The following is a 115,048-nucleotide window of genomic DNA, read 5'->3' as shown; positions in this document are numbered from 1 at the left end:
AGGGTCAGCGAGGATTTCGTCGGCCGCGCGGGGGTTATGCAATATAATGTTCTGCGATCGACCGGAGGCGCAACGCAGCGTGCAGCGGCTCTAAATTCGAGCGCCCTGGTGCGATATGACGCGAGCACGCAATCCTATACGGTGGTGGGGATCAACCTGCCTCAGTCCACGTTCGCGGCGGCGAACAGACAGTCTGGCGAAAGCACTCCGGTCATTTCGGTTTACGAAAAGGTCAGCGGTAACAAGCGCGAAAATCTCGCCCTGTTCAACCCCGGTGCCGCCAACACGGAGCTTGCGTTGACATATGCGAGTTACGGAGCGCTGCAGACGATCGTCGATAAGGGGGCGAACCTCGATGTCGACACGGCGTTCTTCACCTTCGGGGTGCAGACGGCCGCCAGCGATATGCCGCGGACCGGGACGTCAAATTATCGTACGAGGATCGACGGACAGTTTTCGGATGCTGCCGGTGTATATGCCCTTTCGGGTCCCAGCACATTCTCCGCAAATTTCGGAGCGGGAACATTCGCTTTCGACATGGATCTGACAGGACAGAATGTGGTCAATGGCAGCCGGAAAAGCCTTGGCACGCATAGCATCGACGGATCGATCAGCATGGGCAACCAGTTCAGCGGCAACACAAGCGGCGGCGGCACCTACTCGGCCAATCTGGGCGGCTATTTTTACGGTCCCGCGGCGGCGGAAATGGGGGGAAGCTTTTCACTCGTGGGGGGAGGCGGCGTTGGCGCCGGCGCAGTCGTCGGGAAAAAAGAGTGACGCGCTCGCTCGGGCGTTTCGGCGGCGTCGATGTCGTCGGCCATGGCAGATTCCCGGCGTTGCAGCATGCGCGGTAAACGGCTTCTAGCCAAGCTTTAGCCGGTCATTCGCTGCCCAGCCGCACGAACCGCATGTCGCCCTCCGCGCGATGCAGGGTAAGCCCGCGCTCGGTCTTCTCTGCACAGGCGCCCTCGAAATTCACGACACCGATATCGTTGGGGACGATGATGACGCGCAGCTTGCCGCCATCGGCTTCGGCCAGCTCGAAACGCGGCGCCGTGATGCCATAGATCGGTTCGCGCACCTCGACCCAGCGCGGGATGCGCTTGTCGTCTTCGGGCATCGTCCAGCCATAGGTCTGGGTGTAGTCCTCCATAGGATCGCCGCTGTCGAAACCGATCGTGAAATCGACCCCCGGAATCCCTTTGCCGCCCGGCCAGGTGACGAGCAGGGTAGGGACGGCGCCCTCTACTTCGACCAGCGCGCCCTTCTCCAATGCGGGCGGCACCGGCTTGGGATCGGTGGTGAGGCAGATCATGTCGCCGCGAACTTCCCAGCGTCCCTCGGCTTGCTCGTCGAGCGCCCCCGCGGCGAGCATATATTGGAAGCGACCGTCATTGCGGATCAGCAGCCCGCCGCCGACGTCGGGGCCTTCGGCGAGGCTATATTCGCCGACGAAGGGTGAAGACTGCGCCGCGGCAGGGGCGGCGATCAGGGCGACGGCAAGCGAGGCCAGGGCGAGCGGGGTGCGCATAGCGGCGATCATGCGGCCATCGGCGTGCGCGCGCCAGCCCCTTTCCACATCCCGCCCCACCTGCTAGGCGCCCGCGCCATGTCCCAGAAGCACCCCGACCGCCGTACCTTCGCCATCATCTCGCATCCCGACGCGGGTAAAACGACGCTGACCGAGAAATTGCTCGTCGCCGGCGGCGCGATCCACATCGCGGGCGAGGTCAAGGCGCGCGGACAGGCGCGGCGTGCGCGCTCCGACTGGATGAAGATCGAACAGCAGCGCGGGATTTCGGTGACCTCGTCGGTCATGACCTTCGAACATGCGGGACTCGTCTTCAACCTGCTCGACACCCCGGGCCACGAGGATTTCTCGGAAGACACCTACCGCACGCTCACCGCCGTCGACAGCGCGGTGATGGTGATCGACGCCGCGAAGGGCATCGAGCCGCAGACGCTCAAGCTGTTCGAAGTGTGCCGCCTCCGCTCGGTGCCGATCATCACCTTCATCAACAAGGTCGACCGCGAGGGCTTGCCACCGTTCGAACTGCTCGACGAGGTCGCCGACCGTCTCGCGCTCGACGTCTGCCCGATGAACTGGCCCGCGGGCATGGGCGGGCAGTTCGAAGGAATCTACGACCTCGTCGATCCGGCGATCATGAAGCCGGGCGGCGACGCCTCGCGCATGTACGAAGGTCACCGCGCGAAGGTTGCGGGACTCGACGACCCGGCGCTGGCAGCGGAGCTTTCGGAGCGTGGGCTCGCGCACCTCAAGGAAGAAACCGAGCTGGCGTCGGCTTGCTATGCGCCCTTCGATGCCGCGGCTTACCGCGCTGGCGATCTGACGCCGGTCTATTTCGGATCGGCGCTGAAGGAATTCGGTGTCATCGACCTGTTGTCGGCGCTGGCGAACCACGCACCCGGACCGCAGCCGCAGCCTGCCGAACCCGCACCGGTGCAGCCGGACGACGACGCGGTGACCGGCTTCGTGTTCAAGGTGCAGGCGAACATGAACCCCGCGCACCGTGACCGCATCGCCTTCATGCGGCTGTGTTCGGGCAAGTTCGAACGCGGGATGCGGCTGATGCAGGGCGGCACGGGCAAGGCGATCGCGATCAGCCGCCCGATGCTGTTCCTCGCGCAGGACCGTGAGATGGCCGAGGAAGCCTTTCCGGGCGACATCATCGGCATCCCGAACCATGGCACCTTGCGCGTCGGCGATACTTTGTCCGAACGCACCGACATTACGATCACGGGGCTGCCGAACTTCGCCCCCGAACTGCTGCGCCGCGTCGCGCTCGTCGATCCGACGAAGACCAAGCAGCTGCGGAAGGCGCTCGACGATATGGCGGAGGAGGGGATCATCCAGGTCTTCTATCCCGAAATCGGGTCGAACATGATCGTTGGCGTCGTCGGGCAACTGCAGCTGGAAGTGCTGATCAGCCGTCTCGATGCCGAATATAAGGTCGAGGCGAAGCTCGAGCAGTCGCCGTGGGACACCGCGCGCTGGATCGCGAGCGACGATGCGGCGGCGCTGAAAGCGTTTCAGGCCGATCATCGCGGCGCCAGCGCGACCGACCGCGACGGTGCGCCGGTGTTCATGGCGAAGGATGCGTGGGAGGTCGGCTATGTGACGCAGCGCCACCCGGCGATCCGGTTTACGGCGACCAAAGAACGGCGTTTCGCGGTGGCCGACTAAATCAGGCTAAGCAGGTCGGCGGGTGCCGCCTCAACCTCGTCCTCGTCATCCTCTTCCCCCTCGAACTTGCTCAGCGTGACGCCGAGCAGGCGGATGCCCTGTTCGGTCGGGAGCAGGGGCGCGAGGATCGCTTCGCCCGCGGCGAGCAGCGAATTGCCATCGAGGATCGGCGCGGCGACCGACTTCGCCCGCGTGATCGTCCGGAAATCGGCGTAGCGCAGCTTGAGCGTCACCGTACGGCCGCGCGCGCCCTTTTTCGCCGCCCGGTCCCAGACGACGGTGCAGACATGCGCGAGCGCCTCGCGGATTTCGGTGTCGGTGATCAGATCGTTGAAGAAGGTCCGCTCGCCGCCCAAGGATTTCAGCGGCCGGTTCGACTTGACGCGGCGATGGTCGATCCCGCGCGCGAGGCGGAAGAGCCATTCGGCGCTGTTGCCGAAATGCTCGGCGAGCCACATCGGGTCCTTGTCCGCGAGATCGGCGCCCGAGAAGACGCCAAGCCCTTCCATCTTCGCCGCGGTCACCGGGCCGATGCCGTGGAAGCGGCGGATCGAGAGCGTCTGGACGAAGGCGGCGCCCTTGCCGGGCGGGACGATCGTGATGCCGTCGGGCTTGTTCTGATCCGAGGCGAGCTTGGCGATGAATTTATTGTACGAGACGCCGGCGGAGGCCGTGAGGCCGGTTTCTTCGCGGATGCGCTGGCGGATCAGTTTCGCCGCCGCGGTCGCGCTGCCAAGCCCGGCCTTGTCGGCGCTTACGTCGAGATAGGCTTCGTCGAGTGACAGCGGTTCGACCTCGTCGGCATAGTCGCGGAAGATCGCGCGAATCTGGTGCGAGATGTCGCGATAGACCTCGAAGCGCGGGGGGACGAAGATCAGGCCGGGGCACTGGCGCTTCGCGGTGATGCTGGGCATCGCCGAGCGGACGCCGAACTTGCGCGCTTCATAGCTGGCGGCGGCAACGACCCCGCGCCGCGACGAACCCCCGACCGCGACGGGCTTGCCGCGCAGCGACGGATCGTCGCGCTGTTCGACCGAGGCATAAAAGGCATCCATATCGACATGGATGATCTTGCGGACCGGGGCATCCGCGCCGTCGTCAGGTCCATGATCGTCGCCGTCTTGCACGGCGCATCTTTAGCATGTTGCCATGATGTTCTCAATGGCGCGCTTGACGAAGCGCTTGACGCAAAGGTGGCAAAATGGCAATCGCCGCCGACCTTGGGAATGCGGGTATAGCATAGTGGTAATGCTCTAGCCTTCCAAGCTAGCTAGGCGGGTTCGATTCCCGCTACCCGCTCCACCAAAATCATGCATCGATGACGGGGTAATTCCGGGCTTTGGCTGGCAGCCTTTTTGCGCCGGCAAGGCTCCGGAACCCGCCGCGACATGCCGGCGTTATCGATCTGCCTGAACCGATGCACAGCCGGACAGAATCGCGTTGTTTGCGCGGCGTCGCTCGGCTTGGACCGGCCGGGTGGGGGGCATCAACGATCAGGAGAATTCCTATGTCCCCATCTCTGAAAAAACTAGCACCCGTGGTTGTGATTTTGACCGCTTCCCTGGGTCTGGGCGGCTGTGCGACGAAAGGCTTCGTACGCGAGCAGGTCGCCGTCGTCAGCCAGCGCGTCGATGCGCTCGAAGCGCAGTTGCAGGCGACCGACGCCACCGCGAAACAGGCATTGACCGAAGCGCAGGCCGCATCTGGACAGGCGCAGAATAATGGCCAGCGCCTCGATCAGCTCAACGGCCGCGTCGATGGCATCGAGCAGCGGATGCAGCAGGCCCAGGCGAAGCGGCCGCGCAATTGATGCGGCACGGCCGTAATTGCTGAGATCCTGATTTTCGGCGCCGTCGCCCGCGGGCGACGGCGCCCTTCATTCGAGTGCATCGACCTATGATCAAAGTCTTCGCGGCGCTGGCGGGATTTGCGCTGACCGTTCCGGTGTCCGCGGCGTTGTCGGAGCCTGCAGCGTCAGGGCCGGCGGCGTCGCAGGTAAGTGGTGCCGAAACCCCGGATGCGGAACCCCGCTCGGAAGCCGCGACGCGGGTCGCCGATTGGGTAGCCGCGTCGGGCGACAATGGCGCCTTGCCATACATCATCATCGACAAACCTGCGGCATCGATGTTCCTGTTCGATGCCAAAGGGAAATTGCTCGGCCGCGCCCCGGTGCTCATCGGCGTCGCGCCCGGCGACGAGGCCACTCCGGGGATTGGATCGAAGGATCTCGCCGAGATCGGCCCCGCCGAGCGGACCACGCCCGCCGGGCGTTTTCTGGCGAAATTCGGGATCGCGGCGGGACGGCAGAGGGTGCTCTGGGTCGACTATGCCACGTCGGTGGCGCTCCATCCGATCCCGAAGGGCAGCCAGAAGGAACGCCGCCGCCAGCGGATGTTGTCGCCCGGCATCGACGACAACCGCATCACGTTCGGATGTATCAACGTCCCCTTGGCGCTCTATAACAAGAGCGTTCGTCCGCTTTTCCAGAAGAAGGGTGGATATGTCTATGTGCTGCCCGACACCAAGCCGCTCGAGGCGGTCTTTCCGCTCTTGCGCGTTCAGCCGCGCCCCAGTGCGGCCGCTTCCTGAGGTGCCGGTGGCTCGGCCATTGCGCTCGTCGACGCCTCTATGGGTTATCCAGCCGGTTCGACGCCGAGCAGCTCGACCGTGAACAGCAGGGTTGCGCCGCCGGGGATCGGGCCCTTGCCGACGGGGCCGTAGGCGAGCTGCCAGGGGATCGCGAGTTCGACCTTATCGCCCACGCCCATCAGCGCGACGCCTTCCTGCCAGCCTTCGATCACGCGGTTGAGCGGGAAGCTCGTCGGTTCGCCGCGCCGCACCGAGCTGTCGAATTCGCGGCCATCGGCAAAGGTGCCGACATAATGGACGGTGACGTTATCGGCCGGGCCGGGGTGTGCGCCGCTGCCGTCGCCCGCGATCCGGCGCCACCGCAGCCCGCTGGGCGTCACGCGCCAGCCGTCGGCGCCGTGGCGTTCGGCGAGCGCCGCCATCTGTTTGTTGAGGTAAGCGGTGCCTTCGGTGGGCGGTGTTTCGGCCTGCTGGGCGGAGGCGGCGGCCGGAATGCAGCTGCCCAATGCGGCAGCCGCGAGCAGCCGGTTCAAAGACGATAGATACATGAGAACTCCCTCGATCGTTGCACGCATAAACGCATCGCGGGCCGAATAGGCAATAGCCTATCGGTCGCGACATCGAGGAGCGGCAGGAACCTTCGTTGGCATCCCTCGTTTCACCTTCGTACACATCAATCAGAGACTTGAGGCGCGGCCACCGGCCGTTTCGCCATTCGGAAGACCTGTTTCGCGGGCTTTCGAAGCCGGTGCCGGGCGTCCTGCTCTGGACAATCGAAGGAGACAACAGATGTTCAAATGGGCTTTGATCTTTGCGGTGATCGCGCTGGTCGCGGCAGTGCTCGGCTTTGGCGGCGTCGCGGGTGCCGCGGCGGGGATTGCCAAGATCCTGTTCTTTGTCGGCCTTGCGCTCGTTGTCCTGTTCCTGATCCTCGGATCGGCGGCGGCGCGAAAGATCACATAAAAAATTCGGACGCCGCGGGAACCACGTCGAACCTGCGGCGTTTCATTGATCTACTCGATCGAAAGAGAAGGTAGAATCTGGTTCCTGTCTTCGGACGGAACCTAGGGAGCCCCGCCGCAGAAATGCGACGGGGCTTACCTGTTTCTGGCTACTCGATCCCATGCCGTTAGTTCATGGCTTGTCGCCCAAATGGTGCTGGATTTCGGGCCGCGAATCCGTCACTTACCGCGCACCAAAGGAACGGCGGCCGCGGGGCCGACAGGGGGATCGATGTCGAAATATCTGATACCGGCGGCGCTCGCCGGCGCGATGCTGGTCATGCCGGCGGCGGCGAAGGAGCGTTACGACGCGACGATCGTCCGGACGAGTTACGGCATCCCGCATATCACGGCAAAGGACTGGCGCGGCGCGGGCTATGGCGTCGGCTATGCCTATGCGCAGGACAATCTGTGCATGATCGCCGAGGAATTCGCGACGGTCGCGGGCGAGCGGTCGCTTCATTTTGGCCCCGAAGCCAAAGCGGTGCTGGGCTTTGCCCCCGTCGACAATCTGTCGTCCGATTTATTTTTCCGGTCGGTCATCGACCTGCCGCGCCTGCAGGCGGGCGCGAAGGCGCAGGGGCGCGAAGTGGCGCTGACGACCGACGGTTATGTCGCCGGTTATAATCGCTGGCTGCGCGAAATCGGGCCCGAGGGCGTGCCCGAGGCGTGCCGCGGCAAGGCGTGGGTGCGGCCGATCACGACCGACGACCTGCTGCGGCTCAACGAAAAGAACATGATCCTGGGGACGCTGGCGCTGGCGAGCGGCATCGCCAATGCCGCGCCGCCGGGCGGCAAGCAGGCCATGCGTCCCGGCGACGCCTTGCCCGGCCAAAATGACGTGGTCATGGGCAGCAACGGCTGGGCGTTCGGCGGCGACGTGACCGCCGACGGCCGCGGCATGGTCATCGGCAATCCCCATTTCCCGTGGACCGGGCCCAACCGATTCTGGCAGATGCATGTGACCGTGCCCGGCAAGCTCGACGTCATGGGGGTCGGGATCGCCGGCTCGCCGCTGCCGATCCTCGGCTTCAATCGCGACGTCGCATGGACGCATACGGTGACCGCGGCGCGGCATTCGACGTTGTTCCAGCTGACGATCGATCCATCGGACCCCACCGCCTATCTGGTCGACGGCAAGTCCGAGAAAATGGCCTCGCGGACGATCAGCGTGCCGATGGGCGGCGGTGCCGCCGCGACGCGCACGCTCTATTCGACACGCTATGGCCCGCTTGTGGTTTTGCCCGCGTCGGGTCTCGCGTGGAATGCCACCACCGCCTTTGCGGTGCGTGAGGGCAATAAGGGCAACCAGCGCGCGCTGGGCACATGGGTGCGCATCGCGCGGGCGCGCAATGTCGGCGAGGTCCGGGCAGCGGTCGAGCAAACGCTGGGCATTCCCTGGGTCAACACGATCGCCGCCGACCGCAACGGCGACGTGCTGCACGCCGATGTGACGGTGGTTCCCAATTTGTCGGCGGAGAAGATGAAAGCGTGCGCGACCCCGCTGTCGGCGCTGTCCGCGGATCGAATGACGCTGCTCGACGGCGCGCGATCGTCGTGCGACTGGGATACCGCACCGGGGACGCCCGTTCCCGGAATGATGCCCGCCGCGTCGCAGGCGGTCTATGCGCGGCGCGACTATGTCGCGAACAGCAACGACAGCTACTGGATGAGCAACGCCAAGATGCCGCACGCGCCGCTGTCGCCGATCCTCGGCCGCGCGGAGAGCCTCTTGTCGCTGCGCACGCGGTCGAACTTTATCGAACTCGATCGCATGCTGAACGGCGAGGGGGGCAAGCCGGGGGTCAAGGTCGATCATGCCGCGGCGAAGGAACTGACCTTTGCCAACAAGAGCCTGGCGGCCGAGCTGGCGATGGACCGGTTGCTGGGCCTCTGCCGCGGCAAGTCCGACGTCGCGCGCGGATGCCAGGCGCTGGAAGGATGGGACCGCCGGTTCGACGTCGACAGCCGCGGCGCCTATCTGTTCACCGTCTTCTGGAAAGCGGCGAGCCGTATCCCCGACCTGTGGGGCGTGGCGTTCGACGTCGCCGATCCCGTTCATACGCCCCGCGACATGGTGACGACCGGCGACACCGCGACGAAGCTGCTCGCCGCGCTGGGCGCCGCGACGGCGCAGCTCGACAAGGAGGGGATCGCGCTCGACGCGCGCTGGGGTGATGTCCAGTTCGCGCCGCGCGGCAAGGAACGGATCGCGGTGCATGGCGGCGAGGGCGGTGCGGGCGTGCTCAACTTCCAGGCGTCGAACCCGGTGCCGGGCGGCATCACGCCGTATCATGGGTCGAGCTATATCCAGATCGTCGGGTTCGATGACGCCGGTCCCGTCGCCGATGCGGTGCTCAGCTATTCGCAGTCGCCCGATCCGGCCTCGCCGCATTTCGCCGATCAGACGCATCTCTATTCGGAAAAGAAATGGCATCGCCTGCCCTTCGGTACGGCGGAAATCGCCGCCGATGCGGCCGGCAAGCCGGTGCGGATCAGGGAGTGACGGCGCCGTAGCCGGGCGCGGGGGCGCGCCGATTTTCTCCCACCCGTGTCAATTCGGGGGCGAACCGAAGGCAGGGCTCCGATCGTGGCGGATCGATGGATGCTGCGGTACGTTGCTGGGGACAGGGTAGATTCCCTTGGACGGAGAATGACATGGTCATGCTAAGGAAACTCGCAATATCACTCGCCGCAGCGTCTATGATCGTCGCGCCTGTTGTCGCCTCTGCAGCGCCCGTCGCGCGCGCTGCGTCGGGCTCGGACGGCCAAAACGAACTTGAGGGCAATTCGAGCTGGATCATCGGGCTTGTCGGCCTGCTGGTTGGCATCGGCGCGATCATCCTGGTCGCCGACAAAGACGACGATTCCCCCGTAAGCCCATAGGGTCATATTCGCGGGAGGGCAGCCGGACCAGCACGGGTTGCCCTCTTTCAACACTCTGCCGCGCGGCATGAACGGCCGACCTGTTCAGGCCGCGCGGTGCCATTGCCAGCCGGTCGCTGATTGCGGATTGGCGGGCAGTGAGGGACGGGCGGCGGAGATTCGGCAGCGATGGCAGGGGGATATAAGGCAGCGGCGGCCTTGGGTGTGGCGCTGCTTTGGGGATGTAGCGGTGCAGCTACAGAAGGTTCCGACGGCAAGGCAGTCGCGGCGCAGGTCGTTCAAGAAGGCCAGGGGAAACCCTATGCCCTGCTGGGCAGCGAGGTTTGGGACGTGCCTGATCCGGTTTCGGGTCGGGTTTATCAGGTCTTCGTCAGCCTTCCGTCCTCTTATGCAAAGGATCCACAACGCGCCTATCCGGTGCTCTACGTCACTGATGCCGACTATGCCTTCCCGGTCGTCCGGCAAATTGCTCGGCGATTGAACGTCGAAGGCCCGAAGGTGCAGGAGTTCATTCTGGTCGGCTTGTCCTATGCCAAGGGCGACGATCCGGTGCAGAGTCGGCGGCGTGACTATACCCCGACCGCCGAAGGGCCGAGCGACGCGCCGGCCGACGCGGTCCACGGCGGGGGCGCCGCATACCAGACCTATTTGCGCGATCAGGCTATGCCTTTTGTTGCGCGCCGCTATCGAACCGATTCCCGGCAAAAGCTGTTTCTCGGCCATTCCTACGGTGCCCTTCTGGGGACACAGATATTGTTCACCGAACCCGAAATGTTCAGCGGCTATATCCTGGGAAGCCCGTCGCTTTGGTACGGCAAGCGGCATATGTTCGCGCTGGAAAAGGCCTATGCGGCAGCAAACCGCGACATGCCGGTGAAAGTCTATGTCTATACCGGCGAATATGAAGCGGCGCGCGCCGCCGATCCGCGCTTCAACAAGCGCGTGGATATGGTTGGGGACAGCAATGCGCTGGTCGAAATACTGAAACGGCGCGCCTATCCGGGGCTGCAAATCCGGGCGGACGTGCTGAATGACGAGGACCATGTGTCGGTCGCGCCGCGCGGCTTCACCAAGGGGATGACTTATCTGCTCCCGGTGCCGCTTGCGGCGAAATGAACGGCAGGGGGTTTTTGCGACAGTTTGCGACAATTTTCCGTCGATCCGGCACGTCGCTGGGACAAACCGCGCCTAGAACGGCTTCATCGGGTTCCGGCTCATTCCCGGACAGACCCATGAAGGAGTTCGTTACGTGAACAAGAAAACCTCGCTCTTTACGCTCGCCGCCGCATTGGTGGCCGTGCCCGTTCTTGCCGCACCCGGCGCCGACGGCAATGCCGTGCAGACCCGAGCCGACGCGCAGGCCCGGGCTACGCAGATGTTCGCCAAGATGGATGCGAACAAGGATGGCAAACTCGACGCCACCGACCGCGCCGCGCAGCGTGCCGAGCGGCAGGCGAAAATCTTCGCCAGCCTCGACGCCGACGGCAATGGGAGCATCAGCAAGGCCGAATGGGACAAGCATGGCGCCGATCGTGCCGCCAAGCGCGCCGAACGCGGTGAAAAGCGTGCCGAAGCCGGTGAAGCCGGCGAAGGCAAGCGTCACGGCATGCGCGGCGGTCATGGCAAGCGCGGTGGTCACCACGGCATGGGCGGCCGCATGATGGGCAAGGCCGACACCGATGGCGACAAGGCGATCAGCCAGGCCGAGTTCCAGACCGCTGCGCTGGCGCGTTTCGACGCCGCTGACGCGAACAAGGATGGTCAGGTGACCGCCGAGGAACGTCAGGCCCAGCGCGGCGCATGGCGCGCCAAGCGCGGCGCGGCTCCGGCCGCTCCCGCGAGCCAGTAAGCCATTTGGCAGGGACTCGGCGGCAAAGCGTAGGGCCTTCCTCCCCTCCCGGCATTGCCTTTGGCGCCGGTCCCTGTCAGCTATCGCCCATCGGCCCCCCCGGCCGGTGGGCGAACTAGCATTTCTTTTGACGGAAACCCGATGACCGATAGCGACACGCCCCGCATCCTGCTGATCGATGACGAGCCGTCGATCCGCGAGCCGCTGGGAGAATATCTGACCGCGCAGGGTTTTGCGGTGACCGACGTCGCGAGCGCCGCCGAAGCGCGATCGGTGCTGCGCGCGCAGGGCGTCGACCTGGTCGTCAGCGACATCATGATGCCCGGCGAGGACGGCCTGTCGCTGACCCGCCATTTGCGCGAGACGAGCAGCATTCCCGTCATCCTGCTGACCGCGCGCGCCGAGGATACCGAGCGGATCATCGGGCTGGAGATCGGCGCCGACGATTATGTCGTCAAACCCTTCAACCCCCGCGAGCTGGTCGCGCGCATCCGCACCGTGCTGCGCCGCACGCAGCAGGGCGGGCGCGCGCTCGATCCGGGCGGCACCTATTATGCTTTTGGCGACTGGGTGCTGCGCGAAGTCGAGCGCGTGCTGGTCGATGGCGAAGGCAATGAGGTCGCGCTGTCGTCGGGCGAATATCATCTGCTCCACGCGCTGGTCCGCCATCCGCGGCAGGTGATGAGCCGCGACCGCCTGCTCGACATGGTGCGCGGGCGCGAGGCCGATATCTTCGACCGCGCGATCGACAATCTGGTCAGCCGGCTGCGCAAGAAGATCGAGGTCGACGCCGCGCATCCGCAGATCGTCAAAACGGTGTGGGGCGGGGGCTATACGCTGGCGTGCGAGGTCAAGCGGATGGGCCCGGCGGCGTGAAACTGCGGTTGTGGCCCAAAAGCCTTGTCGGCCAGCTCGTCTTTGCGGTCGCGGTGATGCTGTTCGTCGCGCAGGCGATCAATTTCGTGCTGCTGTCGCGCGGGATGCGGCAACAGACCCTGGCGCACGGCGGCGGCATGGCCGTCGCGCGGATCATCGATGCGATCGAGCGCGACCGGCGCGGCGACTTCAGGCCGCCGCGGAACGAACGCGAGCGGCACGAGGCGCGCGAGCGTGCCCAGAAGCTGGTGATCTCCGATCATCCCCCCCCGATCTCCGTCGGCGCCGTCCGGGTGCCCGACCTTGCCGCCTATGTCGAAGGTTTGCTCGGCGAGACCAATATTCCTGCGACCATGGTCGACGCGTGGGCGCTCCCGCCGCGCGAACGGCAGCGACTGCGCCGGCCCGCCTTTCCAGATCGGGCCGTCATTGTCGTCGCGAAGGTCGACGGGCGCTATTTCGCGGTGCGAACGCGGATTGCTGCGGGCGGCAACCGGCTGCAGGGTTTCCTCGTCTGGCAGACGCTGTCGCTCTATCTGTTGCTGCTGGTTCCGATCATGCTGATCGCGTGGCGCGCGGCGCGGCCGCTGCGCGACCTGACGCGCGCCGCGCGCGCCAATCCGGCGCTGCGCGATGCCGAGCCGCTCGAGGAAGAGGGGCCGTCGGATGTGCGCGAGCTGATCGGTGCGTTCAACGCCTATCGCGGCCGAATTTCGGCGATGCTGTCGGATAAGGACCGGATGCTCGGTGCCGTCGGCCACGATTTGCGCACCCCGCTCGCCAGCCTGCGCGTGCGTGTCGAGCAGGTCGAGGAGGAGACGCTGCGCGACAAGATGATCGCGAGCATCGAGGAAATGACCGCGATGCTGAGCGATATTTTGGCGCTGGCGCGATCGGGTGCGGGAACCGAGGCGCGCGAGCGTATCCCGCTGCGCGAATTGATCGGCGAACTCGCGGCCGATTATCAGGAGCGCGGCAAGGATGTCGAAATCGGCGATATTGCCGACGCCGCCGTGCTGGCGCGGCCGATGCTGCTCAAGCGTGCGCTGCGCAATCTTGCCGACAATGCGATCGCTTATGGCGTGCGGGCGCGGCTGTCGGTTGACACCGACGGAGCATTGGCGCGGATTATCGTTTCCGACGACGGCCCCGGCCTGACCGACGAGCAGATCAAGACGCTGATCGAACCCTTCGCACGCGGCGAACAATCGCGCAATCGCGCGACCGGCGGTGCCGGGCTGGGCCTGTCGATCGCACGCGACATCGCCGAGGGTGAGGGCGGGGTGTTGGCGCTGAGCAATCGTTCCGGCGGCGGTCTCGATGCGGTGATCGCGCTGCCGGTTCAGGCGTAGATCGCGATCGCCTGACTGCCGCTGAGGACGGGTTCCCCGGCGCGGTTCCACAGCATCATGTCCTGCACCGACAGCCCGTGGCGAGCATAGCCCGTCTTGGCTGACAGCAGCCACCAGCCATCGTCGGTCGTCGGCGCGCCGGTGAGCATATTGACCGTCCAGTTCATCGAGCTGATCGGCCCGAATTCGGTGAACAGCGCCATCGCCGCGGGGGGAAGGGCGTCGCCCATCGCGAGCAGCGCGACCGCCGGATGGCACGCGGGCTCCTCGACGAAGCGAACCCAGGTCAGATATTCGCCGACATCGCTTTTCCACCCGAAGCGCGGGCCGGTGGTCGGGCGCATGTCGAAATGGCGCGTGAAAGACGGGCGCGCGTGATGATCGGGCACCGGTGCGAGCGTCTCGGGGGCGGGCGCGTCGGGCACCGACAGGCGATCATGGTCGAGGTGGCTCTTGCGGTCGCCTGAAAAGGCGAAGACCGCAGCGGTGCCGAAGCCCTGATCGCTCGACACGCCGGCGTCGATGAACAGCGAAGATTTCGACTGGCGCAGCACGCGCGTTTCGACGGTGCAATCGCCGCCGACGGGGCCGACGAAGCTGATCTGCGCATAACGCAGCGGCGTGTCGGTCGGGTGGAGCGCCATCGTGCCCGCGAGCGCGACCGCCGAGCTGATCCCGCCATAGGCGGTGCGCCCCTGCATCCATCCTTCGTCGATATGCGCCTTGGCCACGCCCTCTTCGGTGCTCAGTGTCGAGAGCAGCGCGTCGAGCGCGCTGGGAGAGATCGTCATGTTGTCTTCAGTCCTCGATCTGGAAAGTCAGTCCGGCATTGGCCGTCAGCCGCTCGATCAATGCGTCGCCGAGCAGCGCACCCGGGGTCCAGATGCCGCCTTGGCCCTTGTCCGCGAGCAAAGCGATGCCCGTTTCGGCGAGCATCTTCGACGTCGAGCCATAGCCGGGGTCGCGGTCGCCCTGGACGCTTGCACGAACGCTCGTCCCGTCGGGATATTCGCCGACGAAGAGGATGTCGTAGAAGCCGTTTTCGCGCTCTTCCTTGCTCGGGCCTTCGCCCGGCTGGAGCTTGGATTCGCCGAACGGGTTCGCCTTGGCAATCGCTTCCGCCATCGCTTTCCCGGCGTCGCCGATCGTCGTCATCATCATCTCGTCGTAGACGAGGTCCGCGCCCCATGCATGACCGAGCAGGAAGTTGGTGCGGTGGACATTCTTGGTGTTGATCGCCGCCATGACGAAGGGCGCCGTCCACGTTCCCGTCGCGCTGTCATATTCGGGGATCAGCCCGGTCGGCTGAGACGGTCCTTCGAAGCCCGGGGTCAACGCGAACGAGGATTTGAGCAGCAGTGCAAGCGAGGGTTTGCGCGCGATTGCCTTCATCGTTTCGGTGAGGCTGGCGATCGTGCCGCCCGAGGCGCCGCCTGCCATCTTGCGCACGCGGCCCTTGACGCGCGGTGCGGGCTTGCCGTGGCGTTTTACCGCTTCGGCCTGCAGGAAATGGACGCCGAGGTCGAACGGGATGCTATCGAAGCCGCAGCTGAAGGTGATGCGCGCCCCCGATGCCTTGGCCGCGTCCTGATGTTCGTCGATCATCTCGCGCATCCAGCCGGGCTCGCCGCAAAGGTCGGCATAGGCGGTGCCCGCCTTTACGCACGCGGCAACGAGTTCGCCCCCGTAAAGCTGGTACGGGCCGACGGTGGTCAGGATGACCTCGGCGCGCGCCGCCATCGCATCGAGACTCGCCGGATCGCTTGCATCGGCGACGACGAGCGGGGTGTCCTTGGGCGCGCCGATCAGATCACGCACCTCAGCAAGCTTGTCGGCGCTGCGCCCCGCCATCGCCCATTTCGGCGCATCCTTGCGGCCCGCATAATGGGCGGCGACATATTCGGCGACAAGGCGCCCGGTGAAACCGGTCGCGCCATAGACAATGATGTCGAACTCGCGGGTCCCCGCCATGGCTATCCTCCCTTTACGTAAACGTTAAGTGGAGGCTAGCGCAGGCGGGGAAGCTTGCCAAGCGCGAAGGTCTAGCGGCGCCAGAAGGGGCGTTTTTCTAACACTACGGGCGTCCCGATCGCTTCGGCGCGGCCCTCGGCGCGCGCGGCGCGCAGTTCGGCGTCGCTCGCATGCTGCTGTGCCCGATGCGTGGCGAGCTCGTCGCGGCGGCGCTGGCGCAGCGCGTCGTAGCTCCAGCGCGTGTGGCCATAGCCGAAGAGGCAGAGCAGGCCGCCCGCGATCGCCAGATTCTTCATCGCCGCCATCGCCTGCACCGGGTCGGTGAACTCGCGGTGGAAGAAGAGGATGGTGGCAAGGACGAAGCCCGCGAGCAGGATCGACACTAGGCGCACGGCGATGCCGAGCGCGATGCAGATGCCCGCGATGAGTTCGAACAGGCCGACCGGGATGGCGAGACCACCGGGCAGGCCGGAGGTCGCGATCATCGCGGTGGTGTCGGACACATGGATCAGCTTGTTGATCCCCGACACGATGAAAATCAAGGCAATGAACAGGCGGCCGATGAAGACAGCGATCATGGACATGGGCATTCCTTCCCTAGAGCGCCCCGTCCGCTTGTGCAGACAGGACGCTTGGGGAGGCGATGGGTTCCGCCGGCCTTAGCGCGGGGTGAAGACGAGTTCGGCGACCTCGCAGTCGCTGCAATCGATGGCGCGGAGGGTGGCAGCGCCGGGCCCGGCGGGCAGGTCGACATCGGCGAGCTTGGCGACCTGCCATGCCGTACTCGCGGGAATGGCGACGCCGCGCTCGTCGATGCCGATGCGGCCGCCCTTGGCCGAGCGCACGCGCGCTGTGACGGTCCAGCGGCCGGCCTTCGCGACATCGGCGCTGTAGCGCATATATTCGCCGGTGACGAAATCGCTGACATAGGGCGTGCCGTCGGCGGCGCGCGCAATATCGACGCCGTCGTTGCGGTAGGTCGTGCCATTGTTCCACGGTGTCCGCTCGCCGCCGGTCGCGACGTGGTAATTGGCGTCGACGCTGTCATGATAGGCGACGCCCGGCGGGCCAAGGTCGTAGTCGGCGGCGGCGATGGTCAGCGGTTTGCTGTCCAGTGTGCGGGCGGCAAAGGGCCGATGGCTCGCATCGCGCGGCTGGCGGAACATTGCGTCGATGACGTCGGGCTTCGGGATATTCTTGTCGAAGCGGATGTTTTCGGCGAGCTGCATCATCGCGGCATATGCCTCGTCGGCGCCGGGCTTGGGTCCCTTGCCGGTCATCCACGCGACGATCTGCATCCAACCGTCGCCCGCGACGATCTCGAGCGGCTGGTTGAAGCCGATCTTCTTCCATGGCCAGAAATTCCAACCGGTGCCGTCACCTTCGACGAGCGCGATCGCATCGCGAAACCAGCCATTGCTGTTCTCTCCCGATTCGCCGAGCCAGATCGGGCGATTATAGCTGGTGCGTAGCGCCTTGATCTCGGCGATGCTCGCAGCGTCGTTGCGGTTCCAGTATTTGTGGAAGCTCAGCACCAGATTGGCGTCCCACGCGGGCGGCAGGCCCTTGTAATTATTGCCCCAGCAATTGCCCTCGATGATCACGATATGCTGCTTGTCGACCTGGCGGATCGCCGCAGTGATCCTCTGTTGCAGGCTCCAGACCGCCGTGTTTTCGGTTTCGTCACAGCCATTGCCCTTGCCGGGGGTGGCAAAGCTCCAATTGGGTTCGTTGATCAGGTCGTAGCCGCCGATCCACGGCTCGTCCTTGTAGCGCGCAGCGAGCTTGGTCCACAGCATTACGGTCTTGCGCTGGTTTTCTTCGCTTTGCCAGAGCGACGGTTTGGCGGGGTCGCGGTCGGAGATCGCGAGGTCATTGCCCTGGCCACCCGGCGCGGCGTGGAGGTCGAGAATCAGGTACATGCCGTTCGCCTTACTCCACGCGAGCAGGCGGTCGATGCGTTGGAAACCTTCCTCGTGCCATGTGTCTTCACCGGCTTTGGGTTCCTTGTCGGCGGGCAGGGTGAGCTGGTCGAAATGGATTGGCAGCCGCACCGAGTTGAAGCCCCATTTTGCCATCGCGGCGATGTCGGCCTCGGTCGTGTGGTTGTCGAGCCAGGAGCGGTAGAATTGGGCGGTGCGTTGCTCGCCGACGAGTTCGACGAGTTTCGCGCGGATCTTGTGCTGCTGGCCGACCTCGCCGAGCTTCAGCATATAGCCTTCCTGGAGCATCCAGCCGCCGAGCCCCATGCCGCGAAGGATGACGGGTTTGCCCGATCCGTCGACGATCTGCGTCCCCTCGACCTTCAGAAAGCCTTCGGCGTGCGCGGTGGTGGAGCAAAGCAGTGTGGCGATTGCCAGCGCGACGGCACGGAAGTTCATGGCCTCATCCCCATTTTGATTTATGGGAACGTTATCAATTTTCGCTGTGAGGGCAAGCGCGTTAGCGTAAGTCGCGGTATCAAAGCTTGGGCAGCGTGACGCCCTTTTGTCCCATATATTTGCCCGCGCGGTCGGCGTAGCTCGTCTCGCACGGCTCATTACCCTGAAGGAACAGGAACTGGCACGCGCCCTCGTTGGCGTAGATCTTGGCGGGCAGGGGGGTGGTGTTCGAAAATTCGAGCGTCACATGGCCTTCCCAGCCGGGCTCGAGCGGCGTGACATTCACGATGATGCCGCAGCGCGCATAGGTCGACTTGCCGAGGCAGATGACGAGCACGTCGCGCGGGATGCGGAAATATTCGACCGTGCGCGCAAGCGCGAAGCTGTTCGGCGGGATGATGCACACGTCGGTTTCGCGGTCGACGAAATTCTTCGGATTGAAATCCTTGGGATCGACGATCGTGCTGTCGACGTTGGTGAAGATCTTGAACTCAGGTGCAACGCGCGCATCATAGCCATAGGAGGAGAGGCCGTAGCTGATGCAGCCGTCGCGGCGCTGCGCCTCCACGAAAGGCTCGATCATGCCCTGCGTCCGGGCGGCTTCGCGAATCCATTTGTCGGAAAGAATGGCCATGGCGCTTTCTTGTCGGGGGCCGCGCGATTGCGCAAGCGGTCAGTCGGCGATGAGGCCAAGATCCTTGGGCCCGAAGGCGGCCGGCAGCAATTGGCTGAGGCGGTAGGTCATGACCTCCTTGCCGTCACCCGAGGCGCAATGGACGAGGATATCGGTCTGCGACTGCTCGGCCGCTTCGTTGAGGATCTGGCGGCAACGGCCGCACGGATTGACCGGGGCGGCGCCCAGCAATTCGTCGCCATGAGGGCGCCCGCCGACGATCGCGACCTCGGCGAGTTCGCCGATCCAGCCCTCGTTGACGATCTTCGCCACCGCCACGGTTTCGGCGCAGAGGGTGAGGCCGTAGCTCGCATTCTCGACATTGGCGCCGGTGACGATGTCGCCATTCTTGAGCAGCAGCGCGGCGCCGACATGAAAGCCCGAATAGGGGGCATAGGCGCGGCTCGCGGCGTCGCGCGCGGCGTCGATCAGGGCATCACGGTCCTCGGTCATCGCATCTCTCCTTGCGGGCGCAGCGCGTTCCAGCCGACGGTGCCCTCGGCGCCCGACAGGCGCACATAGTCGTTCGCCTGCCACATAGCCCAAGGGTGTGCACCATAATCGGGTTCGAAGAAATCGCGGCGCAGCCATGTGGTACGCGCGATGCCTTGCGTCACCTTGTAATCGCTCTCGAACGCCGGGCCGGGGGCGATCACGCTCTGTTTGCCCATATGCGCTTCGATCTGCGCCAGAAATGTGGCGAGTTCGGAGAGCAGAAGCGCGCGCGTTGGCCGGTCGGGGCAGCGATCGGCATAATCGAGCCAGACGACGGCGGGCAGCGCGTCGGCGCGGCGCGGCACGTGGCGGATGAAATTGGCGGCCTGATCGGTCGCGAGCTGGCAGAGGCTGTAGCGGTGGATCGCGCCCGCCTGCACGCCGGCTTCACGGGCGCTTGTCATGTTGCGTGCGAACTTCGGGTCTACGGCCGCCGATCCGTCGGTTCCCATAATGTAAGCGAAATCAGCGCCCGCGGCCTTGATCGACCCCCAATGGACATCGCCGTTGCCCGCGTCGATCGTCACCCCCTGCGTCGGATAGAGCGCGCGGTCGGGGGTCCAGCGCGCGGCCCACCAGAGTGCAAGGCCGGCAGCGAAGAGCAACAGCACGATCGCGGCGCCGATCCGGCGCAACAGGCGCGCGATCGCGGCGCGCCACGCGCCAGCGATCTGTGCCGTCTTTCCGCCCCTGATTGCCCCCGTCGCCATCGCTAGCCCTTGATGTGCAGCACGCAGATCAGCGTGAACAATCGTCGCGCCGTGTCGAAATCGACCGCGATCTTGCCGTCGAGCCGGTCCATCAGCATTTCGGCCGCCTCGTTATGCAGGCCGCGCCGCGCCATGTCGACGGTCTCGATCTGTTGCGCAGTCGAGGTCTTGATCGCCTGATAATAGCTGTCGCAGATCGCGAAATAGTCGCGGATCGGACGGCGGAAGCGTCCAAGGCCGAGGATGATCGCCTCGAGCGGCGACCCATCTTCGCGTGAAATTTCAAAGATGAGGCGGCCTTCCTCCACACGTAGCATGAGGCGGTAGGGGCCGGCATAGCCATCCTCATGTCCGCGCTGCGGCACGAACTTGTTGTCTTCGATCAGGTCAAAGATTGCGACGCGGCGTTCCTGCTCGACGTCGGGATTCCGCCAGACGATCGACCCCTCGTCGAGTTCGACCGAAATGATCCGTTGTTTCGAAGGGTCTGCGTCGCTCATGCTGTTCGTGCTTCTACTTGGCCGGGGGCGAAGGGCAAGCCGACTTATTCACAGCATTCCACAGTTATGATAGGCAGGGCGACATCGCCGGTTGCGCCGCCTCGGGCACCGGCCCATGAAGACAGCGATGCCCGAACTAGCCCTTATCCCGACCGCCGTTGCCAGTGGCGACGAGCGCCAGATGCCGCGCAATATCGAGGCCGAGGCCGCGTTCCTCGGCGCGATCCTGATCGACAACCGAGTCGTCGAGGATCTGCCGGTCGCGCTGACCCCCGACCATTTCTTCGAACCGCTCCACGGCCGGATTTTTCAGCAGACGATGGCGCTGATCGAGCGCAACAGCATCGCGACCCCGGTGACGCTCAAGCCCTATTTCGAGGCGGACGAGGCGATGAAGGCGGTCGGCGGCGTCGGCTATCTCGCGCAGCTGACCGGCAGCGGCGCCGGCCTGATCGGCGCGCGCGACTTTGCGCGGCAGATTTTCGACCTCGCGCTGCTCCGCGAACTCGCGGGTGTCGGGCGCACGCTCGTCGACAATGCGCTCGACACCAGCGAGCGCGTCGATCCGCAGGCGCAGATCGAAGAAGCCGAAACCGCGCTCTACCGCGTCGCGGGCGGCGAGGCCGAGATGGGGTCGGTCAAAAGCTTCAACCAGGCGAGCCTCACCGCGCTGCAGGCCGCGGAGCGCGCGCTCAATTCGGGCGGCCATTTGTCGGGGATCACCACGGGCATCGGCAGCATGAACGCCAAGATTGGCGGCATGCACAATTCGGACTTGATGATCCTTGCCGGACGTCCGGGCATGGGCAAGACGTCGCTCGCGACCAATATCGCGTACAACGCCGCCGAGCGTTTTCGCCGCGACGAGGACGACGGCATCCTGCCCGAGAAGAATATGGGCGCGAAGGTCGCCTTTTTCAGCCTCGAAATGTCCGCCGACCAGCTCGCGACGCGCGTGCTCGCCGAACAATCGGGGGTGTCGGGCGAGGCGCTGCGCATGGGCAAGATCAGCAAGGAGCAGTTCCAGCAACTGAGCCGCGCTGCGCAGCAGCTCCAGACTCTGCCCTTGTTCATCGACGATACGCCCGGGCTGACGATCGCCGGGCTGCGCACGCGCGCGCGACGTTTGCAGCGGCGCCACGGCATCGGCTTCGTCATCGTCGACTATCTCCAGCTTTTGCAGGGCTCGTCAAAAAGTGGCGACAACCGCGTGCAGGAAATTTCGGAAATTTCGCGTGGTTTAAAGACGCTGGCGAAGGAACTTCATGTGCCGGTGATGGCGCTGTCGCAGCTCAGCCGCGCGGTTGAAAGCCGCGAGGACAAGCGTCCGCAGCTCTCCGACCTTCGTGAATCGGGCTCGATCGAACAGGACGCCGACATGGTGCTCTTCGTGTTCCGCGAGGATTATTATGTCGCCGCGAAGGAGCCCAAGCGCCCGATCGAGGGCGACGATGTGAAGATTCACGCCCAGCATGAGGAATGGGCGGCCGAAATGGAGCGCGTCTTCGGGCTCGCCGAAGTGATCGTGGCTAAATCGCGCCACGGCTCGACCGGCAAGATTCGCATGCACTTCGAGGCGAAGACGACGAAGTTCAGCGACCTCGCCGACGACAGCATGGCGTTCGAGGATTATGAGTAGGGCGGTTTAGAACGCCGGGTCGTTCGCGGGATCGTCGTCGATCGGCGTCACCTCGGTGTGGATGCCGCATTCGGTCTTGTCCCAGCCGCGCCAGCGGCCCGAGCGCGGGTCTTCGCCCGGCTTGACCTTCGACGTGCACGGCGAGCAGCCGATCGAGGGATAGCCTTCGGCCTCGAGCGGGTGGCGCGGCAGGTCATGCGCCTCGAAATAGGCGTCGAGCTCTTCGCGCGTCCAGTTGGCGAGCGGGTTGAATTTCAGGCGGCCGGTTGAACCGTCGAGTTCGAAGCGCGCGAGGCCCTGCCGCGTCGACGACTGGAAACCCTTGCGGCCGGTGATCGAGGTGTCGAAATCGGTCAGCGCCTTTTCGAGCGGTTTGACCTTGCGGATTTCGCAGCAGCCGTCGGGGTCGTACGACCAGCGCAGTTCGGTCGCGTCCTTCGCGGCGAGATCCTCGGCATCGGGCGTCAGGTTGACGATATTGAGCCCGAGCTTCGCGGCGAGTTCGTCGCGGTAGGCGAGCGTTTCGGGAAAATGCTTGCCGGTGTCGAGGAACAGCACGGGCATGTCGGGTGCGGCGCGCGTCACCAGATGGAGCAGCACCGCGCTCTCGGCGCCGAAGCTCGAGACGATTCCGGTCTCGCCGAGCAGCCCTGCGCCGATCACGCTCGTCACCACCTCGGCGGCGTCCTGGCCGCGGAAGAGATTGTTCAGGCGAATGACGTCGGCTTGGGTGAAGCGCGGCGCCACGTCGATCCGGTCGCGGGTGCGGTCTTCGCTGCCTTTGCGCGGAGAGGTCTTCACGTCAGCCATGCCTCAGCTTCCAGATCGGCTTCGCGCCGTCGGCGGCGCCCTGATAATGTTCCGGCCAGCGCGCGAGCGCCGCCTCGACATCGGCGGCGTTGAGTTCCTTCTCCGGCGCGAACGTGTCGAAGCCGCAGCGCTTCATATAGGCGATCTGGTCGACGAGGACGTCGCCCCGCGCGCGCAACTCGCCGGCGTAGCCCGCCTCGCGGAGGATGCGCGCCGACGAATAACCGCGGCCGTCGCGGAACTTGGGAAAGGCGACCTCGATCAGCGCGAGCCGGTCGAGATGCGGGATCAGCGCGCGCGCGTCCTCATCGGGTTCGAGCCGCACCGCGGTCGCGTTCGATTGCGACAGGAAGGCGTCGAGGGTGACCGCGGGCTCTTCGCCGTCGGAATGGATATGCTCAACCATAGATCGCCTCCTTGAAAGGGGCCATGCCGACGCGGCGGAAGGTGTCGACGAAGCGCTCGCCCTCATTCCGCTCGGCGAGATATTTGTCGGTGACGCGCTCGATCGCATCGACGACGCCGTCCTCGTCGAAACCGGGGCCGGTGATCGTGCCGAGGCTGACGTCCTCCGCGCCCGATCCGCCGAGCGACAGCTGGTAGTTTTCGGTGCCTTTGCGGTCGACGCCGAGGATGCCGATGTGGCCGGCATGGTGATGCCCGCACGCGTTGATGCAGCCCGAAATCTTGAGCTTGAGCTCGCCAAGGTCTCGCTGGCGCGCCGGATCGGCGAAGCGCTGGGCGATCTTCTGTGCGACCGGGATTGAGCGCGCATTGGCGAGGCTGCAATAATCGAGGCCGGGGCAGGCGATGATGTCGCTGATCAGGTCGAGGTTCGGCGTGGCAAGCCCCGCGGCGTCGAGCGCCTGCCAGACGGCATAGAGATCGGCCTTGCGAACGTGCGGCAGGACGATGTTCTGCGCGTGGGTGACGCGCAGCTCGTCATGGCTGTATTTCTCGGCCAAGTCGGCCATCAGGTCGATCTGCGCCGAGCTGGCGTCGCCGGGGATGCCGCCGACGGGTTTCAGGCTGATGTTGACGATCGCGTGGCCCGAAACCTTATGTTTCGCGACATTCTGGTCGACCCAGACGGCGAAATCGGGATCGCTGCGATCGATCTCGTCGGGCGCCGAGGCGTCGAGCGGCGGCGGCGCGAATTGCGCCGCAATTCGATCGAATTCGGCCTTCGGCGGATCGATGCCGAGCGACTTCACATGCTTGAACTCTTCCTCGACCTGGCGGCGATATTCGTCGGCGCCAAGCTCGTGGATCAGGATCTTGATGCGCGCCTTGTAGATATTGTCGCGGCGGCCATAGCGGTTGTAGACGCGCAGGCATGCCTCGGCGTAGCTCAGCATGTCGTCGAGCGGCACGAAGTCCTTGATCAGCGGTGCGATCATTGGGGTGCGGCCCATGCCGCCGCCGACGTAGAAAGCGGCGCCGTGCTGACCGTCCTTTTCGACGATCTGGATGCCGATGTCATGGAGGCGCATCGCGGCGCGATCTTCATTGGCCGCGATCACGGCGATCTTAAACTTGCGCGGCAAATAGCTGAATTCGGGATGGAAGCTCGACCATTGGCGGAGCAATTCGGCCCATGGACGCGGATCGGTGATTTCGTCGGCGGCGGCACCGGCCCACTGGTCCGAGCTGATGTTGCGGATGCAATTGCCGCTCGTCTGGATCGCGTGCATCTCGACCGATGCCAGATCTTCGAGGATCGCGGGCGCGTCCTCGAGCTTGATCCAGTTGTACTGGATGTTCTGGCGGGTGGTGAAATGACCGTAATCGCGATCGTACTTGCGCGCGATGTGCGCGAGCATACGCATCTGGCGGCTGTCGAGCGTCCCGTACGGCACCGCGACGCGCAGCATATAGGCGTGAAGCTGGAGATAGAGGCCGTTCATCAGCCGCAGTGGCTTGAACTGGTCCTCGGTGATTTCGCCAGCAAGGCGGCGGCGCACCTGGTCCGAAAACTCGGCGACGCGGGCATCGACCATCGCATGGTCATATTCGTCATATTTATACATGTCAGATCACCCAGTCGCCGGCCGCGGGATCGGCGGGTTTCAATGTCAGGTCGGGGCGCACAGTCGGCCCCAATGCGCGGATACGGTCCTTGATATGCGCCGGGCGCGGGCCGTCGGCGGTTTGTTCGCCGTTGATGATATAGGGGGCGTTGACGCGGCGTGCGCCTTCCTCGGCGGCGAGGATCGCCTCGCCATGCTCGCCGACGTCGGCGGCGTCCTCGATATGCAGCGACCAGTCGCTACCCGTCCACCAGGTGACAAATCCTGTTTTCAGGTCATTGCCCGTGAGCAGTTTCATGTGAAATCCCTTATTTGTTCGGAGACGCCCGGCGCGCCAAGGCAGTCGAGCGCGTCGGCGCGCGCCGCGACCTTGCCGACGATGATCAGCGCGGGGCTTTTGACTTTCTCGCGTGCGACGAGGTCGCCGAGGTCGGTGAGCAGGGTGCGGAGCGCCCGCGCATCGGCGGTGGTGCCGCGCTCGATGACCGCGACGGGCAGATCGGGCGAGACGCCGTCGGCGATCAGCTTGTCGGCGATGGCGGTCGCGGTCGCGAGGCCCATATAGATGACGAGCGTGCGGCCATGCCCCGCGAGCCCCGACCAGTCCTGCTCGGCCAGATCCCTGCACTGGCCGGCGACGAAGCTGACCGCGCTGGCGTCTTCGCGATGGGTGAGGGGAAGGCCGGCCTGCGCGGCGCAGCCCGCCGCAGCGGTGATGCCGGGGACGGTTTCGCAGGCGACGCCGGCTTCGCGCGCGGCATCGAGTTCCTCGCCGCCACGGCCGAAAATGAACGGATCGCCGCCCTTCAGACGCACGACCTGTTTGCCTGCGAGCGTCTCGCGCACGAGCAGTTCATTGATCAGTTCCTGCTTCATCGTGTGGCGGCTACGCTGCTTAGCGACGCTGATCCGCTCGACATGCGGCGGGATCAGCGCGAGCACGCCTTCGCCGACCAGCCCGTCATGGACGACGAGATCGGCGCTTTCGAGTAACCGCGCCGCGCGCAGCGTCAGCAGGTCGGGGTCGCCGGGACCGGCGCCGACGAGCCACAGCTTGCCGGAAGAAGGCAGGGTCTTTTCCATGCACCGTAGATGGTCCGCCGGCGCCCGCATGGCAAAGCAGGCTTTTTTGACACCGGTGAAGGTAAAATTGGGGTGGCCTAATTGTAGTTCTTAAGCACCAGTTGCGAGCCCTCGGGATCGCGCAGTCCGACACCGATCGAGGCGCGCATCGCATCGCTTTCAGCCGACGCCACCGGATAGGCGCAATAGTCGGCGGCGTAGAAGGCGCTCGGCCGGTGATTGCCCGAAAGGCCGATGCCGCCGAAGGGGGCGGCCGACGAGGCGCCATTGGTCGGGCGGTTCCAATTGATGACGCCGGCGCGCGCATTGGCCCAGAACTGGTCGTAAAGCTGCGGCGTGCCGCCGATCAGCGACGCGGCCAGGCCGAAGGCGGTATTGTTCGCCTCGGCGATCGCGGCCTCGAAGCTGTCGACGCGGACCACCTGGAGCAGCGGGCCGAATAGCTCGATATCGGGGCGTTCGGGCATTGCGGTGACGTCGATGATACCGGGCGTCAGGAAGGGACGGCCCGCGACCGGACGCGTCATGTGGCGGATCACTTTGCCGCCGTTCGACATCAGGATCAGGAAACTTTCGGTCAGGCCGTCGGCGGCCTCATTGTCGATCACCGGACCCATATAGGGCGCGGGTTCGGCGTGGGGGTGATCGACGATCAGCCGGTTGGCGAGGCCGCAAACCTCCTCGATCAGCGCGTCGGCAAGGCTGTCGCGGACGATCAGCCGCCGCGCATTGCTGCACCGCTGCCCCGCGCTGAGGAAGGCCGACTGGACGACGATGATCGCCGCGGTGCGGATGTCGGCGGTGTCCCACACGACGATCGGGTTGTTGCCACCCATTTCGAGTGCGAGCATCTTACCCGGCTGGCCCGCAAACTGGCGGTTGAGAGCGAGGCCGGTGCGCGCCGAGCCGGTGAAGAGCAGTCCGTCTATGCCCTCGTGCCCCGCCAGCGTCTTGCCCGTTTCGGGGCCGCCAACGATGAGGCGGAGCACTTCCTGCGGCACGCCGGCGCTGTGGAACAGTTCGACGAGCTTGGCGCCGACTGCGGGCGTCTTTTCGGACGGTTTGAACAGCACCGAATTGCCGGCAATGAGCGCCGGGACGATATGCCCGTTCGGCAGATGGGCGGGGAAGTTATAGGGGCCGAGCACCGCGAGCGCGCCGTGCGGCTTGTGACGCACGGCATTGCGCAGCCCCATCGCGCCCTCGATACGGCGGTTGGGGGTGCGTTCGGCATAGGCGCTGACCGAAATATTGACCTTGTTACAGACCGATTCGACCTCGGTGCGCGCTTCCCAGAGCGGCTTTCCGGTTTCGCGCGCGATCAGGTCGGCGAACGCCTCGCCCTCGGCCTTCACACGGTCGACGAAGCGGCGCAGCGTTTCGGTGCGGAAGGACACGGGTTTTGCGGCCCATTCGGGCCAGGCGCGGCGCGCGATCGCGACCTCGTCGTCGATATTGCTTACCGGACCGCGCCAAAGCTCTTCGCCGGTTGCGGGTTCGAAGGAAAGCAGGGTTTCGCTCATAGTCGCCCGGCTCTTATCGGTGAAAGCCGGTTGCGGCAACCTGTGGCGGGCCTATGCGACGGATTGCTTGCGCCGCGCCGCGTGGTTGGCGATAGACGCTAAGATGAGTCCCGCTTGGCGGGACGAACGAAAAGCCAAGCAAGGGGATGTGCCATATTGGCCCAGCAGGACAGCCACCGCGACTGGTCGGACCAATATTGGTGGTCGTCCGACGGCGTCCGGCTGCACGCGCGTGTCTATCCCGGGCCCGAAGGCAGCGAAAGCGCGCCGCCGCTGCTGTGCATGCCAGGTCTCGCGCGCAATGCCCGCGATTTCGAGGATCTCGCGCCACATGTCGCGCAATATCGCAGGGTCATCGTGATCGAATTCCGCGGACGCGGCGAAAGCGCCTTTGCCAAGGACCCGATGACTTACGTGCCGCTGACCTATGTGCAGGACGTCGTCGCGATGCTGGGCGAGCTGCGGATCGAGCGCTTTGCGGCGATCGGCACCTCGCTCGGCGGGCTGGTCGCGATGCTGCTCGCGGCGGCGCTGCCCGGGCGGTTGGTCGGCGCGGTGCTGAACGACGTCGGCCCCGAACTCCAGACAGCCGGGCTGGAGCGGATCCGCGACTATATCGGTGCGGGCGGCAGCCAGCCGACATGGATGCACGCCGCGCGCGCCTTCGCCGAACTCAATAGCGCGGTCTATCCGGGGTATGAAATCCACGACTGGCTGCGGCTGACCAAGCGGACGCACCGGCTGACCGCCGAAGGCCGGATCGTCACCGATTACGACAAGCAGATCGCTGCGCCGCTGCGTGTCCCCGGCGGCGGCGATGCCGCGATGGACCTGTGGCCGGTGTACCGCGCGCTCGGCGATGTTCCGCTGCTGGTCCTGCGCGGCGAACTGTCGGACATTCTCGCGCGGTCGGCGGGCGAGAAGATGGTCGCCGAGCTTCCGCGCGCGCGGCTGGTCGAGGTGCCGGGGGTTGGGCATGCGCCGACGATGGACGAGCCCGCGGCGCGGGCGGCAATCGATGCGTGGGTAGCCGAACTGCCCGTCGCGTGACCGGTGCCAAAGCTCCGGCGCGCCTGCTGCACCTTCATTCGAGCTTCTCGCTCGGCGGAAAGGAAGCGCGCGCGGTGCGGCTGATGAATCTGATGGGATCGCGCGCCCGCCACGTCATTCTGTCGGCGGTGCCGGAGGCGCTCGGCGCCCGCGATGCGATCGATGCCCGGATCGACGTCGCCTTTCCCGCCGATGCGCCGCCATTGCATGGCAAGCCCGGACCCGCCCGCTATCGCGACCTCGCGCGCTATATGCGGCAATTCGACCTGGTGCTCAGCTATAATTGGGGGGCGATGGACGGCGTGATGGCGCACCGCATCCTGTCGCCTTTTCGCGATCTGCCGCCGCTGATCCATCATGAAGACGGCTTCAACGAGGATGAGAGCGTCCGGCGCAACTGGAAGCGGAGCGCCTTTCGCCGCCTCGCGCTGCCGACCGCCGAGGCGCTGGTCGTGCCATCGGAACTGCTTGAGCAGATCGCGGCGGATGAGTGGGGTGCACGGCGGCGCACGGTGTTGATCCGTAACGGGATCGACACCCTCGCTTATGAAGCCAAACCATCGGTTGCGATTCCGGGGCTGAAATGGCGCGAGGGCGAGGTGGTGATCGGCACCGTCGCCGGGCTGCGCAAAGTTAAGGATCTGCCGCGGCTCGTCCGGGCGGTCGCGACGCTGCCCGCAAACGTCCGGCTGGTCATCGTCGGTGAAGGCCCCGAACGCGCGGCGATTGCGGCCGAAGCGGCGGCTTGCGGGATGGACGAGCGGCTGGTGATGCCGGGCTTCATGGCCGGACCCGCGCGCTGGATCGGGCATTTCGACCTGCTCGCGCTGTCGTCGCAAAGCGAACAGGCCCCAATCGCGGTGATCGAGGCGATGGCTGCGGAACTGCCGGTTGTCAGCCCCGATGTCGGCGATGTCGCGGCGATGGTATCGGCGGAAAATCGCCGCTTCATCGCGGCGGAAGAGGCAGGGTTTCGCACGGCAATGGCCGAACTCGCGGGCGACGCAATGCTGCGTGCGCAGATCGGTGCGGCGAACCGGCGCATCGCTGCCGAACGCTTCGACGAATCTACCATGGTCGCAGCTTATGAAAATCTCTATGGTCGGGCGCTTGCAGGACGCCGCCTTTTCTCCGGGGATTAGGCGGCGCGCCCATTGACTTTCATAGCCGTGTTCCGCTTACGGAAACGGCAAAGGGGGCCGGTACGCGGGACGCGACCGGTGGAGAGAAAGAGATTTAGAATGTTCAAAGGTTTGAAGCCCATCCTTTACGGCGGACGCGAAGTCTGGCCGCTGGTCGAGGGTGGAAAAGGCGTTTCGGCGACCAACCATATGTCGAGCGGGGCATGGGCCGCCGCCGGCGGGATCGGCACCGTGTCGGCGGTCAACGCCGACAGCTATGACGCCGAAGGCAAGATCATTCCGCAGGTCTATCACGCGTTGACGCGCAAGGAACGCCACGAAGAGCTGATCCAATATGGTATCGACGGCGCGGTCGCGCAGGTCGAGCGGGCGTATGAAGTGTCGGGCGGCAAGGGCGCGATCAACATCAACGTGCTCTGGGAAATGGGCGGCGCGCAGCAGATTCTCGAAGGCGTGCTCGCGCGTACCAAGGGGATGGTAGCCGGTGTCACCTGCGGCGCGGGCATGCCGTACAAGCTCAGCGAGATCGCCGAGCGTCACAATGTGATGTACCTGCCGATCATCAGCTCGGCGCGCGCCTTTCGTGCGCTGTGGAAGCGTGCGTATCACAAGGTCCCGCATCTTCTGGGCGCGGTGGTTTATGAAGATCCGTGGCTTGCGGGCGGCCATAACGGCCTGTCGAATGCCGAAGACCCGCTGGTGCCGCAGGATCCCTATCCGCGCGTCGCCGCGGTACGCGAGACGATGCGCGCGGAGGGGATTGCCGACAGCGTGCCGATCGTGATGGCGGGCGGCGTCTGGTATCTGCGCGACTGGGAAAACTGGATCGACAATCCCGAACTCGGGCAGATCGTCTTCCAATATGGCACGCGGCCGCTCTTGACCGAGGAAAGCCCGATTCCGCAGGCGTGGAAGGATCGTCTCCGCACCCTCGACGACGGCGATGTGCTGCTCCACCGTTTTTCGCCCACCGGCTTCTACTCCAGCGCGGTGCGCACGCCGTTCCTGCGCGATCTCGAAGCGCGCTCGGAGCGTCAGATCCCTTATTCGAAGCAGGAAGCCGGCGATCATATCGTCCAGCTCGATGTCGGCGTGAAGGGCAAGAATTTCTGGGTCACACCGCATGATCGGGCGAGAGCGCGCGACTGGGCGGCGGAAGGCTATACCGAGGCGCTGAAGACCCCCGACAATACGGTCGTCTTTGTCACCGAAGCCGATAAGGCCGTCATCCGCAAGGATCAGACCGACTGCATGGGCTGCCTGTCGCATTGCGGTTTTTCGTCGTGGAAGGACCATGACGATTACACCACGGGCTACCTCGCCGATCCGCGCAGCTTTTGTATCCAGAAGACGCTGCAGGACATCGCGCACGGCGGCGATCCCGAGCAAAATCTGATGTTTGCAGGCCACGCCGCATTCAACTTCAAGACCGATCCCTTTTATTCGAACAACTTCACCCCGACGGTGAAGCAGCTCGTCGACCGGATTTTGACGGGGGATTGATCGCTGCCGAAGAAGAGTTTCTCATCCTAGATCAGTGCAAATCCCAAGGCACCGTTGACGATCTCGCTGACGGCGCCGAGGGCTGCATTGATCGCTTGCTCGACCGCGATCATGCCCATGCCCTTGACGGCAAGGAGAACGGCCCGCGACGCATTTTTCTGCATTTCGAACAGAACATGGGCCTCGGTTTCTGAAATCTTGTTCTGCTGCTTCAGCGTCTCGATCTGCGCAAAGGTCAGTGCGATCTTCCTCGCCTCGGCCGACATATATTCCTTCACTTTCGGCCAGCTCTGTTGAAGCGAGGCCTTGCTGGCCGCGAGCATCGCGCCCGCGATCGCGTCGATATCGATGCCGCTCATTTCTTGTCTCCTTCGCCGCGTTTTTTTGCCAGTTCGAGCGCAATTACGGCACCAAAAGTCTGATCGAATATGGCGCTGACCGGAGGTATGAGGGCCGCATTCAGCGTTTGGCCGCCTCGGCCGGTCAGGTCCGCGCTGGCGCCATATTGTACCCGACAGTCGAGCGACGTATCGACGCCCTGCGCGCGCACCGCTTTACGCTGGATATCGCTGAGATTACCCGTGATGCATGATTTGTGGAGCAACGCCAGATAAGCAAGATTGTCTTCGGCGAGATGGAGTTGTTCGACGGTGAGGCTGTTCTTGTAAATGCCACCAGCGCGGACCTGCAGGGCGTTCAATGACGCCGTCACATCCTGAAAAAAAGGTTGGCTCCTGGCGAAGGATCGTTCGGAATCGGTCGAAGCCGCCTGTTGCTTGACGAAGAATTCGGACAATTTCTTCTGTATAGCCGACGCTTCCTTGTCGGTCGTCTCATCATATTTCGAAACAAGCTGGATGGTCGTACAGCCGCTCAAAACCGCCAGAATGACGCACGAAATAATGGCCCGGTGCATGGCATCTTCCCCCCAAGGAATGGATGCCTCATCTATTAAACGAGAGGTCCCCGCTGGAAACCGCAGATAGGTTCAGTTTGGGTGGAGTTGGTCGGCCTTGACGCTGAGTCGCTGTTAGGAAGAGCGTTTTAAGCCCACCCCTCCAGCACCTGATCGGGCGGGCGGTGGCCGTCGCACCATGCGCGGATGTTGGCGATGACCTTTTCGCCCGAGGCTTCGCGGCCTTCGATCGTCGCCGATCCGAGGTGCGGGAGCAGCACGACGTTCTGGAGCGCGAGCAGCGCGGGGTCGACCGCGGGCTCGTGAGTATAGACGTCGAGCCCGGCGCCCGCGATGCGGCCGGTCTGGAGCGCCGCGACCAGTGCCTTTTCGTCGACGATCTCGCCGCGCGCGGTGTTGATCAGGTACGCGGTCGGCTTCATCGCGCCGATCCGCGCGGCGTTGACCATCTCGTGCGTTTCGGCGGTGTGCGGACAGTGGATCGTCACGACGTCGCTGATCCGAAGGAGGGTATCGACGCTGGCGTGATAGCTTGCGCCGAGTTCGTCCTCGATTGCTTCGGGCAGGCGGCGGCGGTTGTGATAGTGGATCGACAGGCCGAACGCGCGCGCGCGGTGCGCGACCGCGAGGCCAATGCGCCCCATGCCGATGATGCCGAGCAACTTGCCGCCGACGCGGTGGCCGAGCATGGCGCTCGGCGCCCAGCCGGCCCATTGGCCCGAGCGCATCAGTTTCTCGCCCTCGGCAAGCCGTCTGGGCACGCTGAGGATCAGCGCCATCGTCATGTCGGCGGTGTCCTCGGTGAAGACGCCGGGGGTGTTCGAGACCATGATGCCCTTGGCACGCGCGGCGGCGAGGTCGATATGGTCGACGCCGGCGCCGAAATTGGCGATCAGTTTCAGCCGGTCGCCTGCGGCGTTGATGATATCCGCGTCGATCTCGTCGGTCACCGTCGGCACGAAGACGTCGCAGTCGGCAACGGCGGCCTTCAATTCGTCACGCGTAAAAGCCTCGTCGCGCGCTGACAGCGACACATCGAACAATTCGGCCATGCGGCCTTCGACGTGCGGCATCAACTGGCGGGTGACGATAACGCGCGGGCGTTTCGGACGGGATGAATCGGGCATGGCCGCCGATAGAGCGCGCCGATGCGAGGGGGTCAAGGGGAAGTCGCGCGGATAACTGTGGACGGTGGACCGTTTGCGACGTGCGACCGGTTGATAATGCGCGCCGATTTTGACAAGGGTCGGTTATGACCAGCCGAATATTTGCAATGATATTGCTCAGCCTTGCCATAGTGGGACCGGCGGCGGCGCAATCCGACCCTGTCCCGCTACCCTATTGGGCGTCGATCAGCGTCGACGAGGCACGCATGCGCAAGGGGCCGTCGCCCGACGTCCCGGTGATCTGGGAATATCGGCGCAAGGACCTGCCGGTCAAAGTCGTCGCGCGCTTTGAAACCTGGCGCAAGATCGAGGATCCCGACGGAACCCAGGGCTGGATGGCGGCCCGTTTGCTCAGCCGAACCAGGACCGCGATCGTCACCGGCGAAATCCGCCCGCTTCGCGAAGACGCCAGCCTTTCGGCAGGGGTCGCCTATCGCGCCGAGCCCGGCGTCGTCGGCCGGATCACCGACTGCAAGGACGGCTGGTGCCTGTTCGACGTCAAGGGCCGCAAGGGCTGGATCCAGACCGACCATATCTGGGGCGACTGATCGCCACAGAAAAAAGGCCGGGCGGTTTCCCACCCGGCCCCTTCATTCGTTAGTGCTTAACGCCGCCAGTTGAAGTGGTTGCGGTACACCTTCACGACCCGGCCATTGCGCTCGTTGACGAGCAGCAGGTCGTTATAGTGACGCACATAGGTCAGGTTGCGACCGGCGCGCGGCACGCCCCAGCGGCTGTCCCAGCTCGGGCGATAGCTGGGCGCGTAATAGTTCGAACGCAGGGTCGAACCGACGCGGAACTGCTGATATTTGAACGGCGCGCGATAGTTCGAATAGCGGCGATCCTGGCGCCAGTCGCGCTGGCTTTCGCGCAGATCCTGACGGGCGTCACGCACATCATGGCGGGCGTCGCGGACGTCGCCACGGTCGCTGCGGCGCTGAGCGTTGCGCAGGTCACGCTGCTCTTCGCGCAACTCCTTGCGGTCGTTGCGGATCTCGCGCGTCTGAGCCTGCGCCATGGCGGGGACCATCATCGCGGCGATCAGGCCGGCGGTGAGAAATTTGCTCTTCATTGTGCCATTCCTTTTCAGTCGGTCAGGGGGAGTGGATCTGCCCGATGACAAATATGGAATAGGCGATTCGAATTGAACGGAGCCGGAATGCGCCGTTTATTTTCAGGACATTAGTGTCGCAAATTGTCGCGGCCAAAACGACGAAACGGCGCCGTCTTACGACGGCGCCATGCAACTTTTCGCGATGCGGGCTTTTAAACCAGCTCGACCGCAACCGCCGTCGCTTCGCCGCCGCCGATGCACAGGCTGGCGATGCCACGTGTTTTACCGTGGCGCTGGAGCGCCGCGATCAGCGTCGTGATGATACGCGTGCCGCTGGCGCCGATCGGGTGGCCGAGCGCGGTCGCCCCGCCATGGACGTTGATCTTCTCGTGCGGGATGCCGAGGTCGTGCATCGCGAACATCGCGACGCAGGCGAAGGCTTCATTGACCTCGAACAGGTCGACGTCGCCGATCGACCAGCCGGTCTTGGCGAGCAGCTTGTTGATCGCGCCGACGGGGGCGACGGTGAAATCCTTCGGCTCCTGCGCGTGCGCGGCATGCGCGACGAGGCGCGCTACCGCCTTCGCGCCCTTGGCGTCGGCGACCGACTGGCGCGTCAGCACCACAGCGGCAGCGCCGTCGGAGATCGACGAGCTGGTCGCGGCGGTGATGGTGCCATCCTTCGCAAAGGCGGGCTTCAGCGTCGGGATCTTGTCGGGCATCGCCTTGCCGGGCGCTTCGTCGGTGTCGACGACGACGTCGCCCTTGCGGCCGGCGATGGTCACCGGCGCGATTTCACTGGCGAAGGCGCCGCCCGCGATCGCGCTCTTGGCGCGGCTCAGCGATTCGAGCGTGTAATCGTCCTGCGCCTGGCGCGAGAGCTGGTACGCATCGGCGGTGTCCTGAGCAAAGGTGCCCATCGCGCGGCCGGCTTCATAGGCGTCCTCGAGCCCGTCGAGGAACATATGGTCATAGGCGGTGTCGTGACCGATGCGCGCGCCCGAGCGATGCTTCTTGAGCAGGTAGGGCGCATTGGTCATCGATTCCATGCCGCCCGCGACGATCAGGTCGACGCTGCCCGCGGCGAGTGCTTCGGCGCCCATGATCACGGTCTGCATGCCCGAACCGCACACTTTGTTCACGGTCGTCGCCTGCACCGACTTGGGCAGGCCCGCCTTGATCGCGGCCTGGCGCGCCGGCGCCTGGCCGAGCCCGGCGGGAAGCACGCAGCCCATGTAGATGCGTTCGATATCGTCGCCCGACACGCCAGCACGCTCGACCGCTGCCTTCACCGCGGTCGCGCCGAGATCGGTCGCGCTCGCGTCCGACAGGCTGCCCTGCATGCTGCCCATCGGGGTGCGGGCGTAGGAGAGGAAAACGACGGGATCGGTGGCGGTCATGGCGAAAGACTCCGTAGGGGAAAGATACGTCGGCGGCCCGATTAGCGACTTTGCTGCACTTGCGAAAGGGGGCAGCATCGGCATCGCCATTTGGTGGCGATCAAAAAATTTCGCCACCGGTCGATCATTCGGACGGAAGCAGCACCTTGTAGAGCGTAGGCTGGCCGGGTGTGCGCTGCTCGACCTTGAGCACCGCCTGGCTGTCCTTGGCAACCCAGAATCGACCGGTTGCGCCGCGACCATAGTCGAGGGTCACGACCCAGCACTCAACCCGACGCCCCCCGAATGCGACCGGTTCGGAGCCGGCGACGCTGATGCCATAGGCTTGCGGCGCCCCGCCGCCGGGGTGATAGAAGGGGATGCGCGCCGCATAGCCTTCGCGCCAGGGCAGCGTGGTCATCATCTCGATGTCGGTCTCGAAGTTGAACGTCCCTGTCGGCGTGGCGACGTCGAGCGCGGCAAGGCGGTTGTCGGTGACGGCCGCATCCCCGCGCACATGCCCGGGCGTGAACAACACGCCGGCAACGGCGGTCGTGGTGGCGTCGATGAACCGGGTCCGATGCGAGAGCGGGCGGAAGGTTTCATTCTCGAACCAGCTATCGAGCCGCCGTTCGGATTGGCCGATACCCTCCCAGATCTGCGTGATGTGGAGCCGCCGCTCGCCGGTCACCGGGTCGGGATCGAACGCGATCGTCCGGCTCCAGAGGTCGACGATCGTCCGCCGGTCGCCGCGCACGGCGTAGCGAAGATAGCGTGAGGTTCCCGGACGCAGCCGATCGAAGCCGGGCAGGGGCTGGCCAACCGCGAGCAATTCGTCCGACGCCGTTGCGGTCGGATTCTGGGCCAGGACGATCGGGACGGGAGCCAGCCCTATCAGAAGAAAGCCGAGCAGGGTGACGGGAGTTCGCATGACATTGCCCCTATGACGGATCGCGCGACGCTAGGGCGGGATCGTGTCCGGGCAATTTCCCCTCGACGAAACACATGTCTGCTTCGGTCAACGTCGCCAGCGCCTGCGGAATTGCGGTGACGGTTTGCTTTGCTCCAATTTACCGCTGCCTGAAAAACCGCTGTCCTACAAAAGTCCGCCGCACTCGCCTCCTCCGCATGTCCCGAAAAGGAGCTTTGCCAAGCCGCGATTCCAGTGTGAAGTTGCGCAGTTTTCCGCCACTTCGCCAAATCGAAACTGGCGCTCGCAGCGGGTTTCAACTTGCAACCTGCCCTTTGCCATGGTGAAACGGGCGAAAGGGTAGAGGGAGAAAGATAATGGCGACGGTCGCAAGCGAAATTGAGGGTGAAACCCAGCGTATGCACAAGGTGCTCGCAGCGCAAAAGGCGAGCTTTACCGCGGCGATGCCCGAAAGCCTGAGCGTCCGCGCCGACCGCATCGATCGTGCGATCGCGCTGCTCGTCGACAATAAAGAGGATTTCGCGAAGGTGGTGAGCGAGGATTTCGGCCATCGCAGCCGCGAACAGACGCTGATGACCGACATCATGCCTTCGGTCAGCGCCTTGAAGCATGCGAAAAAGCATATGGCGAGCTGGTCGAAGGGTGAGAAGCGCAAGCCGACTTTCCCGCTCGGCATGCTCGGCGCGAAGGCCGAGGTTGTCTATCAGCCGAAGGGCGTCGTCGGCATCGTCGCGCCGTGGAATTTTCCGGTCGGCATGGTCTTTGTGCCGATGGCGGGGGTGCTCGCGGCGGGCAACCGCGCGATGATCAAGCCGTCGGAGTTCACCGAAAATGTCTCGGCGCTGATGGCGCGGCTGGTGCCCGACTATTTCGACGCGAGCGAAATGGCGGTGTTCACGGGCGATTCCGATGTTGGCGTCGCTTTCTCGAAGCTCGCCTTCGACCATATGATCTTCACCGGCGCGACGAGTGTCGGGCGCCACATCATGCGCGCCGCCGCCGATAATCTGGTGCCCGTGACGCTCGAACTGGGCGGCAAGTCGCCGACCTTCATCGGGCGCAGCGCGAACAAGGATCTTGTGGGCCAGCGCGTCGCGCTCGGCAAGATGATGAACGCGGGGCAGATCTGCCTCGCACCCGACTATCTGCTCGTCGCCGAGGATCAGGAAGGCGCGGTGATCGACAGCGTCACCAAGGGCGCGGCCGCGCTCTATCCGACCTTGCTCGCCAACGACGACTACACGTCGGTCGTCAACACGCGCAATTACGACCGCCTGCAATCCTACCTCGCCGACGCGCGCGAGAAGGGCGCCGAGGTGATCGAGGTCAATCCGGGCGGAGAGGATTTCGCGAGTTCGAACGGCCACAAGATGCCGCTCCACATCGTGCGCAACCCGACCGACGACATGAAGGTGATGCAGGAGGAAATCTTTGGCCCGATCCTGCCGGTGAAGACCTATAAGCATATCGACGACGCGATCGACTATGTGAACGCGAACGACCGCCCGCTCGGCCTCTATTATTTCGGGCAGGACAAGAGCGAGGAGGACCGCGTGCTGACGCGGACGATCTCGGGCGGGGTGACGGTCAACGACGTCCTGTTCCACAATGCGATGGAGGATCTGCCGTTCGGCGGGGTCGGACCGTCGGGGATGGGCAATTATCACGGCATCGACGGTTTCCGCACCTTCAGCCACGCGCGCGCCGTCTATCGCCAGCCGAAGCTCGACGTCGCGGGGCTCGCGGGCTTCAAGCCGCCCTATGGCAAGGCGACCGCGAAGACGCTCGCGAAAGAGCTCAAGAAATAGCTTGGCAAGATGCGGCGCTTCGCTTTAGGGGATGCGCCGCGCTGTAAGCGCTGTGCCCCTGTGGTGAAATTGGTAGACGCGCCGCACTCAAAAAGCCGTTCCGCGATTAGGCGTTCGTTCTACGGGACGAGCGGAAAATATACTGTTTTCAAAGGCTTGCGGCAAGCCAAATTGCGGCCGATCCGGTACCAATCTACGCTGGGAGCCATATAGGAGCCACGCGGATTTATCTGGCCGGCCTTTTGCAGGGAACGATGGGCCCAGTTTCCCCGAGCAGATATCGGCATACGCGGTGGGCGGACACCGCTTCGCGTCACCGCTCAGCGCGCCATCGAAGTCGCATAGCCGCCAAGGACCCAGCCCTTGGCGGCACAGCACTGACGCCTTCGCGGCCCCAAAAACACTCCGCGATAATCGATGCCTTCACTTCGGGCGGCACGCCCGCCGCTTTCCCACGCCCGGGACACCCAATCGCTGCGCGCCGTTGCTCACGGAAACATCACCGGGATGACCATAGTCGAAGCCCCGCGCTGGCGCGGTCAGGTGGCCGAAACTCGACGCTGTGTTTAACCGCGCAAGGTGAGCCGACCCAACGGCGCCTATTCGGTTTCTGCCCTAGAAGTCATAAGATTGACCGTCGTCGGGCACCAGGGCACGCCGTGTGTCGAGGCGTTTCTCCTCGATAAAGCGGCGCAGTTCCGCACGCGTCAGCATCGTGTGGTTGACCGCTTCCATGTGAATTCCAACCACCCGCGCATTGGGGGCGAACTGGTACGCGCGATACAGGTCGTCCTTGCCCATGATGATGGAACCATCGAAGTCGGTGAGTTGCGCATCGCCTGTATTGAGCAGGATCACGTCGGGCTTGTAACGGGTCAGCGTGGCCTCAACGTCGGCCTGCCAGATCGTATCTCCGGCAACATATACCGTTTTGTAGCCGGGGCGCTCGAATACGATGCCCATCGTTTTGCCGAGCAATTGGCCGAGCGGAGAAACCGCATACATTTCATCACTCCCGTGCTTGCCGCCGGTCTTGTAAAGCTTGGTGCCATTGAAGATGTTACCCTCTCGCGTCAGGACACGAACATCGGTGAAACCGTCGTTCCGCACATTGGCAGCATCTTCCTCGTTTTGCGTAAAAATAGGCATGTCACGAGGCACCAGATTGCGCGCCGCCTTATCCCAATGATCGTCGTGCAAATGGGTCAGGATGATGGCATCCGCATCGAGCACATTGTCGACCGGCATCGGAAGATCCACCAGCGGGTACCGCAGTTCGCTTCGGCGCGTGCCCTCGAAGCCCGGATAGGCCCCCTTGGGTGCCAGCATGGGATCGACCAGAAACTTTGTTCCTGCGTAATCGAGTTTGATGGTCGCATTTCGGATCTGCTGGAATTTCACCACGTTCGTAGCGGTATTTTCGGCACTGGCAGGCGTGCCGGCGGGGCTTGCGACGCCCGCACTCGACAGCAACGCGCTACTCAGCAACACCCACGCGGACAGCAATTTTACGAATTTCATTTTCATTTCCTCTTTTACCGCGAGAGAAGCGCTTATCCGTCCTCTTTCGCATCGCTCTTCAGCTAACCTATAGGGCGCCATGCCAGCCATGGGCGAAGACGGCCGTTATCCGTCTCTACGGTCCGAACCGATTTAGCGTTCGATCCAGGTGGCGGTGTCGATCACCTCGCCATAGTAAAATGCGAGAGCCGCCATCAGTGCGGCATGAACCTGTGTCGCAGGGGTGATCGTTCCGCCGAATTCAAGATCGCGGGTCGCGCAGGCGTCATGAATGGTCGTGGTCCGATAACCAAGATCATTGGCTGCACGCACGGTTGCGTCGATGCACATATGGCTCATCGCGCCCACGACCACGACTTCTTCGACACCATTATCGTCGAGTGTCTGCTTCAGCGGCGTCCCCCGGAACGCGTTGGGGAAATTCTTGACGATAACGGCTTCGTCTTCGGCAGGCTTCACCGTGTCGTTGATCTGGACGCCATCGCTCCCGCGTACAAAAATCGGGGCATCCGGCATCGGCATTTCATGCTGGATGTGCACCACCAGATCACCCTTCTGGCGAGCAGCGGTGATGACTTTCGCTGCATTGGCTGCGGCATTTTCGATCCCAACCAGGGGAAATTTTCCCTCGGCAAAATATTCATTCTGTATATCGACAACGATGATTGCTCGCTTGCTCATGTCCGGTTTCCCATGTTCGTGATCAGATTAACGACCATCAAGATGGACGAGAGGGGCTTGCCTCACCATTGTCGATACCGACATAATAGGAGGCAATATCGCCATAACTGAGGAAATCCCATGACGGGCGAAGCTCCTGTGAAGATTGGGCTGGTGTGTTACCCCGGCGCCCAACTATCGGCCGTGCTTGGTCTGGCCGACCTCTTCGAGATTGCCAATAATGTCGTCCGCAAGCGGCCGGAGACAGGGCCGGTGCGGCTCCTGCGCGTCGATCAATGGGATTGGGATAGCGGAAGCACGCTGGCGGTATCATCGTCCGAAAGCCCCGCGGATGTGCTGATCCTGCCGCCCTCTCTTGGTGCGCCGGTCACGCCGGAAGTGGCGCGCCCTGTCGCGGCCTGGCTGCGTGATTATCACGCGGCGGGATGCATTCTGGCTTCGATTTGCGCAGGAGCATTTCTTCTGGCGGAAACCGGGCTCTTGGACAGTCGCACGGCAACCACTCATTGGACCTATGCCGAAGCGTTCAGCCAGCGCTTTCCGCAAGTCGCGCTCGATATCGACCGCTTGATCATCGATGATGGCGATATCATCACCGCGGGCGGGTTGATGTCCTGGACCGACCTCGGGCTGAGGCTGGTGGATCGCTTCCTTGGCCCGACAGTGATGCTGGAAGCGGCGCAGCTTCTCCTGATTGATCCTCCTGGCCGGGAACAGCGCTTTTACAATAGCTTTGCTCCCCGATTGAATCACGGCGATGCGGCGATCCTGAAGGTGCAGCATTGGATGCAGGCGACAGGTGGCAAGGAGGCTGGCCTGTCCGTGCTATCGGAGCGGGCGGGTATGGAAGAGCGAACGTTCCTGCGCCGGTTCCACAAGGCGACCGGTTTGACTTCGATCGATTATGCCCAAAGGCTTCGGGTAAGCAAGGCGCGGGAACTGTTGCAGTTCGGCCCGCTTTCTGTCGACGCGATTGCGTGGGAGGTCGGTTATCGTGATCTGGCTGGCTTCCGAAAGGTGTTCCTGCGCATCGTCGGTCTGACACCCGGGGAATATCGTAAAAGATTCCGCGCATCGCCCCGCAATTGATCCGACTCCTGGAACGAACGGACGCTGTCTCAACTTGGAGGAAATCCGCGGGCTCGCCCGCAAGGGACGGCGAAGCGCAGGCTCAATCGGGGTGGTCCTCCTCGCGCAGAGCATTCATAGCCTCGGTACGCCGTTGGATGGTAACATCCCGTACGATCTTCGCTTCCATCGACCTGCCAATGTGAAACTCGCAATGACCGGCCCCGGTTGCCATGGTGACAGGCCGATCGACCTTGATTGCATGACGAGATGACTGAATAGGGCCAAGCCAGTTTTGATCCCATTCACAGAATATCAGTGTGAGCAAAGGCTCCCCGTGGCGGATAAAAAACTCATTGCTTCCACATTTTGTAATTCTGAGTTCGACGCCTTGCTCGCTATACCGATCTTCAAACGTGAACATCTTGCCAAAAATACGTCCAAATACTCTCGATAGCCGTACCCGTTGAAGAAGGCGGACAGGGTCATTCGACAACAGCATCACCGTCCGAACCGCCAGCTGAGTTGGCTTATGGAAGCATGCACGAAATGTGTTTCGAATCGCATCGAATGCTACTGTTCTTTGAACGCCTGCGTCGATGAGTTCTCGATAAGCGGCAAGTAGTAGGGCGTTGAGTCCAACCACCGTCACGCCTTGTTTGTCAGGGGCATCGCCTCGATGGTCGTTAAAGATCAATTGAGCCGATTCTGCCGTGCGCCGGACCAATCCACGATCCAGACCCAGCCGGCCAAGCTGCCGACGCAATTGACGCAGAAACTGCCACCGCCATAAATTGGCGTCGAAGGTGCCGAACGAGCGTCTCATCTGCTTCCAGTTCACTAAAGGTCAGAAACTTCTGTCAAGGAGTCTTCCGCACCATCGACAGACCTGAACGACCCAAGCCACCATTGGTCTCCGGCTCGAATGCGACGCCCTGCCGTTGGAATTGAACGTCTTATTCACCCGCGCAGAGGTTTCCTTATATGGCAGTTGACAAAGTGGCGTCGGACGGCAGCTCAGCCACCCTTGCCGCCGATTGCTTTAAGCTTAAAACATATTGACCCGTGACTTTCAACATGATATTTGTGCAACGCTATCGCTGGATCGCCGCCGCAAAGGCGACGTGCCGCATGGAGCGGTCCAAAGATACGGATGCAAAGAGGATTGCCGTCATGAACGAGCCTGACGCCTCGGACCACGTGATCATCTACCTCTGCTCGGAAAGCTGAATAGGTTGCTGCTGATCGTTCGCCAAGATCGCCCGCGAGAAAAATAGATGCTGGCTGACACCACCGGCAGGTCGTCGAAGTCGGTCGTCCTGAAGACCGACGATGTCGAGGAACTGCAGTCTGTCATCAGCGCCAACCTGCGTCCAGCCGGCATAGCAGCGCGCGAAAATGGAAAGAGAAATTTCCTCTTCCTTCAACAAAGTCTGGACAATGTCGATATCTGTATCCTGCAGGGGGATGGAGCAATCGACATAAGCCTTAACTCCGATCCGCAGCCAGTTTCGGGCTATATCTTCTGGATGCAGCTGCAAGGCTTTTGCGAGTTTACCTTTAAAGGCGAGCGCTACACGCACGCCCCACCATCTGCATGTTTTGCCGGGAACAATGTACGTGGAACGATCCACAACGGTCCACGCAGCAGGCATCTCTTACTCCGGTTCGATTGCGAGCTGGTACAAAGGATGTGGACCGAATATGGGCTTCCGCTCGCCGAGCTAGACAGCGGTGGCCTCGTCATCCTGCCGTCTTTGATTGGTTCCGCTTTGCAGAATTATGTGCATTTCGTGGCGGGTGAGATGAAGCAAGTCAGTTCGCTCATCCACGGTCCACGGGCTGCCAAGGAAACCGAACAACTGCTCATCACTTTCCTGATGCAGACGATCAAGGGACGACATCGGCCAGATTTGGCTGATCGTCGGCCGGATGAGCCGGCTTATCTTGGCGAGGTGGAACACCTCATTTCACAGAGGCTGACGACAGGCGTAGATATTGCCGATCTGGCGGAAAGGGCGGGCGTAAGCGTGCGCACCTTCTATCGTGACTTCCAGATGCACAAGGGTTGCAGCCCGATGGAGTTCTTCCGTACCAAGCAGTTGGAACATGCACATTTCCGTCTGCTGGAAAGCTCACCGCGGCAAAACAGCGTCACTGAAGTCGCCTATGACTTGGGCTTTTATCACCTCAGCAACTTTGCAGCACTCTATAAACGCAAATTTGGGTGCCTGCCGTCGGCGACCCTCAAAATGAAGGGCTGACACATCGGAGCGAAGCGGGCCCGAGTGCGTTGCCGCCCGCTCCCGTCCACGGCAGTGGTATTTTTCTTCCCAAGGCAAAAAACTGATAGCGATGGCGCGGGTTGGTTAGACGATCCCATTCAGCGCTCATAGGCTGCACGCCATATAGCGGGCCCAATCGGCCAAGCTAGCGCGATCCGTTTGTCAATTTTTAAAGAGCGGTATGGCTGCGGAGCGCTGACTCCTCGGCTGTGCCGCAAGATGAATTAATGGGAGAAAGAAAATGGTGGGGAAAAATTATCTTCATGGCTGCGGCGTGAGTGCACTTGTTCTGTTGTTGATGGCGCCGGGCGTCGCGCAGGCGCAATTGGCGGAAGAATCTGACCCGAATGTGGGGGTCGGCGACATCGTTGTAACCGCACAGAAGCGGTCGGAATCCATCAACCGAGTTGGCATGTCGATCAGCGCGGTAACGGGAGATCAGCTCGTTTCCAAGGGCGTGACCGACGTTTCGCAACTGGCGAAGGTCGTGCCCGGCTTTGTATTCAACAACACCTTATATGGCGCCTCCATCTATACGATCCGCGGTGTCGGATTCCAGGAGAGCAGCCTTGCTGCCAGTCCGACCGTCAGTGTTTATGTGGATGAAGTGCCCATACCATTTTCGTCCGAAACATTGGGCGCGACACTGGACCTGGAACGGGTCGAGGTTTTGAAGGGGCCGCAAGGCACATTATATGGTCAGAATTCCACCGGCGGCGCGATCAACTATATCGCGGCAAAGCCCGACGACAGTCTGGAATTGGGTGCCAATGGAAGTCTTGGCCGGTTCAACACGACCGACCTTTCCGGTTTCGTCAGCGGCCCCCTCGCATCGAATCTGAAATCGCGCCTGTCCGTTCGCTATCTGCGGGGGGACGCCTGGCAGCGCAGTATCAGTCGGCCGAACGATCGCCTGGGCCGGGTCAATCAGCTTTTCGGTCGCCTGCTGACCGAGTGGGAGCCGACCGATAATCTGAAAATCACCGTCAATCTGAACGGCTGGCGCGATCGGTCGGAATCGCCTGGTGTCCAGCTCGCAGGGTTCAATCCCGCATTCGGTTTTGCAGCGCTGCCGCCGCAAGTCACTGCTCTGCCCCCTGTTCCGACGGGCGATGCGAGGGCGGCGGACTGGGATCCAAACTCGTCCTTCAAGCGCGACAACTGGTTTTATCAGGGCGCTTTGCGCGCCGACTGGTCGCTGACCGGCGACATCGCGCTGACGTCGATCACATCCTACCAGAAATATAGCCGCGATATGGCCGTCGATACCGATGGCACGCAATTCAAGATTTTCGACGTCCAGCAGAACGGCAGGATCGAAACCTTCTTTCAAGAGCTTCGCCTGGCGGGATCGCTCGGTGAAGGTCATTGGATGATCGGTGCCAACTACCAGTCCGACAAGACCGTGGATCGGTTTGTTCCTGTCTTCACCGAAGCGAGCGGGGCGTTTCTTGGAGGATCGTTCAGCAATGAGAACGAACAGGATATGGAGACAAAGGCGATCTACGCCAATGTCGATTATCCGCTCATCGATGGGCTGAGTGCTCAGGGCGCGATCCGATACACCGGCGCCGATCGGGACATGGCCGGTTGTTCGCGCGACACAGGCGACGGGCAGGTCGCTGCCGCCCTCAATGCCCTGACCGGGGGCGTTTTCGGCTATGTCCCGGGCGGCTGCATAACCTTGCTCAACTCCGGCGTTCCGGGTGTCGCAAACAAGGCTCTCGATCAGGAGAATATAAGCTGGCGGGCGGGCCTGAATTTTCAGATCGATCCGCGCACCTTGCTCTACGCCAATGTCAGCAGGGGCTATAAAGCCGGCAGCTTTCCAAATCTCGTCGCGGTCGTGGAGTCGCAGCTCACGCCCGTAACGCAGGAAAGCCTGCTGGCCTATGAAGCCGGGTTCAAAGTGGGGCTGGGCAATTTCGCCCAGGTCAACGGCGCGTTCTTTTATTATGACTATGCGAACAAGCAGATCCGAGGTCTGACCACGACCATATTCGGAAACGCCGAAACCTTGCTGAATGTCCCGAAGTCTCACGTCATCGGCTTCGAACTGAGCGGCACCCTGCGGCCGATGGACGGTCTGACAATTTCACCGTCTATCACTTTGGTCAAATCCCAGATTGATGGAAACTTCACCAACTTCGACGGCCTTGGTCTTCCCAATCGCCTCACCGGGGAATCCTTCCCCAATACGCCAAAGTGGCAGGGAAATACGGATGTCGACTATCGTTTTTCCTTGAACGATCATTTGGGGGGCTTCGTCGGTGCCAATGTGAGCTATCAGACACGCACGAACGGCGTCCTCGGCGCGAACCCGCAGTTCAATATTCCGGGATATGCTCTCCTCGATCTTCGCGCTGGCGTCGAGGACCCCTCAGGACTTTGGAGCCTCAGCGTCTGGGGACGCAATGTCACGGACAAATATCATCTCCAGACGTCCGTCTTCTCGTACGACACGATCGTCCGCTTTGCGGGAATGCCCGCTACCTACGGATTGTCGTTCAGCGTCCGCTACAGGTAACCGATATATGCGAAGGCAGGCGGCTCCGCTGCTCGCCTTCGCAAAGCCGTCTGGCCGTGGCGCCGATGGCCGGGTTGCCGCCGCAACAACTTGCTTTCGTCATTGTCGGAGATTTTCATGTCGGATTTTCAGGGGCACCGTCCGGCCGTCGCCCAAGATGCGGTCGCCTTCCAGCCGGATGGAACCACCCTCGTCCAGAATCTGCCCATCCCCGTTCCCCCCTCCATCAGTCCCGAAGCCGCGGCGATGCTCAAACGACGGAATGCCATGCCGGCGGGCGCCGACGACCTCACTGCTCCGGTCGAAATAATCCGGGAGCAGATGGCGCCAGGCCGGGCGATGTTGGAAGCGGAACTGTTGCAACGCTACCCCGCAACTGTGGAAAACAGAAGGTTCGCCGGCGTGGCGGTGCGCATCGTCACCCCCGCGAAGCGGGCACCGGGCAGCGAGCATAAGCTGTTGATCAACCTCCATAGCGGTGCCTTCATTCTGGGGGAGGGCTCGATTACCGAAGCCATCCCCATTGCGGCGCTCACCGGCATTCGGGTCCTCGCGATCGACTATCGGCTGGCGCCCGAAAATCCTTTTCCAGCTGCCGTCGAGGATATGATCGCGGTCTATCGCGAATTGCTTGAAGAGCATGAGTCGCAACATATCGCACTTTATGGCTCGTCCGCCGGCGCGGTGCTCTCGGCCGAAGCCATCGTGAAAATGCGTCAGCTGAGCCTGCCGCTCCCCGCGGCGCTGGGCTTCTTCTCCGGAACCGCAGACTGGGCGCGGCCGGGCGACACCGAAAGCATATTCGGTCTCTTCGGCTTCACCCGGCGCATCACGCCAATCCTCGAAGCGGCGCAGGGATATGCGCCGGATGCCGATCTTGAAAACCCGGTCCTCTCGCCGATCTATGCCGATCTGAAGGGGTTTCCGGCGACGCTGTGCATGTCGGGGACCCGCGACTTCTTCCTCAGCGGCACCGCCAACTTCCACCGCGCACTGCTGCGTGCCGGTGTGGATGCCCGGCTCGTCGTCTTCGATGCGATGCCACACGTCCATTGGGATGACCCGTCGCTTCCGGAAACCGACGAAGCCTTGAACATCCAGGCCGGGTTTCTGGCCACGCATCTAAAATAACCCAATTGACTCTGCCATCTGCTGTTGGCCTTTGCGCTGTAACGAGACTTGTACGCGGTTTATGGCTAAACGACCGTTCGTGCATCCGGTTCGCATGCATGCCTATTTGAAGCCGACAGTTGGCAGAGGAGCAAATAGGGACGGGCCAGACATAGGCCTCCCTTAACTGCGAGAGAAGCAGTGAGGGCCGGTCGTCGGCGCCACGGCGGCTTTTGGAAGGCGCTACCCAGGGGCAAAACCGGCGCGGCAGGGAACCGAAAATCCCCCGCAAGCGGACCGGGAGATCGGGAGTCGTCGTGACCGCCGCCAGCCTTCGGACTCGCGCCAGGCCCGGCTGCGGCCAGTTCAGGTCGATGTAACCGCGAAGCGCGGCAAATCCAGACGGCGTCGGCCTTGCCGACGATGCGGGCGTTGGCTGAGGTCCGCGAGCCGATCGGCAATAACCACGCACGAGAGTCCTTTGCGATCGACTGAGCTAATCCGCGCATCGATCAAGCGCGCCTTTGGTTTGGACCCGTCACGGCGCTTCACCTAAATCTGCATCGGCAGGCTGCGTATCGCGGCCATTGGCGGCGATCGCAAAGGAGAAGCTTGATGGATCCGGTGGCAATGGGAAAAAAGCTCGGCGAAGGCTTGCTTTCCTTTCCCGTGACACACTTCGACGCGCACGGCGCCTTCGACGAGACGCCCTATCGCGAGCATTGCGCCTGGATGCTGGATCGCGAGCTTGCAGGCCTGTTCGCCGCGGGCGGAACGGGTGAATTTTTCTCGCTGACGCCATCGGAAGTCGTCAACGTCGTGGCCGCCGCCGTCGCGGAAGGAAAGGGCAAGGTGCCGGTGATCTCGGGTTGCGGTTACGGCACCGCGATTGCGGTCGACGTCGCGCGCGGCGCCGAAAAGGCGGGCGCCGACGGCCTGTTACTATTGCCACCCTATCTGGTCGGATCGAAGCAGGAAGGGCTCGCCGCGCATATCGAGGCGGTCTGCCGCGCGACGGGCCTCGGGGTCATCGTGTACAACCGCGACAACGCCATCGTCGATGACGAGACGCTGGCGGGCCTGTGCGATCGCAACCCCAATCTCGTCGGCTTCAAGGACGGCGTCGGCGACATCGAAATGATGACCCGCATCTATGCGCGGATGGGCGACCGCCTGACCTACATCGGCGGGCTGCCGACCGCTGAAACCTATGCGACCCCCTATCTGACGATGGGGGTCACAACCTATTCGTCGGCGATCTTCAACTTTATGCCCGAATGGGCGCTCGATTTCTACAAGGCAGTGCGCGCCGGCAACCAGGTCGAGGTGATGCACCAGCTGCGCCAGTTCGTGCTGCCCTATATCGCGCTGCGCAATCGCGGCCGCGGCTATGCGGTGTCGATCGTCAAATCGGGTTGCCGGATCGTGGGCCGCGACGCCGGACCGGTGCGCTCGCCGCTGACCGATATGAGCGCGGCGGAAGAACAGGAACTGCGCACGCTGATCGAGCGAGCGTCGCCAAAGGCTCTTTCAGCGGCAGCGTGACGGGACTAGGCTGGGCCATGTTCGAACTCAGCCAACTCCGCTGTTTCGTCGCCGCTGCCGAGGAACTGCACTTCGGCCGCGCGGCGCAGCGGCTCAACATGACCCAGTCGCCCTTGAGCCGGCAGATCCAGCTGCTCGAGCGCATCCTCGACGTGACATTGCTCGAACGGACGAGCCGCAATGTCTCGCTGACCCCCGCCGGCCGCGTGTTCCTGATCGAGGCGCGGCGCATCGTTCGCCTGGCCGAAAGCGCCTCGCTGTCGGCCAGGCGCGTCGCAAAGGGCGATGCGGGGAAGGTCGGCATCGGCTTCACGGCGGTGTCGGGCTATACGCTCGTCCCGCGCATCGTGACGCAGGCGCGTGCGACGCTGCCCAATATCGAACTCGAACTGCGCGAAATGGTGACGGGCGACCAGACCGACGCGTTGCTCACGGGCCTGATCGACATCGGTTTCGTGCGCCCGCCGATCGAACGCAGCGAATTCAATACGATGCTCGCACTCAGCGAACCGCTCGTCGTCGCGCTGCCGCTCGGCGATCCGCGGCAGGCGCAATCGGTACTGCTGCCCGCGGATCTCGATGACAAGCCGCTCATCATGTATTCGCGCCAAGGGGCGGGCTATTTCCACGATCTGCTGGCGCGCCTGTTCGACGAGGCCGGGGTGTCGCCCCATTATATCCAGCATGTGACCCAGATCCATTCGATGCTGGGACTGGTGCGAGCGGGGCTGGCGGCGGCGGTCGTGCCGCGCTCGGCGATGGGGCTGCACCCCGACGATGTCCAGTTTCGCGAGCTGACGACGACCCCCGAACAGCCGGTCGAGCTGTATATGGCGTGGCGCCGCGACAACGCCAATCCGGCGACCGAACCGATGCGGCGCCTGTGCATGGAGGTCATGGCGGCGTGATCCCCCGCCGCCAGCTGATGATGGCAGGGGCGGCGATACTGCTGCCGCTACCGGTCCCGGCGTTGGCGAGCGGCAAGGGCGACCCGGTGGCGACGACGCGCTATGGCCGGGTGCGGGGTTTGCGCGAACAAGGCGTGCTGGTTTTTCGCGGGGTCCGCTACGGCGCCGACACCGCACCGCGGCGCTTTCAGGTGGCGCTGGCGCCGACGCCCTGGAGCGGCATTGCCGATGCGGCCACCTATGCCGCGGCGGCGCCGCAGACCAAGGCCGACGAACGAACAAGCGAGGACTGCCTGTTCCTGAACATCTGGACCCCGGCGCTCGACGGCGCGCGACGACCGGTCCTGGTCTATCTGCACGGCGGCGCGCATGCGCATGGATCGGGCTCCGATCCGCTCTACGACGGCGGCAATCTGGTCCGGCGCGGCGATGCCGTTGTGGTCACCCTCAACCATCGGCTCGCGGGGCTTGGCTATGCCTATCTCGCGCGGCTCGGCGGTCCGGCGGAATCGGGGAATGTCGGCAATCTCGACATCATCCTCGCGTTGCAATGGGTGCAGGGCAATATCGCCGGCTTCGGCGGCGATCCCGGGCGGGTGATGATCTTTGGCCAGTCGGGTGGCGGCGCGAAAGTCGTGACGCTGATGGCGATGGAGGCGGCGCGGCCGTTGTTCCACAGCGCCGCGACGATGAGCGGCCAGCATGTCACCGCCGCCGGCCCCAACCATGCGACCGAGCGGGCGAAGGCGTGGATGGCAAAGGCGGGCGCGGCGTCGGTCGACGACCTGCGCCGCCTGCCCGTCGAACATCTGGTCGAAGCGATGGCGATGACCGATCCGCTGGAGCGGAAGGGCGAGATCAGTTTCACCTCGACGCTCGATCATCATGTGCTGACACGCCACCCTTTCTTCCCCGGCGCGCCGCGCGAGGCCGCGTCGATCCCGTTGATCGTCGGCAACACGCACGACGAGACCGGGCTGTGGATCGCCGCGACGCTGAAGCGCGGCGATACCGACTGGGACAATCTGCCGGCGCGGCTGGCGCGCGAGATCGTCAAGGATGTCGATCCGGTGTGGCTGATCGAGCGCTATCGCGCACTCTATCCCGACCGCACCGCCGGGCAGATATTGCTTGCCGCGTCGACCGCCGCGCGATCGTGGCCAGGCCATTTGATCCAGGCCGAGGAGCGCGCGCGGATTGGGGCGCCGACCTGGATGTACCAGCTCGATTTTCCCTCGCCCGAGGCGGGTGGGGTACTCGGTGCGTATCACACGCTCGATATTGAACTGGTGTTCGACAACACGCGACTTCCCGCCGCGCGTACCGGCAACACACCCGCGGCGCAGGCGTTGGCGGGCCAGATGGCCGACGCGTTCATCCGGCTCGCGCGCGGCGGCGATCCCAATGGCGGATCGCTGCCCGCCTGGCCGCACTATGACCTGGAAAAGCGCGCGACGATGATCTTCGACCGCGACATCCGCGTCGAAAACGATCCCCGCGGCGCCGAGCGCGAACTGTTGTCGGTTGCGCCCTATATCAAGCCGGGCGGCTGATCTCTAGCGATCCCAGGGGAAGGAAAGGGTAGGGCGATTGGCATAGCGCGCCATCGTCAGCCGCAGCCGCGTCCCGCAGCCGGGCTCCAGTCGCAGCGTGAAATCGCGCCCGCCGACGCGTTCAGTGCCGCCGTCCCACGCGACCGTGTCGATCCGGTGCTCGGCATAGGCGCCGCCCTGCACGACCAAAGTGCGCGGCGCGGTGCCGGTGTTGACCAGCGTCACCTCGGTCGCCGTGTCGCCCAGGCTGTGGACTAGCGCCGCGACATCGTCGGGCACCCCGGCGCGGCGGCGGTCGGCATCGAAGTACCGCAGGCGGCAATGGAGCGGAACCCCGCCCTGCGGCGCGGTGGTCGGCGACCAGGGCGGGCGGGCGATGTGGAGGCCGCCGGTCATCGTCTGGATCAGCGCCTTCGCACTCGCCGGATTGATGCCGAGCGTCCAGTCGGCGAGCCGCTCGTCGGGCCTCGTCGTGTCGGCTTTGGCGATGGCGACCCGCTTGGCGACATGGTCAAGGTCGGCCTGCAGCGCCTGTTCGGGATAGCCCGGATTTTGTCCTTCCAGAAAATCGATCCACGGGTGGCGACCCGCCGCTTCGCGGTCGGGAGCTTCCTGCGTCGCATACCAGATTTCGAACCCGTTGGTGCGATAGGGGCCCGGTTTCCAGCCGTACCAGCCGTCGGCGCCATGCATCGTCGGCGCCGACATGACCCCGTCGACCAGCTTGCTCTGTTCGTTGATGCGCATGTTCATGTCGCGCCAGAGGCGAAGATAGTCGCGGTCTCCGGACAAGAGCAGCGCGTTGTAAAACGCGGTGATCGATCGCGGCACCCGGTTACGATTTTCGCGCTCGCCCGTCTGCGGCACGAGGGGTGAAAAGCCCCAGCCATAGACGCCCTGCCACCAGTCGGCGCCGACCGCGCCGTCGGCGGCGACGCGGCTCGGCAATATGCCTTTGTTCGCCCGCGCACGGTCGGCCCACGCACTCAGATAGTCCAGCGCCCAGTGCCGAAACCGATCCCCGGCGCCCAGCGCAAAGGCGTTGAGGCCCAGCGTTGTCGCCTGAAGGTTCAGCGGGTTGTCGCCGACGACATCGCCATATTCGGCATAGTGCGCGAGGAACTGGCTGTAATCATCCTCACCATGTTCGAGGTGGAAGCGCGCCGCGTCGAACGGATCGCCGGCCCAATCGAGCGCGCCCACCGGTTTCAGCGCAGGGCCGCGGCTGCCGTTCATCATGCTTCGCATCACCCGGTGGCGCGGATCGTAATTGGGGGCGCTGGGGTCGCGGCCGGTGTAGAAATCGGCGAACCGCCGGGTGCGCGCCAGAAGTTTCCGGTCGCGCGGCGCGCTCATCCCCATGACGTTGAAGGTTGTCAGCCCTTCGGCATTATGCTGCCAGTCCATCTGGACCGGGAACTCGCGATGATACATGCCTTCGCGGGCGATCGCGACATCGACAGACTTTGCGGCCGTATATTGCCGGATATGGCCGTCCCAGAAGCGCTGCGCCAGGGTGAGCAGCCTGTCGGGCGCGCCCAGCGCGTGAAGCGTCACCCAGTCGTTCGTCGCCTCGGCTGCATCGTCGGGCCCGTCGTTAGCGCCCCAGCGTACAAACACTTTCAGCGCGTCGTTCGCATCGACATATTTGGCGTAGAATGCCTCGCACGCTGCCATATTCGCCGCGAGCAGACGGCGCTGCAATCCCGCCCATGCCGGGGCGGCCATCGGGCTGGCAATGCGGATCGGCTGCGCCGGCGGCTTTGCGAACGCCGCGGGCGCGGCCAGAATAGCACCGCTCGTTGCCAGAAACGTGCGGCGCGAAACCGTCATGCAACGAGTTCCAGACGGCGGATCGGGCCGACGATCCACACATAAGCGACGATCGTCAGCAAACAGTGGACCGCGACAAAGGCGAGCGCGAGGTCGAACGATCCGGTCGCCGCGACGATATAGCCGACGACGATCGGGGTCACGATGCCGGCGATATTGCCAAACATGTTGAACACACCGCCCGAAAGGCCGGCGAGTTGCTTGGGCGCGACGTCGGCCATGACCGCCCAGCCGAGCGAAGCGACGCCCTTGCCGAAAAAGGCGACCGCCATCAGCGCGATGACGAGCCATTCCTCTTCCGCCCAGACGCACGCCAGGATCGTCGTCGCCAGCAGCATGCCGACGACCAGCGGTGTCTTGCGCGCCCTGTCCAGGCTGCCGCTTCGTTTGAGGATTTGGTCCGAAACGACCCCGCCTGCGAGACCGCCGACAAAGCCAAACGCCGCGGGCAAGGCTGCCGCGAAGCCAGCCTCCATGATGTTGAGGCCGCGTTCCTTGACCAGATAGATCGGAAACCAGGTCACAAAGAAATAGGTCAGCACGTTGATGCAATATTGGCCCAGATAAATACCCAGCATCATCCGGTTCGATAGCAACAGCCGAAAATTGGGCCAGGAAAAGGCGGCCCTGGCCTTGCTGCGGTCCTCCATCCCGATCTGGCCGCCGCCACTGCGGATATGGTCAAGCTCGGCTTGGTTCACGCGCGGATGCCGGTCGGGTTCGTGAATCTGACTTATGAACAGCAGCGTCGCGGCGACACCCAGTGCGCCCATTGTCCAGAACACCGAACGCCAGCCATGTTCGTGAACAAGCCAGCCCATCAGCGGCGCAAAGACGACGAGCGCGAAATATTGCGCGCTGTTGAAGATGGCTGAGGCCGTCCCGCGCTCGGCGCTGGGGAACCAGGCGGCAACCAGACGGGCGTTGCCGGGAAAGGAGGGGGCTTCGGCAAGGCCGACGAGGAAGCGCAGCAGGAAGAGGGTGGTGACCGCGGCCAGCCCGGGCACAAAGCCGACGAAGCCCTGCGCCGCGGTGAACAGCGACCAGATCAGGATCGCCGATGCATAGACCTTCTTGGTGCCGAAGCGGTCGAGCAAGGCGCCTCCCGGGATCTGCGCCAGCGCATAGGCCCAGGCAAAGGCCGACAGGATATAGCCGGTCTGGATCGGGCTCAGCGCCAGTTCGCGCGATGCCTCCTCGCCGGCAATCGAGAATGTTGCGCGATCGGCATAGTTGATCGTGGTGATGACAAAGATTAGCGCGATGATCCAATAGCGCGTTCTTGTCGGTTTTTCGGCGTTGTCGACCATGACCCTCTCCTGTGGACCGGAAGCGCTCGCGGCTTTTGCGGTCATCTGGACGCTAGCGACTGCATCCTTTCCGGTCCAAGCTGAAAGTTGGAACAATCCAGCCAATCCATGGCTGGATCGCGATCGGGATACGCCGCTTTTTAAAATTGGTGCGCGATCAGCAATGATCCATGCCGGATTGAGGTTGGCCTTATGGGGTCTTCTGGCGTTAGCCCCTGCATATTGAAACCGCACGACTTGCCGCGCGACGGCAAGCAGGAGAGGGGATTACCGATGGCAACTTCCGCACCGCGCAACATCAAGGTCGGCCTTTTTGCAGGGACTGCGGCCGTAGCGTTCGTCTGTCCGGCCGCCGCTCAGGCGCAGGATGCCGCCGCTTCCCAGCCGGCCGGATCCGCCTACGCTACAGAGGCCGCGCCAGAGGGCGCCGGCGAAGAAATTATCGTCACGGGTTTTCGCCAGAGCCTGACCAGCGCGCTGAACATGAAGCGCAACGAAACCGCTTCGATCGACGCGATCAAGGCCGAAGACATCGCCGAATTCCCCGATCTCAACCTCGCCGAATCGCTGCAGCGCATCCCGGGCGTCGCGATCAGCCGCGTGAATGGCGAGGGCCGCAACATCTCCGTTCGCGGCCTTGGTCCCGAATATACGCGTGTCCGCATCAATGGCATGGAAGCGATTGGCACGAGCGGCGGCACCGACAATTCCGGCGGCGTCAATCGCGGCCGCGGGTTCGATTTCAACATCTTCTCGTCGGACCTGTTCAACAGCCTAGCGGTACGCAAGACCGCGAGCGCCGACGTCGAGGAGGGCTCGCTTGGTGCGACGGTCGATCTGCAGGTTGCGCGCCCGTTCGATTTCAAGAAATCGACTGCGGTGCTCTCGGTCCAGGGCAGCTACAATGATCTGGCGCGAAAGCTGACGCCGCGCTTTTCGGGTCTGGTGACCGTTTCGAACCCCGACGAAACCTTCGGCGTGCTCGTGTCGCTGGCTTATGAAGAGCGCCGCCTGCGCGAAGAAGGCGCGAACATCACGCGCTGGACCCATGGCGGTTTCAACGGCGGTTTCAGCCCGCTCTCGACCCTTCCTGGCTATACCACCGCGCAGATCAACAACAGCAGCAACCTCGACACGGCGCTGTTTCATCCGCGTATCCCCGGTCTCGTCAGTTATGACATCAACCAGAAGCGCCTCGGCGCGGCGGTATCGGTTCAGTTCCGTCCGTCGGACAGCACGCTGATTTCGATCGATGGCCTCTATTCGCGCCTCGACGGCACGCGCACCGAAAGCCAGTTCCAGGCGATCAGCTTTAGCCGGTCGGGCACCGGCAAGCCGCAGACGATCATCCGCTCGGGCGTCGTCGACGAAAATAACAACATCATCAGCGGCACGTTCGACAATGTCGATCTGCGCACTCAGTCGCGCTACGACATTCTGAAGACCGACTTCCACCAACTCACCGCCAACATCGAACAGGAGTTCGGCGAAAAGCTGAAGTTCACTGGCCTTGTCGGCCATTCGAAATCGGCGTTCCGCAATCCGGTGCAGACGACAGTCACGATCGATGCGGCAAACACCAACGGCTTCTTTTACGATTTCTCGACGCGTTTCCCGACGATCAAGCCGGGCGTCGATGTCACCAACCCCGCGACCTTCGCCTTCACCAACGGCACGTCGGAAGTCCGCATCCGGCCGCAAACCGTCGACAACAGCTTCACCACCGCAAAGGGGGCGCTGGCATGGGAGGCAAGCGATGCCATCACGCTGAAAGCAGGTGTCGACTGGCGCCGCTTCACCTATGACTCGACCGAACGCCGTCGTTTGCAGGGCGAGACGGTTGTCACGACGCTGACCCCGGCGCAGCTCGCCGGGCTTACCACCGTCTACTCGGGTTTCGGCCGCGGGCTCAATCTGCCATCCGGCACGATCACCAGCTGGGTCGTCCCCGATCTCGACCCCTTCCTCGCGGCGCTCAACGCGCCGACGAACCCAACCTACGCAATCGGCGGGATCGAAAATGCGACGGCGCGCGGTTCATTCATCACGGTGGAGGAAAAAGACCTCGGTGCGTGGGGCATGGCTGAATTCAACCTCGAGGGCGCCGGTTTCCCACTGCGCGGCGATGTTGGCGTGCGCTATGTCGATACCAAGCAAAGCTCGACCGGCTATGCGAGCCAAGGCGCGGCGATCAATCTAGTCGAGGCGGACCGGTCCTATAATCGTTGGCTGCCGTCGGCGAATCTCGTGTTCGACGTCACCGACAATCTGCTCGTACGCTTCGCCGCGGCCAAGACGATGGCGCGCGCCGGGATTGCGTCGCTGACCCCGGGCGGCAACCTCAACGTGTCGGGCGGCAACCGCAGCTTCAGCTCGGGCAACCCCGACCTGAAACCGACCGCATCGACGAACCTTGACGTCGGCATCGAATGGTACCCGACGCCGGGGGCGATCTATGCGGTGTCGGGTTTCCACAAGGACATCGGAACCTTCGCTCAATCGCTCAGCACCTCGGTGCCCTTTGCCGATCTCGGCCTGCCGGCGTCGCTGCTGACCGGCACCACCGCATCGCCGACCGACGTCTTCATCGTCAGCCAGCCGGTGAATTCGAGCGGCGGCAAGCTCAAGGGTTTCGAGATCAACATCCAGCAGCCGTTTACTTTTTTCGACGGCTTCCTCTCGAACTTCGGCGTGCTCGCAAACTATACTTATGTCAGCTCGAATATCGAATATCTGACCGCCGCGAACGGCAGCACCTCGGTCCGTGCCCCGCTCGTCGGGCTGTCGAAACAGGCGGCGAATGCGACGCTCTATTATGAAGACACGAAATTCTCGATTCGCGGATCGGCCTCCTACCGGTCCAAATATCTGACCGCGGTCCCGGGAACAGAGGGCAACGCCTGGAACGGCACCAATAGCACGCTGAATTTCGATGCGCAGATTTCGTACAATGTGAACGACCGGCTGAAGTTCAGCCTCGAAATGATCAATCTGACCGACGAGAAGAATGATCAGTTCGTTGACGAGACGAACCGCCTGAACGTGCTCACCCACAGCGGTCGCCAGTTCAATTTCGGCCTGCGCTACAGCCTGTAATCGGAGACAATCGGTGATCGACGGCAGCATATTGATCGGGCAGGGGACGCGGCGGAGCGAGGAGAGTTTCCGTGCCTATGACCCGGCAACCGGCGCTGTCGTTGGTCCCGAGTTCAGTATCGCGAGCACACGGGACGTCGCCGACGCCTGCGCGCTCGCCGCGGACGCTGCCGGGGCTTTCGGGTCGCTTGCCCCCGCCGCCCGCGCCGCCTTTCTCGAAGCGGTTGCCGACGCGATCAACGCGATCGGCGATGTCCTGATCGAAACCGCGATGGCGGAGACCGGTTTGCCGCGCGCGCGTCTGGAGGGCGAGCGCGGCCGGACGACCGGCCAGCTGCAATTGTTCGCATCGGTCGTGCGGCAGGGCGACTGGCTCGACGCGACGCTCGACAGCGCGCTGCCCGAACGCGTTCCGCCGCGCCCTGCGCTCCGGCGGATGAACCGGCCGCTCGGGCCCGCCGCGGTCTTCGGGGCGTCCAACTTCCCGCTCGCCTTTTCGGTCGCGGGCGGTGACACCGCTTCGGCCTTTGCCGCCGGCTGTCCGGTGGTGGTGAAGGGCCACAGCGCCCATCCCGGAACGGGCGAGCTTGTCGCGCGGGCCATCCAAAAGGCGGCAGCCGTCTGCGGTCTTCCCGAGGGCGTGTTTTCCTATTTGCCCGGCAAGTCGCACGAACTGGGTGCGGCGCTGGTCGCCGATCCGCGGATAAAGGCGGTCGGCTTCACCGGCTCGCGCGGCGGCGGTCTTCACCTCGTCGATATCGCGCGCAAGCGTAAAGAACCTATTCCTGTCTATGCCGAGATGAGCAGCGTGAATCCCGTAATCATCCTCCCGGGCGCCCTTGCTGATCGCGGTATTGAACTGGCCGGCGCCTTTTCTTCCTCCCTTACACTCGGCGCCGGCCAATTTTGTACCAATCCCGGAACGATCGTCGCTCTCGACGGTCCGGCGCTCGACATATTCGTCGGCGCGGCGGCCGATGCCCTTGCCAGCGTAGAGCCCGCTACGATGCTGAGCAGCGGCATCGCCGAGGCTTATCGCGAAGGCGTGGCAGCGCTCGATCGCAATCCCGCGGTTGAACGCGCTTCGGCTATCCACGGCGCCAGCCACAATCGCTGCGCTCCGGCGCTATTCGACACGACCGCGGAAGCCTATGCCAGGGATGCATCGATCGGCGAGGAAGTGTTCGGGAGCGCGGCGATCATCGTCCGCTGCCGCGATCTTGCCGAGGTTGCGGCCACTATTTCCGCCATGGAAGGGCAGCTGACCGCGACGATCCATATGGACGACAGCGACATGAAGGCCGCGCAGGCATTATCGCCGCTTCTCGCGGACAAAGTGGGTCGCCTGCTGGTCAACGGCTGGCCGACGGGGGTCGAAGTAACCCATGCGATGGTTCATGGCGGGCCGTTCCCTGCAACCTCCGATACCCGATCAACGTCGGTCGGATCGCTCGCGATCGCGCGCTTCCTGCGTCCGGTGTGCTTTCAGAATCTTCCGGAGGAAATGCTGCCGCCGGCGCTTCGGGATGGCAATCCATGGCGTCTTTCGAGGCGCATCGATGGCGAACTGCGGAAGCCGGCGGTCGCGGAGCAGCTGAATGCGTAGGCAGATGAACCAAACGACCCGACATGACCTCATTTTCCAGGCAGGCGCGCGATGAGCACCATTCTTGCTTTCGTTCTGGCCGGCGCGCAGCCGATGCCGATGGTTGTCATTGACGAGGCGGACACGGTGCGGGAGGGGCCCGCGCCGCATGGAAGGATCGGCCAATCGACCGCGTGGCGGATCAGCGACGCCGTGCCAGCGCCGCGTAGTTTCGAGTTCAGAAAGCGCGCGCTTCACGTCGGGGCGGCGATCGGGATTCACGCGATTGACCATGATGAAATCTATTATGTGCTCGAGGGAACCGGCACGGTCCACTCCGACGGCGAGGAAAGGCAACTGCGGCCGGGCATGGCGGCCTGGCTTTACAGTGGCTCCAACGTGAGTATCCGCCAGACGGGGGATCAGCCGCTGGTGCTCCTGATCGCTTATCCCAACAAGCCGGGAAACTGATACGCTGACCGGACGACGCTGGCGCTGCATCGATGCGAAATTCCGATCGAGGAATGCTCGCCGCAAGGTCGAAACGCGTCTCCGTGCCGGCTTGGCCCGCCGATCTGGAGGTGAAGGGAGGCGACGGCAGAAAGGCCGCGCCAGTGGAACGCGGCCTTTCCGATAGGATCTCCCTCAGCTTCCCCGGGTCGCTGGAGTCGCCAAAGTTGTGGTGAGACTATGGAACTCCATCCCGTCGTCAACGACAGATAATTGCCTTCGAACTATTATGGGACAGCACCGGGACGGCAGGCGTCGGCGGTCAGCCCCCATATCTCGGACACTCGCTGTCGGGCAAGTTCATGGCGAGCAGCAACCAAGGCGCGTTCGAGGCCACGCGCTGCTCGGGAGACGGACGGGCCGTGCCAGCCTCGATGAAGCCGACGCCGTGTGCGTGAATACGGGCCTGCAAGCCGATCGCCAACCCATTTCTTGTTGCAGTGCGTCGAACGCTGGCGCATTTGCCTCTGATATCACGGCGGGGGACGTTGGGTTCATGCCGTGCGATTCACGCGCCCTCACCGGGGGGCGTCGGCGGCTCCGCCTTGCGCGCCGACGATGCGATCTCGTCGGCGAATTCCTGCGGAGAGACGACTGAAGGCCCACGGCGCGTGATCATGCGATCGCCGGGTGTCTTGTCGAGCAGCAGACGGGTCACGTCCGGCCGGGAATAATGGCCGGCGGGGTCGGTGGCCGCCTTCGCAAGCGAGATGAGGCCAAGGTCGAGATCGGCGTAAACCAGGCCTTCCTGGTTTTCGGGCAGGCCTTCGCTGATTAGGCGCCCGTCCGGCGCATATATCTGCGAATAGCCTCCGCCCTCCTTGAGCAGCGACCGCTTCATGTCATCGTTGCACAACATCGCAATCATCTCGGCCGAGACGAGGGCGGTCGAGGCGATGACATAGCAGCCGCCTTCGACCGCATAGAGACGCGACGCCGCGCTGTTGACGTCGACGCTCAGCTGATGGGCTTCGGGGTAGATCGAGAAGCTGGGCCAGGCAGCGACATGTACCTGTTCATTTTGCGCGTACATCGCATATTTCGAAAGCGGTTGGAGATGTTCCCAGCAGCAGAGGGCGCCGACCCGTCCAAGGGGCGTGTCGAACACCGAAAGGTCGCGGCCGTCTCCTTCGCCGAAAACCGTTCGCTCGACATGCGTCGGCTTCAATTTGCGGCGCCGGCTGACTGTGTTGCCGTCCGCTCCGATCAGCCATTGTCCGATATAGAGGCTGCCGCCGTCGCGTTCGCTGAGACCCATGGCAACCATGACCCCATTTTCTTCCGCGGCGCGTTGGAGCCGGTCGGCTTCGGGCGAGCCGTATGCGAGCGAATTGTCGAAATAGCGCTGCACGAACTGCATTCCCCAGGCAGGGGAATCGAGCCAGATGTACCAAGGATAGCCCGGAAGGAAGGTTTCCGGAAAGGCGACGAGCGCTGCGCCGTTCGCCGCAGCTTCCTCGATAAGCCGAACCGCCTTTGCCAAGCTTGCGTCAAGGTCGAGAAACACGGGTGCGGCCTGAACGGCTGCGGCGCGAAATCTGGGGTGATCGACGGTCATCGGATATTTCCTCTATTCACAATCAGGTTCATCGCGATTTTGCCGTGCCGAGTTGCTCTGCGCTTGTCCGAGCGTGGCAGGTTTTAGGACGGGCGTGGCGTGAGCAGGCAGTCCGGAGTGCCGCGCAATGGGAGTAAAGGGACTCAAGCGCTATGCCTCACATGCATAATAGGCATATCGGCTATGAATTTGTGCGCAGGCCCAAATATGTGTTTCATCGGGCACACTGCACCGCGAGCGAAGGAGTATCCCATGGCCAACCCGGCCTCCACTCTGTCGGCCCCTTTGACAGGCCGGATTGCGGACGCGATAGCGAACGTCGTGCGGTTTCGGGAAGTGCGACCGAACTGGAACCCGATGCGTACCGATGATCCGGCTTATCATGCCGCCATGTACAAATATTTCGACGGGGCCACATCAACCTTCGTGAAGGGGACGTCGCCCGCCGTCGAGAGCAGCGAATTCCGACTTGCGGTCGGGGTCGTCGAACCCGGCAAGGGCCAGATTCTTCATAATCATACCCAAGAGGAATTGATGTTCGCCGCGAGCGGATCGTGGATGGTCTATTTCGACGAAAATGAGGAACATAAGGTCTTTCTCGAACAATGGGATTCCATCCTCGTCCCGGCAGGCGTCCCTCGCGGGTGGCGAAATGTCGGAACTGCGACCGGGTGCTTTTTGAACCTTAGCGGCGTACATGACCGGATGAGCGTCGAGCCTCCCGCCGGAGCGGCGGGCACGTCGTGCGGCTCGTGAAGAAGGAGAGGCGCGCGCAATGCATCTCGCCCGATGCGTCTTGATCCTTGTTCGCGCGATGTAGCCGGGCGATGGCGCTGGGCTTCTCGCCTGCTCGACGAGAGCGAACTCTTCCGCGTCATTCCTGGAACATGTCAGCCGGGACAGGCCGACGCCTGGCACGCCCGTCGCGGGATATCGCGAGTTTCGCCCCGCCGGATGCGAACTTGCCGCGTGACGTCGGGCGACGAAACATGGTCTTTGGGCGCGCACCGAGCAGGGCCGGTTATAACCGCAAGAATGGCATCCGCCGCGTCGGCAGCATCGGCGAGGATGCTTCTTGTCGAGGTGAATAAGCGTGAAAGATGACCGGCCCTGATCGAGGGCAGGCGCCAGAACGGCAGGATCCTACCATGCAGAAGCTCTTTTCGACCAGCGATGCCCCTGCGGGAGAGCGGGCCAGCTATTGGCACGACGCTCTTCGCGGGGCGTTCGTCCAGCTCGATTGCACTTTTTGCGGTGCCGACGAGCAGGTTTTCGGGCAGATCGAGACGGCTCGCCTCGCGACGGTCGAACTGTCGCGCATCGCCGCGACGGCACAGAATGTCCGGCGCACCCGCCGAGGGATCGCGACCGCAAGCGCCGATCGCTTCTTCCTCAATCTACAGCTCGAAGGACAAGGCGTCCTTCTCCAGGATGGGCGTGAGCTGGAAATGAAGCCGGGCGGTCTCACATTATTCGATACGATGCGCCCTTATGAGCTCATATTCCGCGAACGCTTCGAGGGTTTCGTCGTCTCCGTGCCGGGCGAATGGCTGCGGCGCCGCATCCGGGATCGCGACATGCTGACGGCCCGCGAGATCGCATCGGGCACCGGTGCGGGGCGACTTCTCAGGACGATGCTCACGATGCTCGCGTCGGATGCCGGCACGATCGAAGAGGAGGCGGTGCCTTCGGTCGCGGCAAGCCTCGAGGACATGCTCGTCGCCGGGCTGCTGGCTTCGGGTGACAATAGGAGAGGTCGCCGCGACGACGTGGCCGCCCGCCGCGGCGACCGGATCAGAGCCTTTGCCGCGGAGCATCTGTGCGATCCTGGCCTCTCGGTCGATACGATCGCGTCGAGCTTCGGCGTCGCCGCGAGCACGATTCATCGCTCCTTTTCCGACCAGGCCTGTTCGCTCAATGTCTGGATCTGGAACGAGCGTCTCAACCGCGCGCGCGCGGACCTCGGCGATCCCGCCATGCGGGGGCGGACGATCACCGAAATCGCATTCGCCTGGGGGTTCAACGACTCAGGACATTTCAGTCGGGCATTTCGCCGTCGGTTCGGATGCCGCCCGCGCGACATCCGCTCCGCCTTGCACTGAGCCGCCGGTGGCGGGGCATTCCGTCGCGCTACCCTCCGGCTGCGCGCGCGCTCTGGATCTAGGCAGCAGAAACCGTCGGCGCGGTTCTGGCCCCTGCCACGATGATGTCCCGCGCCCATCTGTGAAGCGGATTGCTGTCGCGGCGGCTGTGCCACGACATGGTCAGCGCCACCTCGGGCAGGTCGAAGGCGAACCGGCGCTGCTGGAGCGGGAATATTTCGCAGACATGGGCGGCGAGCGCCGCCGGTAGCGTGAGCAGAAGGTCCGATTTGCTGGCGATATTGGCCGCCGAAAAATATCCCGGCGTGATCACGGTCGTGTTTCGCATGATCCCGATTTCGCGAAGGAAATGGGTCAGCCGGTCGTTGGTACCGCCCGCGATCATGATATGGTCGCGGCTCGCATAGTCGGCGCGGCTTATGCGATCGCTCTCGCCGTTCCCGTTCCGCATCACGCAGATCAAATCATTGCGGAACAGTTCGATCGAGTGAAACTCGCTCGATGTCAGCATCGGCTGGGTATCGACATAAATGTCGACATCGCCCGATTTCAACCGTCTCTCGATGTCATATTGTTCGCTACTCAGCTCGAAGACGACCGATCTGGCGATCGCCTTTGCCTCGACAAGGGCGTCGGCAAAGACGGTGATTGCTCCCTCGGTCGCACAAATGGTGATCTTCCCTTCGGCTTCCGAGGGATCGAAGTTGGGCCGTTCGAGGATATGCGAAATATCGGTGAGAATGACCTCGAGGTCGCCGGCTATCTCTTCGGCGCGCGAGGTCGGACGCATCTCCTGTCCGCAGCGGATGAGGATCCGGTCGTTGAACAGGGCGCGCAGCCGGCCAAGCGCGTGGCTTACGGCGGGCTGGCTCATATTCAGCCGGCTTGCGGCGCGGGTGATGTGACGCTCGGTAAGCAGGGCGTGGAGGACCAGGAGCAGGTTCAGATCCACCGATCGTAAATTTACGCCGTGCATAATAGCTATATTAGCTATGCATTGGATTCAGGTCAATGCGAACGATAGTCGGACGGAACTCATTCAAACCGGAGCTCCACCCACCATGGCATTCGAAGAAGTCGGCAAAAAAACGGACATGGGTGGCGGGGTCATTCACTGCCGTCCCGATGCCTGCGAATATAGCGAGGCGAGCATCTACGGCACATCGCTGGCGCGCAGCCCGATCTTTCAGGGCGACCACGGGGTGAGATCGGCTTTCTTCAAAATGAAGAAGGGCGATGTGATCGCGAACCATAAACACAAGAAATGGGTGCAGGTCGCCATTTTGAGCGGCTGCGTCAAAGTGAACCAGGATGTGACGACGGAATTCGTCGCGGAAGCGGGCTCGGTCTATTTTCTCGATCCCGGATATTTCCACATCGAGACCGCTGTCGAGGACTCGATCCTGCTGGTCACCCAGGGCGAAGACCGCCCGGGCTGGCTCAAGGACGAATAACTCAAGAAAAGGGGCTGCAATGACGAGGAATCGTAACCGGAAACTCTGCGTCGCATCGACGCTGGCCTACGCCATCTGCATTGCAGGGCCAGCTGTCGGGCAAACCGCCGACGCTGCTCGCGAGAGTGCCGCGGGGGCGCCCAGCGGCGAAACGTCATCGGCGAGCGTCGGTGAGATCGTTGTCACCGCGCAGAAGCGCGAAGAATCGGTCAACCGGGTCGGTATGTCGATCTCGGCCTTTACCGGCGACACGCTCACGCGCCTCGGCATCGCCGATGTCGCGGATCTGGTAAAGATCGTCCCGGGCTTCAGCTTCGCCAAAGGCAATTACGGCACGCCCGTTTACACATTGCGAGGCATCGGGAACAACGAGCCTACCCTCGCTGGCAGCCCCACCGTTTCGGTCTATGTCGATGAGGTGCCGCTCCCTTATTCGAACATGACCGAAGGCGCGAGCCTCGACATGGAGCGCGTTGAGGTTCTGAAGGGGCCGCAGGGCACGCTTTTCGGGCAGAACTCGACCGGCGGCGCAATCAATTATATCGCTGCCAAGCCGACCGCTACGCGCGAGGGCGGTTTCGAGCTCGGCTACGGGCGGTTCAACGCCGTGACGGCCGGCGGTTTCGTCAGCGGTCCTCTCTCCGAGACGTTGCGCATCCGCATCGCGGGCCGCAAGGAATATGGCGATCCGTGGCAACGCAGTGCGACGCGCCCGAACGACCGCCTCGGCAAGACCGACAAGGCTGTCGGGCGGCTGCTCCTCGAATGGACGCCTGCCGATCGCGCGACGCTTCTTTTAAATATCAATGGATGGACGAACCAGTCAGATGCCCTCGCTGGTCAGTTCGTCGGTGCCATCAATCCCCGCGCACCCGCCGCCTTGCGCGTCCAACTCGTTCCTACCGGAAATGCGCGCCTCGCAGACTGGGATCCTGGAACCGACTTTTCGGTCGATGACGACTTCTGGCAGGCGAGCCTTCGCGGCGATTTCGAGCTGAGCGAGATGCTGACACTGACGAGTATCAGTGCCTATTCCCGCTATAGGCGCGATGCCTTTGTCGATGCCGACGGCACGCCGATCCAGACCTTTGCCGCCCGCAATGCTGGCGATATTGAGGCCATTTCGCAGGAACTCCGCTTGGCAGGCGAATTTGGCACGATGGCCCGATGGCTGCTGGGTGCCAATTATCAGCATGACGTCGTCGATGATATCTTCATGCCCTTCACGGCTATTTCCAGCTTCCCGTTCCGCAGCGCGAACGCGATGGGACGGAACAAGGCGGACACCTATTCGGGCTTCGCCAGCGTCGATTTCGAAATCGCGCCGACGCTTACCTTGACGGCTGCCGCGCGTTACAGCTGGCAGGACCGCTCATACGCCGGCTGCCTTTACGACTCTGGCGCGGGCGAACTGGCTGCGGTCATCGCCGGCCTCTCGACGCGGCTTAGCGGAACCCCCACGACGATTGCGCCGGGAGGTTGCGTTACGCTCAATTCGGTGACGCTGAAACCGCAAGTCGTCGAGGATGAGCTCAATGAGGGCAGCCTGTCCTGGAAGACCGGAATCAACTGGCAGATCGACCCCAGCAAGCTGCTCTACGCCACCGTCAGCAGAGGGTATAAGAGCGGCTTCTTCATTTCCACCGGCGCAACCTTCGATCTGTCGCTGTCGCCGGCGAAGCAGGAAGCCGTCACCGCCTATGAGGCGGGGTTCAAGCTAGGCTTGCTCGACCGGACCCTGCAGCTCAACGGCGCAGCCTTCTACTATGACTATAAGGACAAGCAGGTTCGTGGCCGCATCGTCGACGCGTTCCTGGGGCCGCTCAACCGCATTCTGAATATTCCGGAATCGCGCGTCTACGGCGCCGAATTGCAGATGATCTGGGAGCCCGTCGAAGGCCTCGCGCTTAACGGCGGTGCGACTTACATCAATTCCAAGATTCTCGGCAGCTTCACCAACTTCACGCCGCTCGGCAACCAGAAGCTGCTGAGCGGCGAACCGTTCCCGCTCATGCCCAAGTGGCAGGTCACCGGCGATGTCCAATATGAATATCCTGTAAGCGACGACGCGGTGATGTTCATCGGAGCCAATGCGTCCCATCAAGGCAAGACCAACGCTGCGCTGGGACAGGAGCCTCTGTTCGATCTCAAGTCTTACACGCTCGTCGATTTGCGTGCCGGGTTTCGCGGCACGGATGACAACTGGCGGGTTACCGGCTTCGTCCGAAACCTGGGCGACACCTACTATTGGACCAACGTACCGGCTCCGGGTCCCGATGCGGCGTTTCGCGCCGCCGGCACGCCGCGCACCTACGGTGTGACCGCGAGCGTCCGCTTCCGTTGATCGATCGGCACGGGGCCGAACCTTGCCGCAACAATGAAGGACCGACCGATGTTCAGTCACGTGATGCTCGGGGCGAATGAGATCGAAGCTTCGCGCCGCTTTTACGACGCCATCTTTGGTGCGCTCGGAATTGCATCCGCTGTTACCGATCCGAAGGGACGACTTTTGTATTTCGGCAAGTCGGGCATCTTCGCCGTGACGGCGCCGCTCGACGGGCAGCCCGCGACGCCGGCAAATGGCGGAACGATCGGTTTTGCCGTGCAATCGACCGAAGACGCCGACGCTTGGCACCGTGCCGGCGTCGCGGCGGGCGGAACAGCCTGCGAGGACCCGCCGGGATGGCGGGAGAATGCCGTCGGCAAGATCTATCTCGCCTATCTGCGCGATCCTGCGGGCAACAAGCTGTGTGCGTCCTGCCGGTTGTGACCGACCGCCTGCAACGGTGCAGCACGGGACCACAGCCGCCAGGGCCGGCGGCGCAAATCGAAAAATGGGGAGGAAATTTCATGAGCATGAGCATGCAAGATCGGAAGCGGGGCCTGGCCCGGCGCTGCGGGGCCGCATCGGCCATTATTGGTGCACTCGCCTTGCCGGCCGTGCCGTCGTTCGCGCAGGACAGGGCGGAGGAGGCGAGCGACGGCGGTCTTGAAGAGATCGTCGTAACGGCGCGCAAGCGCTCCGAAAATCTCCAGGAAACGCCCGTCGCGGTCAGTGCGGTCACCGGCGAAACGCTCGACGAGCGCGGCATCAACGACATCGCGGGCGCGGCGAAATTCGTGCCCAGCCTCGTCTTCAACACCGGCGCGCCCATCGCGGGAGCCAGCAATTCCGCGGTCGTCTTCATCCGGGGCATCGGACAGACCGATTTTCAACTGACCATCGACCCCGGCGTCGGAACCTATCTGGACGGAGTCTATATCAGTCGCTCGGTCGGCGCGGTTCTGGATACCGCGGACATCGAACGCCTCGAAGTGTTGCGCGGTCCGCAGGGGACATTGTTCGGCAAGAATACGATCGGCGGCGCGATCTCGATTACGAGCAAGCGTCCCGGTGCCGATCTCGAAGGGGCGATCGAGCTTACCACGGGCAGCTACGATCGTTTCGATATGCGCGGAATGATCAATATCCCTGTCGCCGAAGCGGTGCGGTTCCGGATGGCCGGCAGCATGCAGACGCGCGACGGTTATGTGGAAATCCTGACCGACGGGTCGCGGCGTGGGAACAAGAATTCCTATTCCGGCCGGCTGACCGCCGAAATCGACCTCGCGGACAATTTGCTCGCCACCATCGCGGTCGACGGCACGCGCTCGCGCGAACAGTCCTCGCCCTGGTCGCTGCGCGCAGTGAACCCCGACTCCGTCTTCGGTATCTTCCACAATGTGTTCCTGAACGCGCCGGTTTGCGGGGCCTTCGGACCCGCCGGGCCGCAGTCCGATGCACTTTCGACGAACCCCAATTGCTTCAGTGCACAGTGGATCACGGGCAATCCCTACGTCGCCTGGGAAGATAGCGGCGACACCTACGCGCGCTGGCGCCAGCCCGGCCAGACGATCGACATCCCGGCACGGACCCTGAACCGCTCCGCGACCGACGTCTGGGGCACATCGCTGACGCTGGACTATGACGGCGGCGATGCCTTCGGCCTCAAGTCGATCACCGCTTATCGATCGCTCGATGCCGCTTTCTACCACGATACCGACAACACGCCGCTCGCGATTACCCGAACCGACAATTTCGATTATTCACACAAGCAGTTCAGCCAGGAGCTCCAGGCGTCGGGCGCCTTGCTCGGCTCCCGGCTCAAATATCTGATCGGCGCATTCTATTTCAAGGAAAGCGGGACCGACCTTGCCTATCTGAACACGCCGCCCGTGTTGTTCCAGTCGGGTGGCCGAGTCCGGAACAACAGCTATGCCTTTTTCTCGCAGATGACCTATGAGCTGACCGACCGGCTGAGTGTGACGGGAGGTCTGCGCTACACCGACGAGGTGAAGCGCTTTACCCCCGATCAATATGTGATTGCGGTTCATCCCGCGGCGCAGGCGCCGCTGCCGCCGGGATCGCCCTTTCCCTTTTATCTGACCAACCCGCTGACATCGACCCCGACCAATCCCCAGCCGATCCGGGCGGGTGACCGAATCCTCCCGCAAACGACGGGGCGCGTATCCTATCAGGAGATGACGCCCTCGGCGTCGATCAACTACAAGGCTTCGGACGATGTCTTTGCCTATCTGAACTATTCGAAAGGCTTCAAGGGCGGGGGGTTTACCTCGCGCGTCTTTCCGCCCGAAGCGGAAATCCCGAGCTTTAAGCCCGAGATCGCGGAACTCTATGAGGTCGGCCTGAAGTCCATGCTGTTCGATCGTCGTCTGCGCCTCAACACAGCCTTCTTCTGGACCGATTACAAGGAGCTCCAGATCGTCGTGAACGATGGCTTTGCACCAAAGGTTCGCAACGCCGGCCGTGCCCGCATCCGCGGGGTCGAAGTGGAGATGGAGGCCGCTTTTGCTGACTGGATCATGCTTCAGGCCGGCGGGAGCTACATCGACGCCCGCTATCTGGAGGTCGATCCGCGCGCCGCGCCGCTGACGGTCGACAACAGGCTCGTCGAAACGCCGAAATGGTCGTTCAATGCGGCGGCGACGGTCGACCTGTTCAGCTGGAGCAGCGGGAAGCTGGTGTGGAATGGCGACTGGTCCTACAAGAGCCGGGTGTACAAGGACGCCATCAACACGCCCTTCACATCGCAGCCTGGATTCCACCTGATCAACACAAGCCTCACGGCTAAAATGGGGGAGGGGCTTTCGGTCACCGCCGGGGTCACGAACCTGACCGACAAAGCCTATATTTTGAGCGGCTATACCGACTTTGCCTTCACCGGCCAGTCGCAGGCATCCTATGCGCGCCCGCGCGAATGGTATCTGCGTCTCAAGGCCCGCTTCTGACGTAAGCCGGACGTGCGGCGGACCTAGCGCCGCCGCACGTCACCTCTCTCATTCCGAACCGTGGTCCATCGCTGCCGCGCTGTCGTCTGACCCTCATGGCGCGGTCGCGTTTCCGGCGAGCGCACGACCGGACTTGCCAAGCTTTCTGATGTTGCAGGATTTCACCGTGTCGCAGACCGCGCGCCCTGCCGCAGCACAATTCAGCCATAGCTGACCCGCTCCACGACTTCGATCAGCATGTTGCCTAGTCCAGGTTGTTCGAAATATGCGCCTCGTACATGGTGATCCGGTTTCATCCCGCCGGGCACGAAGACATCCATGTCGGCCGTCATTAATATGCTCATGCCGGCTTGCGTCAGCAATTCTGCGCATGGCTCGTACGCATCGACATTGTAGCCGATGTGATGAAAGCCGCCTCCGACCTGATCGAGAAACCATTTGTGAGGGCCGTCGCTCAACGGCTGGATCAGTTCATATTCAAGATCCCCCTGCACCCCATGGAATATATCAAGGTGCATCGGGAATAATTTTCCGTGAACATATACCTCCGGCGCGTTGAAGTCGAACCGCCGCGTCTCGTCAAAGGCATAGATCGTTTCAAACATTTTTATCGCCGATTCCATGTCGGGAACGACGTAGCCAAGTTGATGAGGCGGGCCGAACATTGAAACTGCTTTGTTCATGATACTTTCCGTGTGGCTACGTGACTGGCAAGAAATAGTCCCTGCGGCATCGTTGGACATGGGACGAGAAACGCCCCGGCTGCGCTTCGGTCTCGGACCTCGCGGGGTCTCGCTCGGCACCTTTGCTTATCGGGAGCAGGGCAGGGCGGGCGAGAAGGCTCGCCCGCCCAAGGTTTCCTGACCCTAGAAATCCACGGAAAGATTGACGCCGACAGTCCTCGGGCGGGCGCGGGTGTATGTCGCGGGCTGATTTCGATCCGTATCGATCGAGGTGACAATCCGCTCATCCCAAAGATTTTTGGCGAACAGGCCGACGCTGACACGGCCTGTATCGATCCCGACTGCCAGGTTTCCGATGACAGACGAGGGAACTTTGAGACGGCGCACGCTCGGGCTTACCGAATATTCCGAAAAGGCCTCGCTGAGATAGGAAACATCTCCGTTGACGTAGAACTCGGCGTTCGGCCCGACGAATTCGGCCGGGCGCCTATATTGGAATCCTCCGCCGATATTCCATTCCGGGACGTAGGGAGCGCGATCGCCCTTGCGCGCGGCCAGCGTCTGCGAATCCTTGGCCAGTTCGGCATTTGTGTAGGACGCGTTCAAGTTCAGCGTCAGGGAGTCGGTGACCCGTGCGTTGATTTCGAACTCCGCCCCCTTGCTGATCTGGCTCGTCTCGTTCGCCTTGATGCTGAAGCCGCATTTCAGGAAGACGTTTGTCTGGATATTCTTCCAGTCGATGTAGAAGAGCGCCGCGTTGACGTTGAGTTTGCGGTCGAGCCAGCTGGTCTTCGCGCCAACCTCATAGTTGGTCAGCGAATCCGAGCCGTAGGTGTCGGTTTGACCGGAGAGGCCCAACGATGCGAGTTCGGCAATGCACTGTGCACCGATATTGGTGCTCGGACCGGGCAGGGCCTCGTTCGTCCCGCCGGTTCGGAAGCCTTTGGAGACCGAGCCATAGAGCAAGAAGTCTTCATTCGCCTTGAATTCCAGTGCTACCTTCGGATTGAACCCGTCCTCCTTGATCGTGAAGGTCGAGCCCGTCGGCACCGGGCCGATGACAAACCCGGATGACGCCTTGCTCGCCGTCAGGTCGTAATTGTAATAACGGCCGCCCAGGGTGAGCGACAGCTTGTCCTGCGCGATGAACGGGATCGGGAGCGTGATTTCTCCGAAAACGGATTTCTGATTGCCGCGACTGTCGTCCAGCCCGTAGAACAGCACATTGTCGACGGGCGTCTGATAGAAGGAAGACGAGCTTTCGCCGGGGGGAAGGCCCCCGATCGCCGCCAGCATGCTGTCGAGATCCCGAATGGGGGCGCTCAGCTCGAAGTCTTTTCTGAAATCCTCATAATAGCCCCCGACCACCCATTTGATCCGCGAGCCCGCGCCCGAGGCAAGTCGCGCCTCGAGGGTGTTCCTTTTTTCCCGTACGTTGCTGCTCAGGCTTGCGAGAACGGGCTCGCCGGTTACCAGATGGTTGGGACCGAAAATGCCGCGAACGCGCTGGTTGTCGTCGAGGATCGTTGCCAGCGTCCGGTCCAGTCTTGAGCCGACGACGGTTGCGTTGAAGGACCCGAAATCATATTCGGCCTTGAGGCTGTAGATCTTCAGCTCATCCTCGAACAGTTCCTTGACGGGTTTGACCGTCTGCAGGTCCCTCGTCACCGCGAATTGGCGCGGCGATTCCTGGTTCGCAATGATCGGCGTGATCACGCCGCTGAAAAATTCGGTCTGGACGATGTCCGGGTCGCCCGGGATATATTCGTCGGGACGACCATGGGCTTTGAGCTTGTTGTAGATGAACATGCCGGTAAGCGAGAAGCTGTCGCTCGGCTTGAAGGTGGCCATGAAGCGGCCGCCATATGAGCCCGCATCATTATAATCATCCTCGCCGCTATAGACATTGTCGATATAGCCGCCCTGATAATTGCGAAAGGCGACCCCTCGAACGGCGAGCGTGTCGCCAATCGGCACATTCAGGGCGCCATACACCTGATAGTTCCAGTCGCCGTTCCGCGTATTGCTGACCAGGCCGCCGGCGCTTCCTTCGAAGCGATCCAGGTTCGGCAAGTTCGGCATGATCCGGATAGCGCCCGACATGGCGCTGGAGCCATAGAGCGTGCCCTGCGGACCGCGCAGAATTTCGACGCGATTGATGTCGACCAGCCCCAGGTCGGGGGTATAGGCGGCATCCGTAATCGGCACATCGTCCACATACATGCCGGTCGTCGACTGGGCCTGCGGTTGCCCGAAGCTGACACGTGCCGAAACCACGCCGCGAAAGGCGATCTGAGTCTGTCCCGGACCCTTGTTAAGCGCTGTCAGGTTCGAGGCGTCGCGCGCGTAATCGTCGAAGCCGACCTTGGCGTCGCGACTGATCGTCTCCTCGCCGATGGCCTGGACGCTCGCGGCGATATCCTGCATCGATTCCGCGCCGCGCTTGTTCGCCGTCACGACGATTTCGCCGGAATTCGACGCCGCGTCCTTTCCTGTCTCGGACGGGGGGGCCTCCTGTGCCTGCGCCGCGTTTGCCGAAGCAAGCGCGAGGACCGCGAGGACCACCGACGTTTTCAGAGCGTTTCTGCGATTTGAAGCATTTCCAGTCATTGTCTTTCCTCCCACTCGAATTTTCCATTGAAATTTCAAATATTAGATCAAATTTTCGAAGGCGCTTCGATGGCGGCGACCTTTGCCGCCGACGGCGAATTGCTGTCGAAGCGGTAGGTCAGCCATTCGCGTACGAGCCGGCGCGCGAGTTCAAGTCCGATGACCCGTTGGCCGAGGCAGAGTATCTGGGCATTGTTGCTGAGGATCGCCCGTTCGACCGAATAGCTGTCGTGCGCGGTGACGGCGCGGATTCCGGCGACCTTGTTGGCGCTGATCGCCATGCCGAGGCCCGTCCCGCAAATGAGAAGCGCCCTGTCCGCACACCCGCTGGTGACAAGCTCGGCGGCGCCCCGGGCGATCTCGGCATAGGGCTGCGCCGCATCGACGGGACCGACGTCGATCACCTCGCGAACATTGTCCATGGCGCTCAGCTCCTTCAGGAACGCTTCCTTGAAGCCCTGGCCAACCTCGTCGCTGCCGACCGCGATCCGCAATCCGTCATTCTGAACCACCGTCATTCTCCATGTTCCAAGCTTTGGGCTGCGACCCGCAAACAGATCGCAAAAGAGGTTGCGCCAGCATCGGGATGACCGACACTTCGCGCCGCAAGGGGCCGCGCGCGGCCCGCTCGTGCGGCCATTGAGGCCGTCGCCTCGGCACCACGCGTGGCCGCCGCGGCAATTTCCCGCAGGGTTCCGCCCTGCGCAGCTTCGACCGCCGCCAGCAATGCATCGACGACCGTCTTGTCGCCTGCGCGCGCCCCCGCCAGCCGCATGACTGTGTCCGCGGCATCCTGCAGCGCCGAAAGCGGCTGGGGGCGCCCCGGCTCAAGGCTGCTCGCGGCGGCTCGCAGGCCCGCCGCCCAAAGGGCGCCCGAGGTGCCCCCCGACGCATCGCACCAGGCGTCTGCCGCGGATATCAGCACCGCGCCCAGATCGGCCTCGCTGGCGTGCGCGTTGCGCGCCGCTAGCCCCGCGGCGCGTGCGCCCGCGGCCATGCTGCGGCCATGGTCGCCGTCTCCTGCGATCGCATCGAGGCGGTTTAGTTCCGGTTCCGCCTCGCCGAGAGCGGCCGCGATCGCTTCCAGCGCGCACACCAGCTTGCGCACCCGCGCCGTCTCGGCCGCGTCGGCAGCCCGTCCGGCGGGCGGCGGCGGGGCGGGGACCATGACGGTGCCGGCCTCGACCAGGTCAGCGAATGCGCCGCGGCGAAACGCGGGCGCGAACGCCGGGGAATGCCAAAGGTCGAGCAGTTCGTCATGAAGCCAGGACATTGTGAGCGAGCAGCCACCCATGTCGAAGCTGGTGACGAATTCGCCGGCCTCGGCGGCGATCGGTTCAACGCCCTGCGAGCGCAAATAGGCGCGGATGTGATGCCAGAGGTAGAAAAGCTCCTCGCCCTTCGTTGCACCGAGGCCGTTCAGCACGACGACGGGACGCGGTGCACCTGGCGGCATTTCGGCCAGCAGCGGCTCGGCCAGCAGCGCCGCAAGCGTCTGCGCGCTGCAGAGCGGCTGTTCGCGGACCCCTGGCTCACCGTGGATGCCCATCCCGACACCCATGTCGCCCGGCGGGAGGGAAAACAGGGGTTCGCTGGCGCCGGGCATGGTGCAGCCGCGAAAGGCAATGCCGAATGAGCGTGTCGCATCATTGGCGGCCTCGGCCAGATCCGCGACCACGTCGAGCGACAGGCCGCGCTCGGCCGCGGCGCCGGCGATCTTGAAAACGACGAGATCGCCCGCGACGCCGCGCCGGATCGACCGTTGCGCTTCCGGAGCGCTTGCGACGTCGTCGGTGACCTTCACGATCCGTACCGGCACGCCCTCCGAACGCAGCCGCTCGGCGGCAAGCTCGAAGTTCAGCACGTCGCCCGTGTAGTTGCCGAAACAGAGGAGCACGCCTTTGCCGCCTTCGGCGGCCCGCGCCACGTCGCGCACCTGGCGCGAAGACGGGGAAGCGAAGATGTTGCCGACGACCGCGCCGTCGGCAAGGCCAGCCCCCACATAGCCCGCGAAAGCGGGATAATGTCCGGAGCCGCCGCCGACGACGAGCGCGACCTTGTCTTTTCGCGTCGTACGGGCACGGACGACCCCGCCGGCCACCTGGAGGACAATGTCGCGATGAAGATCGCAAAAGCCCGCGAGCGCCTCGGGCACGAAATCATCCAATTCAACAAGCATTCCGGACATGTCTACTCCCAGCGATTCTATCGGTTGATGCGTACCGCCCAACCTTGTTTTCAGTCTCGAGCGCGGCGGGCTGTTCGGCCTTGTTCCGCTCGTGCGGCGCCGTCCGTCCTCCACTCTCGAGGCGTTCATGACGTGCACGACAGCCGTGGCTCGCCCGGGGAGGCGGTTGCCGAGCCACAGCGCGACAAGATGTCGATGAAGCCTTCGACTTCCCAGGCAGAGCGTCCAATGAAGAGCCCGTCGACATGGGGTTGTTCGATGAGCGCCTCGCAATTCGCCGCGTCGACTGAACCGCCGTAGAGGCAGGGCAGTGCGCGTCCGGCAATCCGTTCTGCCGTGGCGGAAATAAAGGCGAGGCCCTCGTTGGCGCATGAGGCCGAGGCGGGCATGCCCTTTTCGCCGATCGCCCAGACGGGTTCATATACGAGCAGGATCGGCGCGGCATATTGTTCGGGCGGAAGGCCTTGCAGGGCCGTCTCTATCTGTTCGCCGAGCACCGTCTCCGTCGCACCCGCCTCGCGCTCGGAAAGGGTTTCCCCGACGCAGACAAGCGGCGTGAGCCCATGCCGGACAGCGGCCGCGACCTTGAGCGAAACCGTCTCGTTGGTCTCCCCGAAATGAGCACGTCGTTCGGCATGGCCGAGCTCGACGAGCGTCACGCCGCAATCATTGAGCATCGGAGCCGATATCTCGCCGGTCCATGCCCCGGCGTCGGCCCAATGCATATTCTGCGCACCGACGTGGACGCCGGAACCCTCGAGGCGGGCCGCGACGTCGCGAAGCACGGTATAGGGCGGGATCACAAATGGCTTGATTTGCGCCGCCACGGTCACGCCGGACGTTGCAAGCCGGTCCGCGAAGTCCAGCGACTGCGCAAGATCCTTGTTCATTTTCCAGCTTGTACCGATCCAGAGGCTCATCTCATATCCTAGTTAGTGGAGGTCGGTCGACAAAGGACACCGACCGATCCTCCCTTTTTGAAGGCGGACCGAACCGGTCCTCTCGTGGCCTAGAGCGGCTCGCCCGCTACAGTCAGCTTGATGCCGCGCGCCGCCAGTTCGTCGCAGATGTTCGATTCCGGAAGCCTGTCGACAATGATCCAGTCGAACTCGGACAGGTCGGCGAACATGTGCAAGGCGACGCGATCGAACTGTCGGTGGAGAACCAGCAAGCATGACTTCGCCGCGGCACGCAGCATGGCGCGTTTCGTGCGCACGACATCGCCGTCCATGTGAAAGACCTGGCTGCCCGAGACCGCGGGCGCGGTGATAAATGCGATGTCACTACGCAGGCTGGCGAGGCTCTGCTCGGCAAGCACGCCGAAATATCCGTTATATTTTCCCGAATAGCGTCCGCCGAGGGCGATCAGGTTGATCCCTGCATCGCTGCGCAGGCTGTCCATGATTGCAGCATTGTTCGTAATGGCTGTAATCGGGCGCTTTTCGATCAGCATGGCCCCGAGTGCCGCCGTCGTCGTGCCATCGGCCAGCATCACGGTCATGCCGGGTTCGACCAATTCCATCGCGGCGCGCGCGACGGCGTCCTTGGCATCGCTGTCCTGACGCGTCCGGAACCGGAAGTCGCTCTCGAACTGTATGCCCGCCTCGATCGTCGCGCCGCCGCGGATCTTCCGGAGCACGCCCTCGCTCTCCAGATCGTCGAGGTCGCGATGGATCGTCATTTTCGACACCGAGAATTGCTGCGCGAGTGCCTCGACTTCGACGCTTCCGCGGTCTTCGAGCATCCCCAGAATCTGCTGCTTTCGGTCATCTCTGGCCATAATCTCTCCCCGTCGTCGGTCGATGCCGCGATCATCACGCATGTGAAAATAACACAAAAGATCACATGATCAACCAGAATCTGTGTTGCGTGTCTCAAAAATGGCTGTTACGTTTCTGCAATAGAGGTGAGGAAATCACTGGAAGGGAGCAGGCCGCATGCGCAGATTTGGCGCCAACCTGAATGGCATAACGACATCCGTTGCGAGTCGATCAAGCGTTCAGCACGCCCTGATCGCGCCCGACATCTGCGCTGAATCAGCGCGTCGCCATCTTTTGCGCTCGATGTCTCCGATTGGCTTTCGCAGCGCCCGGGGCGTCCCCGGCTCAAGGCACGTCCTGCAATCGAGGTGCGCGCCATCGCATATCAAGGCGATGTTATTTCTAACATTCTCGTGCCGACGCGGCCGCGGCGCGCCGGGTCGGCACCTTGCGGCCGCAGGGCTCAACGGAAAGTCTCCCGCATGAAATTTTTTGTCGATACCGCCGTCGTGAACGAAATCAGGACCCTTCACGGGTTCGGCCTTCTCGATGGCGTGACTACGAACCCGACGCTGATCGCCAAGTCGGGCCGGGATTTTATCGAGGTGATCGGCGAGATTTGCGCGCTCGTTCCCGGGCCGGTGTCGGCCGAAGTCGCGTCGCTGGATTTCGACGCCATGGTCCGCGAAGGCGAGCGGCTGGCCGCGATCGCGGAGAATGTCGTGGTGAAGCTTCCGATGACCTTCGCCGGGCTGCAGGCCTGCCGACATTTCAGCAACAAGGGCATCAAGACCAATGTCACGCTCTGCTTCTCGGCGACGCAGGGCCTTCTCGCCGCAAAGGCAGGAGCGACCTATGTGTCCCCCTTCGTCGGCCGCCTCGACGATATCAACCTCGATGGCGTCGATTTGATCCGCGAAATCCGGACGATTTACGACAATTATGACTTTGAGACGCAGATACTCGCCGCCTCCATTCGATCGGTGAACCATGTGAAAGATGTCGCCATCGCGGGGGCAGACATCGCGACAATCCCGGCGCCGGTCATTCACGCGCTGGTCGAGCATGTCCTGACAGCAAAGGGCATCGCACAATTTGTCAGCGACTGGGAAAAAACGGGGCAGGCGATCATTTGACCGGTGCTGCCCGAAGCGCGCGGCGGCGAGAGGAGAAGTTGGTGAACGAGTATCTTGGAAGACGGCAGTTTTTCGCGGCGTCGATCGCGACCGCCGCTGCGGTTTCTGTCCCTGCGTTCGGAGCGCCGAAGCGGGCCTTGCTCGGCCGCAAGGATTTCCGCAGTTTGACTCCGGGTCTCGGGCTCGACCATCCCGAGGGGATCACGACGGGCCCCGATGGGCGGCTCTATGCGGGCGGTGTCCAGGGGCAGGTCTACCGGATCGAGGTGGACGGCCGCTTTGCGGAGATCGCGCGAACGGGCGGGGTCAGTCTCGGGCTGAGTGTCGATGGCGACGGCTTCATTTATGTGTGCGATCCGATCAAGCGGGCGGTGCTTCGAATCACGCCCGCCGGCGAAGTCACCACCTGGTGCGACCGCGCTGGCGACGGCGGCCTTGTCCTCCCCAATGACTGTGCTTTTGCCCCCGATGGGTCGTTGTGGGTCACCGACGCCGGACATGAAGACCCCGAGCATGCCTCGGGCCGCCTGCTGCGCGTTCCTCCCCAAGGCGGGCCCGCCGAGATACAGGCGACGGGACCGCTTCATTTTCCCAATGGAATATGCGTTGACGGCGAGGGAACGGTTTTTTTTGTCGAGAGCTTTCGTCGACGCCTCATGTCCTATGCGAAGGGCCGCCTCGCCCTCATTGCCGCAACGCCCGGATTCAGCCCCGACGGGGTGACCCTCGACCGCGAAGGCGGCTTCGTGATTACCTCCTATTATCCCTTCGCGCTCCTCACGCTGCGTCGCGGCGCGCGTCAATGCCGTACCCTTTTCAACGACGAGTGGGGGATCACCCTCAAGATGCCCGCCAACAGTTCCTATTTCGGAGCCGGCCTTCGTGACCTTGCCATATCGAACCTCGGGGGCTTCGCGATTTCGGCGGTGACGCCGCCCGTCCCGGGCGCTCCGCTGAACTATCCCAAGGGCGTCTCCGCGTCCGCTAGCGGGGTCTCATCATGAAGGAACTGGTCGTCGCCGGCTCGACGGGACTGCTGTTCGCCTGCGCCGCGATTCGGGAGCAACGCCACGACCCGCGGACGTGGAATGCCCAGTTGCGGCTGCTTGCCGATCAGGGCTTTACGGCTGTTGACTTCAGCGAGCTCTGGTTGCCCATGGCCGACCTTTCCGCTGGCGATGTCGAGCGGCTTGCCGATGGCGTGGCGGCAGCAGGCCTTGACGTCGCGGGCGTCTCGATCGTCGATGTTCCGTTGGCGTGCCCCGACAAGCAGGCCGAGGCCATCGCCAAAGTGTGCCGCGCCATTCGCGTCACGTCCCGCCTCGGGGCGCCCTTCCTCAGTCTTGGCTTTCACGCGCTGCCCGCGCCAGGGATGTGGCCGCCCCAGTGGCAGGCATCGGACGACGATGAGTTCGAGCGGGCAGGCCGCAACCTCGCGCCGCTTGCCGCCGAGGCCCGGGGCGAGGGCATCGAACTCACGATGGAGATGTTCGAGCGCGGCGTCCTCGACCGGTCGGCGAACCTGCTCGCGATCATCGCGGCGTGCGGCGCGGAACGGGTAGGGGCCAACCCCGATCTCGCCAATCTTCTCAGGCCGCCCTGGCCGCTCGTCGAAGAGTGGGATCAGACCTTCGCAGCGCTCGCGCCGCATGTAAATTATTGGCACGTGAAGAACGGCATGCGCATCGCGCTGCCCGAAGGCGGCGCCGCCTATCAGCCCACCGATATGCAATCGGGAACGATCGACTATCGCAGCGCGGTGCACGAGGCCGTTCGGGCGGGCTTTCGCGGTCCTCTCGCGATCGAGCATTATGGCGGGGATGCGATCACCCACGCCGCCCGGGGGCGCGCCTACCTCACCACAATCATCGAAGAAGTCTGCGCCTACGAGGGCGTCGAAATCAAGGAGTTTAGGACGAAATGAAGGAGCTTCGTGTCGCGCTTATCGGTGGCGCCGGATTCATGGGGAAGGCGCATAGCCTTGCCTACGCGCATGCGGGATTTCTCGACGGCCTTGATGCGCGGCTGGTTCGGGAGGTGCTCGTCGATGTCGACGCCGGTGCCGCAGCCAAGGCCGCAGCGCAGCTCGGCTGGAATCGCAGCAGCGACAACTGGCGCGACGTGATCGCGGACGCCGCGATCGATATCGTCGACATCGTCACGCCGCCGCAAATGCATGCCGAGATCGCTTCTGCCGCAATGGCTGCCGGCAAGCATGTCTTCTGCGAGAAACCGATTACCAATGACGGCCACGAGGCGGCGGAACTCGCCATCGCCGCGGCGTCGAGCGGCGTCGTTAACCAGGTGGGATTCAACTATCGCTTCACCCCGATGCTCACGCACGCGAAGTCGATGCTCGCCGCAGGCGATCTCGGCCGGCCGCTGCAACTGCGCGCCAGCTATCTCGCCGACGGCGGTTTCTGGGTGCCCGACTTCGGTTGGCGCAAGAAGCGCAGCACGGGCGGTTCCGGCGCGACGGGCGATCTGGGCTCGCACGTGATCGACATGGCGCTCTTTCTGTGCGGCCGCATCAAGCGGGTCGTCGCGCTCGACCGCAGCTACGCACATGCGTCCGCAGGAAATTGGGGACCCGACGAGGTACCCGACGCCGATGTCCCCGATGGCGGCGCGATGTGGCTTGCCGAATTTGCCAATGGCACGATGGGCACCTTCAGCGCGAGCTTCTATTCCGCGGGCCGCGCCAACGCGATCCGCATGGAAGTCGATGGCAGCAAGGGCGCGCTCCAGTTTGACTGGAACAAGAATAATGAAATCCAGCTCGCTTTCGTCGACGACCCGATGGACAAGGCGGGGTTCCGCCATGTGATCGCCGGTGAGCCCTCGCTCTGGTACCCGATCCCGGGCCTGGGTTATGGCTATGTCGACGGCTCGGCGGCACAGCTTGCAAGCTTCGTGCGGGCGATTGTCTCGGGAACGCCGGCGGCACCCGATTTTTCCGACGCAGCGCATGTCCAGGAAGTGGTCGAGGCCGTCGCGAGGTCCGCGCAGACGCGTGACTGGATCGACATCGCGTCGGCATCCAAGGAGGGGCAGGCGTGAGCGCGCCCGCCGCTGCTGCGCGCGGTCCCAAATGGGGCACGAGTCTCATTACCTTTTTCCACCCTACCTTTTTCGGCCTGCCGGCGGAAACAAGCTATCCCGCCTATGTCGAGGCGGCCTACGCCGACCCGCGGGCCTATTTCGACCTTATGCTCGATGCCTCGCGCGATGCGGGCCTCGCGGGCGTTGAACTTGCGCCGGTCCCGGCGGGCTATGAAGGCGCGCTCAAGGCCTATGGCAGCGCCGCGGGCGTCGAGGCGGCCTGTGCCGAACGCGGGCTGCGCATCGCATCAAGCTACATGGAAGGCGGTCATCTGATCCGGCCGGGCCTGTCGAACGGGGAAGGGCGCGCCGAGGCGTCGGCGCTTGTCGATGATCATGCACGCTTCCTGGCCAGCGTGGGCTGCGAGCTCATCGTGATGGGGACCTTGCCGCGCCTCGAATTCGGCGACGCGGCCTATGTAGAGGTCCCCGCGGACGTCCATGAGAAGGTGGCCGATGAGCTCAATCGATTGGGAAGCCTCGCGCAGCGGCATGGCTGCAAGATCGCTCTCCATACCGATGCCTATTCGCTCTTCTCGCGCGACGGCGACATCGACCGGCTGATGGAGCTTACCGACCCGGCCTGCGTCGCCATGTGCCTCGATTCCGGCCACGTTACGCTCGATGGCGGCAATGCCGTTGCCATTCTCGAACGCCATCTCGACCGCATCCCCGTGGCGCACTGGAAGGACGCCGACCAACCGCTCGACGGCCGGTCGCTCGAGGGCGATTTCCTCGAACGGCACGAGGTGATGATGTCGCACTTCCGCTGGGTCGGCGAAGGGATCGTCGATTGGGATCGCTTCATGGACATCGTCGGCCGCGCCGGCTGGGACGGTTGGGCGCTCGCCGAATTCGACTTTGCCGAGGACCCGGTCAGCGTGCTTCGTGCGCATGTCGACATCTGCCGCGGCCGGATGGCCGACCGGGCCGTCGACTGATGCCCGGTGTCGGCCCTGCCGAGGCGCAAAGCCTACTTGGCGCATGGTGGTACGACTATGACGCCGCGGATATGGCTGCCTGGCCGCGCCACTTCACGGTGGACGCCGAATATGTGTCGCGCAGCGACTCGCGCGCAAGCCGCTTCGAGGCGGTCGTGAGCGGGAGCTATCGCGGCCGGGAGGAGCTGGTGGCGGGCCTCGGCGCAAGCCGAATGAAAGGGATCGCGCCCCTTCGCCATCTCTGCACCAACTTGCACCTCCTCCCGAACAGCGACGGAGACGCGGCGTTTCGCTGCTACCTGCTTGTGACCCGGGTCGAGGCCGAGCAGGCGGTTCCGATCGCGACCGCCTGCTGCACCGGCAGGCTCCGGATCGAGAATGGAGCGCTCCGTATTGCCGCGATCGAGCTTGTGTTCGACCTGACGGATTCAGCGCCTCTCAAGCTTCGCCACGACCAGTCCGCGCTCACTGGAGGACAAGGACTCGCGCCCGCCGCCTGACGGCACACCGAATGTTTTCGTAACACGCCGCAACCAAAAAATAATCACGAACTCAAGTCTTTGGGGAGAAGTCATGCATCAGATGAATTTCACGTCGCCGAACACGCCTCGTTTTCTGGCGCTGGCCTCGCTATCCTGCCTCGCGCTTGCCGCCCCCGTCCATGCGCAGGACGCCGCCGACGCGGATGAGGCCAATGGCGAGATCATCGTCACCGCGACCAAGCGCGGCGCGATGTCGCAGCAGGACGTGCCCTTCGCTATCCAGGCTATTGGCGGCGAGCAGCTCGAGCGGACAAACGCGCAGGGGCTTGAAGATTATGTGAAACTGGTGCCCGGCCTGAGCGCGGTGAGCTCGGGTACCGGCCAGTCGCAGATCGTTCTTCGCGGCATCAACAGCACGCGTATCACCCATGCGCAGCCGCAGGCGCAGGGCACGACCGCGCTCTATATCGACGAGGTCCCGATCTCGAGCACCGGTTTCAACACCGATCTCAATCTGTTCGACCTCGCGCGCGTCGAGGTGTTGCGCGGGCCGCAGGGTACGCTCTTCGGCGCCAGCTCGATGTCGGGCGCCATCCGCCTGATCACCAATGAACCCGACACGCGCGGGTTCGAGGGCAAAGCAAATATTTTCGGCGCGCTCACCGTGGACGGGTCGCCGAGCTACGGCGCAAAGGGTCTCGTGAATATACCGCTCGGCGAGTTTTTCGCTCTCCGCGCGGTCGGCTACGCCACGCATAGCGGCGGCGTGATCGACAATGTCGCGCCTGGTAATGTGCAGAAGGATTATGACGACGGCGATACGCTTGGCGGACGCGTCAGCCTGGCGTTCAAGAAGGACGATCTCAAGCTGATCGCAACGGTCATGCACAATGACCTGAAGACCGACGGCCGGCCCGACGAATATGTGAAATCGACGCGCCCGACGCTGCTCGCACCGATGACCGACGATCGCCAGACGGTGAAATTCTACGACGATTATTACAATGATCGCATCACCATCTACAATTTCCTCGTCGACTACAGCTTCGGCGGCGTCAATCTCACCTCCTCGACAAGCTACTTTGACCGCCTCTACAAGAACACGCTCGACGATACCTTCCGCATCGTGACGCTGCTCCCGGTCAGCCAGGCCGACGTCCCCTATGTGGGCTTCATCAACGACACGAAGACCAAGACGTTCGTCAACGAGACGCGCTTGTCCTCGACCGGAGAGGGACCGTTCAGCTGGGTTGTCGGAGGCTATTATCAGAAGGACAAGAAAAGCTTCGTTTCCTTCACCGACGCTCCGGGCTTCGACGCGGCCCTCGCGAAGCGCGGCATCCCCAACTCCTTTGCCTTCGGCACCACCCGCGCGGACCAGGTCTTCGAGGGAAACAAGGATGTGAGCCTCGAGCAACTCGCCGCCTTCGGGGAAGCGACTTACGAGATTGTCGACGGCCTCGAGGCCACCGCCGGACTTCGCTGGTTTGACTATAAGGTCGATGTCGACCTCCAGGCGGCGGGCATCTCGAACCGCGGCCCGAGCAGCGTCGTCGACTCGCTGAAGGAAGACGGCTTCAACAAAAAGGCGCAGCTCACCTACCGGATGTCCAAAGACAATCTCGTCTACGTCCAATATTCGGAAGGCTTTCGCGTCGGCGGGGTGAATGACTTCATTCCGACGGCTCCCGGCGCGTTGTGCGCGGGGCAAACCTACGACCGCGTCTACGGCTCGGACTCGCTCGAGAATTACGAGCTGGGCGTGAAGACCAGCTCGATGAACGGCAAGCTGACCTTCAACGCGGCGGCCTACCGCATCAAGTGGCGCGACATGCAATCGACCCGTTTTCTCCAGTGCGGCTTTTCGTACACGACCAATTCGGGTGAGATCCGCAACCAGGGTGTCGAGGTCGAGCTGGGCTATCGCCTCGCGCCCGGCCTGTCGTTCCAGTTCGGGGGATCCTATATTGACTCGAAGGTGACCGAGGCGACGCCGGGGTTCAACACGGTCGGCGATCGGGCGCCCTATGTTCCAAAGATATCGCTCGCCGGCTCGCTCGAATATTCCACCGACCTGTTCGGCGGCGAGGGCTTCATGCGCGGCGATATCAGCCATGTCGGGAGCAGCCTCAGCGAATTCTCGCGCACCTCGCTGAAGCTTCCCTCCTACACGGTCGTCGACCTTGCGGTCGGCTTCAAACAGGATGCGTGGGAACTGAGCATCTACGCCAAGAACATCCTTGACGAGCGCGTGGTCACGAACATCGATCCCGACCGCAACCAGCCGCCGCAATTCTCGCTGGGCCGGCCGGCGACCGTAGGGGTCTCGCTGACCCGCAATTTCTAGGGCGAGCAGGGACGAGGGCTTTGGCGGATATCTCGTCCCGACAACCGCCAGCCAGGAGCGTTTCCCGGGCATCTGCTATGAGGTGCAAGGGCCATGACGATGATAAGGATGGACATGACGAACGCGATCGAAGAAATCGGCCGGATCAAGGTCCGCACCTGGCGCCCAGCCGAGCCGAAGCGCCTCGTGGTGATTCTGCACGGCTACACCGAGCATGGCGGGCGCTATGCGCCGCTCGCGCAATCGCTCGCCGCGCGTGGCGCGCTTGTCGCCGCGCCCGATCATGTCGGGCATGGCCTCTCGGGGGGCGATCGGGGCGTCATGGCCGATCTCGATGCAGTAGCTGACGATGTCCGCGCGATCGTCGACCAGCTGGCCGGCGGGCTCGGCACGATAATCGTCGGCCATTCGATGGGCGGACTGATCGCGATCCGTTATGCGCAGCGGTTCGGGGCGACCCTTTCGGGGCTTGTGCTGAGCGCCCCGGCCGCGGGCCTCGCACCCTTTCTGGAAATGGTGCTGTCGGCGCCGGAGATTCCCGAGCAGGGGTTCGATGGATCGCTCCTGTCGCGCGACCCCGCGGTCGGCGAAGACAATGCGGCCGATCCGCTCGTCTACCATGGCCCCTGGGCGCGCGCGACCCTCGAAGCGGCGCTCGCGGCCAATCAGGCGGTCGACGCAGGGCCCGGCTTCGGTGATCTTCCCCTCCTGTATCTTCATGGGGCGGACGACCAGATCGTCGCGGTGGCCGGTGCGCGGCCTGTCGTCGAAAAGCTTGCCGGACCCGATAGCGAGACCCGGATCCTCGTCGATCAGCGGCATGAAATATTCAACGAGATCGGCAAGGAGAACACCTTCGCAATTGTCGCCGATTTCATCGATCGGGTGAGCCCCGCCGCGCCCGATTGAGCCCGATCCCCGCCAATTTCCATGTGACAGAAGGTAAAGAACGAAGATGGCCATAAGTTTCGACAACAAGATCGCGATCGTCACGGGCGCCGGCGGCGGCATCGGCGCGGCGACCGCACGCCGGCTCGCTGGCCTCGGCGCCAAAGTGGCTCTGACCGACATCAATATGGAGGCGCTGGAGGCGGTCACCAAATCGATGACCGACGAAGGTTTAGAGGTGTTCTGCTCGCGGCTCGACGTAACCGACTATGACGCGTTCCTCGCGCTCGTCGATGCGGTGGTGACACGTTGGGGCGGCGTCGACATTCTCGCCAATGTCGCGGGCGGCGGCGTGGCCGCAGCCAGCCAGCCGATCGAGCTCATGGAGGTCGACGCATGGCGCCGCAACCTTGAACTCAACCTGTCGGGCCCCCTGTGCGGAATGAAGGCCGTTATCGGCCCGATGCGCGCCCGCGGCGGTGGGGCCATCGTCACCGTGGGCTCGCTCGCATCGATCCGGATGTCCACCCATGGCGGCGCCGCTTATACCGCCGCAAAATCGGGGATCCTCGGCCTGACCCGCCACGCCGGTTTCGAATTTGCACGCGACAATGTGCGCGTCACCGCGGTGCTCCCGGGCATCGTCGACGGCGAGTTGATGAAAAAATCCCCTCCGGAAGCGACGAACCAGGCACGATCGAGCATCCCACTGGGCGAGATGACGACGAACGAGCAGATCGCAGACGCGATCGCCTTCCTCGCTTCCGACATGGCGGCGGGCATCACCGGGGAATATCTTGTCGTCGATGGCGGAATGCAGATCGGTAGCCCGACGAGCTCGAAAATCTATTTCGAGGCACGCGAGCGGCGCCTTGCCGAGCAAGGTTGATCGCGGGCCAATCCAGGGGCTGCGCAAGGGAGAATAGGCAATGGCGCGATATTTCAACAGCGAGGACAGGGCATGGACGCCGGTCGACGTCCGCGGCACCATGATGGACAAGGCGATTTTGTGGGACGCGGGTTTCGACATCCAGTCATCGATGTTTCGCATGACCCGGGACATGGTCATCGCGCGTCACACGCACCAGCATTGGGTCCAGGTCGTCGTCATCGAGGGCGAGATGCGGATCGAGGCGGACGGCGGCGAGGGCGTTCATATCAGGCAAGGCGGGTGCTACCTCCTGGCGCCAGGTGACACGCATGTCGAATGCGCCGTGACGGACAGCATCGTCCTCGTAACGCAGCTCGACGACCACCCGGCTTATCCCGTGCGGCGGCCGCAACCCCAGTCGACCACATTGTAGGATGCCGCCGGTGACGCATTCCCGCTCCGCTGACCAGAGGCGCGCCGCGAATGCCGGCGGTCGCGCGCTGCGCGTGATCGGCGCGGGCGCCGCGCGCGCTATTCCCGTCTCGAGACCTGCTCGGCTCCGGGCCTGCACAAGGAAAACAGCATGACCGAAGGCCGGAAATTCAGCCTTGCCTACGCTTGGTACGTCGTCGTCGTCATGTTGCTGGCCAACATCATCTCGCTGACCGACCGAATGGTGATCTCGCTTCTGGTCGTGCCGATTCAGGGCGATCTTCATCTCTCCGACACCGACATGGGCTGGGTGCTCGGGATCGCCTTCGGGCTCTTCTATTCGCTGATGGGCCTTCCCCTTGGCCGGATGGTCGACCGGTTGCACCGGGCGCGCCTCATCGCCGGTGGTATGTTCGTCTGGAGTCTGATGACGATCGCCTCGGGGATGTCAGACAGCTTTTGGGAGCTTTTCTTCGCCCGGATGGGGGTCGGTATCGGCGAGGCCGTACTCGCGCCGGCAGCCTGGTCGCTCGTCTCCGACATGTTTCCCCCAACGACCCGTGCGAAGGCGTTGAGTGTCATCCAGCTCGGCGGCATAATCGGCGCCAGCATGGGCTATTTCCTTGGCGGTTTTGTCTTCTCTCTGGCGCAATCGCCAGAGGTGTTTGCCGGAACATTCTTCGAGGGTCTTGCGCCCTGGCGAACCGTTTTCGTCCTGGCGGCGATGCCCGGACTCATCCTGATGTTTCTCGTCTTCACCATACGCGAGCCTCGTGCATCGGCGAAGGTCACGCCCATCCCGCTCAGCGAGGTGGTCGCCTATCTCAAGGGCTCGGGACGGCCGCTGCTGCCGATGTTCCTCGGCCTCGCGGGCCTCATGGTCACCGTGTTCAGCGTCAATGCGTGGACTCCGGCGCTGATCACCCGGAAGTTCGGCCTCGCCTCGGACGAGATCGGCTTCTATTTCGGCCTCGCGGCCTTCTTCGGCGGAGTCCCCGGCACGCTGGCCGGCGGCTGGATCACCGACCGCGCAATGCGTGCCGGATGGCACGGCGTCTATTGGACGATCCCGCTGATTGGTGCGGTCGGCGTGATCCCCGTGCTTCTGATGATCGACCGGATCGAGCAGCTCAATTTCCTCATCGCGCTTGTCGGCTTCTTCTATTTCGTGTCGCTTCTGCCAAACGGCGTGATCATCGCTTATACCCAGCGTGCTTCGCCGCCGCGCATGCGCGGGACGATCGGCGCGCTCAATATCCTGTGCGGTAACCTCATCGGCTATTCGGGGCCGGCCGCAGTTGCGTTCGTATCCGACGGCCTGCTCGGCGGAAAGGAGCATATCGGCGAGGCGCTTGGCCTTGTGGGCGCCACCTTCGCGCTCACGGCGGCGCTGCTCTTCGCACTCAACCGCGGCCGGATATCGGGGCTGTCGCGCTATAGCGAGAGCGGACCCGAGTTTCAGTCGATCTGATCGAATCCGATATGCCGGTAAAGATTGAGCGGCCGACGAGAATGTAAGGGGAGGGAAGGGGGCATAATGAACAGAGCCACTGAAGTCGACGTCAACAGCGCCGCCACGATCCTCGCCGTTTGCTTCCTTGCATCGGTGACGCCCTCGGCGGTGCTCTTGGGGCCGCTCATCGTGGGCGGCCTCATCACCGAACTCGGTTTCACGCCGCAAGCCGCAGGCAATATGATCTTCGCCGAGCTGAGCGGGGCGGCGCTCTCGACCTTCCTTGCGCTTTACTGGATCCCGCGTGCCGATTGGCGCCGTGTCCTGCGTATCGCGCTCGTGGCGATGGCGGGCTGCAATATCGTATCGGCGTTTCTCGTCGATGCATGGCTGCTCGGCGCCTCGCGCTTCATCTGCGGTATCGGCGTCGGTACCGTGATGGCCGCGACGCTCCTCGTTTGCGGCATGACCCGAAACCAGGAGCGCGTTCTCAGCTTCTGGCAGATGGGCCAGATTATCTTCGCGTCGATCGCGCTCGCTGCCATGCCATTCATCTTTTCGGCGATCGGGATCAGGGGCATGTACCTCATGCTCGCACTGGTCATGGCAGCGCTGATGGTCGCTGTCCCCTACATGCCGCGCGGAGGCGGCCCCGCGACAGGCCTTGCGTGGCGCGAGCTGCCCGCGGTCACGCGGCGCTATGCTCCGGTGGGCCTTATCGGGCTCCTCTTCTTTTTTGTCGCGATGGGCGGTGTCTGGAACTTCGCCGAGCGCCTCGGGGATGAAGCCGGTCTTGACCGGGAATTCATCGCGCTCACCTTGGCCGCGGTTTCGGCTTGCGGAGTGCTGGGATCGATATGTTCTGCGCTTCTCGGGCTTCGCTGGGGGCGCACGGCGCCGTTCGTCATCGGAACAATGACACTCGCGACGTCGATGCTCCTATTCTACGATGTCGGGTCCGCATCGCAGTTTGTCCTCGCAGCCTTCCTGTTCAAGTTCGGCTGGTGGTTCATCTCACCTTATATCCTTGCCAACATCACGACGCTTGACGCGTCGGGAAAGCTGGTGGCGGCGACAAACTTCGTGATCGCGTTCGGGCAGGCGCTTGGACCATTGCTTGTGGGTTTCATCCTCGCAAAGCGCGCGGGGCTCGATGCGCAACACGCCGACTACGCGCCGGCGATCGAAATGGGACTTGTTTGTCTCGCCTTGTGCAGCCTCCTTTTTATCACGGTCATCCGCGCAAATGACCGGCAGTCCCGCGGCGCGAGCGACGCGCAACGCGCCGCGACCGGCCCCTTGTCATGACCGTCAATCGGATCGTCGGCGAGCGCGCAGACCATTGACCCAAGAGGAAAGACATCATGCCTGAACTGAACGAGCTTGCACGCGGCGCCCGCGTCATGGTCACCGGGGCGACCGGTTACGTCGCGGGGCCGCTCATCAAGCGGCTGGTCGGTGCGGGCGTGCGCGTGCATGCCGCCGTCCGCGATCCAGCCGACACGGTGAAGCTGTCGCACCTCGCCGAAATTGCAGAGAGCGGACCTGGTGCAATCGAATTTTTCCGGGCGGACCTGCTCGAGCCCGGTAGCTTCGACGCCGCGATCGCGGGGTGCGAAATCGTTTTCCACACGGCCTCGCCCTTTCTCGACATGTCGAAGATCAGCGATCCGCAGAAGCAATTTGTCGATCCGGCGCTCGGCGGCACCATCAATATCCTCGACTCCGTCAATCGCACGCGGGGCGTCCGCCGTGTTGTCCTGACGAGCTCCGCGGCGACCATGGCGGGTGGCCCCGATGATATGGAAAAAACCGGCGGCGTTGTTGGAGCCGCATCATGGAACACGGTGTCATCGCTTGAGAACGGACCCTATCTGTTCTCCAAGACCGTTGCTGAGAGAAAAGCCTGGGAGATGGCCGGGGCACAGGACCGCTGGCGACTCGTCTCGATCAATCCGGGCACGGTTCTTGGTCCCGGCCTGAACGCCGACCCGACCTCCGCTTCCTTCGATCGCGTGCGCAGCCTCGGGGACGGTACATTCAAGAATGGCCTGCCGCCGGTTCGCTTTGGAATGGTCGATGTGAGTGATGTCGCCGAGGCGCATTTCCGGGCCGCATTTATCGAGGCGGCACATGGGCGCTATCTCGTCGCGGAAAACGTCTACAGCTTCGGTGACCTTGTCGAAATGCTCAAGTCCCGCTTTGGTGATCGCGATGGCTATCCCGCGAAAACGGCGCTGCCGGCCGACATGCCTCGCTATATCTGGGATACCGGAAGGTCAAAGAAGGAACTCGGCCTCTCGTACCGGCCGCTGGAACCGGCTCTGGCCGCGATGTTCGAGAAGATCGAAGCGAGGGCCGTCTGATCGGTTTCGATGAGACCGTCCATATTTGTCGCCAATCGCCAAGCCGATCTGGCCCCGCCTCAGGGTTATTGACAATTCATGTGAATTAGATAATTATTTCGCCTTCGCTCGCTTTGGAGTACGAATATTTCGTGGAACAACGGGTGGCCGCAGCAGGTGAAGACCAACCAGCAGCCGCACGGGTCGGGAAAAGCGAGACTGCGCATCAATCCGTCTGGCGCGATATCGTCTGTCGGAATTTCATCGAAAGCTCTCCCAGCCCCGCCGATCCCGATCGCTTTATTGGCAAGCTCTCTACCCGCCGTCCGGCTGGCCTTGATGTGGCGTCGATCATGTCGAGCGCGCAGACCGTCAGCCGATCGACAGCGGAGATCGACCGCTCGCCTTCGCAGTGCCTGTTCTTTATCTGGCAAGTCGATGGGCAGGGAAGCGTCGAGCATGATGGAGGGACGACGACCCTTGGGTGCGGCGATGGCGTGCTGTTCGATCCCAATCGACCCTATCGTTTGACGTTCGATGACGACTTTCGTCAAATTTGCGTGAAAGTTCCCCCGTCGTGGCTGCGCGACCGTTGCGTCGCGGATATCGACAAGGTTTTGGGCCATAAACTCGGAGTGCCGGCCCTGCATCCGGTCCTTGGCGCCGCGACGGCGGCCCTGATGATCGACAATGACGAAGCGGCCGCTCCAGCGGTGGATATGTTTCTGGAAATCCTTGGGCGCAGTATTTACTGGGCGAACCGTGGAAATGGGGGCGCTTCATCACGGATTCTCGATCATGCGGAGCGGCTGAGACAAACGATCGCGAGACATTATGCCGATGAAAATCTGACACCGTCCGTTGTGGCAGTCGCCATGGGATGCTCGCTGCGGCAAGTGCACAAGATTTGTGCTTCGCTTGGGACGACCTTTGGCAGGCTGGTACTGGAGGTCCGGCTGGGCGCGGCAAGTCGGGCGCTCGCGGGCGGAGATATGTCGGTGTCGCGGATCAGCGACATCGCTTACGAATGCGGCTTCAACGACCTTTCCCATTTTTGCCGGTCCTTCAAGGCGCGCTATGGCCGAACGCCGCGCGACTATCGTCGAGGGTCAGCCTGAAGGTCCTTTTTCATTTCAAGACGCTTGAACCGGTCCCGACGACGCTGGCGCCGGGACAGAGAAAGACCATGTCCTGATCCTTGCGAGCCGCGCCGAGGTTTCACGCGCCGATATCGCCCGAATGCGCGGTAACGCAAAAATAATGCACTCTTGTCCAAGAGGCGCAAGCCAAATGAGCGCACCTGCCCGCCAAGTGAAAAACAAAAGGGGGAATGACGATGGCGCTAGGCAGATCAACGGGCAGGGGGGCAGTTGCGGGCGCCTTGTTGCTGGCCGGCACGGGCTTGGCGCATTGCGCCCATGCGCAGGAAGCCGCCACGGCGGCATCCGGGGCGACGCCATCCGAGACCGGCGATGTTCAGTCCGGGGTGGAGGAAATCGTCGTCACGGCGCGTCGCCGTTCGGAGAATCTGCAGGACACGCCGGTCGCGATCACCGCCGTTTCGGGCAGCATGCTCGCCGATCGTCAGGCGACGTCGATCACGGCGCTCAACGACCTGGCCCCATCGCTTACCATCAATAGTTCCGCCGCATTTTCCGGTAGCAGTCAAACCGTCGCCGTCTTCATGCGCGGGATCGGACAGACGGATTTCACGCTGAATACCGAACCCGGCGTCGGTATCTATGTAGACGGCGTCTATATCTCGCGTTCCGTAGGCGCGTTGCTCGATCTGGTGGACATCGACCGCATCGAAGTGTTGCGCGGGCCGCAGGGGACTTTGTTCGGTCGCAATTCCGTTGGCGGCGCGCTCAACATCACCACGCAGAAGCCCACGAGCGAGTTCGGGGGCAAGGCGTCGCTGACCTATGGCACCGACAATCTCCTGATCGCCACGGGCACCATCAATGTCCCGCTGACCGATACGCTGTTCGTGAAGGCCAGCCTGCAGAGCAACACCCAGGATGGGTATGTCGAACGGATCGCCGACGGCATCAAGCTTGGCAACAAGGATAATCTGAGCGGTCGCCTGAGCCTGTTGTGGAATGCCGGAGCCAATACCGAGATTCAGCTTAATGCCGATTTCAGCCGTTCGCGCGAAAATGGTGCGCCTCTCGTGCTGAGCGAGGTCGCTCCCGGGGCGCCCTTTGCGGCGGCGCACAACATCATCGTCGCGCCCCAGCTTAACCCGGCGCTTCAGGCCTTCCCGAATGGCTGCCTCGATCCGGCCGGCGCCGCGATCGGCGGCAACGCCTGTTTCGACAACCGCTGGGTTTTGGCGGACCCGTTCAAAAATGCGGGAACCTACCCTGTCTTTTCGGATGCCGACGTGTGGGGACTGGGCCTGACGATAAAGCATGAACTGAGCGACGCGCTGTCGATCAAGAGCATCACGGCCTATCGCGACCTTGACAGCAAGTTCTCGCGCGAAAGCGACGGATCGCCGCTTCAGATCAATTCGACCGAAGACATATTCCAATATCATCAGTTCAGCCAGGAAATCCAGCTTTCCGCAGAAATGCTCGATGGAGGATTGAACGTCATTGCCGGCGGTTTCTATTTCGACGAGAAGGGCCACAATCCGAACATTGTCGATTTCGGCTTCGTTCGTTTCTTGAGCGGTGGTGACATTCACAATAGTTCGGTCGCAGGGTTTGGACAGGCGACGTATAAGATCAGCCAGCAATTGGCCCTGACCGCGGGGATACGGTATACGAGCGAAACCAAGCGTTTCACGCCCGATCAATTTGTGATCAGCGGCTATACGGTGCCATTCTTTCCGCCATTTTTGCAGTTCACGCCCGGCCAACGCCTGACGACCAGCGATCAGCAGGTTGTAAAAGCGAAAGAATGGACGCCGCATTTCAACTTGTCGTTCCGTCCCACGGACGATGCGATGCTTTATGTGAGCTATTCGCGCGGGTTCAAAAGCGGCGGTTTCACGCAGCGTATCTTCCCCGCGCTCACCGCGCCGCCCTCTTTCCAGCCGGAAACGGTCGATGTTTACGAAGGGGGCTTCAAGCTTGATCTGTTCGACCGGCGGTTCCGCCTCAACGGGGCGGGCTTTCTAACGGACTACAGCGATCTACAGGTTACGGTACCGGTGGGCGTGGCCCCGACGACGCAAAATGCAGCGCAGGCCCGGATCAAGGGCTTCGAACTGGAAGCGACCGCCGTACCGATCGATGGGCTGACTGCCACCTTCGCCGTTGGATATGTCGATGCCTATTATCTCGCGCTGGACACTCGCGTCAGCCCGACGATCACGCTCGACAGCAAATTTCCCGGCACGTCGGATTGGACGCTGAACGGGTCGCTGCAATATGGCGCGCCGATCGGCAAGGGGCTGACGTTAACGCCATTGATCGGGTGGAGCTATCGCAGCGAATTCTCCTTCGACGCGGAAAATTTCGTCGGACAAGGCGGCTATCATCTGGTCGATGCCAGCATCAAGCTCGCCAATACGGAAACTGGCTGGTCGGCGCTGGTGTTTGGTAAAAACCTGACCGACGAACTTTATTATAGTCATGGTGAGCAAATCCTCAATCCAGGCGGATTCAAGCAGGTTTCACCGGCACGGGGACGCCAGATCGGCCTGACTCTGGCAAAAGAGTTCTGACGCGGCACCATTCTTCTCGCGAGGCGACACGCGATCATCCGAAAATTTGGCGCGCGGCATCAGGGCCCGGCATCCTTCGGTTCATCGGGGTGATGGCCGAGCGGCATTGGGAAAAGAGGATTAATCCATGACCGAGAAACAGACTCCATCGCGTCAGCCATTTCTGGCGGCGGCGGTTCAGGCCGCTCCTGCCTATCTGGACCTTGAGGCCGGGGTCGAAAAGACCATCGCCTTGATCGAGGAAGCGGCCGGCAAGGGCGTGAAGCTGCTAGCCTTTCCCGAATGCTGGCTGCCCGGTTATCCGTTCTGGGCATGGCTGGACCCGATGATCGGAACCATGCCCTATATCGGCATCCACACTGCGAACTGCATGACGGCCGACGGGCCTGAAGCGACAAGAATCGCCGAAGCCGCGAAGGCGAACGATATGTGGGTCGTGCTCGGCTACAGCGAGCGCAGCAACGGCACGCTTTATATCGGGCAGCTCATCATCGCCAGTGACGGAACGATCACGCCGCGCCGCAAGCTGAAGGCGACCAGCGTCGAACGTACCATTTTCGGGGAGGGAGATGGCAGCGACATCAAGGTCCACCAGACATCGCTCGGCAATATCGGAGCGCTTTGCTGCTGGGAGCATATCAATCCGCTGACCAAATACGCGATGTTCGCCCAGAACGAGCAAATTCATGTCGGCGCCTGGCCAAGTTTCTCGCTTTACCCGGACAAGGCCTATTCGCTCGGCCCCGAAGTCAGCATGGCGTTGAGCCAGGTCTATGCGGCGGAGGGGCAATGCTTCGTCATTGCCTCCTGTGGGGTCGTATCGCCCGACATGCACGAGCGATTGTGCGACACGCCCGCCAAGCAGGAAATGCTCCACGCGGGCGGCGGTTATGCGATGATCTGGGGCCCCGATGGACGCCCGCTGGCTCGGCCGTTGGCGCCCGATGAAGAGGGCCTGGTGATTGCTGAAATCGACCTGAATCTGATCGCATATGCCAAGACGGCAGGTGATCCCGTCGGCCATTATGCGCGCCCCGACGTATTTCGCCTTCTGTTCAACCCGTCGCCCGCGCCCTGTGTTCAGCGCATGAATGCGCAGGATTCCGGCGATGACAAACGCTCCGCCTTTGTCGTGCTGGATGGCCGGGCGTCAGCGGACTCCACGATCCCCGGTCTATCGAACTGAACGCGGAGAGCCTTCGCAGGAGATCGCACGAGCATGTCAGAAAAACCAGTCCCTTCGGCGCGTCGGCGCGCTGCTCCTGTCCATCAGCCTGAAGGCTTCAAGGCCGAATATGATGCTTTCGAACCGCGCTTCGCCGCGGGGGTCGACAACCTCATGCTGGCCATGTTCGGCATCGAAAACCGGGGCGGCGACGCTTCGGATATCAGGCGGCGGCTGCTTTCCACATTGGGCGGTCCGCAAGGCCCCGACGTGCTGGAACATGGCGGCGTGCACGAAGGCTATGGCCCTTCCGGGGAGATTTGGTTCGCCTATTGGCGCGACCCTGCCGCATATGATCGGTGGACGGCCCAGTCCGGAATCGAAGAGCTTTTCGCCGATGCTGCGCTGCTCGATGGACCGCTCGGTCTGTGGCGCGAGTATGGCCTCCTGTCGCTCGATCACCACGAAACCTCCGGTTCACGTCCCGATGATCTGACCGGGATTGCGACGATCGCGGATGCGGTCGCGATAACGGAAATCCATGGATATTGGGGAAGTGCCCGGGACCGCCTGGTCGCGGCCGCTGAAGATCCGCTGGATGCGGAATTGAACCTTGTTCCGAAAGATCGCGGCTTGAGGACGCTCGGCGTCCGGCTGCGCGTGAGTCCTCCACATAATATATGTCTCATCCGGACGTCGCAGGATGTAAATCGCGCCGGCCCGGAGCAGATGGCATGGTATCGCAATGAAGTTGAGCCGACCTTCCTGACCGGCCTTCGCTACTTGCGTGAAAACGGGGAGGCGAGCGGTTGCATTGGTGGGCGCTTCGTCATCGAGAAAGATGACGAGGGCTGTGACGCGGGGCGGAGCTGCGCCGTTGCCTATTTCACCTCGCTGGGCACGCTTGAGGCGTGGACGCACCGACACCCGACCCATGAAGCGATCATGGCGTCCTTCATCAATATGGTTCGCCAGTTCCAGGGTGAGCCCGGCCTGCACCTCTGGCACGAGGTTTCGGTGTTTCCGCGCGGCACGCTGTCCGGCGATTATGTGAACTGCACGGTTGACGGCGGGCTGCTTCGCCTTGCGGCCGACCCGGAAGGTTGAGCGGCGCAAAAGCGTCCTCGACGGCGATGCAGATAGGGGGCGCCATCGCGTCTGGCATCGCTTTTCAATCTACAGCTTTGATAATGGGTTAAAAATCAACGGTTGTTGATCGCTTCCGCTCCCGGAGCCGCGCGTCAATATTACTTGCATATTCAAGTTTATATCGATAGCCATCTGGCGGGAGAGGAAGATCGCGATGGCAATCGAGGCAAAAGATTCGATCTATTCAACTTTTGCGGCGGCGGCGGCGCGCTGGGGGGACCGTCCTTTCCTGCACGCACCCGCCGACGCGATCGGGACACCCGAGGCTTTCGACCGCGATTTCGGAGACGCCGCGGAGGAGGTCGAGGCGCTCCGCCGCCGCTACGAGATTCTCGGATATGGCTTCGGCCACCGCATCGGGTTGGCGCTCGACAATCACCCCCAGTTCTTTCTGCATTTGCTCGCGCTCAATGCACTCGGCGCGAGCGTTGTTCCGATCAACAGCGCGATGCGCGCCGAGGAACTGGCCGCGATCCTGGGCATGGCCGATCTCGACCTGGTCGTCAGCTGGCCGAAGCATTTTGGCGGTTTCGGAACCGCCCAGGGAATCGCCTTATGTTTCGTTCCGCTGGCGCCCGCGAGCCTTGATGGCTGTCCGGCCGCATCGCGTCCGGTCCGCGATGGCAGAGCTGGCGCGGACGATGAGGCTGCGATGCTCTTCACCTCGGGAACGACGGGACGACCGAAAGGGTGCGTGCTGTCCAATGCCTATTTCACCTGGATCGGTGATTTTTACGCCAATCTGGGCGGATATTGCGCGTTTCGCGAGGGCGAAGATCGCATCCTGACGCCCTTGCCGGTCAACCATATGAACGCCATCGCCTGTTCTTTCATGGCCGCGATCATGACAGGCAGTTGCCTGATCCAGCTCGACCGGTTCCACGCGTCGCGCTGGTGGCGCACGGTGCGCGAAACGCGCGCGAGCGTCATCCATTATCTGGGCGTCATGCCGGCGATCCTGCTTCAGCGCGCCGAGGACGAAGCGAGCGGACTTCCGGTGCGCTTTGGCTTCGGCGCCGGCGTTGACCCACGCCACCACGCGGCGTTCGAGACGCGCTTCGGCTTTCCGCTGATCGAAGCTTGGGCGATGACCGAGACCGGTGCGGCGGCATGGATCACCGCCAATCGCGAGCCACGGCACGTCGGCACCCGCTGCTTCGGCAAGGCTCCCGCGCATCTCGAAGCGCGCGTCGCCGACGACAAGGGAAACGCGCTCGCAGACGGCGAGGCGGGGGAATTGCTGGTTCGCGCGCGCGGGGACGATCCGCGCCTCCATTTCTTCACGGCTTATTACAAGGACGCCGCCGCAACCGACGAGGCGTGGGCCGGGGGGTGGTTTCACACCGGCGACGTCGTGCGCCGCGACGACGAGGGCAATTTCTATTTCGTCGACCGGAACAAGAATATCGTTCGCCGAAGCGGAGAAAATATCGCCGCCGTTGAGGTCGAAGGCGTGCTGATGCAGCACCCTGCGGTCGCGGCCTGCGCGGTTCTCCCGGTCGAGGACGAACTGCGCGGTGAGGAAGTGATGGCCTTGGTCCTGCTGGCCGAGGGCGCTGGCGACGCAACGCTAGCGGCCGACATTGTCAATCATTGCCTTGATCGCCTCGCCTATTTCAAGGCGCCGGGCTACGTCGCATTTGTCGATCAACTCCCCACCACCGCTTCGCAGAAACTGCAGCGCGGCGAAATCCGTACCTTGGGTCGCGCGCTGCACGCGACCGGCAATGCGCATGATTTGCGAACGCGCAAGCGCGGGTTGAGGGCGGTAGGATGATCGGCGGAAGCGGGCAGGGCGGCGCGCGCGATTATCGCGGCATCGCTGTCGCCTGTCCGGTGACCGTGCCCTATGTCAAGCAGGCTAAGCAGCCCGCACACTGGTTCATCGGCAGCGCATTGCGCATGCTTCTCGAGCGGACGGGCCTGGACAAGGCGGCGGTCGACGGGCTCGCCGTGTCGTCCTTCTCGCTCGGCCCCGATACCACCGTTGCGCTCACCGAACATTTCGACATGTCGCCGCGCTGGATCGAGTGGTTGCCGACCGGCGGCGCGAGCGGCGTCATGGCCTTGCGCCGCGCGGCGCGCGCGGTGCAGGACGGCGACGCGTCGATCGTCGCCTGTATTGCCGGCGACACGGCCAGCCCCGGCGACTTTGGCGACCTGGTCCGCAATTTCAGCCGCTTTTCCGGCACGGCCGCCTATCCCTATGGCGGGGCCGGGCCGAACGGCATTTTCGCACTGATCACCGACCATTATATGCGGCGCTTCGGAGCTACGCGCGCCGATTTCGGCCGCATCGCGGTATCGCAGCGCGTCAACGCGCGGGATAATCCCAATGCATTGCTCGGCGGAAAAGCCCTGAGCCTTGACGCTTATCTTGCCGCCCCCCCGATCGCCGAGCCGCTCCATCTCTATGATTGCGTGATGCCCTGCGCCGGCGCCGAGGCCTTTCTGGTAATGGACGAGGCGCGCGCGCGGGCCATGGGGCTGCCGCATGCCCGCATCAGGGGCGCGATCGAGCGGCATAATGGCTTTTTCGACGATCCGGTCGCCGAACGTGGTGGCTGGGCAATCGACTGCGATGCCCTTTACGCGCAGGCCGGGGTCGGTCCCGAGGATGTGAGCTGTTTGCAGAGCTATGACGATTACCCGGTCATCGTTGCCCTGCAGCTCGAGGGGCTCGGTTTTTGCGCTCAAGGCGAGGCGCCGGCCTTTCTGCGCGCGCGCGATTTCACCGTCGAGGGCAATTTTCCGCACAACACCTGCGGAGGGCAGCTTTCGAGCGGGCAGGCGGGGGCCGCGGGCGGCTTTTTGCCGGTCGTGGAGGCGCTGCGGCAAGTGACGTACCAGCCGCTGGGACAGCAGGTGCCCGGTGCGCGCATCGCACTTGCGAGCGGCTATGGCATGGTTACCTACGACCGCTGCCTGGCGAGCGGCGCCGTGCTGGTCGAGGGGGCAGCGTGACGATCCGGCTCCAGACCTGTGCAGGGTGCGGTGCGCGCCAATATCCCGAGCGCGACCTTTGCCGGGTCTGCCTGGCCGACGAACTCCGCCTGGTCGACGATCACGGGCGGGGCCGCCTTATCGCCGAAACGAAGCTCCATCGCAGTCTCGATCCAGCCTTCGCCTCTGAACTGCCGCTAAGGATCGGCACCGTCGCGCTCGAGGCCGGCGTGCGGTTGATCGCCTTTCTCGCCCCCGGCGCGGCACCCGGCGATACGGTCGTGCTCCGCGCCGCGCGCCGAGGAGAACAGACCATTTTCATCGCGGAAAAGGAACAGCGGGAATGATCGACACGGATGCCAGGACGGTCGTCGTCACGGGGGGCAACGCCGGGATCGGCGCCGCGATCACGCGCACGCTGCTCGACGAGGGCGCGCGGGTGATCAACATTTCTCGCGGTGAAGCAGCATTCACCCATGAGCGGCTCCACACGATATTGGCGGACCTGGCCGATCGGACCGAGCTTCGGCGGATCGGGGCGGATGTCGCGGCGTCCGGCGCCACCGCCCTGGTTCACAATGCTGGCGTCATTCGGCCCGCCCCGCTCGAAGAGGTGGCGGACACCGATCTCGATTATCTCGTCGATCTTCATCTTCGTGCCGCCATCCATCTGGGCCAGGCGATGTTGCCGGCGATGACGTCGGCCGGATCTGGGCGCATCGTACTGATTTCCTCGCGCGGCGCGCTCGGGCTGCAGGGGCGCACCGCTTATGCCGCCACCAAGGCGGGCATGGTCGGAATGGCGCGGACCTGGGCTCTCGAACTCGCCGGTCGTGGTGTGACCGTCAACGTCGTTTCGCCGGGGCCGGTCGAAACAGACATGTTCCACGAACTGATTCCCGCCGATTCCGAGCGTAAGCGGCGCGTCGCGGCATCGATTCCCGTCGGCCGGATCGGGCGGCCTGGCGATGTCGCCGCAGCCGTCCGCTTCTTTCTCGACCCGGCGGCGGACTTTGTCACAGGCCAGAACCTGTTCGTCTGCGGCGGCGCCAGCCTCGGCCAGATCCATTTGTGATGGCTATTCGAAACGAATTGGGAGACGGGAAAATGTCCAGCGTCGAAGGGCTTGTCGAAGCCGATCGCGTCCACCGCAGCGTCTATACCGACCCGGTGATCTTCGAGCGCGAAATGCTCCAGATATTCGGTGCGACCTGGATCTACGTCGGCCACGAAAGCCAGATACCGGCCGATGGAGACTATGTCACGACCAGCGTGGCCGGCCAGCCGTTGGTGATGGTACGCGACAAGGGCGAGGTTCGGCTTCTGTACAATCGCTGCGCGCACAGGGGCGCGCAGGTTGTCCCCGACGGACAAGGCAACGCCCCGCTTTTTCGCTGCGCCTATCACGGATGGATTTTCCACCGGGACGGGACGGTTCGCACCATTCCCCTCGAGGAGGGTTACAGAAACAGTTGTTTCGGGCGTGACAATCCCGATTCGAACATGAAGGCGGTCGCGAACGTCGCTGCGTATCGCGGGTTCGTTTTTGCCTGCCTTGCCCCGTCTGCGCCGCCATTCGATGCGTGGTTGCGCGGCGTCGATTCCTCGATCGACAATATGGCCGATCGTTCGCCGGAGGGCGAACTCGAAATCACCGGCGGCGTGCTGCGTTACATGCACCGCTGTAACTGGAAGCTGTTCGTCGAGAATCTCAACGATCTGATGCATCCGATGGTCACCCATATGTCATCGTCGGGCACGGCGCGCACGGTCGCGAAGCGGCATTTCGGCAAGGACGAAAAGCTGCCGGCGGCGATCGAAATCCTCGGCCCCTTCACGAGCAATTACGAATTTTTCGAGGAGATGGGCGTGCAGGCTTTTCCGCACGGTCACAGCTACTCGGGCGGAACGAGCAGCATCCATTCCCGCTATTCCGAAATCGACGAATATAATGAGGCGATGGACGCGGCCTATGGCGCGGAGCGCGCGCGCGCGATCTTTGCCGTAAACCGGCACAATACGATCATCTATCCCAGTTTGACGCTGAAGGGTCCGATCCAGACGATCCGGGTGATCAAGCCGATCGCGGTCGACCGGACGTTGGTCGAGTCCTGGACCTTTCGTCTGAAAGGCGCGCCCGACGCCCTCCTCGAGCGTTCCATTCTCTACTGCAACCTCATCAACTCCTCCGCCAATCTGGTCGGGCCCGACGATCATGAAGCCTATCAGCGCCTGCAGAGCGGCCTGCTCGCGCAGGGGTCGGACTGGGTCAGCATGCATCGTCACCTTGGCGAGGAGGAACCGAACGAAGACGGCGGATGGTCGGCGAACGGCACGAGCGATCTGGTGTTCCGGAACCAATATCGGGCCTGGACCGATTATATGGAGCGTGCGCTATGAGGGGGCCAAGCATTGCAGATGTCGAAGCCTTTCTCGTTGACGAGGCGCGGTTGCTTGACGCCCGCGACTGGAACGCCTGGAATCAATTGTTTACGCCAGACGGGATCTATTGGGTTCCGGCGCAGCCGGGACAGAAAGATCCCCTCCGCCATGTTTCACTGATCTATGAGGACGCCCTGCTGCGGGAGGTACGCATCCGCCGCTTTGACGATCGCAATGCTTTCTCGCTTCAGGGTGGGCCGCGTGGCTGGCGCATGGTCGCCAACGTCCGCATCGATTCCAGCGATCCGCTCGCTGGCACGCTTACGGCAAGTTCCCGCTTGATCGCGGCCGAATATCAGCGCGAACGTGTAACCCGTTTCGAGGCTTTCGTGACGCACCGGCTCGTGATCCAAGAGGGACAACTGCGCATCGCGCTGAAACGGGTCGAACTTCTCGACTGCGATGCGGCGCATGGGGATATCAGCCTCTATCTGTGATCGGGCGCGATACGCCTCGCGGTCCCGAACTCTCCCACGCGTCGCGCGCGGCGCCGGCCGCGAAGGCGCTGCGTCCGGCGGTGCGATTGATGACTTTGACCGACCATCGACATTGGTGAAGGCGCTCTGGCCCAACATGATGAAGCGGGACGCCGACGCGCTGTGCTGATGGCTCGCGGCGCATTCGCCGGGCGCCATCACCTGGAGACCGGAATAGAGCTATCCCACGGCCGCCACGACATCGGCGCGTCACTTGTTCTCAAGACAGACGACCAGTCTTCCCGCCTCTTCGGGCGAGACCAGCTCGAGGGCTTCGAGGACATCCTCGCGAAGATCGCGGCAATGCCAGATCATCGGGATTGACGTCGAAACCGGTTTCCACCGGTTCGATCTTGTTCGCAACGGTCCAGAGCGCGCCGGTGCCAAGCTCTTCGAGCCCGCGATAATATGGCTATAAACTCGGGCGTATCCTGGACGTTCGCGCAGCCCGCGACGTCCTCGCGATAGCGGGCATAGACCTCGGCCACAGCATCCTCTGTGCTAGATAGTTTGAGCTTAAAATAGTTTGGTATCAGTGTCAAATGCAGGTAAGATAGGCGTCACCCAAATTGCTAAGTGATTGATCGGAAGGGGACGACATGACGAAGGGCTTCAAGGCCGCCGTGGTGCAGGCCGCTTCGCTGCCGGAAGATTCGATGGCTTCGGTCACAAAAGCGGCCGGGCTCACCGACGAGGCGGAAGGCGACGGGGCGAGGCTCATCGTGTTTCCCGAAGGGCCGCAAGCCGGAAAGGAACGGCTTGCGATGGCTGAGGAGGCGGGGGCCACCGATAATGCTGCGCTACGCCGGAAGGCTTATGTCGATGCGGGGCGCGAGGCGTTCCTCGATGCCGGCTTCGGAGCGACGACGATGTCCTCGATTGCAGCGCGGGTCGGCGGCTCCAAGACCACTTTGTGGAGCTATTTTCCTTCGAAGGAGGAGCTGTTAGCGGCCGTGGTCGACGATATCGTAGACGTGCACGCGATAGCGCTGTCGACACCGCTCCCGATCGATCAGCCGATCGCAGAGGTGCTCGAGCGCTTCGCCATATCGCTGCTGGCGTCGATCCTGTCCCCGAAGGTCATCGGATTGCACCGCTTCGTTGCCGGGGAGGCGCAGCGCTTTCCGCATGTCGCCAAGCTGTTTTACGAACGGGGTCCCGCCAAGGGGAGGGCGAGGAGCGCGGCCTATCTCGGGGAGAAGATGGCGCAGGGCGAATTGCGGAACGGCGATCCCCAGGTCGCGGCCATGCAATTGTTCGGCCTATGCCAGGCGGGATCTTTTCACGGTGTCTTCTTCGGCATGCAGGATAACCCCGACAGTGGCCAGATGGCGCGCGACGCAGCGCAGGCGGTCGACGCCTTCCTGAGGGCCTGGCGGCCTGAATCCTGACAAATCTACCCGACATGAATGCTCGCCTAGTGGCGGAAAGGAATTCAAGATGACGATGACGATCTTCCAGTGCGATTTCCCCTTCGAAGGTCCCTGGGGCGCGCAGCTCGCCGAGGAATTTCAAGGCCTCGCCCGGGACATCGCCTCCGAGCCCTCGCTGGTCTGGAAATATTGGACGGAGAATGAGGACGCGAAGCGGGCCGGCGGCATCTATCTCTTCACCAATCTCCCGGACGCGGAGACCTATGCCAAGAAGCATATCGCGCGGCTGGCCGAGGCGGGGGTCCGGGACATCGTTTCGTGGCACTTCGACGTCAATAGCAAGCTCTCGGCCATGACCGGGGCTCCCGGCCTGGCGCGCGAGCGGTATAGTCGACCTCTGTGACCAGCCGAGCACGTCGGCTGAGCCATAACCGGTGTCGCCGATCAGCTAGCGCGGCCAGAGTCCGAGGTCGTCATGCACGCGCGCGATCATCCGCTTCGCTGCAGTGACCTTGGCCTGACGCACCGCGGTGCTCGCCTCGACATCGGCGATGACCGCACGCGCGCGCTCGAGCCGCTCAACAGCCTTCTCTACACGAACGGGCTTGCGGGCCCGAACCTGATGACCAACGGTCAGTGGCAGCTTGGCGACGGCCATCTGCTGGTCGGCGACGAGGCCGAGCTGATGAAATGCGGCGGTGTCGTCGTCGTAAAGATCTGGGGCCGTCTCAAGGGCCAGGGCTATTTCGAGGTCGGCGGGCATCGCGGCTAGGGAGACGATCGAATGAGGGAGACGATCGAATGAACGCCGTCACCGGTGAAATCGGGGATCACGTATCTCCGGCGACGACCCGCAAGGTTCTGCTACTTTGCGGCCTCGCCATTCTCGCCGAGGGCTATGACGTCGGGGTCATGGGAGCGGCGATCCTATCGCTCTCTCATGATCCCGCCTTCGCGATCGGCGATGTGGGCCTCGGATTCCTCGCAAGCTGCGCGCTCGCGGGCATGATGATCGGCGCCCCGCTGATGGGTTCGCTGGGAGAGCGCATGGAACGGCGCGGCCTGCTCGCGCTCTGCGTCGTGATCTTCAGCGTCTCGATGATCGGCTGCGCGCTCAGTAGCGGGCCGGAAATGTTCGGCCTGTTCCGCCTTCTCGGCGGCATCGGAATGGGGGGTGTGATCCCCCTCTCGGCTTCGCTGACCATCGAATATTCGCCGCTCGCCAACCGCGCGCGCAACTATGGCCTCATGTATAGCGGCTACGGGCTCGGCATCATGATGGTCGCGCTCGTTGCCATTCCAGTCATTCCGCACTGGGGCTGGCGGAGCCTGTTCTGGCTCGGCGCGATACCGCTCGTCATGGCGCCGTTCCTGTGGCGCGCGCTGCCCCGCAGCTTCGAGCAGCTCGCCCGGTCGGGCAAGCGCGCCGAAGCGGTCGATGCCGGCGTCGCCTTCGGCGCGGCGCCAGAAACCGCTGAACGGCTCGCGGACCATGCCCGCGCCCCGAGTTCCACCGCGCCCATTCAGTCGAGAGGCGGCATTGCCGCGCTCTTCGCAGACGGGCGCGCCCGCGCGACAATCGCCTTTTGGGTCGCGATCGCGATCGGCCTGCTTCTCGTCTATGGCCTCGGCAACTGGCTCCCGCGCATCATGCGCGACCAAGGCATGGCTATGGGGTCGAGCCTCGGCATGCTCGCGACGTTCAGCCTCGCGGGCGCTGCCGGCGGCATTGCGGGCGGCTGGATCGCCGACCGGCTCGGCAACCGCTTCACGCTGTCGGTATCCTACGCACTGGCTGCGTTCGGCATCATGGCCTTCGGCCACGCCGCGAGCACAGCGATGACATACATGCTTGCGGCGCTGGTCGGTTATGGCACCGTCGCGACGACCCTCGTGCTGACGGCATGGATCACCGCCTGGTATCCGGCGCCTATGCGCACCAGCGCGGTCGGCTGGGCGCTCGGGGTCGGACGGATCGGCGCGATCGCCGGTCCAACGATCGGCGGGGCGCTTCTCGCCACGACTGGCGGCAACATCGCCGAGATCACGGGGGCCTTTGCCGGCTTCGCAGTTCTGGCCGCGCTCGCGGTTCTCTTCATCGGAGCGCCGAAGCCCGCGGCCGGAACTGTGACAAGGTCTGACGCAGGTCAGTCATCGCCTTCGTAGCGTTCAACGTGATTGATACCGGTGACGACATGAGCGCGGTGGCAGTCGATGGTGTCACCCTTCCAGCCACCGTCAAATGGTCCGATCTTGTCTTCCATGAAGTTGCCCCACTGGCTCCCCAGCCGGTCGATGAACTCGGCCAGCTTATCGGATGATATCTCTTTTTAGGCGGGTGCCCAAGGCGGCCCGCGAAGGAGCTCTCGGCGGTCACGACACAATGGTTGGTGATGTAGATGACCGCGTCGACGCTGCGATGGCGGTCCTTTTCGCCTAGAACGCATCGAATGACATCCAGCACGAAGCCCGGAGGGGCGTTACGGAAGATGTCATAGACGAGGAAGACAATGCCGCGGACGTCAACAAGGCCGAGTTCCTCTTTCGCTCCCTTGATCTGCTTGTTGGCCTTGTCGATCCGGCGCCGGATCGGCGTCCGCAAGATGCCGATCAGGTGCAAATCTCATTGGCGCGCGTGATCATTCCGCGCCCTGAACTGGTTTTCCTGATCCTGATCTGTTCGATAATTTTACCAAATGGTCGTCGCCGTCTCGCACCCTTTTCATCCAGCCTGCCTGGGTAGCCTGGTATCCCGGCATCGGATTCTTGTAGTCTTCGTTCTTTGTCAGCATGGCCGAGATCTGGCACGCCATTTTGTCGGCTAGTGCGATGGTGACCAACATGCGCGGCTTGCGGGCCACCATGCGCGCCGGCCATAGAGCTTTCCCGGATCGCCTTGCGCCCCATACAGTTCAATTGCGACATGGCACCAATGATCAGCGTCTGCCGGATGTGGGCCTGTCCGGCCTTGCTGTTCCGCCCGAGCCGTTCCTTGCCGCCTGATGAAAACTGTCACGGCAATTCAATCCACGCCGCAAGGTCACGGCCATTGTGAAGGCTCGCCATCTCAGATGCGAAGGTCTCCATCCCATTGCTACTCGCGGGCCGATGCCGGGTGTGGTCTGCAATCGCTTCGAAATAGGTGTGGCGGCTTCGAGCTCCTTGATCTTTGCCGTCTTCCTATCACTTCAGCCATTGCGCTCACCAATCTGCTCGAGCATCGCGACGCACTTTTCGCGCATCAAAGTGGGCAGATCGCTGCTGGGCGCCTCCCGGATCGCGCGGATGCGGCCGACGTGCTGGATGCCCCCAGGGATAGGACCCCCGGCAATTCCAAGACGGTCCCGGTGCAGCGGTGCGGCAATCAAGCGGGTCATCCCGCGTTCCGTACCGATGATGCGATCGTCATACTTGCCTCGTTGACAGCTTGGGTCATAAGTTGTTAGGTGAACACTACAACATAACAAATGTGGTGCAGGTAGATTCGCAGTTCGCCCGGGGAAAACCGCTAATGACGTTCGAGGATGCCACGATCATTTTCGCAGCGCCGACCGCCGATGACGTCGCTGCCCATTGCAAGACGATGGTGCCGCTGAACAGGGCGAGGATGAAGAACGACCAGGTCAATCCCGGCGGGCTGGTGGGGCGCTGCACCCGTTGGGCCGAACAATTTTCGACAGGCATTTCGTACCAAGGGGAGAGAAAATGAAAAGAACAGCCGGATATCTCGGATTTCTGCCGTTGTTGATGGCGACATCCGCCTTGGCCCAGGCGCCGGATGCCTCTGGTGGAGAGCAGGACGCCAACAGTCCGCCGCAAGTCGGCGACATCGTCGTGACGGCGCAGCGGCGGAACGAAAGGCTGCAGGATGTGCCGATCGCCGTTTCGGCAGTTTCGGGAGATAATTTGGCGAAGGCAGGGATCCGCGACGCTGCCGATCTGCCGTTGCTTGCCCCAAGCCTGAATATGGCTTCGACCGGAACTTATCTCCAGCCGCGTTTGCGCGGGGTCGGCACCCTGGGTAACGGGCCAGGGATCGAGGGCGCCGTGGCAATCTATATCGACGGGGTTTATATTGCCCAGCCGGTTGGCGGCATATCCGATCTCAGCAATGTGCGTTCGGTCGAGGTCATCAACGGTCCGCAGGGCACCCTGTTCGGCCGCAACGCCACCGGCGGCCTTATCCAGATCCGCACGCTCGACCCCAAAGCCGAACTCTCGGGCAATGTCAGCATCGGCTATGCCAATTACGACACGGTCAGCGCCAGCGGCTATATTACTGGCGGTTCCGAAGTGATTGCAGCCGATTTCGCCTTCAACTTTTCGGATCAGGGCGACGGTTATTCTCAGAATTTGGCGACCGGCAGCGATGTCGATTTCCGGCGTTCGATATCGCTGCGTTCGAAGATCAAGCTCACGCCCGGCGATGATTTCACCTTCACGCTGGCGGGCGATTATCAAAGGATGCGCTACAGCACGAACTTCACTACCCCCGAAGGGAGCATTCCGCTGGGCGGCTTTGGCACGGTACGTGTCGATCCGCGCGACAGTGATGGGCTGTACGACCCGCGGGGCCTCGTCAAATCGGGTGGCTTGTCGCTGACGGCTGAATATGATGCCGGATCTTTCGTGGCCAAATCGATCACCGCCTATCGGGAGAGCGATAACGACAACCAGTTCAACGGCCAGCTCACCTCGAACCCGGCATTCGCTTCGAACCTGCGGATCCAGGAAAAGCACAAACAGTGGAGCCAGGAAATCCAGCTGGCGTCGGATAGCAGCGGGCCGCTGACCTGGACCGCAGGTGGCTATCTGTTCTGGGAAACCTCGGGCTATTATCCGGTCCGGCTGTGGGGCCCGTGGTTTACCCCGGTCAATATCACCATCGATTCGGAAAATCGCACCCGTTCGCAGGCGGTTTATGCCCAGGGCACATATCGGCTGGCCGACACGACCAGGCTGACCGTGGGTTTGCGCTATTCGTGGGAACAGCGCGATGCCGATATTGCCCAGACCATCCGCCTGGTCGGTTATTCGATTCCCTTCGCCGATGGGCCGGTGATCGACAACCCGACCAACAACGACAGCGAGTCGGCCAAGGCGCTGACCGCCAGGTTGGCGCTGGATCACAATTTTACGTCGGATATCCTTGGCTATGTTTCCTATAACCGCGGTTTCAAGAGCGGCGGTCTTTCCAACGCCAGCCCGACCGCGCCTTCCTATCGCCCGGAGACCATCGATGCCTATGAAGTGGGGCTGAAAACAAATCTGTTCGATCGGCGGCTGCGCTTCAATAGCAGCGCTTTCTATTATAATTACAGCGACATTCAGGTTCAGGCCCTGACCGGCGGTATATTGACCGTTTACAACGGTGCGAAGGCGCGGCTTTACGGACTGGACGTCGATACCGAAGCGGCGGTTTCGTCGCGGCTTACGCTTCGTGCCTCGGGCTCGTTGTTGCGGACAAAATATCTGTCGTTCCCCACCGCGCTGCTCAGCACCTCGACGCCAGTAGTCGGCGGCACGACCTTCTCGACCTTTGAAGCCAAGGGCAACCGGCTGCCTTTTTCTCCCAATTTCGTAGGGTCGCTGGGTTTTGATTATGTCGTTCCCAGCGAGATGGGCGATTTCAGGCTGAACGGCACTTACACCTATAATGACGGGTTTGTGGGCGAGCCGGATCAGCGGCTGCGGCAGAAAGCCTATCATATGGTCAATGCCGCGATCAGCTGGGTGGCGCCGGACAAGAATTTGGAAATGTCCCTGTTCGTTCGCAATCTGGCTGATGAGGATTATGCCCAGTCGCTGTTTTCGCAGCCGCAAGGCGACATCGTGCAATATGCCCCGCCGCGCACCTATGGCGTGACGCTGAAGTACAACTTCGGACTCTAGCATGAACTGACAATCTTTCCCGGCGGAGGCGCCAGCCGTTCCGCCGGGACGTTTCGATAGGGAGATCATGATATGGATTGCAGACGGTTTGCCGGTTTCATGCTGGCGGTATTTGGCCTTGGCGCGGCGCTGCCGGCGGCCGCGTGGCAAAGCGCGCAAGTCAGCATGTCCCGGCTCGACTGCGGCACGGCCCAGGTCAACCAGCCGCGAATCTTTTCCGATAGCGGCTATTATGACGCGAGCCCGGCGCGCGCGATCGTCGTCAGCTGCTATCTGATCCGGCACGGGGATGATTATCTCTTGTGGGACGCCGGACTACCGGCTGCGATGCTGGGCGCGCCGCTCAGCGACGAAGGCATTTTTTCGGGCACTTTGCGCGAAACGATGGTCAGCCAGTTGGCACGCGCCGGAGTGCGCCCGGAAGACATCACCAAGGTGGGGGTCAGCCATTATCATATCGACCATATCGGCCAGGCCAGCGATTTTCCGAATGCGACCTTGCTGATCGGCAACGGTGATTACAAGGGTCTGTTGTCGGATCCCAAACCGCCGATGGTGGAAGCCGGCCCGGTCATGCCGTGGGTGACGGGGGAACGACCGGTCGATCCGGTGGTCGGTGATCGCGATGTTTTTGGCGACGGCAGCGTCATCATGCTGGCCATGCCGGGGCATACGCCGGGGCATAGCGGACTGCTGGTCAATCTGAAAGGCGCGGGCGCGATCCTGTTGAGCGGTGATCTGGCTCATTTTCACGAAATGTATGACCGCGGCGAGGTGTTGACGTTGAGCAGCGACCGGGCCGATGTTCTGGCCTCGCTCGACCGGATGAAGAAGCTTGCGGTCAATCGCAAGGCCACGGTCATTGTCACGCACGACCCCGACGATCTGGGCAAGATTGCGGCCTTTCCAGAGTTCACCCGGTGAGGCCTTCCGTCTTTGCAGCCATCCTTGCGGCGCTGGCGGTGGGGGGATGCGCGGCAGCCGCGCGCGAGGGGGGGCAAGCGGCAGCCCCCTCCCTTTCGGGCGTGCCGGATCTGCCCGCTTCGGCTTCGGCTGAAGGGGTGATGGCGGCAATCAACATGTTGTTCGGGATCCACCCCGGCGCGCGGGCGGCGCATGCCACGGGTATTGTGGCGGAAGGTCGTTTCACCCCCGACCCCGGTGCGGCGGGGATCAGCCGCGCGCTGCATTTCGCCGGCGGGCCGTTGCGCGCGACGGTGCGTTTTTCCAACTTCGCCGGCATTCCCGGCTTTGCCGATAATCAGCCGATGGCCGATCCGCGCGGTATGGCGGTAAAATTCCATCTTGCCGATGGCCGTGAAACCGATGTGGTGACCCGCTCTGTCGCAGGCTTTCCGGCTGCGAATACCGAAGATTTCCGCCGGTTCCTGATCGCCGTGGCAAGCAGCCGGGGCGCGGCGCAGCCTACGCCGCTGCAAATCTATCTTGCCGGTCATCCAGAGGCCGCGACCTTTCTTGCCCGGCCCAAACCCGCACCGGTGAGCTTTGCCACCCAGGCCTATTACGAGGCCAATGCCTTTGCCTTTGCCAATGCGGCGGGCGAAGTGCGGTATGGCCGTTATCGCTGGCTTCCCGATGCCGGGGGCGCAACCCTGTCTGCGGACCAAGCAGCAGCAATGTCCGCTGATTATTTGCGCCGCGAACTGGCCCAGCGGCTGGCGCGCGAGAAAGTGGGCTTTCGCCTGTTCGTCCAGATCGCCGCGCCGGGCGACCCGCTGCACGACCCCAGCGCGCTATGGCCGGATGATCGCGCGATGGTCGAACTGGGGCGGCTGACGATCGATCGGCTGGCCGACGACAATGGTGCTGCCGAAGCGGTGCTGGCCTTTCGTCCCGACGCGCTGGTCGACGGAATCGTGGCCGAGGATCCGATGATTGCGGCGCGCGGCGCGGCCTATGACCTGTCGCGCCAGCGACGGCAGTCGGTCCCCGACCAGCGGAACTAGGGGCAGTTAGATGACAGAGTTAAGCCTCGGCACCGCGACGCGGACAAGCGGCAGTGGAATGGTCGCGCGCTATTACCCCGGTGTGCTGATCGCGCTGGTGGGCGGCATTTCGGCCGAAGCCATCAGCCTGCATTACGGCGCGCCGGCCATGCTGATCGCGCTGCTGATCGGGCTGGCGATCCATTTTACCTATGATCTGGAAAGCGTGCGGTCCGGCATCGAGTGGGCAGGCCGCTCTGTCCTTCGGTTTGGGGTGGCGTTGCTGGGTCTTCGGATCGCGCTCAGCGATATTGGCGCCATCGGGGCTGCGACCCTCTCCCTGGTGGCGGCCGCCATGGCGGTGACCGTGCTGTGCGGCGTCTGGGGTGCGCGCTTGCTGGGGCTGACGCGTGAATTCGGTGTGCTTTCGGGCGGCGCGGTCGCGGTCTGCGGCGCATCGGCGGCGGCGGCGATATCGAGCGTGCTGCCGCGCGACAAGGACAGCGAACAAGCGTTGGCGGTGGTCATCGCGGTGGTCACCGTGATGGCGACGATTGCCATGATCGCCTATCCCTTGCTGCTGACCGCTTTGTCCCTCGGGGCCGAGGATATGGGCGTGGTGCTAGGCGGGACGATCCACGATGTCGCGCAGGTGGTGGCGGCGGGCAAGGCGATATCGCCGCGCGTCGGCGAACTGGCAACGCTGGTCAAACTGATGCGGGTTGCCTTGCTTCTGCCCGTAGTGGTGCTGGCTTATGTCTGGCTGGGCCGCGGCAAGGGCAGCGATGCCCCCAAGGGCGTGTTGCAATATATCCCGGGATTCCTGCTGCTGTTCTTCGCCTTTGCTGCGCTCAACAGCATGGGCTGGGTTCCCGATGACGTGGCTACGCTTGGCGGCACGGTTTCGCACTGGTGTCTGGTGATCGCGATCACGGCGATCGGCGTGAAAACAAATCTCAAATCCTTGCTGGATGTCGGTTGGCGGCCTTTTGTCCTGATCGTGGCCGAAACGCTTGTCATGCTTGCCATTGTACTCGGCGGGGTCATCATCATCGCCATGCTTTGACTGCCTTATGTCGGCGACTTAACTTGACAGGTTGTCAGGTCAATCTTACAATATTTTCCGAAGCGAAGTGGAAAGCACACGGCGATTCGGATCGCGTACCGACGGTTTTCGTTCGCATCGACGAACATTGATGGAGGATTGCTGAAATGGGTTTTGAACGTGTGGACATGGATCCCCCCGAACTGTTCGCCCACCCGGGCTACGGCCGGGTTGCGACCGTCTCAGGCGACATGAAGCTGGTGTTCATCGCCGGACAGACACCAACCGACGAAAATTACAAATGCGTCGCGGTGGGCGATTTTGCTGCGCAATATCTGCACATCATGAAATGCCTCGAAATCCAGCTGCATGCCGCTGGTGCGACCTGGGACGATGTGACCTATCGTCGTATCTATGTGAAGGAAGGCAATCCCGATGCGCCGGGTTGGGCCGACCAACCCTTGCCGCAATATGGCGACAAGCCGATCCGTCCGCCCAGCACGGCGATTGGCGTGACCCGGCTCGGTCATCCCGATTTCCTGGTCGAGATCGACCTGATGGCGGTTGTCCCGGCCTCGCGCGGGTGATTGTCTGCGGTGCCTCAGCCGATCATGGCTGCGGCACCGAACAATATGTGTGAAGGGACGGGACATGACGGCTCACGAGGGCAAGGTGCTTTACACCGCCGCGACGCGCACGGTGGGCGTGCTGCAAGCGCAAGCGAGCAGCGACGATGGTCGGCTCGACATTCGCCTGTCTGCGCCCGGTGCGGGTGGTTCGGGCACCAATCCGGAACAATTGCTCGCCGTCGGCTGGTCCAGCTGCTTCATCCTGGCGATGAACCTTGCCGCCGGTCGGCTCGGCACACCGCTGCCCGCAGACACGGCCGTCGATGCCGAGGTCGATCTGTGCAACAGCAGCGGCGATTACAACGGCACCTTCTTCATCAAGGCCCGACTGTCGGTGACCCTGCCCGGGGTCGATCCGGAACTGGCGTGGAAGATATTGGACGCCGCGCACGATATCTGCCCCTATCACCAGGCGACGCGCGGCAACATCGACGTCGAAGTGAGCCTGGTGTGAGCCAAAGGGGGCAATGGTGATGGCTGCGGATTATTACGACCTGGGGGATTATAGCCGCACGGTCACGACCTCCTCGGTCCGGGCGCAGGTCTGGTTCGGTCGCGGGCTCAACTGGGCCTATGCCTTTAATTTCGAGGAAGCACAAAGCTGCTTCGAACGCGCG

105 protein-coding genes, 1 tRNA gene and 1 pseudogene (2 of these 107 cut by a window edge) are annotated in these 115,048 nt (G+C 63.1%); 69 read left to right on the top strand and 38 right to left on the bottom strand.

Annotated elements, in window-relative coordinates:
* Positions 1-777, top strand: the 3' portion of a protein-coding gene (locus tag ASD73_RS02255; protein WP_156377259.1) for a transferrin-binding protein-like solute binding protein. 219 nt of this gene lie to the left of the window's left edge; the window shows 777 of its 996 coding nt (coding positions 220-996); the start codon falls outside the window, past its left edge; its stop codon occupies positions 775-777.
* A gap of 103 nt (positions 778-880) precedes the next feature.
* Here ASD73_RS02255 and ASD73_RS02250 read toward each other — a convergent pair whose 3' ends face one another.
* Positions 881-1,579 carry a hypothetical protein gene (locus ASD73_RS02250; protein ID WP_056369493.1) on the bottom strand — a complete coding sequence of 233 codons (699 nt, stop codon included), beginning with the start codon at positions 1,577-1,579 and terminating at the stop codon, positions 881-883.
* A gap of 30 nt (positions 1,580-1,609) precedes the next feature.
* Between ASD73_RS02250 and ASD73_RS02245 the strand changes: the two genes are divergently transcribed.
* Entirely contained in the window at positions 1,610-3,205 is a 1,596-nt protein-coding gene (locus ASD73_RS02245) for a peptide chain release factor 3 (protein WP_056369495.1), read from the top strand.
* On the opposite strand, the gene dinB is transcribed toward ASD73_RS02245, so the two are convergent.
* Complete coding sequence (gene dinB / locus ASD73_RS02240) at positions 3,202-4,332, bottom strand: DNA polymerase IV (protein WP_082521314.1); 1,131 nt, start codon at positions 4,330-4,332, stop codon at positions 3,202-3,204. The genes ASD73_RS02245 and dinB overlap by 4 nt on opposite strands.
* Before the next feature lie 101 nt (positions 4,333-4,433).
* Here dinB and ASD73_RS02235 point away from each other — a divergent pair.
* The 3 genes from ASD73_RS02235 (at position 4,434) to ASD73_RS02225 (ending at position 5,794) form a co-directional block, all read left to right on the top strand.
* Positions 4,434-4,507 (top strand) — tRNA-Gly (locus ASD73_RS02235).
* A 205-nt stretch (positions 4,508-4,712) separates the two neighbouring features.
* Positions 4,713-5,015 (top strand): hypothetical protein, encoded by a 303-nt coding sequence (locus ASD73_RS02230; protein WP_056369497.1) that lies wholly within the window; start codon positions 4,713-4,715, stop codon positions 5,013-5,015.
* 86 nt (positions 5,016-5,101) lie between these two features.
* Positions 5,102-5,794, top strand: a complete 693-nt coding sequence (locus ASD73_RS02225; RefSeq protein ID WP_056369499.1) for a L,D-transpeptidase — start codon at positions 5,102-5,104, stop codon at positions 5,792-5,794.
* A gap of 44 nt (positions 5,795-5,838) precedes the next feature.
* Here ASD73_RS02225 and ASD73_RS02220 read toward each other — a convergent pair whose 3' ends face one another.
* The gene (locus ASD73_RS02220; protein ID WP_056370425.1) at positions 5,839-6,342 is read right to left on the bottom strand and encodes an FKBP-type peptidyl-prolyl cis-trans isomerase; all 504 of its coding nucleotides are present in this window, start codon (positions 6,340-6,342) and stop codon (positions 5,839-5,841) included.
* 241 nt (positions 6,343-6,583) lie between these two features.
* Here ASD73_RS02220 and ASD73_RS22115 point away from each other — a divergent pair, with 241 nt between their 5' ends.
* The 7 genes from ASD73_RS22115 to ASD73_RS02190 all read left to right on the top strand — a co-directional run bounded on the left by ASD73_RS22115 (position 6,584) and on the right by ASD73_RS02190 (position 13,758).
* Positions 6,584-6,757: a DUF1328 domain-containing protein gene (locus ASD73_RS22115; protein WP_082521313.1), complete on the top strand. Its 174-nt coding sequence runs from the start codon at positions 6,584-6,586 to the stop codon at positions 6,755-6,757.
* A 270-nt stretch (positions 6,758-7,027) separates the two neighbouring features.
* Complete coding sequence (locus tag ASD73_RS02215; RefSeq protein ID WP_056369501.1) at positions 7,028-9,301, top strand: penicillin acylase family protein; 2,274 nt, start codon at positions 7,028-7,030, stop codon at positions 9,299-9,301.
* A gap of 152 nt (positions 9,302-9,453) precedes the next feature.
* Positions 9,454-9,681: a hypothetical protein gene (locus tag ASD73_RS02210; RefSeq protein WP_156377258.1), complete on the top strand. Its 228-nt coding sequence runs from the start codon at positions 9,454-9,456 to the stop codon at positions 9,679-9,681.
* A gap of 168 nt (positions 9,682-9,849) precedes the next feature.
* Positions 9,850-10,797 carry an alpha/beta hydrolase gene (locus tag ASD73_RS02205; protein ID WP_082521312.1) on the top strand — a complete coding sequence of 316 codons (948 nt, stop codon included), beginning with the start codon at positions 9,850-9,852 and terminating at the stop codon, positions 10,795-10,797.
* 133 nt (positions 10,798-10,930) lie between these two features.
* Complete coding sequence (locus tag ASD73_RS02200) at positions 10,931-11,530, top strand: EF-hand domain-containing protein (protein ID WP_056369506.1); 600 nt, start codon at positions 10,931-10,933, stop codon at positions 11,528-11,530.
* 141 nt (positions 11,531-11,671) lie between these two features.
* Positions 11,672-12,406, top strand: a complete 735-nt coding sequence (locus ASD73_RS02195; RefSeq protein WP_056369508.1) for a response regulator — start codon at positions 11,672-11,674, stop codon at positions 12,404-12,406.
* The gene (locus ASD73_RS02190) at positions 12,403-13,758 is read left to right on the top strand and encodes an ATP-binding protein (RefSeq protein WP_056369510.1); all 1,356 of its coding nucleotides are present in this window, start codon (positions 12,403-12,405) and stop codon (positions 13,756-13,758) included. Before ASD73_RS02195 ends, ASD73_RS02190 begins: the two co-directional genes overlap by 4 nt.
* Here the strand turns inward: ASD73_RS02190 and ASD73_RS02185 are convergent.
* The 8 genes from ASD73_RS02185 to ASD73_RS02150 form a co-directional block, all read right to left on the bottom strand.
* Complete coding sequence (locus tag ASD73_RS02185) at positions 13,749-14,549, bottom strand: acyl-CoA thioesterase (protein WP_056369512.1); 801 nt, start codon at positions 14,547-14,549, stop codon at positions 13,749-13,751. The two genes, ASD73_RS02190 and ASD73_RS02185, sit on opposite strands and share 10 nt — an antisense overlap.
* A 7-nt stretch (positions 14,550-14,556) precedes the next feature.
* A complete protein-coding gene (locus ASD73_RS02180; protein WP_056369514.1) occupies positions 14,557-15,729 on the bottom strand; it encodes a saccharopine dehydrogenase family protein in 1,173 nt (390 codons plus the stop codon).
* A gap of 71 nt (positions 15,730-15,800) precedes the next feature.
* Positions 15,801-16,313: a DoxX family protein gene (locus ASD73_RS02175; RefSeq protein WP_082521311.1), complete on the bottom strand. Its 513-nt coding sequence runs from the start codon at positions 16,311-16,313 to the stop codon at positions 15,801-15,803.
* A 75-nt stretch (positions 16,314-16,388) separates the two neighbouring features.
* Positions 16,389-18,110, bottom strand: coding sequence for a cellulase family glycosylhydrolase (locus ASD73_RS02170; RefSeq protein WP_056369517.1), 1,722 nt, complete (start codon positions 18,108-18,110; stop codon positions 16,389-16,391).
* A 79-nt stretch (positions 18,111-18,189) separates the two neighbouring features.
* On the bottom strand, positions 18,190-18,744 hold the full coding sequence (gene dcd / locus ASD73_RS02165; RefSeq protein WP_056369519.1) for a dCTP deaminase: 555 nt from the start codon (positions 18,742-18,744) through the stop codon (positions 18,190-18,192).
* A 39-nt stretch (positions 18,745-18,783) separates the two neighbouring features.
* The gene (locus tag ASD73_RS02160; protein ID WP_056369520.1) at positions 18,784-19,236 is read right to left on the bottom strand and encodes a cytidine deaminase; all 453 of its coding nucleotides are present in this window, start codon (positions 19,234-19,236) and stop codon (positions 18,784-18,786) included.
* Entirely contained in the window at positions 19,233-19,988 is a 756-nt protein-coding gene (locus ASD73_RS02155) for a GH25 family lysozyme (protein ID WP_056369523.1), read from the bottom strand. The genes ASD73_RS02160 and ASD73_RS02155 overlap by 4 nt, the downstream gene beginning before the upstream one ends.
* Positions 19,989-19,990: 2 nt before the next feature.
* Positions 19,991-20,488 carry a UPF0262 family protein gene (locus ASD73_RS02150; protein WP_056369525.1) on the bottom strand — a complete coding sequence of 166 codons (498 nt, stop codon included), beginning with the start codon at positions 20,486-20,488 and terminating at the stop codon, positions 19,991-19,993.
* Between the two features lie 127 nt (positions 20,489-20,615).
* On the opposite strand from ASD73_RS02150, the gene ASD73_RS02145 reads away from it, so the two are divergent.
* The gene (locus tag ASD73_RS02145) at positions 20,616-22,127 is read left to right on the top strand and encodes a replicative DNA helicase (protein ID WP_056370429.1); all 1,512 of its coding nucleotides are present in this window, start codon (positions 20,616-20,618) and stop codon (positions 22,125-22,127) included.
* A 6-nt stretch (positions 22,128-22,133) separates the two neighbouring features.
* Here the strand turns inward: ASD73_RS02145 and ASD73_RS02140 are convergent, their stop codons facing one another.
* The 6 genes from ASD73_RS02140 to astD form a co-directional block, all read right to left on the bottom strand.
* A complete protein-coding gene (locus ASD73_RS02140; RefSeq protein WP_056369527.1) occupies positions 22,134-22,937 on the bottom strand; it encodes a phosphoadenylyl-sulfate reductase in 804 nt (267 codons plus the stop codon).
* Positions 22,930-23,343 (bottom strand): DUF934 domain-containing protein, encoded by a 414-nt coding sequence (locus tag ASD73_RS02135; protein WP_056369529.1) that lies wholly within the window; start codon positions 23,341-23,343, stop codon positions 22,930-22,932. The genes ASD73_RS02140 and ASD73_RS02135 overlap by 8 nt, the downstream gene beginning before the upstream one ends.
* Positions 23,336-24,967: a nitrite/sulfite reductase gene (locus tag ASD73_RS02130; RefSeq protein WP_056369531.1), complete on the bottom strand. Its 1,632-nt coding sequence runs from the start codon at positions 24,965-24,967 to the stop codon at positions 23,336-23,338. The genes ASD73_RS02135 and ASD73_RS02130 overlap by 8 nt, the downstream gene beginning before the upstream one ends.
* A gap of 1 nt (position 24,968) precedes the next feature.
* Complete coding sequence (locus ASD73_RS02125) at positions 24,969-25,265, bottom strand: DUF2849 domain-containing protein (RefSeq protein WP_056369533.1); 297 nt, start codon at positions 25,263-25,265, stop codon at positions 24,969-24,971.
* Positions 25,262-26,050: a uroporphyrinogen-III C-methyltransferase gene (cobA, locus tag ASD73_RS02120; protein ID WP_056369535.1), complete on the bottom strand. Its 789-nt coding sequence runs from the start codon at positions 26,048-26,050 to the stop codon at positions 25,262-25,264. Before cobA ends, ASD73_RS02125 begins: the two co-directional genes overlap by 4 nt.
* A gap of 77 nt (positions 26,051-26,127) precedes the next feature.
* On the bottom strand, positions 26,128-27,573 hold the full coding sequence (astD, locus tag ASD73_RS02115) for a succinylglutamate-semialdehyde dehydrogenase (protein WP_056369537.1): 1,446 nt from the start codon (positions 27,571-27,573) through the stop codon (positions 26,128-26,130).
* Between the two features lie 156 nt (positions 27,574-27,729).
* On the opposite strand from astD, the gene ASD73_RS02110 reads away from it, so the two are divergent.
* The 3 genes from ASD73_RS02110 (at position 27,730) to ASD73_RS02100 (ending at position 31,268) form a co-directional block, all read left to right on the top strand.
* On the top strand, positions 27,730-28,623 hold the full coding sequence (locus tag ASD73_RS02110; RefSeq protein WP_056369539.1) for an alpha/beta fold hydrolase: 894 nt from the start codon (positions 27,730-27,732) through the stop codon (positions 28,621-28,623).
* Positions 28,620-29,765: a glycosyltransferase gene (locus tag ASD73_RS02105; RefSeq protein ID WP_056369541.1), complete on the top strand. Its 1,146-nt coding sequence runs from the start codon at positions 28,620-28,622 to the stop codon at positions 29,763-29,765. Before ASD73_RS02110 ends, ASD73_RS02105 begins: the two co-directional genes overlap by 4 nt.
* Before the next feature lie 99 nt (positions 29,766-29,864).
* Complete coding sequence (locus tag ASD73_RS02100) at positions 29,865-31,268, top strand: NAD(P)H-dependent flavin oxidoreductase (protein WP_056369543.1); 1,404 nt, start codon at positions 29,865-29,867, stop codon at positions 31,266-31,268.
* Between the two features lie 26 nt (positions 31,269-31,294).
* On the opposite strand, the gene ASD73_RS02095 is transcribed toward ASD73_RS02100, so the two are convergent.
* The 3 genes from ASD73_RS02095 to ASD73_RS02085 all read right to left on the bottom strand — a co-directional run bounded on the left by ASD73_RS02095 (position 31,295) and on the right by ASD73_RS02085 (position 33,311).
* Complete coding sequence (locus ASD73_RS02095) at positions 31,295-31,627, bottom strand: hypothetical protein (RefSeq protein WP_056369545.1); 333 nt, start codon at positions 31,625-31,627, stop codon at positions 31,295-31,297.
* Positions 31,624-32,184, bottom strand: coding sequence for a hypothetical protein (locus ASD73_RS02090; protein ID WP_056375921.1), 561 nt, complete (start codon positions 32,182-32,184; stop codon positions 31,624-31,626). Before ASD73_RS02090 ends, ASD73_RS02095 begins: the two co-directional genes overlap by 4 nt.
* Before the next feature lie 128 nt (positions 32,185-32,312).
* Entirely contained in the window at positions 32,313-33,311 is a 999-nt protein-coding gene (locus ASD73_RS02085) for a 2-hydroxyacid dehydrogenase (RefSeq protein ID WP_056369549.1), read from the bottom strand.
* Between the two features lie 125 nt (positions 33,312-33,436).
* Here ASD73_RS02085 and ASD73_RS02080 point away from each other — a divergent pair, with 125 nt between their 5' ends.
* Positions 33,437-33,898, top strand: coding sequence for an SH3 domain-containing protein (locus ASD73_RS02080; RefSeq protein ID WP_056369551.1), 462 nt, complete (start codon positions 33,437-33,439; stop codon positions 33,896-33,898).
* 56 nt (positions 33,899-33,954) lie between these two features.
* Here ASD73_RS02080 and ASD73_RS02075 read toward each other — a convergent pair whose 3' ends face one another.
* The 3 genes from ASD73_RS02075 to ASD73_RS02065 all read right to left on the bottom strand — a co-directional run bounded on the left by ASD73_RS02075 (position 33,955) and on the right by ASD73_RS02065 (position 36,714).
* Positions 33,955-34,422: a hypothetical protein gene (locus ASD73_RS02075; RefSeq protein WP_056369553.1), complete on the bottom strand. Its 468-nt coding sequence runs from the start codon at positions 34,420-34,422 to the stop codon at positions 33,955-33,957.
* Between the two features lie 194 nt (positions 34,423-34,616).
* Complete coding sequence (locus ASD73_RS02070) at positions 34,617-35,804, bottom strand: acetyl-CoA C-acyltransferase (RefSeq protein ID WP_056369555.1); 1,188 nt, start codon at positions 35,802-35,804, stop codon at positions 34,617-34,619.
* A gap of 124 nt (positions 35,805-35,928) precedes the next feature.
* Positions 35,929-36,714, bottom strand: coding sequence for a DUF3108 domain-containing protein (locus ASD73_RS02065; protein WP_056369557.1), 786 nt, complete (start codon positions 36,712-36,714; stop codon positions 35,929-35,931).
* 356 nt (positions 36,715-37,070) lie between these two features.
* Between ASD73_RS02065 and ASD73_RS02060 the strand changes: the two genes are divergently transcribed.
* Positions 37,071-38,522, top strand: coding sequence for a coniferyl aldehyde dehydrogenase (locus tag ASD73_RS02060; RefSeq protein WP_056369558.1), 1,452 nt, complete (start codon positions 37,071-37,073; stop codon positions 38,520-38,522).
* A 615-nt stretch (positions 38,523-39,137) separates the two neighbouring features.
* On the opposite strand, the gene ASD73_RS02055 is transcribed toward ASD73_RS02060, so the two are convergent.
* A complete protein-coding gene (locus tag ASD73_RS02055; protein ID WP_056369560.1) occupies positions 39,138-40,043 on the bottom strand; it encodes an MBL fold metallo-hydrolase in 906 nt (301 codons plus the stop codon).
* A 132-nt stretch (positions 40,044-40,175) separates the two neighbouring features.
* Positions 40,176-40,724 carry a cysteine hydrolase family protein gene (locus ASD73_RS02050; protein WP_056369561.1) on the bottom strand — a complete coding sequence of 183 codons (549 nt, stop codon included), beginning with the start codon at positions 40,722-40,724 and terminating at the stop codon, positions 40,176-40,178.
* A 120-nt stretch (positions 40,725-40,844) separates the two neighbouring features.
* Between ASD73_RS02050 and ASD73_RS02045 the strand changes: the two genes are divergently transcribed.
* A complete protein-coding gene (locus ASD73_RS02045; RefSeq protein WP_056369563.1) occupies positions 40,845-41,813 on the top strand; it encodes a GlxA family transcriptional regulator in 969 nt (322 codons plus the stop codon).
* 82 nt (positions 41,814-41,895) lie between these two features.
* On the opposite strand, the gene ASD73_RS22110 is transcribed toward ASD73_RS02045, so the two are convergent.
* A complete protein-coding gene (locus tag ASD73_RS22110) occupies positions 41,896-42,633 on the bottom strand; it encodes an L-2-amino-thiazoline-4-carboxylic acid hydrolase (RefSeq protein WP_156407306.1) in 738 nt (245 codons plus the stop codon).
* A gap of 224 nt (positions 42,634-42,857) precedes the next feature.
* Here ASD73_RS22110 and ASD73_RS23125 point away from each other — a divergent pair, with 224 nt between their 5' ends.
* The 7 genes from ASD73_RS23125 to ASD73_RS02010 all read left to right on the top strand — a co-directional run bounded on the left by ASD73_RS23125 (position 42,858) and on the right by ASD73_RS02010 (position 51,720).
* Complete coding sequence (locus ASD73_RS23125; protein ID WP_235534076.1) at positions 42,858-43,022, top strand: hypothetical protein; 165 nt, start codon at positions 42,858-42,860, stop codon at positions 43,020-43,022.
* Positions 43,023-43,069: 47 nt separating this feature from the next.
* Positions 43,070-44,056 carry an AraC family transcriptional regulator gene (locus ASD73_RS02035; RefSeq protein ID WP_056369567.1) on the top strand — a complete coding sequence of 329 codons (987 nt, stop codon included), beginning with the start codon at positions 43,070-43,072 and terminating at the stop codon, positions 44,054-44,056.
* A gap of 262 nt (positions 44,057-44,318) precedes the next feature.
* Positions 44,319-46,604: a TonB-dependent receptor gene (locus tag ASD73_RS02030; protein ID WP_056369569.1), complete on the top strand. Its 2,286-nt coding sequence runs from the start codon at positions 44,319-44,321 to the stop codon at positions 46,602-46,604.
* A gap of 117 nt (positions 46,605-46,721) precedes the next feature.
* A complete protein-coding gene (locus tag ASD73_RS02025; protein WP_056369571.1) occupies positions 46,722-47,735 on the top strand; it encodes an alpha/beta hydrolase in 1,014 nt (337 codons plus the stop codon).
* A 594-nt stretch (positions 47,736-48,329) separates the two neighbouring features.
* Positions 48,330-49,259: a 5-dehydro-4-deoxyglucarate dehydratase gene (gene kdgD, locus ASD73_RS02020; RefSeq protein ID WP_056369573.1), complete on the top strand. Its 930-nt coding sequence runs from the start codon at positions 48,330-48,332 to the stop codon at positions 49,257-49,259.
* A gap of 17 nt (positions 49,260-49,276) precedes the next feature.
* Entirely contained in the window at positions 49,277-50,167 is an 891-nt protein-coding gene (locus ASD73_RS02015; RefSeq protein WP_056369574.1) for a LysR substrate-binding domain-containing protein, read from the top strand.
* On the top strand, positions 50,164-51,720 hold the full coding sequence (locus tag ASD73_RS02010; protein WP_235534075.1) for a carboxylesterase/lipase family protein: 1,557 nt from the start codon (positions 50,164-50,166) through the stop codon (positions 51,718-51,720). Before ASD73_RS02015 ends, ASD73_RS02010 begins: the two co-directional genes overlap by 4 nt.
* Before the next feature lie 3 nt (positions 51,721-51,723).
* Here the strand turns inward: ASD73_RS02010 and ASD73_RS02005 are convergent, their stop codons facing one another.
* Both ASD73_RS02005 and ASD73_RS02000 read right to left on the bottom strand, forming a co-directional pair.
* Positions 51,724-53,553 (bottom strand): hypothetical protein, encoded by a 1,830-nt coding sequence (locus ASD73_RS02005; RefSeq protein WP_056369576.1) that lies wholly within the window; start codon positions 53,551-53,553, stop codon positions 51,724-51,726.
* Positions 53,550-54,863, bottom strand: a complete 1,314-nt coding sequence (locus ASD73_RS02000; RefSeq protein ID WP_156377256.1) for an MFS transporter — start codon at positions 54,861-54,863, stop codon at positions 53,550-53,552. The genes ASD73_RS02005 and ASD73_RS02000 overlap by 4 nt, the downstream gene beginning before the upstream one ends.
* A gap of 273 nt (positions 54,864-55,136) precedes the next feature.
* Here ASD73_RS02000 and ASD73_RS01995 point away from each other — a divergent pair, with 273 nt between their 5' ends.
* The 3 genes from ASD73_RS01995 to ASD73_RS01985 are packed head-to-tail and all read left to right on the top strand — an operon-like array spanning position 55,137 to position 60,015.
* A complete protein-coding gene (locus tag ASD73_RS01995; protein WP_056369581.1) occupies positions 55,137-57,959 on the top strand; it encodes a TonB-dependent receptor in 2,823 nt (940 codons plus the stop codon).
* Positions 57,960-57,972: 13 nt separating this feature from the next.
* Positions 57,973-59,565, top strand: coding sequence for an aldehyde dehydrogenase (NADP(+)) (locus tag ASD73_RS01990; RefSeq protein WP_056369583.1), 1,593 nt, complete (start codon positions 57,973-57,975; stop codon positions 59,563-59,565).
* A 51-nt stretch (positions 59,566-59,616) separates the two neighbouring features.
* A complete protein-coding gene (locus ASD73_RS01985) occupies positions 59,617-60,015 on the top strand; it encodes a cupin domain-containing protein (RefSeq protein WP_056369585.1) in 399 nt (132 codons plus the stop codon).
* A gap of 547 nt (positions 60,016-60,562) precedes the next feature.
* Here ASD73_RS01985 and ASD73_RS01980 read toward each other — a convergent pair.
* Positions 60,563-61,612: a carbon-nitrogen hydrolase family protein gene (locus tag ASD73_RS01980; RefSeq protein ID WP_056369587.1), complete on the bottom strand. Its 1,050-nt coding sequence runs from the start codon at positions 61,610-61,612 to the stop codon at positions 60,563-60,565.
* A 252-nt stretch (positions 61,613-61,864) separates the two neighbouring features.
* On the opposite strand from ASD73_RS01980, the gene ASD73_RS01975 reads away from it, so the two are divergent.
* A complete protein-coding gene (locus ASD73_RS01975; RefSeq protein WP_162248126.1) occupies positions 61,865-62,368 on the top strand; it encodes a cupin domain-containing protein in 504 nt (167 codons plus the stop codon).
* 392 nt (positions 62,369-62,760) lie between these two features.
* Positions 62,761-63,714: a helix-turn-helix domain-containing protein gene (locus ASD73_RS01970; protein ID WP_056369592.1), complete on the top strand. Its 954-nt coding sequence runs from the start codon at positions 62,761-62,763 to the stop codon at positions 63,712-63,714.
* A 58-nt stretch (positions 63,715-63,772) separates the two neighbouring features.
* Here ASD73_RS01970 and ASD73_RS01965 read toward each other — a convergent pair whose 3' ends face one another.
* A complete protein-coding gene (locus ASD73_RS01965; protein ID WP_056369594.1) occupies positions 63,773-64,666 on the bottom strand; it encodes a LysR family transcriptional regulator in 894 nt (297 codons plus the stop codon).
* Between the two features lie 40 nt (positions 64,667-64,706).
* Between ASD73_RS01965 and ASD73_RS01960 the strand changes: the two genes are divergently transcribed.
* The 4 genes from ASD73_RS01960 (at position 64,707) to ASD73_RS01945 (ending at position 70,457) form a co-directional block, all read left to right on the top strand.
* Positions 64,707-65,168, top strand: coding sequence for a cupin domain-containing protein (locus tag ASD73_RS01960; RefSeq protein ID WP_200934864.1), 462 nt, complete (start codon positions 64,707-64,709; stop codon positions 65,166-65,168).
* 19 nt (positions 65,169-65,187) lie between these two features.
* Entirely contained in the window at positions 65,188-67,512 is a 2,325-nt protein-coding gene (locus tag ASD73_RS01955) for a TonB-dependent receptor (RefSeq protein ID WP_056369596.1), read from the top strand.
* Positions 67,513-67,560: 48 nt separating this feature from the next.
* Positions 67,561-67,938 (top strand): VOC family protein, encoded by a 378-nt coding sequence (locus tag ASD73_RS01950; RefSeq protein ID WP_056369598.1) that lies wholly within the window; start codon positions 67,561-67,563, stop codon positions 67,936-67,938.
* Between the two features lie 92 nt (positions 67,939-68,030).
* A complete protein-coding gene (locus tag ASD73_RS01945) occupies positions 68,031-70,457 on the top strand; it encodes a TonB-dependent receptor (RefSeq protein ID WP_162256164.1) in 2,427 nt (808 codons plus the stop codon).
* A gap of 200 nt (positions 70,458-70,657) precedes the next feature.
* Here ASD73_RS01945 and ASD73_RS01940 read toward each other — a convergent pair whose 3' ends face one another.
* From ASD73_RS01940 to ASD73_RS01915, 6 genes are all read right to left on the bottom strand, one after another.
* A complete protein-coding gene (locus ASD73_RS01940) occupies positions 70,658-71,140 on the bottom strand; it encodes a VOC family protein (protein ID WP_056369602.1) in 483 nt (160 codons plus the stop codon).
* A gap of 183 nt (positions 71,141-71,323) precedes the next feature.
* Complete coding sequence (locus ASD73_RS01935; protein WP_056369605.1) at positions 71,324-73,705, bottom strand: TonB-dependent receptor; 2,382 nt, start codon at positions 73,703-73,705, stop codon at positions 71,324-71,326.
* Positions 73,706-73,797: 92 nt separating this feature from the next.
* The gene (locus tag ASD73_RS01930; protein WP_235534073.1) at positions 73,798-74,262 is read right to left on the bottom strand and encodes an RpiB/LacA/LacB family sugar-phosphate isomerase; all 465 of its coding nucleotides are present in this window, start codon (positions 74,260-74,262) and stop codon (positions 73,798-73,800) included.
* 2 nt (positions 74,263-74,264) lie between these two features.
* On the bottom strand, positions 74,265-75,929 hold the full coding sequence (locus ASD73_RS01925; RefSeq protein ID WP_268800154.1) for a dihydroxyacetone kinase family protein: 1,665 nt from the start codon (positions 75,927-75,929) through the stop codon (positions 74,265-74,267).
* Positions 75,930-76,063: 134 nt separating this feature from the next.
* Complete coding sequence (locus ASD73_RS01920) at positions 76,064-76,858, bottom strand: triose-phosphate isomerase (RefSeq protein ID WP_056369611.1); 795 nt, start codon at positions 76,856-76,858, stop codon at positions 76,064-76,066.
* 89 nt (positions 76,859-76,947) lie between these two features.
* Positions 76,948-77,718: a DeoR/GlpR family DNA-binding transcription regulator gene (locus tag ASD73_RS01915; RefSeq protein WP_056369612.1), complete on the bottom strand. Its 771-nt coding sequence runs from the start codon at positions 77,716-77,718 to the stop codon at positions 76,948-76,950.
* A 462-nt stretch (positions 77,719-78,180) separates the two neighbouring features.
* On the opposite strand from ASD73_RS01915, the gene fsa reads away from it, so the two are divergent.
* The 27 genes from fsa (at position 78,181) to ASD73_RS01775 (ending at position 107,085) form a co-directional block, all read left to right on the top strand.
* Positions 78,181-78,834 carry a fructose-6-phosphate aldolase gene (gene fsa, locus ASD73_RS01910; RefSeq protein WP_056369614.1) on the top strand — a complete coding sequence of 218 codons (654 nt, stop codon included), beginning with the start codon at positions 78,181-78,183 and terminating at the stop codon, positions 78,832-78,834.
* 41 nt (positions 78,835-78,875) lie between these two features.
* A complete protein-coding gene (locus tag ASD73_RS01905; RefSeq protein ID WP_056369617.1) occupies positions 78,876-79,838 on the top strand; it encodes an SMP-30/gluconolactonase/LRE family protein in 963 nt (320 codons plus the stop codon).
* Positions 79,835-80,758: a sugar phosphate isomerase/epimerase family protein gene (locus ASD73_RS01900; RefSeq protein WP_056369619.1), complete on the top strand. Its 924-nt coding sequence runs from the start codon at positions 79,835-79,837 to the stop codon at positions 80,756-80,758. The genes ASD73_RS01905 and ASD73_RS01900 overlap by 4 nt, the downstream gene beginning before the upstream one ends.
* Positions 80,755-81,894 (top strand): Gfo/Idh/MocA family protein, encoded by a 1,140-nt coding sequence (locus ASD73_RS01895; RefSeq protein ID WP_056369621.1) that lies wholly within the window; start codon positions 80,755-80,757, stop codon positions 81,892-81,894. The genes ASD73_RS01900 and ASD73_RS01895 overlap by 4 nt, the downstream gene beginning before the upstream one ends.
* The gene (locus tag ASD73_RS01890) at positions 81,891-82,877 is read left to right on the top strand and encodes a sugar phosphate isomerase/epimerase family protein (RefSeq protein WP_056369622.1); all 987 of its coding nucleotides are present in this window, start codon (positions 81,891-81,893) and stop codon (positions 82,875-82,877) included. The genes ASD73_RS01895 and ASD73_RS01890 overlap by 4 nt, the downstream gene beginning before the upstream one ends.
* Complete coding sequence (locus ASD73_RS01885) at positions 82,877-83,377, top strand: nuclear transport factor 2 family protein (protein ID WP_082521302.1); 501 nt, start codon at positions 82,877-82,879, stop codon at positions 83,375-83,377. Before ASD73_RS01890 ends, ASD73_RS01885 begins: the two co-directional genes overlap by 1 nt.
* Positions 83,378-83,450: 73 nt before the next feature.
* Positions 83,451-85,706, top strand: a complete 2,256-nt coding sequence (locus ASD73_RS01880; RefSeq protein ID WP_056369627.1) for a TonB-dependent receptor — start codon at positions 83,451-83,453, stop codon at positions 85,704-85,706.
* Between the two features lie 114 nt (positions 85,707-85,820).
* Complete coding sequence (locus tag ASD73_RS01875) at positions 85,821-86,615, top strand: alpha/beta fold hydrolase (RefSeq protein WP_162248123.1); 795 nt, start codon at positions 85,821-85,823, stop codon at positions 86,613-86,615.
* 46 nt (positions 86,616-86,661) lie between these two features.
* Positions 86,662-87,483 carry an SDR family NAD(P)-dependent oxidoreductase gene (locus ASD73_RS01870; RefSeq protein WP_056369630.1) on the top strand — a complete coding sequence of 274 codons (822 nt, stop codon included), beginning with the start codon at positions 86,662-86,664 and terminating at the stop codon, positions 87,481-87,483.
* Between the two features lie 40 nt (positions 87,484-87,523).
* A complete protein-coding gene (locus ASD73_RS01865; protein WP_056369632.1) occupies positions 87,524-87,898 on the top strand; it encodes a cupin domain-containing protein in 375 nt (124 codons plus the stop codon).
* Between the two features lie 150 nt (positions 87,899-88,048).
* A complete protein-coding gene (locus tag ASD73_RS01860) occupies positions 88,049-89,368 on the top strand; it encodes an MFS transporter (protein WP_056375912.1) in 1,320 nt (439 codons plus the stop codon).
* 66 nt (positions 89,369-89,434) lie between these two features.
* Complete coding sequence (locus tag ASD73_RS01855; RefSeq protein ID WP_056369636.1) at positions 89,435-90,658, top strand: MFS transporter; 1,224 nt, start codon at positions 89,435-89,437, stop codon at positions 90,656-90,658.
* A 56-nt stretch (positions 90,659-90,714) separates the two neighbouring features.
* Positions 90,715-91,716: an NAD-dependent epimerase/dehydratase family protein gene (locus ASD73_RS01850; RefSeq protein ID WP_056369638.1), complete on the top strand. Its 1,002-nt coding sequence runs from the start codon at positions 90,715-90,717 to the stop codon at positions 91,714-91,716.
* Between the two features lie 131 nt (positions 91,717-91,847).
* Positions 91,848-92,813 (top strand): helix-turn-helix domain-containing protein, encoded by a 966-nt coding sequence (locus ASD73_RS01845; RefSeq protein WP_162248122.1) that lies wholly within the window; start codon positions 91,848-91,850, stop codon positions 92,811-92,813.
* Positions 92,814-93,079: 266 nt separating this feature from the next.
* Positions 93,080-95,371 carry a TonB-dependent receptor gene (locus ASD73_RS01840; protein ID WP_162248121.1) on the top strand — a complete coding sequence of 764 codons (2,292 nt, stop codon included), beginning with the start codon at positions 93,080-93,082 and terminating at the stop codon, positions 95,369-95,371.
* A gap of 127 nt (positions 95,372-95,498) precedes the next feature.
* Positions 95,499-96,557 (top strand): carbon-nitrogen hydrolase family protein, encoded by a 1,059-nt coding sequence (locus tag ASD73_RS01835; protein WP_056369645.1) that lies wholly within the window; start codon positions 95,499-95,501, stop codon positions 96,555-96,557.
* Between the two features lie 33 nt (positions 96,558-96,590).
* Positions 96,591-97,643 (top strand): phenylacetaldoxime dehydratase family protein, encoded by a 1,053-nt coding sequence (locus tag ASD73_RS01830; RefSeq protein WP_056369648.1) that lies wholly within the window; start codon positions 96,591-96,593, stop codon positions 97,641-97,643.
* Positions 97,644-97,839: 196 nt separating this feature from the next.
* A complete protein-coding gene (locus tag ASD73_RS01825) occupies positions 97,840-99,462 on the top strand; it encodes an AMP-binding protein (protein WP_056369650.1) in 1,623 nt (540 codons plus the stop codon).
* Entirely contained in the window at positions 99,459-100,649 is a 1,191-nt protein-coding gene (locus ASD73_RS01820) for a thiolase family protein (RefSeq protein WP_056369652.1), read from the top strand. The genes ASD73_RS01825 and ASD73_RS01820 overlap by 4 nt, the downstream gene beginning before the upstream one ends.
* Positions 100,646-100,975 carry a Zn-ribbon domain-containing OB-fold protein gene (locus ASD73_RS01815; protein ID WP_056369654.1) on the top strand — a complete coding sequence of 110 codons (330 nt, stop codon included), beginning with the start codon at positions 100,646-100,648 and terminating at the stop codon, positions 100,973-100,975. Before ASD73_RS01820 ends, ASD73_RS01815 begins: the two co-directional genes overlap by 4 nt.
* The gene (locus tag ASD73_RS01810; RefSeq protein ID WP_056369656.1) at positions 100,972-101,703 is read left to right on the top strand and encodes an SDR family NAD(P)-dependent oxidoreductase; all 732 of its coding nucleotides are present in this window, start codon (positions 100,972-100,974) and stop codon (positions 101,701-101,703) included. Before ASD73_RS01815 ends, ASD73_RS01810 begins: the two co-directional genes overlap by 4 nt.
* Positions 101,704-101,735: 32 nt before the next feature.
* Positions 101,736-103,028: an aromatic ring-hydroxylating oxygenase subunit alpha gene (locus ASD73_RS01805; RefSeq protein WP_056369658.1), complete on the top strand. Its 1,293-nt coding sequence runs from the start codon at positions 101,736-101,738 to the stop codon at positions 103,026-103,028.
* A complete protein-coding gene (locus ASD73_RS01800; RefSeq protein WP_056369660.1) occupies positions 103,025-103,507 on the top strand; it encodes an aromatic-ring-hydroxylating dioxygenase subunit beta in 483 nt (160 codons plus the stop codon). The genes ASD73_RS01805 and ASD73_RS01800 overlap by 4 nt, the downstream gene beginning before the upstream one ends.
* 638 nt (positions 103,508-104,145) lie before the next feature.
* Complete coding sequence (locus ASD73_RS01790; RefSeq protein WP_156377253.1) at positions 104,146-104,937, top strand: TetR/AcrR family transcriptional regulator; 792 nt, start codon at positions 104,146-104,148, stop codon at positions 104,935-104,937.
* Positions 104,938-104,986: 49 nt separating this feature from the next.
* A complete protein-coding gene (locus ASD73_RS01785) occupies positions 104,987-105,322 on the top strand; it encodes a monooxygenase (protein WP_056369664.1) in 336 nt (111 codons plus the stop codon).
* Between the two features lie 72 nt (positions 105,323-105,394).
* A complete protein-coding gene (locus tag ASD73_RS22910; protein WP_056369666.1) occupies positions 105,395-105,691 on the top strand; it encodes a hypothetical protein in 297 nt (98 codons plus the stop codon).
* A gap of 29 nt (positions 105,692-105,720) precedes the next feature.
* A complete protein-coding gene (locus ASD73_RS01775; RefSeq protein WP_056369668.1) occupies positions 105,721-107,085 on the top strand; it encodes an MFS transporter in 1,365 nt (454 codons plus the stop codon).
* Between the two features lie 444 nt (positions 107,086-107,529).
* Here ASD73_RS01775 and ASD73_RS23515 read toward each other — a convergent pair.
* Positions 107,530-107,880, bottom strand: a pseudogene (locus ASD73_RS23515) (hypothetical protein); the annotation flags it as partial.
* A 227-nt stretch (positions 107,881-108,107) separates the two neighbouring features.
* Positions 108,108-108,296, bottom strand: a complete 189-nt coding sequence (locus tag ASD73_RS22970) for a hypothetical protein (protein ID WP_056369672.1) — start codon at positions 108,294-108,296, stop codon at positions 108,108-108,110.
* Between the two features lie 196 nt (positions 108,297-108,492).
* On the opposite strand from ASD73_RS22970, the gene ASD73_RS01755 reads away from it, so the two are divergent.
* The 7 genes from ASD73_RS01755 to ASD73_RS01725 all read left to right on the top strand — a co-directional run.
* Positions 108,493-110,811 (top strand): TonB-dependent receptor, encoded by a 2,319-nt coding sequence (locus ASD73_RS01755; protein WP_156407307.1) that lies wholly within the window; start codon positions 108,493-108,495, stop codon positions 110,809-110,811.
* A gap of 99 nt (positions 110,812-110,910) precedes the next feature.
* Positions 110,911-111,735 (top strand): N-acyl homoserine lactonase family protein, encoded by an 825-nt coding sequence (locus ASD73_RS01750; RefSeq protein ID WP_056369679.1) that lies wholly within the window; start codon positions 110,911-110,913, stop codon positions 111,733-111,735.
* A 140-nt stretch (positions 111,736-111,875) separates the two neighbouring features.
* Positions 111,876-112,778: a catalase family peroxidase gene (locus ASD73_RS01745; RefSeq protein ID WP_056369681.1), complete on the top strand. Its 903-nt coding sequence runs from the start codon at positions 111,876-111,878 to the stop codon at positions 112,776-112,778.
* 10 nt (positions 112,779-112,788) lie between these two features.
* On the top strand, positions 112,789-113,823 hold the full coding sequence (locus tag ASD73_RS01740; RefSeq protein WP_082521295.1) for a YeiH family protein: 1,035 nt from the start codon (positions 112,789-112,791) through the stop codon (positions 113,821-113,823).
* A gap of 167 nt (positions 113,824-113,990) precedes the next feature.
* A complete protein-coding gene (locus ASD73_RS01735) occupies positions 113,991-114,389 on the top strand; it encodes a Rid family hydrolase (protein WP_056369684.1) in 399 nt (132 codons plus the stop codon).
* A 64-nt stretch (positions 114,390-114,453) separates the two neighbouring features.
* On the top strand, positions 114,454-114,885 hold the full coding sequence (locus ASD73_RS01730) for an Ohr family peroxiredoxin (protein ID WP_056369686.1): 432 nt from the start codon (positions 114,454-114,456) through the stop codon (positions 114,883-114,885).
* A gap of 19 nt (positions 114,886-114,904) precedes the next feature.
* Positions 114,905-115,048, top strand: partial view of a hypothetical protein gene (locus ASD73_RS01725; RefSeq protein ID WP_056369688.1) — the beginning only. 1,563 nt of this gene lie beyond the right edge of the window; only the first 144 of its 1,707 coding nucleotides appear in the window; the start codon lies at positions 114,905-114,907; its stop codon lies beyond the right edge, outside the window.

Origin of the sequence: Sphingopyxis sp. Root154 (genome assembly GCF_001427105.1) — a bacterium.
GTDB lineage: Bacteria > Pseudomonadota > Alphaproteobacteria > Sphingomonadales > Sphingomonadaceae > Sphingopyxis.
The sequence above is the reverse complement of the archived record's forward strand: the minus strand, read 5'-3'. Positions and strand labels throughout refer to the sequence as shown.

What these genes read in the sequence shown, in the direction of transcription:
- ASD73_RS01835 (WP_056369645.1), top strand. Translation starts at nt 95,499, where the DNA reads ATGACCGAGAAACAGACTCCATCGCGTCAGCCATTTCTGGCGGCGGCG.
- ASD73_RS02245 (WP_056369495.1), top strand. Translation starts at nt 1,610, where the DNA reads ATGTCCCAGAAGCACCCCGACCGCCGTACCTTCGCCATCATCTCGCAT.
- ASD73_RS02180 (WP_056369514.1), bottom strand. Translation starts at nt 15,729, where the DNA reads ATGGCGGGGACCCGCGAGTTCGACATCATTGTCTATGGCGCGACCGGT.
- ASD73_RS01925 (WP_268800154.1), bottom strand. Translation starts at nt 75,929, where the DNA reads ATGCTTGTTGAATTGGATGATTTCGTGCCCGAGGCGCTCGCGGGCTTT.
- ASD73_RS01785 (WP_056369664.1), top strand. Translation starts at nt 104,987, where the DNA reads ATGACGATGACGATCTTCCAGTGCGATTTCCCCTTCGAAGGTCCCTGG.
- ASD73_RS02215 (WP_056369501.1), top strand. Translation starts at nt 7,028, where the DNA reads ATGTCGAAATATCTGATACCGGCGGCGCTCGCCGGCGCGATGCTGGTC.
- ASD73_RS02065 (WP_056369557.1), bottom strand. Translation starts at nt 36,714, where the DNA reads ATGCGAACTCCCGTCACCCTGCTCGGCTTTCTTCTGATAGGGCTGGCT.
- ASD73_RS01900 (WP_056369619.1), top strand. Translation starts at nt 79,835, where the DNA reads ATGAAGGAACTGGTCGTCGCCGGCTCGACGGGACTGCTGTTCGCCTGC.
- ASD73_RS02030 (WP_056369569.1), top strand. Translation starts at nt 44,319, where the DNA reads ATGGTGGGGAAAAATTATCTTCATGGCTGCGGCGTGAGTGCACTTGTT.
- ASD73_RS02125 (WP_056369533.1), bottom strand. Translation starts at nt 25,265, where the DNA reads ATGAAACTGCTCACGGGCAATGACCTGAAAACAGGATTTGTCACCTGG.
- ASD73_RS01945 (WP_162256164.1), top strand. Translation starts at nt 68,031, where the DNA reads ATGCAAGATCGGAAGCGGGGCCTGGCCCGGCGCTGCGGGGCCGCATCG.
- ASD73_RS01740 (WP_082521295.1), top strand. Translation starts at nt 112,789, where the DNA reads ATGACAGAGTTAAGCCTCGGCACCGCGACGCGGACAAGCGGCAGTGGA.
- ASD73_RS02005 (WP_056369576.1), bottom strand. Translation starts at nt 53,553, where the DNA reads ATGACGGTTTCGCGCCGCACGTTTCTGGCAACGAGCGGTGCTATTCTG.
- ASD73_RS01895 (WP_056369621.1), top strand. Translation starts at nt 80,755, where the DNA reads ATGAAGGAGCTTCGTGTCGCGCTTATCGGTGGCGCCGGATTCATGGGG.
- ASD73_RS02000 (WP_156377256.1), bottom strand. Translation starts at nt 54,863, where the DNA reads ATGGTCGACAACGCCGAAAAACCGACAAGAACGCGCTATTGGATCATC.
- ASD73_RS02130 (WP_056369531.1), bottom strand. Translation starts at nt 24,967, where the DNA reads ATGTATAAATATGACGAATATGACCATGCGATGGTCGATGCCCGCGTC.
- ASD73_RS02135 (WP_056369529.1), bottom strand. Translation starts at nt 23,343, where the DNA reads ATGGTTGAGCATATCCATTCCGACGGCGAAGAGCCCGCGGTCACCCTC.
- ASD73_RS02055 (WP_056369560.1), bottom strand. Translation starts at nt 40,043, where the DNA reads ATGAAATTCGTAAAATTGCTGTCCGCGTGGGTGTTGCTGAGTAGCGCG.
- ASD73_RS02160 (WP_056369520.1), bottom strand. Translation starts at nt 19,236, where the DNA reads ATGACCGAGGACCGTGATGCCCTGATCGACGCCGCGCGCGACGCCGCG.
- ASD73_RS02015 (WP_056369574.1), top strand. Translation starts at nt 49,277, where the DNA reads ATGTTCGAACTCAGCCAACTCCGCTGTTTCGTCGCCGCTGCCGAGGAA.
- ASD73_RS02090 (WP_056375921.1), bottom strand. Translation starts at nt 32,184, where the DNA reads ATGCACCGGGCCATTATTTCGTGCGTCATTCTGGCGGTTTTGAGCGGC.
- ASD73_RS01790 (WP_156377253.1), top strand. Translation starts at nt 104,146, where the DNA reads ATGACGAAGGGCTTCAAGGCCGCCGTGGTGCAGGCCGCTTCGCTGCCG.
- ASD73_RS02080 (WP_056369551.1), top strand. Translation starts at nt 33,437, where the DNA reads ATGACCAGCCGAATATTTGCAATGATATTGCTCAGCCTTGCCATAGTG.
- ASD73_RS02035 (WP_056369567.1), top strand. Translation starts at nt 43,070, where the DNA reads ATGCTGGCTGACACCACCGGCAGGTCGTCGAAGTCGGTCGTCCTGAAG.
- ASD73_RS02025 (WP_056369571.1), top strand. Translation starts at nt 46,722, where the DNA reads ATGTCGGATTTTCAGGGGCACCGTCCGGCCGTCGCCCAAGATGCGGTC.
- ASD73_RS02210 (WP_156377258.1), top strand. Translation starts at nt 9,454, where the DNA reads ATGGTCATGCTAAGGAAACTCGCAATATCACTCGCCGCAGCGTCTATG.
- ASD73_RS02230 (WP_056369497.1), top strand. Translation starts at nt 4,713, where the DNA reads ATGTCCCCATCTCTGAAAAAACTAGCACCCGTGGTTGTGATTTTGACC.
- ASD73_RS02045 (WP_056369563.1), top strand. Translation starts at nt 40,845, where the DNA reads ATGACGGGCGAAGCTCCTGTGAAGATTGGGCTGGTGTGTTACCCCGGC.
- ASD73_RS02145 (WP_056370429.1), top strand. Translation starts at nt 20,616, where the DNA reads ATGCCCGAACTAGCCCTTATCCCGACCGCCGTTGCCAGTGGCGACGAG.
- ASD73_RS02150 (WP_056369525.1), bottom strand. Translation starts at nt 20,488, where the DNA reads ATGAGCGACGCAGACCCTTCGAAACAACGGATCATTTCGGTCGAACTC.
- ASD73_RS02195 (WP_056369508.1), top strand. Translation starts at nt 11,672, where the DNA reads ATGACCGATAGCGACACGCCCCGCATCCTGCTGATCGATGACGAGCCG.
- ASD73_RS01875 (WP_162248123.1), top strand. Translation starts at nt 85,821, where the DNA reads ATGACGAACGCGATCGAAGAAATCGGCCGGATCAAGGTCCGCACCTGG.
- ASD73_RS22970 (WP_056369672.1), bottom strand. Translation starts at nt 108,296, where the DNA reads ATGACCCGCTTGATTGCCGCACCGCTGCACCGGGACCGTCTTGGAATT.
- ASD73_RS01955 (WP_056369596.1), top strand. Translation starts at nt 65,188, where the DNA reads ATGACGAGGAATCGTAACCGGAAACTCTGCGTCGCATCGACGCTGGCC.
- ASD73_RS02170 (WP_056369517.1), bottom strand. Translation starts at nt 18,110, where the DNA reads ATGAACTTCCGTGCCGTCGCGCTGGCAATCGCCACACTGCTTTGCTCC.
- ASD73_RS01950 (WP_056369598.1), top strand. Translation starts at nt 67,561, where the DNA reads ATGTTCAGTCACGTGATGCTCGGGGCGAATGAGATCGAAGCTTCGCGC.
- ASD73_RS01745 (WP_056369681.1), top strand. Translation starts at nt 111,876, where the DNA reads ATGGCGGCAATCAACATGTTGTTCGGGATCCACCCCGGCGCGCGGGCG.
- ASD73_RS01750 (WP_056369679.1), top strand. Translation starts at nt 110,911, where the DNA reads ATGCTGGCGGTATTTGGCCTTGGCGCGGCGCTGCCGGCGGCCGCGTGG.
- ASD73_RS02050 (WP_056369561.1), bottom strand. Translation starts at nt 40,724, where the DNA reads ATGAGCAAGCGAGCAATCATCGTTGTCGATATACAGAATGAATATTTT.
- kdgD (WP_056369573.1), top strand. Translation starts at nt 48,330, where the DNA reads ATGGATCCGGTGGCAATGGGAAAAAAGCTCGGCGAAGGCTTGCTTTCC.
- ASD73_RS02225 (WP_056369499.1), top strand. Translation starts at nt 5,102, where the DNA reads ATGATCAAAGTCTTCGCGGCGCTGGCGGGATTTGCGCTGACCGTTCCG.
- ASD73_RS01995 (WP_056369581.1), top strand. Translation starts at nt 55,137, where the DNA reads ATGGCAACTTCCGCACCGCGCAACATCAAGGTCGGCCTTTTTGCAGGG.
- ASD73_RS01885 (WP_082521302.1), top strand. Translation starts at nt 82,877, where the DNA reads ATGCCCGGTGTCGGCCCTGCCGAGGCGCAAAGCCTACTTGGCGCATGG.
- ASD73_RS01830 (WP_056369648.1), top strand. Translation starts at nt 96,591, where the DNA reads ATGTCAGAAAAACCAGTCCCTTCGGCGCGTCGGCGCGCTGCTCCTGTC.
- ASD73_RS01810 (WP_056369656.1), top strand. Translation starts at nt 100,972, where the DNA reads ATGATCGACACGGATGCCAGGACGGTCGTCGTCACGGGGGGCAACGCC.
- ASD73_RS01985 (WP_056369585.1), top strand. Translation starts at nt 59,617, where the DNA reads ATGAGCACCATTCTTGCTTTCGTTCTGGCCGGCGCGCAGCCGATGCCG.
- ASD73_RS02095 (WP_056369545.1), bottom strand. Translation starts at nt 31,627, where the DNA reads ATGAGCGGCATCGATATCGACGCGATCGCGGGCGCGATGCTCGCGGCC.
- astD (WP_056369537.1), bottom strand. Translation starts at nt 27,573, where the DNA reads ATGAGCGAAACCCTGCTTTCCTTCGAACCCGCAACCGGCGAAGAGCTT.
- ASD73_RS02100 (WP_056369543.1), top strand. Translation starts at nt 29,865, where the DNA reads ATGTTCAAAGGTTTGAAGCCCATCCTTTACGGCGGACGCGAAGTCTGG.
- ASD73_RS02155 (WP_056369523.1), bottom strand. Translation starts at nt 19,988, where the DNA reads ATGGCGACGGGGGCAATCAGGGGCGGAAAGACGGCACAGATCGCTGGC.
- ASD73_RS01805 (WP_056369658.1), top strand. Translation starts at nt 101,736, where the DNA reads ATGTCCAGCGTCGAAGGGCTTGTCGAAGCCGATCGCGTCCACCGCAGC.
- ASD73_RS02220 (WP_056370425.1), bottom strand. Translation starts at nt 6,342, where the DNA reads ATGTATCTATCGTCTTTGAACCGGCTGCTCGCGGCTGCCGCATTGGGC.
- ASD73_RS01960 (WP_200934864.1), top strand. Translation starts at nt 64,707, where the DNA reads ATGCATTGGATTCAGGTCAATGCGAACGATAGTCGGACGGAACTCATT.
- ASD73_RS01860 (WP_056375912.1), top strand. Translation starts at nt 88,049, where the DNA reads ATGACCGAAGGCCGGAAATTCAGCCTTGCCTACGCTTGGTACGTCGTC.
- ASD73_RS02140 (WP_056369527.1), bottom strand. Translation starts at nt 22,937, where the DNA reads ATGGCTGACGTGAAGACCTCTCCGCGCAAAGGCAGCGAAGACCGCACC.
- ASD73_RS01865 (WP_056369632.1), top strand. Translation starts at nt 87,524, where the DNA reads ATGGCGCGATATTTCAACAGCGAGGACAGGGCATGGACGCCGGTCGAC.
- ASD73_RS22115 (WP_082521313.1), top strand. Translation starts at nt 6,584, where the DNA reads ATGTTCAAATGGGCTTTGATCTTTGCGGTGATCGCGCTGGTCGCGGCA.
- ASD73_RS01975 (WP_162248126.1), top strand. Translation starts at nt 61,865, where the DNA reads ATGGCCAACCCGGCCTCCACTCTGTCGGCCCCTTTGACAGGCCGGATT.
- ASD73_RS01915 (WP_056369612.1), bottom strand. Translation starts at nt 77,718, where the DNA reads ATGGCCAGAGATGACCGAAAGCAGCAGATTCTGGGGATGCTCGAAGAC.
- ASD73_RS01980 (WP_056369587.1), bottom strand. Translation starts at nt 61,612, where the DNA reads ATGACCGTCGATCACCCCAGATTTCGCGCCGCAGCCGTTCAGGCCGCA.
- ASD73_RS01870 (WP_056369630.1), top strand. Translation starts at nt 86,662, where the DNA reads ATGGCCATAAGTTTCGACAACAAGATCGCGATCGTCACGGGCGCCGGC.
- ASD73_RS01920 (WP_056369611.1), bottom strand. Translation starts at nt 76,858, where the DNA reads ATGAGCCTCTGGATCGGTACAAGCTGGAAAATGAACAAGGATCTTGCG.
- ASD73_RS01730 (WP_056369686.1), top strand. Translation starts at nt 114,454, where the DNA reads ATGACGGCTCACGAGGGCAAGGTGCTTTACACCGCCGCGACGCGCACG.
- ASD73_RS01825 (WP_056369650.1), top strand. Translation starts at nt 97,840, where the DNA reads ATGGCAATCGAGGCAAAAGATTCGATCTATTCAACTTTTGCGGCGGCG.
- ASD73_RS01820 (WP_056369652.1), top strand. Translation starts at nt 99,459, where the DNA reads ATGATCGGCGGAAGCGGGCAGGGCGGCGCGCGCGATTATCGCGGCATC.
- ASD73_RS01940 (WP_056369602.1), bottom strand. Translation starts at nt 71,140, where the DNA reads ATGAACAAAGCAGTTTCAATGTTCGGCCCGCCTCATCAACTTGGCTAC.
- ASD73_RS22910 (WP_056369666.1), top strand. Translation starts at nt 105,395, where the DNA reads ATGCACGCGCGCGATCATCCGCTTCGCTGCAGTGACCTTGGCCTGACG.
- ASD73_RS01855 (WP_056369636.1), top strand. Translation starts at nt 89,435, where the DNA reads ATGAACAGAGCCACTGAAGTCGACGTCAACAGCGCCGCCACGATCCTC.
- ASD73_RS02205 (WP_082521312.1), top strand. Translation starts at nt 9,850, where the DNA reads ATGGCAGGGGGATATAAGGCAGCGGCGGCCTTGGGTGTGGCGCTGCTT.
- ASD73_RS01880 (WP_056369627.1), top strand. Translation starts at nt 83,451, where the DNA reads ATGCATCAGATGAATTTCACGTCGCCGAACACGCCTCGTTTTCTGGCG.
- dcd (WP_056369519.1), bottom strand. Translation starts at nt 18,744, where the DNA reads ATGGCCATTCTTTCCGACAAATGGATTCGCGAAGCCGCCCGGACGCAG.
- ASD73_RS01735 (WP_056369684.1), top strand. Translation starts at nt 113,991, where the DNA reads ATGGATCCCCCCGAACTGTTCGCCCACCCGGGCTACGGCCGGGTTGCG.
- ASD73_RS02085 (WP_056369549.1), bottom strand. Translation starts at nt 33,311, where the DNA reads ATGCCCGATTCATCCCGTCCGAAACGCCCGCGCGTTATCGTCACCCGC.
- ASD73_RS02175 (WP_082521311.1), bottom strand. Translation starts at nt 16,313, where the DNA reads ATGTCCATGATCGCTGTCTTCATCGGCCGCCTGTTCATTGCCTTGATT.
- ASD73_RS01775 (WP_056369668.1), top strand. Translation starts at nt 105,721, where the DNA reads ATGAACGCCGTCACCGGTGAAATCGGGGATCACGTATCTCCGGCGACG.
- ASD73_RS02075 (WP_056369553.1), bottom strand. Translation starts at nt 34,422, where the DNA reads ATGAAGAGCAAATTTCTCACCGCCGGCCTGATCGCCGCGATGATGGTC.
- ASD73_RS01800 (WP_056369660.1), top strand. Translation starts at nt 103,025, where the DNA reads ATGAGGGGGCCAAGCATTGCAGATGTCGAAGCCTTTCTCGTTGACGAG.
- ASD73_RS02185 (WP_056369512.1), bottom strand. Translation starts at nt 14,549, where the DNA reads ATGACGATCTCTCCCAGCGCGCTCGACGCGCTGCTCTCGACACTGAGC.
- cobA (WP_056369535.1), bottom strand. Translation starts at nt 26,050, where the DNA reads ATGGAAAAGACCCTGCCTTCTTCCGGCAAGCTGTGGCTCGTCGGCGCC.
- fsa (WP_056369614.1), top strand. Translation starts at nt 78,181, where the DNA reads ATGAAATTTTTTGTCGATACCGCCGTCGTGAACGAAATCAGGACCCTT.
- ASD73_RS02060 (WP_056369558.1), top strand. Translation starts at nt 37,071, where the DNA reads ATGGCGACGGTCGCAAGCGAAATTGAGGGTGAAACCCAGCGTATGCAC.
- ASD73_RS01970 (WP_056369592.1), top strand. Translation starts at nt 62,761, where the DNA reads ATGCAGAAGCTCTTTTCGACCAGCGATGCCCCTGCGGGAGAGCGGGCC.
- ASD73_RS01850 (WP_056369638.1), top strand. Translation starts at nt 90,715, where the DNA reads ATGCCTGAACTGAACGAGCTTGCACGCGGCGCCCGCGTCATGGTCACC.
- ASD73_RS02070 (WP_056369555.1), bottom strand. Translation starts at nt 35,804, where the DNA reads ATGACCGCCACCGATCCCGTCGTTTTCCTCTCCTACGCCCGCACCCCG.